Consider the following 81,315-nt stretch of genomic DNA (forward strand, 5'->3'; position numbering starts at 1 on the left):
ATCGGAGGGAAACCATGACCATTCTCGTCACCGGAGGAACCGGCTTGGTCGGTCCCCGTCTCCTCAAGAGAGTCACCGACGCGGGCATCGAATGCCGCGCCCTCGTCCGCCCCGGAAAAGAACTCCCGGATGGCGTGGAACGCGCAGAAGGTGACATCCTCAGCCCCGAGTCCCGGCCGGCAGCCGTGGAAGGCGTCACCGCGGTCATCCACCTTGCCGCAGTATTCCGCACCCGCGACGACCGCCAGACACCCACCCTTGGAAGGGACAAATGGATGTGAACCTCGCCCGCAGCCTCGGGTTCACGCCGACCATCAGCACCATCTACGAAGCCGTCCGCAAAGGCCTGCTCTGACCCGCACGCGGATCCATTACGAGGCGCGTTTCGGAACCGTCGTGAAGTGCTCGACGACGGGGAACGGGTCGTAGAAATGGTGCAGCAACCCCTTCCACCGCTCGTAGTCGGCGGACCCACGGAAGCCTTCCGTGTGGGCTTCTCAGACGACCGCTTCTTCCAACGCCTGGGGATCCGGCAAGCCTCTCAGCCATTCCCTGGCGTCCTCGACGGACGTGAAGTATCCGTGCGGGCACTCTTGCTCACGCAACAACGCGGCAGCCATCACCCGATCGACCACCGTAGCCCCGACCAGTGCAACAGCGGACACAAACCGGGTCCCCAACAGCGTCGCTCTGGCCTCGAGACCCAAACATACGTCCACGACCTCGACGAGCATCGGCTGTAGCCGACCTCCGGTCACACCCCGGACAGCAGCGACGACGGCGTCGGCATCGGCGCCCGACACCGACGAACCTGGCGCCCACCGCAAATGGAAGGTACCCCCTGCATCTACATTCAAGTTTGCGTTTGCGCAGGTCAACGCGATTTCCAACATAGGCCCCCTTAGTCCTCAGATGAGGCTAGTGGACCCCGCGGGGCAAAAGTGATTAATCGAACAATTTCGCCACCGTGGCCTTGAGTGACCCCTACTCTCACTGAGCGATATCAGGCCGTGTGCTCATCCATTCCGCACGAAGTGTTGAAAATACCTCTTTGTCGTATCGCTTTCCGTCGTAGACCCAGCTGCTGCGAAGGACTCCGTCCGAACGCATACCCAGTCGCTGCGCGACAGCCACACTGCGGTCGTTGTCGGTGCGGCACCGCCATTCGATGCGGGACATCCCACGCTCCACGAAAGCCCACTCCATGAGCAGCTGGACCGACCGGGTGATGAGACCTCCTCCGACAGCACCGGGTTCGAGCCAGCAGCCGATCTCGCAAATGCCCCAGACGGAGTCAAACGTCACAAACATCACGCCTCCGACGATCCTGCCTTCGTTCCAGAGTCCATAGATGCGCGCCCCGTCGTTCGCAGTGGCTGTAGCGTAACGCTGAAGCGTAGCGCGGGCACCCTCGACGGTGTCGGTGACAAAAGTCGGTCCGACCCACGGCCGGATATGGTCTCTCGCCCTGTTCATGTGCTCGGCAAACTCGCCGGCGTGCCATGGCTCAAGAGGCTTCAGGACGACCCCGTCCTGCACGACTTTTTCAAACATTGTTTTTTCCTGAGGGGTTATTCCAGAGTTTGGTTGCCACTGGGTGTAGGTGACTTTCCCGGACGTGTGCGGTGTACCGCTTCAGAACAACAAGACGAGCCCGACGCCGGCTGCCGCGGCCCCGACGCATGCCGCCATAGTGCCCACGCCGTTAAGGAAGGCAAGGCCGGTCCGGCCGCTCTGGACAAGCCGGACGGTCTCCAAGCTCGCCGTACTAAAGGTCGTGTATCCGCCGAGGAATCCAGTGCCGAGAATCAGCTGAAGGGATTCGGGAGCCTGATGCGCCATGACCAGTCCCGCCAGGATCCCCATGAGCAGCGACCCGGAGAGGTTGATGAAGATGGTGCCCAGCGGCAGCGCAGTCCGGGCCCAGGAACGGACCACTCCGTCCACCACGAAACGCGCAGCCGCCCCTGCACCCCCCGCGAGCGCGATCAGAAGGAGCGTCATGGCTGGACCTTCCCCCGTGGGGCGGATTTGTGCCGGAGCGTCCCAAGCCAGATACCAAGGGTTGTGGCCGCGACGCCGCCCAACAGGCTGGCAACCAAGTACCACATAGCGTCCACTCCGCGTCCTGCTCCGAAGAGATGCACCGAGTCCAGCGCCAGGGTGCTGTAGGTGGTGTAGGCCCCGAGGAAACCACTTCCAATGCCCAAGCGGGCAATCCGGCGGAGACCGGCGTCGGGCCCGCTCCGCGCGAGCGCCTCGAGTAGCCAGCCCAGCGCGAGCGCGCCGGACAGATTGATAAGAAGGGTGGGCAGCGGCCAGGAGTCCGGCGCGGGAAGCGCCATGCCAAACCCGTAGCGGCTCAAAGCCCCGAGGATTCCTCCGGCTCCGACGAGCAGAACGAACCGGCCGTGTAGATGGAGGGGTCGGTGCAGGGTCCGGTCCGATGGCGCCGTCCTTGCTTCGGCTCCGGGAGGGGCGGTGCTGCTTTCCTTCATTGATCCCTGCTTGGGTCGTGACGGCCCAAGGGAACCATGAGCACGGGGCAGTTTTGGCGATGTGCCAGATGCAAGGCTACCGATCCGGTGACCAGTCCTTCAAACTTCGGTCCGAGGCCGTGTTCCTTTGTTCCGACCACGATCATGGAAGCGTTGATGCTCGCCGCGTAACGGCCTAGTGACCGGGCAGGCTCGCCGGCAAGCATCACGAAGGTCCACTGCACGCCCGTTCCGTCGAGTTGATCCGCGATGCGGGAATGGAGCGACTCCGAGATGGCCGCGGCGTCGTCGTCGATTCCGTCGGGGTCAATCGCCTGAGCGGCCAAGTGCCCGTCCCGGTCCCCTGCCGCCGGGAAACTCGTGACGTCGGCGAAGGCAAGGACCAGCTCCAAACCGGCGCTGAGCGCTACTTCAGCGGCTTTCTCAACCACGGTGCGAGGCTGGTGCGGGAGAACCCCGGCCAAAACGGGTCCGGTCAAGCGGGCGGGGCTGCCCTTGGCCAGAGGCATGTCCTCGCCGCGCGGGTTGCTCATGGGTGCCCTCCAAATGTCCGGACTATCAGGATGCGGATTGGTCCATCTTGCTCCAGTATGGACTTCGACGGCTGGCGTTGTCCCAAGCGCTAAGCGAGAATGTCGATATGTGCGGTCGGTTCAGTGTCGGTTTCGAGGCAGACTATCTCTCGAGGAAGCTCGGTGCCGTGTTGCGCGGTGATACCGACTACCCCTCGCCAACGCTCCAGATCAACCCGACCGACCCCGTGGTCTTTCTGCGGGGACGGTCAGGAGACGGGTCAGTCGGTCGCGAGCTCGCGGCCGGGCGATGGGGCCTGGTTCCAACATTCTCCAAGTCGTTCGATTCAAAGGTGCCCACTTGGAACGCGCGATCGGAAACGGCTGGCGCAACACCGGCATTCAGGGCTTCCCTGCCCAAGTGGCGGGCGGTGGTTCCGGCCTCTGCCTACTATGAGTGGAAGAAATCGGGGCCCGGCCGAAAGGATCCCAAGCAGCGCTACATCGTCGAACCTCAAGATGAGCTGATTACCTTCGCCGGCTTGTTTGCGCCCTGGCGTGACGAGAGCATCGAGGACAAGTCGGCACCCGGCGCGTGGCGCTTGTCATGCTCGATCCTGACCATGGACTCACCTCCGGAAGGCGTCCATGAGCGGCTGCACAATCTGCATGACCGGATCCCGGTTCCGATCTCTCCGGACTTGATCGACGATTGGATCGACCCCAAGGAAACCAGGGGCCAGGCCTTGTTGGATGCCGTGCTGGGCGAGGCGTATGCCTTGTCGTCGCCGTGGACGATGAGGCCCGTGGAACTCGTCGAAGACAACACCAAGCTGGTGGACGTCGCGAACCCGGCCGCCTGACTCAACGCTCGTAGCGCAGCTCGGCCCTCACGTCCGTATCCTTCAGCCACGTCAATCTGGTGGCCGATCCGAAGGGATTCGGCCACCACTGGACCAGGACCTTGCCCTCCGACGTCCGGGTGACCATGGCCGGAACATATTGAAGGTACTTCGGCCAAACGAGCTTGGCGATCACGGGCACCCTGGAGACGGTTGAAAGGGGCTCCGTTTGGCGCGGAGGCGGGGCGCCGACTGAATTCAACGGCGCGGGGTATTCGGGCTGGTCAGGCATGCCCGAATACTACTGCGGGGCATCGACAATATGGAGGTCAGGAGATTCGAACTCCATAGCTCCAGGATGCCGACCCCCGGCGTGCGGCGGCCACTCCCCATGTCTCGGGGAAGTGGCCGCAACAGGGTGGAACCGGCCTATAACCGTGTGTCGAACGAATCGCAGAACACGTTCTCGTTGAACGTCCCCTGGAACTCGGACTTGCCCTGGATTTTCTGGATGGTAGCCCGGATGGCCTCGCGCGTCCCTGCATGGGCGTTGATGGCCGTCCTGACCATCGGCACGTCGATCAAGTGGTTCGGCTGGTTCAGCGAGACGAACACCGTGGGGACTTCCGTGACGTACCAAGGGATTTCCGCCGCCATGGGGCTGGACCATTTGATGCGGATCGCCGCCTCCTGGGCAAAGCCCTTGACATTGGCGAAGACGAATGCGGCATCATACTTGTCCGCATAATCGCCGGTGGCTTCGTCGGAGATGACGCTCATGAAGTTCACGCCCGACTCCCCCGCAGCCTCACGCTGTTCCGCCGTCTTGAAGAGGTGGACCTCGAACCCCGCGGCTTCAAGTTCCTCCTTGACCGTATCCAGGTAGGCCAGCGGGTCCGCCCGGGTGAAATCGGATCCGCCGGAGATGCCGTACAGGCGAATCCGCTTGTGGGTTTCCGGCGTGATGGGCAGGTTGCCGGCGGTGTCCTTGATCAGGGTGACGGTTTTGTCCGCGATTTCGGCGGCGACGGCTAGGTGGGCCTCGCTGCCGATCAGCCGCAGCGCCTCGGCCGACGGCGTCAATTCTTCCGGCAGCTTCCTGTGCAGCCCCAGGCTGGCCTTCAACCCCAGGATCCGGCGCAACGCATCATGCAGGCGCTGATCGGTGATCACGCCGGTCTTGTAACCGTCCATCATGTATTGGAAGTCCTCCGCCGGGTTGCGGAAGAACAGAAACATGTCGCAGCCCGCGGCGATGGTGGCTGGAACGAGGTCCTTGCGCTTCTTTGCCTGGGTGAGTCCGACCATTTGCGATGCGTCAGTGAGGATCAGTCCGTTGAAGCCGAGCTCGCCACGGAGCAGGTCCTGCAGAAGCTCCGGAGCAAGGGTGGCGGGCAGGATATCCCGGTCTTCAGTCCCCGGCCGGAAATGCCGCGTGAGCTCAGGAGCCCCGATGTGTCCAACCATGATGGATTGGACCCCGTGGCCGATCATCTCCCGGTACACGTGTCCGTAGCTGGAATTCCACTCCGCGTACCCGAGCGTGTTGTACGACGTGACCACGTGCTGGTCGCGTTCGTCCACGCCGTCGCCGGGGAAATGCTTGATGGCGCAGACAGTGGGAGATTCGCTGATGCCGTCGAAGTACTCCTTGGCGCGCTCCACCACGATTTCCGGTGTGTTGCCGAACGCCCGGGTGGAGATGACCGTGTTGCGCCAGTTGTAGTGGATGTCCACGATCGGCGCGAACGCCCAGTTGCAGCCCAAAGCCGCGGTTTCCACTCCGGCCACCTGGCCCATTTTCCTCGCAATGGACTTGTCCGGGTGGGAACCGGCCTGCAGGTGGGTCGACACGAAGGTTCCGTCGTCACAGCTTCCAGCTCCGCCCATTTCCGGGTTGGAGGCGACCAGGAGCGGGATGCGCGTCTTGGACTGGGCATAACGGATGTGTTGCTGGACAGCAGCAGATGGACCCGGCCGGTACCTCATCCCGCCGACGTGATAGTTCTCCAGCACGCCGTCGAGGTACTCCGGGGAGTAATCGTTGTTGTGGTTGATGAAGAGCTGCCCGATTTTTTCCTCGAGGCTCATGCCTCGGATGGTGGAGTCCACCCAGGCAACGGCGTCGTCGTCGAGGTTGAACGGCGCCGACTGGAGGTCGACGTCGAACTGCCGCACCTGGGTGCCCACGGCGCCGGCGCGGGTGTGCCCCGCCGGAGCTTCGGAGCCTGCGACGGCGGCAATCCCGGCGAGCGCTTCGGCGACCACCTCGTTGACCGGTACGGCGATGTCGACGACGAACCCGGCCTCGTCGGCGTCGAGCGGTTCCAGCGTGGCGAGCTGTGAGTCCAGCAGCGCGGGCGGCATGAAGTGGCCGGAACGGCCCTCTGTCCTTTCCCTCAGCACCTCTTTGCTGCCATGAAGGTGCAGGAAGACCGTGTCGGGTGCCTTCTCGCGGATGGCGTCCCGGTAGCTGCGCCGGAGGGCAGAGCACGCGAGAACCAGCCCGCCGTCGCCGGCGTTGGCGAGTTCGGTGCCCACGGTGGCGAGCCAGGGCCAGCGGTCTTCATCGGTCAGCGGGGTTCCGGCGGCCATTTTGGCAACGTTCTCCACTGGGTGGAGGGAATCGCCGTCGAGGAACGGAACGCCCAGCGCCCGGGCCACGAGGTCCCCGATGGTGGTCTTGCCGCAACCTGAGACGCCCATCACCACGATGCGCCGCGGCTTGTTCCCTCCAGCGATGGGGTCGCCGGCCGTGGCGACGTTCCTACCAGTCATGGACGGTGCCGTCCACGAGTCGGTTGTAGGGCAGGTAGGCCTGCTGGTACGGGAAGGAGTTGGCGGCTTCTTCGTTGAATTCGACGCCGAGGCCCGGCTTGTCGCCCGGGTGCAGATAGCCGTCGGTGAAGGTCATGGACTGCTCGAAGACCGTGTTGGTCTTGTCCGAATGCTGCATGTATTCCTGGATGCCGTAGTTGTGGATGGCCAGGCCCACGTGGAGCTGCGCGGCGAAACCGACGGGCGAAATGTCGGTGGGGCCGTGGAAACCGGACTTGATCTGGTACTGGGCGGCGAAGTCCATGACCTTCTTCAGCGGCGAAATGCCGCCGAAGTGCGTCGACGCGGCGCGGACGTAGTCGATGAGCTGTTCCTTGATGAGCGTCTGGAAGTCATAGACCGTGTTGAAGATTTCGCCGATGGCCAGCGGTGTTGTGGTGTGCTGGCGGACCAGGCGCAGCCCTTCCTGGTTTTCGGCCGGGGTGCAGTCTTCGAGCCAGAACAGGTCGTACGGTTCCAGGGCCTTGCCGAGCTTGGCAGCCTGGATGGGGGTCATGCGGTGGTGGCCATCGTGCAGCAGCGGGATTTCCGGGCCGAATTCATTCCGAACCGCTTCGAAGACGGTGGGCAGGTGGCGCAGGTAGGCGCGCGTGTCCCAGTCCTCTTCCTGTGGGAACGCACCGCGACCGGCTGGCTCGTAGTCGTAGCGCTCACCCGAGGCCTGCGCCTGTGCGGCCACCCCGTACACGGCTTTGATGCCCGGGATGGCGGTCTGGATGCGGATCGACTTGTAACCCAGCTCCAGGTGCTCCCGGACCGAGTCGAACAAGGAAGGGATGTCCGCGCCCGAGGCGTGGCCGTACGCGCGCAGCCCGTTACGGGAGGCACCGCCCAGGAGCTGGTAGACCGGCAGCCCGGCCACTTTGCCCTTGATGTCCCACAGGGCCATGTCGACGGCGGCGATCGCGGCCATGGTGACCGGACCACGGCGCCAGTACGAGGAGCGGTAGAGGAACTGCCAGGTGTCCTCGATCCGGTGCGGGTCCTTGCCGATCAGCAGCTGCGCAACGTGTTCCTTCAGGTACGCGGCCACGGCGAGTTCACGGCCGTTCAGGGTCGCGTCGCCGATGCCGGTCACGCCGTCCTCGGTGGTGATCCGCAAGGTCACGAAGTTCCGGGTGGGGCTGGTCACGAAGACTTCAGCGGCAATGATTTTCACAGCTGGTCCTTTCAGGGTTGCTGATCGAGGGCTGGCCTGGCCCGGATGCGACGTGCACCACAGGGCGGGTAAAGACGATCTTAGGATGGATGACAATTATTGGCAACCGGTTGCAGTATTATTTCGTCGAGATTTTTCCCGGTCCACCGGTCACCGGGGAGGTTTCCGCGACCGCTCGACCGGGAGGATTCCCGGCAGCGCATCCCCCGCCGATTGGCTCGGCGCCGGAACTTTCGAGGGAACGGCGGGCTTTGATTTCGCCCAAAATCTGCGCATGGAACGCGTCGCTCAGCTTGTATTTGGCCATGACGACGATCGCGAGGATGGTCATGACGGCCGGCAACGCACCTGCGGCAAATTGGATGGCCTGCAGGGATTCGGTGCTGTGCGCAGTGCCCGACTTATAGCCGCCCGCCGCGAGTGCGTATGCAGCAAGGGCTCCGCCGACGGCCTGGCCCGTCTTGCGGGTGAAGGAGAACAGCGCATAGGTGATGCCTTCAGTCCGGACACCGGTCTTCCATTCGCCGTATTCGACCGTGTCAGCCTCCAGGGCCCACACCACAATATTGACGGCCATGACGCCCAGCATGCTCAAGAGCAGACCGGAGAACCCGACCCAGACCATGGCGGCCGGAGCGAAGAAGACGATTGCGCCACCGATGATCGCGAGGACCCCGGCAGCCACGTAGATGGTCTTCTTGCCGAAGTTCCGGACCAGCCGTGGCATGAGCGGAGCCAGGGCAAATGTCACCACCAGCTGGACGATCGCGAGGGCGGCGTAGAGATCCAGCCGGCCGAGTACGTCACGCAAGTAGTACAGCTGCACCGAGGACAGCGCCATGTAGCCGGTCAGGAACAGGAAGGAACTCAGGCACAGCATGAGCAGCGGACGGTTGGTCTTGAGTGTCGCCATGCTTTGCTTGAAGGAAACCTTGGGGACCGCCCGGTGAACGCGCTCCTTGGCGGTGAGGAATGTAAAGAAGTACAGCGCTGCGCCGATCACGACGAAGACCAGGGTAATGATGGTAAACGTGGACTGCAGGTCGGCGCCGGGCCTGATCAGCGGTGCCACGAAGATACCCAGCGCGGAACTGACCATAAGGGCGCCGACCATGCGGGCCGAGCCCAGTTTTGCCCGCTCCCCCGGATCTTGCGTCATCGCGCCGGCCAGCGAACCGTAGGGGATGTTCACCAACGAGTAGGCCAGGCCGAGGGCGGCGTACGTCACGTAGGCGTAGAGCAACATCCCCGTTTCGCCAATCTGCGGAATGGAGAAGGCTGCGACACTCAGGAGCAGCAGCGGGATGGAGCCGAACATGATGAATGGGCGGAATTTTCCAAAGCGCTTGCTGTACGCACGGTCAACCAACCGTCCGGCAAAGACGTCAGCGAAAGCGTCGAAGATCCTGACGGTAAGCAACAGGGTCCCGGCGGCCGCCGCGGAAATGCCTGCGACGTCGGTGTAGTAGACGAGCAGGAACATGGTGGCAGTAGTGAAGGCAAGGTTGTTGGCGGCGTCGCCAGCCCCATAGCCTACGATGCTGAGTTTGCTGAGCTTGTTCATTGCGGGCTCCTTTACCCTTGCCGGTACCCCATGTTCCGGCTTGCGATGATGGAAAGGCTTCGGTCGAATCAGGCCTGAATTAGTTGAAGCTTGATGTAATTCTAGTCACCTCGGCAACTGTTGGGCAAGCGGTTGCCAAATGTTTCCATGAAACATTTCCGCGTCAATGGGAATCCAGCGTCCGTCCCACCCAACCCCCGCTCACGCAAGGTGAGCGGGCGTCGGGGGAAAAAGCCACATACGTGAGCGAGCGTCAGGGGAAAACCCCACATACGTGAGCGAGCATCGGTTGCGCCGAACGCTCGCTCACATATATCGAATATCCGGCGAACGCTCGCTCATGTATCGGGGCCTAAACGACGGCGCCCGCTGCCTTCACGGGGAAGGAAACGGGCGCCGTCGAGAGTGCCTGCGGACTACCTAAGGTTGCCAGCGGCCGCAAAGGACTCGGCCAAACGTTCAACGAGGTCCACGATCCCCGCGTCGGCAACCAAGTCGGGATCAACGAGGCCGAGCAGGGCCTCGAGCCGTGCACGGCCTGGCAGGAGGTTCGCGGCGGCAATGTCTGCCGCTTGCGGGTCCTGGAGCCCAGTTGCCGTGGCGGTGTAGGCAGTCCAGGCCGCGATCATCCGGGCAGCGGCCTGGCCGCTTCGGCCGGCGGCGCGCTCGGCCTGGAGCGCAGGCAGCGCCCGCATGCGCAGCTTGGCACTGCCATCCATGGCTATCTGTGCCAGATGGTGGGCGATCCGGGAATTGCCGAAGCGTTCCAGGAGGGCAGCCCTGTACTCGGGGATGCGCAAGTCCTCACCGGGCAGGTTGGAGGCGGCCTCGTCCCAGAAGTCCTCCACTGCCCGTCGGCAGAAATCGTCCGCGAGGGCTTCTGCCACGGTCTTGTGTCCGCGCAACTGGCCGGCATAAGCGAGGAGGGAGTGTGCGCCGTTGAGGAGCCACAGCTTGCGGTTCTCGTACGGCTCGATCTCGTCCACGAAAACGGCGCCTGCGTCCTCCCAGTGCGGTCGCCCCGCGGGGAAGTCCCCGCTGAGCACCCAGTTGACGAAAGGCTCGGCGACCACGGGCGATTCGTCGCGGTAGCCGCACGCGGCAGCGACGGCGTCGATGTCGGCGTCCGTCGTCCGCGGCGTGATGCGGTCAACAGAGGTACTGACAAAGCTGACGTTGGCGTCGATCCAGGCGGCTAGTCCGGCGTCGAACGCCTTGGCCATCCCCAGCACGGCGCTCCTGGCGACCGTCCCGTTGCTGGAGAGGTTGTCGCAGCACACCACGGCGAGGGGGCCGGCGTCGGCGTCGCGGCGCGCTGCGAGGCCCAGCACGAGCCTGCCCAGCGGCGTCGTCGGCTTGCCGGAAGCAGAACCGCCGGCGAGGACGGCGAGGTCCGCGACGACGTCGGGCGCTTGGTTGTCCAGCTTCCCGTCCGACCCGAGCCGGTAGGCGGCCTCGGTGATAGTGAGGGTGATGAGCGAAGTCAGGGGCGCGGCGACAAGATCGGCGAAACGCTCGACGTCGGCACCGTCGACGGCTTCGACGATGCTGCCGATGACTTCGAAGGAGTCCCCTGCGTCGGAGCGCTCCACGACGGTGTACAGGCCGTCCTGTGCAGCGAGGACCTCCGCTGCATCCGGGCGGCGGCCGGTGAAGGCTGCGATGCCCCACTCAGCCGCGTCGCCTGCATGCTGGGTGTACCAGGCCTGGTGGGAGCGGTGGAAGGCTCCCAGTCCCATGTGCACAATGCGCACCGGGGCTTTGCCGATTGGTTTGATGGCACGGCTCAAGCGGGGAAGATCCGCAGTTTGCCCGGGTTCGTTGCTCACAGCTTGAAGACCCTTCGGGGTGAGGAGTCGACGACGTCGACGATGATTTCATGGGCTCGGTCTTCGCTGACACGGTGCTCGGCCACGAGGCGGGCGAGGAAGGACGCTTCGATCCGGCGGGAGGCGTCGTGCCGCGCAGGGATGGAGCAGAATGCGCGGGTGTCGTCGATGAAGCCCGAAGACCGCGAAAAGCCGGTGGTTTCGGTGACGGCGGAGCGGAAGCGGAGCATGGCGTCCGGTGCGTCGAGGAACCACCACGGCGCGCCGAGGTACACCGAGGGGTAGAACCCGGCCAGCGGGGCCAGTTCGCGGGAGAACACCGTCTCGTCCAGGGTGAACAGCACCAGATGGAAGTCCTTGGCCGTGCCGAAGTCCTGGAGCAGGGGGCGGATGGCTTCGGTGTAGTTCGTGGCAAATGGGATGTCGTGTCCGGTGTCCGCGCCGTAGGCCTCGAAGGTGGGCTGGTGGTGGTTTCGGAATGAACCCGGGTGGATGGTCATGACCAGGCCGTCTTCGACCGACATCCGGGCCATCTGGTACATCATGTGGGCCTCGAAGGTGTTGCGGTCCTCGGCCGTGGCCTTGCCGGCGCGCGCCAGTTCGAAGATCCGCTCGGCGTCTGCCCGGTCCAGCTTGAGCGTTGCCGGGGTGAGGACGCCGTGGTCCGCGGAGACCGCGCCATGGTCCACGAAATAACGACGGCGGTTTTCCAGGGCCTTGATGTAGCCGGCGTAGCCGGCGGTCCCGTCGCCGGCGGAATCGACAAGCCTCTCCACGTTGGCACTCCACGCCGGGTGGGCGATGTTCAGGTAGGCATCCGGACGGAAGGTCGGAAGCACGCGGCCGTTGAACGAAGGATCCTCGGCGATCGCCTTGTGACTCGCCAGGCTGTCCAGCGGATCGTCCGTGGTGGCCAGGACCTCGATGTTGAAGTCCTTGAAGAGCTGGCGGGGACGGAAGTCGGGCTCGACGAGCTTGGCGGCAATGGCGTCGTAGCTGGCGTCGGCAGACATCTCGCCGAGATCCGCGCCCAGCTTGAACACGCTCTCGAACTGCGTGCGCAGCCAATATCCGGACGCCGTACCCTCGAAGAGGGGCCAGGCCTGGACGAAAGTCCGCCAGATCTCACGCGATTCGGACGGGTTGGCGCTTTCCGAGAGCAGTTTGTCCATGGGGACTCCGCTGGCGTGGATCAGCCGGGTGACGTAGTGGTCCGGGCTGACGAGGAGCGCGGCCGGATCAGGGAACGGGGTGTTGTGCTCGATGACGGCGGCGTCAACGTGGCCGTGCGGAGAGATGATGGGCAGGTCCTGGACGCGCTCCAGCAGGGAGTGCGCAATGCTGCGCGTCCCGGGATCCGCGGGCAGGAGCCGGTCAGGATTGGCTGCGATCGACTGTGACATAGGTCAATTTTCAGCCCGAAGAACCGATCTGTCAACCGGTTGCCAACTATTGCCATCCCGTTGCAACCCATCCGCCGGATCGCTTGAAGCTACGCGATCAACCGCCCACTTGAACCGCGCACCACGAGCTCCGTGTCCACCCGGACGGCTTCCGCGGGCCCATCCTGGCCCAGCAACATGTCCAGCAGGAGGGTGGCAGCAAGGGAACCGCACTCCCCCAACGGCGACCTGACAGTGGTGAGCGGCGGGGTCGTGAAGTCTGCCCCGAAGATGTCGTCGAAGCCCACAATGCTGATCTGGTCCGGCACGTGCATCCCGGCGGCCTGGAGCTCCTGCATGAGGCCGATGGCGAGGAGATCGTTGTAGGTGATGACCGCCGTCGCGCCGCTCGCCAGGACGTCGCGCGCTACTTGGCGGCCGCCGTCGACGGTTGGCTTGGACGATTCCAAGCGGACCGCCCCCAACTTGTACCAATCGCAGGCAGCCTGGACGCCTTCCCAGCGGCGGCTCGACATCCACGACTGCGGCGGCCCGGCAACATACGCGAGCTCCTGGTGGCCATTGGAGGCGAGGCTCCGCACGGCCTGGTTAATGCCTTTGTTGACGTCGGGGACCACGCACGGGACTCCCTCTATTTCGCGGTTGATCACGGCCACTGGCTTGTCCGCGGCCAAGGCCAGGATCTTTTCGTCGTCCATGCGCGGACTCGCCAAAATGAGGCCATCCACCGTGCTCAGCATCCTGCGGGCCGCAACGAGCTCGGTTTCAGGCGACTCTGCGGACTCGGCAAGCACCAGGGTGTAGTCCCGGGCAGACCCTGTGGTTTCCGCACCCCGGATGATATCGAAGAACGTCGGGTTGGTGATGTCCGCGACAATCAGTCCGATCGTCTGGGTGCGGCCCGTGGGAAGTGCCCTGGCGAAGGGGTTGACCCGGTAGTTCAGCTGTTCGGCGGCGTCCTCGATGATTTTCTGGGTCTTCGCACTGACCCTGCCCGGCTTGCTCAGCGCGCGCGAAACCGTGGACGGGTTGACTCCCGCGAGCCTCGCGATGTCGTAGATGGTGGGCGAGGATTTCTCCCCGCGTCCACGCTTGGCGGGGGAGGTTACTGCTCCGGAGTTCGTCGCTTCAGTCACGGCTCCATCGTAATCCGGCATGGCAACAAAAGCAGGACGGTTGCCAACCCTTCGGCCGGCAACCGTCCTGCTTGAATGTCCTGCTGACTAGGAACGTTCCGCGAACTTGCCTTCTTCGGCGATGCGCTTGTTGAGCTCGCGCATGTACTCGTCCTCGTCGAAGTCCAGGGGGACTTCCCTGCCGGTCCAACTCGACAGGTGGATGGCGTTGGCCAGGCGGACGCCCTTGATGCCGTCCGAGCCGGGTGCCAACAGCGGGGTGCCGTCCAGGATGTTGGCCGCGAAGTTCTCCAGGACGCCCGCGTGCTGTCCGCCCCAGGCCGACTCGAATTCGATGACCTCGGTGGTGTAGTAGTCCTCGGCCTTCAATTCGCCCATGAAGAGCTTGCGGACATCGTCCATGTCCATGCCGTCGCTGAGTTCGCGCTCGGGCTTGACCAGTCGGGTGACTGTGGCGGTCTTGCTGTTTTCCACCACGATCTTGCCCTGGTCGCCCAGGATCTCGAAGCGGTCCGTGCCCACGAGGTCGTGCGTGGCCGTGACGAAGACACCGGTGGCGCCGTTGCCGTAGTCCACGACGGCGGTGACCTCGTCTTCGACGGCGATGTCCCGGCGGAATCCGTACGCCACCTTGGAGTAGACGGACTTCGGAACGCCGCAGATCCACTGCCACAGGTCGAGCTGGTGTGGTGCCTGGTTGACCAGGACGCCCCCGCCTTCGCCGCCCCACGTGGCGCGCCATTCGCTGGAGTTGTAGTAGCCCTGCGGACGCCACCAGTTGGTGATGATCCAGTTGGTGCGGCGGATAGCCCCGATCTCGCCGTTGTCGACGATCTCCTTCAGCTTCTTGTAGAGCGGGTTGTTGCGCTGGTTGAACATGATCCCGAAGGAAAGCCCGGGTTTGGAGGCCGCGAACTCATTGAGCCGTTTGACCTGCTTGGTGTAGACGCCGGCGGGCTTCTCCACGAGGGCGTGGATATTGCGCTTGAGCGATTCGATGCCCATTTCCGGGTGCAGGTAATGCGGCACGCACGTGACGATCGCATCGACGTCGCCGCTTTCAAGCATGGCGATGTAGTCGTCGTAGAAAGGCGCATCGGGGTACCGGGAGGCTGCCAGTTCCTTCTTTCCGGGATCGGTGTCGCAGATAGCGCCGATCACCATGTTCGGGACCATTCCGTCAGTGATGAACTTGGCGTACGTGCCGCCCTGCTGGCCCAGGCCGATGATGCCTAGGCGTACTTTCTTGCTCATGAGTAGATCTCCGTTGTAGTGGGATTAGAAGAGGTCGGCGTGGCCCATGGCCACGAGGTTGTCGTAGGAAGTCTGCAGCGCTTCCCACACCGTGCGGCCGTAGAGCTCGTCCTGCTCCACGAGCAAGTACTCCGCGCCGGAGGCCTGGGCCGCGGGAATGATGGATGGGAAGTCAAGGTTGCCTTCGCCCACTTCGGCGAACTGGACCACGTTCTTGAACTCGGCCATGAAGCCTGCGATGTCCCCCGTTTCGAGGAGCCCGAAGGCCTGCTCAGGAAACCCGCCGATCCGGTAGTCCTTCAGGTGCACCATGGCAGTGCGTCCGGCGTATTTGGCCAGGGTCCGGACAGGGTCCAGTCCGCCGCGCTGCACCCAGTGCACGTCGATCTCCATGCCCATGGCCGGGGAGTTTTCGGCAATGATGTCCAGCATGTATTTGCCGTCGAACTTGGCGAACTCGATGTGGTGGTTGTGGTAGTAGAGGCCAATGCCGTGTTCCCGCAGGCGTTCAGCGTATTCGTTGGCTCGCTTCGCGAAGTCCACCGCGGCGTCGATCGACTTCATGGCCGGGAACGGCATCATGCCAATCCGCAGGAGGTGCGTGTCAAGTCGCTTTGCGTCGTCCACGATCTTGTCGAAATGGTCTTTGAGCGAATCGCCTGGCATGCCCTTGGGCGTTTCCATGGCAACCGAAAGCGCTGCGATGTCCATGCCCAGTTCGCCGCGGGAGCGGTCCAGATCGGCAACGTTTTCCGGTGTCATCGGGATCTGGGAGATCTCGACGGCGTTGTACCCGATCGCGCTGACCTTGCGGAGCGTTTCAAACGCTCCGTCTTCGGCAAAACTGCCCTTCAGCATCATTGCCTGCACGCCGATTTTGGCCACTTTGTCCTCCGTTAGTTCCGGGCCCTCATAGGCCGCGTGGTTAGCCCACGTACCCGGAGATTTCCGGGTAGCTCTGGGCATAGATGTCCTTGACGATCCTGAGTGACTTTTCGGCTTCGGCAGGACTGATCCAGAACGGAGCAGGGTCCCCGAGCTTGGCGTAGAAGTCCTTGATCAGGAGTTCGTGGGATACGCCCCAGTACGCACGCCCACCCGATTCCAAGGCACGTTCCGGGATGGTTTCCACGGTGCCGTCGGCGTAGCTGACAACGAGGTCGCCCCGGAGGCTGAGCGTGGCCTTTTCGGTCACGATGTCGAGCGTCACGGGTGCGTTGGTGGCGTTGGCCAGGGTGGCGTAAAAGACGCTGGTAGCACCGCTGGAGTGCCCGGCGATGAATTCCGCCGTGTCTTCCACCTCGATCACGCCGCCGAGCGAGCGCGTGGATGCGTGGCCTTCGACCTTGGTCACGTCGCCTACCAGCCACTGGAGCAGATCCACCGTGTGGATGGCCTGGTTCATCATGAGGCCGCCGCCCCCTCCAGCCCAGGTGCCGCGCCACGGCCTGTCCCGGTAGTACTCGGCTGTCCGGTGCCACATCACGGTTGCCGAGGCGCCCAGAACCTGGCCCAGCCCGCCGTCGTCGAGCAGTCTCCGCATGGCCTGCGACGTCGCGTTGTAGCGGTTCTGGAAACAGACGGCGATCTTCGCCGTGCTCCGTTCCGCCGCCTCGACCAGCCGGCGACCCTCTTCAAGGGTGTGGGCGAGCGGCTTCTCGACGATCACGCTGACGCCGCGCTCAAGGCAGTGCGCAGCCAGCGAGGCATGCAGGTGGTGCGGAGTGCAGATATGCACGACGTCGGGCCTCACCGCCTCGAGCATCTCCAGGTATTCCGCGTACCCGGCCACGCCGTGGGCGGCCGTTGCCGCCTCGAGGCGTCCGGCGTCGGTGTCGCAGACCGCCACGAGTTCAACATCGTCCATCTTGGCGATGGCTCCGAAGTGCACGCTCGATACATCGCCGCAACCGATGACTGCTGCTGTAGGCATTCTTCTCCCTCGAAAGTTCTTTCCTTTGAACCTACAGGCCCTCAGGCGAGGGCAACACCGTTCTTGGCAGCGAGTGCCGCGAAGGCGCGCGCGGCGGCGCCGAAGGCTACGGGTCCGGAGAATCCGCCCAGTTCGTGGGTGCTTGCCAGGTGAGGTTCGAGGGAAAAGAAGCCGGAAAAGCCATCGGCCTTGAGTGCGGCGATGGTGGCGTCCAGTTCGCCGTCGCCTTCGCCGGCGGGCACTACTTCACCGGTACCGGCCACCGCATCCTTGACCTGGAAGTACTCCAGATACGGGCGCAGCCGGGCGTAACCCTCGGTGTAGGGCTTGACGCCCACCTGGACAAAGTTGGCGCTGTCCCAGGCAACCCGCAATGAAGGGGAATCGACCGTCTCCATGAGGTCCAGGACTCGCTCGGGCGTATCGCCGTAGATGCCCTTTTCGTTTTCGTGCAGGAGCACGACGCCGGACGCGGCCGCTTCGTTCGTGAGTGCGGTCAGGCGCGCCATCACTGAGTCGCGGATGTCTTCCGGGCTCTGCCCTTCGGCGCGGTAGAAGGAGAAGATGCGGATGTATTTGGTATCGAGGCCCTTGGCCACCGAAATAATCTGGCGCAGCCGGGCGAGTTCATGTTCCACGGGAACACTGGCGTCGATCTTGCCGATGGGGCTCGCGACCGCGGAAACCTTCAGTCCCTTCCCGTCCAGGATGGCCTTGAGCCGCTCAACCTCTTCGGGTTCGAGCTCGGAGACATTGGTGCCCCACGCGCTGCGCACTTCGATGTGGCTGGCACCGAGAGCCTGCAGTACGGCAGCCTGGACCGCGGGATCGGGATCTACTTCGTCGCCGAAACCGGACAGGCTCCACACGGCATTGGTTTCAGTCACGGAAATCTCCTTCGGATCCCTTCGCCCGCACGGCGGCATATGGCGCCAAGTGGTCGTTCACGGGCATGCATTCGCCTCGAGTCTAGTCAGCTTGGTGTCGGATTGACAACCGATTGCCAAATATTGGCAACTTGCGAGTTCGATTGGCGAAGACCGGGCCGTTACCGGCATAGGAGTAGGTGGTGGCGCCGCCCGGCCGCGTGGAGCAGCTCCCGGCCCTGCAACCGACCCGGCAGAGTTCGCCGGCGGCGTTGTGCGCGTTGTAGACGGTGCCGGCTGCCGAGCAGGAGGCCACCGTGATTCCGAGGCGCCTTAGGAGAGCCCGGTAGTGACGGGCTGCGAATCATCTGCCTCCTCCGGATTGTGCATTCCGTGCAGGCCGGCCTGAGGGGTGATCTCGATCCGCTTCCGGTGACCGCGAAGGCGAAAGCGCTTGATGAAAGGGCTCGCGAGGCAAACGCCCAGGCCAAGGGGATAAAGGTCGATCAAGTCGTTCCTTACGGTTCAGTGAGCAGGTCCTGCGGCTCGTCGTTTGTCACGGCCGCCAAACTTTCCAATGACATTCTTGCCGTGAATACCGGCTATTCCGTCTATGTGGGAGTGTGGACGCGCAGCTGGTATGTCAACGCGGTCGGGCGGATTGACTCTGCAAGCTTTAACTTCAGCGGCGGTTCCACAGGCCCTTCATGGTCAGCTCAAGGCGCCCAAACAGCGGTCGGTCCGGGAGCCGCCGTCGTCCCCATCTCCTCATACGTCATTCTCAATGACGGTTCGGCCTGCTACTCCGGAGGGCCAACTGCCGCCTACGGATAACCAATAACGGCGAAAAGAATACAGGGAGGCGAAAGCTTCCCTGCATCCTTTTTTCTGGCGAATTTTTAGTTAGCGGAAAAATGATCCAAAGCGCTATCAAATAGCTCGGGCTCAGCGTACGTCGCGAAGTCCATTTCGATTGTGTGGGGGGAAAGCACTCGCAAAACAGGGCTCTCGTAAGGCAAGACGAGAATATTTGTCAGCCCCCTTTCCCAGGCACGTTTCAAGGCATCAAAGCTCTTCCGTTCGGGTTGTTCGTCGAGCGGGTCGCTATGGAAGCTTCGCAGCCCGGCACGCCAAATTTCAAAGTCTTCTTCCGGGAACAGGTCACCGTGGAGCGCATCGTACCAAATAGGCGGCGTAGCGATCTTTTCGGTGAACGTCTCAATCCCTTGGGTGCTCTTCAAATCTTCGAACTCAAAAAGCCAGGACCTCAGTTCAGACCAGTGTCCGCCCCAATCCTTTGCGAAGGCGGATCTCTGGGCGTCAGTGATCTGAACAGGAGCCGGAGATGGGCCAAGCCCGGGGAGATCCTCAGATGCATCGAGACGCCAAGAACCCCGTGCATACAAAAGCCTCAGCAGTTCCGGATTGTGCAGGTCCACTGCAATCCGCATTTCTGTCGGCCATGTACTGCCTTTGTCGGGCTCTGCCTTCCACATGCCAACACAGTAACCCCGATCACGATGTGCCACGCCACGGTTTTCGTTATTTTTGGGTGTAGTGGTTGCCATGCCGCCTAAAAGCCCATCGGCAAGACCCAGCAAGCACGGCTTCCACACCAACCGCTGACAAACGTAGATCCCGGCGCGCCCGGGTTCCGGTGGCCCGCCGCGTCTTTTCTGCGGACGGCCGGGCACCAGCGGAGGAGCCCGACCGGCTCGAAATCGGGTCGACTGGTTTGTTTCGCAAGAGCGGCGTCCGTGGTCCTCTTCATTTCGGATGCACTCACGTACTTGGTGTCAGCGCTGGCGGTTGGCCGGATCCGGGAAGAGCGGCAGGCGCCGCCGGAGACATTCACTTTCCGCGACTATTTCTTGTCGCTGGGTTCAGGATTCGCGATTCTCGTCCGGGATCGGGTGATGTGGCCTGTCACGTTGTCGATTGCCCATTTCAACCTATTCACCGCAAAACACTCACACAGCTTCTTATTCCCCTCGAAGCCCTCGGAAGATTCTCATCCGCCAGCAGGGTCCTCACGTGGGGTATCGACCCGATCGGCGCTGCTCTGGCCGGTGTTCTGGCCCTGTTCCTTCCGACCGGTGCCGTACTCGCCGCGGCGAGCTCCGGCGTCGTGATTTCAGCTTGCTGGATTGCCGCCTCCCGTGCCGTTCGAGAATTGCCGCTCCTGTCCGAGATCGGCAAGGGCTCGGACTGAGCCGTCGTCAGGCCGGTACTCCCTCCGACTGCGCAGTGATCGGGGCAGCTATGTCTTCCAGCGACCGTCTTGCGGCCTCAACTCCGAACACGATCTCGACGACGCCGGCGGCGACCATCAGCACGGCGCCGATGACATAACCGAAGGCCACGGACTGGATTCCCTCTCCCACGAACCTACCGAACAGGATGGGGCCGATGATGCCACCCAGTCCGGTGCCCACGGCGTAGAAAAACGCGATGGCCATGGCCCGAGTCTCCATGGGGAAGATTTCACTCACTGTCAGATACGCAGAGCTGGCGCCCGCTGAAGCGAAGAAGAAAATCACCATCCAGCAGGCGGTGAGCCAGAAAGCATCAAGCGCTCCGCTGGCGAAGACGAACGCCGTGATGGCAAGCAGGACACCTGACGCGATGTAGGTACCTGAAATCATCGTGCGGCGCCCGACGCTGTCGAAGAAGCGGCCCAAGACGAGCGGGCCAAGGAAGTTGCCGACGGCGATCGGGACCAGCGTCCATGGGGCAAGGTCGCTGGGGACGTTCAGCAATTTCGTCAGCACGAGCGCATAGGTGAAGAACACCGCGTTGTAGAGGAAGGCCTGGCCGATGAAGAGCGACAAGCCCAGGACGACCCTCTTCGGGTAGCGCTGGACAGCCGTCTTGATGATGACACCGAAGCCGATCGACTTGCGCTGGCGGACCTTGAGCGTCTCGTGGACTGCGGACAGCTTCTCCCCCGTGGCCTCCTCGACGTCGTTCTCGATCGTGCGCACGAGCTGATCCGCCTCTTTGTCCCGTCCGTGGATGAACATCCAACGGGGCGATTCAGGCACATTTCGCCGCACAAGCAGGATCAGCAGGCCGAGAAACGCTCCCAGGCCGAAGGCGAGACGCCAGCCAATGCCCGGCGCGAAGATGCTCGGGTTGAGCAGTAGCACGGAGAGCGAGGCGCCGAACGCCGTGCCGAGCCAGAAAGAGCCGTTGATGGCCAAATCCACGACGCCGCGACGTGCTGCCGGGATGAGCTCGTCTATCGCGGAATTGATCGCCGCATACTCTCCGCCAATGCCCGCACCGGTGAAGAAGCGGCAAATGAAGAACCACATCGGGTTGAGGGAAAACGCCGTGGCCACCGTGGCAAGCAGATACAGCCCGAGGGTAAGCAGGAAGAGCTTCTTCCGCCCGAACCTGTCCGTGAGATGCCCAAAAACGAGGGCCCCGACGCAGGCGCCCGCTACATAGACCGCGGCCGCGACGCCAATGTCCGCTGTGGACATGCCGAGGCCGCCATTCGGCTGCGTGAGGCTGTCCCCAATGGCGCCGACGATCGTGACCTCCAGTCCGTCCAGGATCCAGACGGTGCCGAGGCCGATGACGATCATCCAATGCCATCTGGACCACGGCAGCCGATCCATCCGGCCGGGGATGTCGGTTTCGATGATGTCGCTTGTTGCACCTTTCACTGCTGACATGACCCTCCTCATTGAGTAGATCATCAGTATGCTTCCTATATGCGCTTGATGGAAGCATTTCCGGCCTTGGCCGCCGGGAAATCAGCTGCGATCCGCTATGGCTCAGAGGCCAACGTGCTGCCAAGATGGGCTCCATGGACCCTCTGGACTTTGCGACGCGTGCTTTGGCCGAACCGGTTGTGCTGGTTTTGATGGGTGTTTCCGGCTCCGGCAAGTCCACGGTCGCCGCCCTCCTTGCGGGGCGGCTTGGCTGGGCCTTCGAAGAAGGCGATGCCTTGCATCCCCAAACAAACATCGACAAGATGGCAGCGGGACATCCGCTCACGGATGAGGACAGATATCCCTGGCTGGAGAAGGTTGCCGAGTGGGTCGACCGGAGGCTGGATCATGGGGAAAACGGCGTCATTACTTGTTCGGCGCTCAAGCGGTCTTATCGAAACATCATCAATCGCCGAGGTTCAGGTGTCGTCTTCGTTTTTCTGTCCGGGACGCCCGGGACCATCAGCGCACGGCTGGCCGAACGACACGGCCATTTCATGCCCGCCAGTATGTTGGGGAGTCAGTTCGCGGACCTTGAGGAATTGTCCCCGGATGAGCCAGGAATCCGGATCGACGTTGGTCCAGCTCCAGGAGTGATTGCCCAACAAATCATGGACAAGTTCGGCCTGCGGCCGAGCGGAACAGGACGAGAACCATGAACGGAATCTCCATCCTCAACAGACCCTTCGCCGGAGTCGCCACCGACGCGACGACGGACGCGATGCATCAACCGTGGACCGGCCATGACACCCAAGTACTTGTGGTGGCGGCCATCGGCATCGCGATAGTCGTCTTGCTGATCGTCTGGGTAAAGATGCACGCTTTCCTGGCACTCAGCATCGGCGCCCTCTTCGTGGGTATAGCCTCGGGTATCGCGTTGGACAAGGTGACCACGTCCTACGAAAACGGCGTTGGCGGGGTGCTGGGCTATGTCGGCGTGCTCATTGCATTGGGAGCCATGCTAGGAAAGCTCTTGGCCGATTCCGGCGGTGCGGACAAGATCGTGGACACGCTTCTTCATGGGCGGCCCGCAACGCTCCCGTGGAAGATGGCACTCATCGCAGGCATCATCGGCATCCCCATGTTTTTCGAGATCGGGCTCGTGCTGCTCATACCCGTCGTGATGCTGGCCGTGCACCGTTCCAAGGGCCCGGCGATGCGCCTTGGCATTCCGGCCTTGGCAGGCTTGTCCGTGCTCCACGGTTTCATCCCGCCGCACCCAGGCCCGTTGGCCGCGATCGGCATCCTGCACGCCAATGTTGGTGTGACTCTTGCCTTCGGCCTGCTCATAGCCATTCCCACCGTCATCATCGCAGGTCCCCTCTTTGGCCGTCTCGCCGCACGGATGGTGCCGATCGGAGCTGCGGGTGCCGGCTTGGCCGTCACCGTTGGGGCAGGCGCGAACGCCCGGCCGGACAGTTCCCAAGGCCCTGGTGCGAAAGCCGCCAGTTCGCGCGGCGACGCACCCGCAGGAAAAGCACAGGATCCGCAAGCAACGCGGAGCCCGTCCTTTGCCTGGACCCTGGTGACCCTACTGTCGCCGCTGGTGCTCATGCTGATCAAAGCCGGAGCAGACATTTGGATGGACAAGAACGCCGCCCTGCGGCCCTTGCTCGACTTCATCGGCGATCCGGTCTTTGCGCTGCTCGTGGCGGTCCTTCTGGCCATGGTGACTTTCGGTACCCGGGTGGGCTTCTCCGCCTCCACCCTGACCAAGAAAATCGGCGAGAGCCTGTTGCCGATTGTCGGAGTCATGCTCATCGTCGGCGCGGGCGGCGGTTTCAAGCAGGTGCTCGTCGACGGCGGCACCGGAACCGCGATCGCCAAGATCGCGGTAGCGGCCAGCCTGTCGGCCCTCGTGCTGGGATGGATCATCGCAGTGCTGATTCGCCTCGCCACCGGCTCAGCCACCGTTGCTACGGTGACGGCCGCCGGGATCATCGCACCCCTCGCGACCGGTCTGTCGCCTGCCCAGCTTGCGCTGGTTGTGCTCGCCATCGGTGCCGGATCGCTGTTCTTCTCCCACGTCAACGACGCCGGTTTCTGGCTGGTCAAGGAATACTTCGGGATGACAGTGGGGCAAACAATCAAGACCTGGTCGGTCATGGAAACCATCATTTCCGTCGTCGGATTCGCGTTCGTACTGCTGCTTTCCGTTTTCGTCTGACCCCTGGCTTGGCGAAGGCCCTCCGATCCTGCGTTTCCGCAGTTCGGAGGGCCTTCTCTGTGCAAGCTGCCGCGATCGACCGGCCTTAGAGGGCGGCGCGCGCCTCGTCAGCGTTCAAAAGCCGTCCACCAAGGCCGCCATTCTGGTGAAGATCGCCTCGCATCAGCTCCAATCTGCCGGCCGCATCGATTCCCCCGGCTTTGACCGGATCAAAGCCAGCAGCACTGATGAGCCGCTCCGCGGTTTCGGCCCCCGCGTCGTCGTCAGTGGCGTAGAACAGAACAGCCCGCTCGTCCGGCCTGTTGGCTGCCGACCCCAGCGCGTCAGCACCCAACGTACCGAAGGCCTTCACCAAGTGCGCACCGGCTGGAAGCAGGGCTGCCACGATCGAGGCCGCCGATTGGCCCTCCGGCAGCGTAGTGGTATAGCCGCCGTGGCCATCAGGCCCGATCGGGTTGGTGGGGTCGATCACGACTTTGCCGACCAGTGCCGCTGACAATTGGGAGACTAGTTCCTTCTCGGTGTCCAGCCACACGGCCATCACGACGGCGTCAGCCTGTGACACCGCATCGGCGACGCTCGCCGAACTCGCCAACGAACCCAGCTCAGCTGCCAACGCTTCAGCATGGGATTGATCTCGGGCTGCCAAAACAACTGGCTCGCCGCCTTGGACAAGGTTTCGGGCGACCCTGGACCCGATGTTTCCGGTTCCAATAATTGCAGTTGTCACGTCAACCTCCAGATGATGATGATGGAAGGGTTGAGCCAATGGTACGCGCGGCGCTAATTGCCAACTATAGGGGACCGGAGGCTGCGCCGGATGATGCCCAGCTGGTCTAGCTGGGCGGACATCCCTGCACCGTCCGGAGAGTAGATCCAGGGGACCCCCGGGGTGGGTTGCCCCCCGGACTTCGACCGTCCGCCCGCGAGCACCGCCTCACCGACCGATAGCTGGCGGATCGCGATGGCCCTGACGTTCTGCGGATGGCGTTGGGCGAACTCGGCGTAGATGGCCTCGTCGTGCTGTCCGTCGTCACCAACCAGCAGCCACTTGACACCGGGGAACTCCGCCGCGAGACGTTCCAGGGAGGTCCGTTTGTGCTCCTGGCCGCTGCGGAACCAGCGGTCCGGGGTGGGACCCCAGTCGGTGAGAAGCTTGGGGCCGGCGGGATACAGATTGCGGGACAGGAAGCGCGACAGCGTCGGTGCGACGTTCCAGGCTCCGGTCGACAGGTACACCACGGGTGCCGCGGGCACCGTCCTGACGATCCGTTCGTACAGCACAGCCATGCCCGGCGTCGGCGTCCTCGCGTGTTCGTCGAGTACGAAAGTGTTCCAAGCGGCCAGGAACGGGCGGGGAAGCGCCGTGACCATCACGGTGTCGTCGATGTCGGAGACGACGCCGAAGTCTGTGTCGTCAGCGACGATCTGCACTGGCGCCTCCACGATCCTGGATTCCCCGGATTGCAGCGTGATTGTGTGCCAACCGGCGTCGAGGGCTACCGGGATACGCGCGTCGACCACGCCTCCACGGTCCGCTTCGACGTCATGATCTGTGCCTGCGATGGTCACGCGCACGGCGGCGTGTGCCACGGGCGCACTCGTGAAATTGCGCCAGCCGCGCATTCCTTCCTGCAACGGGTTGAGCCCGTTTGCCTGAGCGCCGGACCCGGTGTCCCGCGCGTCACTGCGGACGACACGCGCCAATACCCGGACCCAGGAAGTGGTTCCGTAACCGGTGTAGGGGATGACGGTCTCCACCCGACCGCGCCGGATTGCGAGACGCGTTTGAAACTTGAGCCAGCCGTCGTCGAGTCTCAAGGCGAGGTGGCGGCGTACGCGGCTCGACGGCGTCGGGCTTGCACCGCTCGACGATTTCGGGTCGCCGCCGGCTACGCTTTCTGATTCTGCGCTCTCGGACTCTGCGCTGAGGGACAGAGTGGGCGGCTTCACGGAACGGGGACACATGGGTTCAGTCTGACATGGCACAAGATGTCCGGCGGCATCCGTTCTACAACCCCAGGATCGGATCCGTGAGCAGGCGAATCAGCGTGCTCCGCCCAAGTGCGCTCATTGTCGGATTCGATTCGGCATAGTACCAGACGAGCCCGATTGCCTGCTGGTAGGCCCAAGCGGCGCCCCGCCTCCACTCAAGGTCCCCGATCGCGAGGCTGGTTCGCAGGGTTTCCCGTCGTGAGAAGTCGAGCATGTGCCAGGCGGCAACGAGGTCGAGCGCCGGGTCAGCAGGGCCGAAGCCACCAGTGTCCAGGATCCCCGCGAGGCGACCGTCCCTAAGGACCACATTTCCGGGAATGAGATCCTTATGGCACATCACATCGTCACCTAGACGAGGCAGTGATCTGAACGATCCCCAGGCCCGGCGGAGCCGATCCACCGGCAAGAGTCCTTCGCTTCGTTGCAGGCAATGCGCGATCCACCCGTCGTGCGCTGTCAGTTCCCCACCGCGGCCCTCGCCGGAAAATGAGCGACCCTTAGTATCCGCCTGCCGAAGGCTCCCGATGAGCGCTGCGACGTCCAACGCGAACGATGTGGATGACGCGACCGAGCCTGGGGTCGCAATCTCGCCCTCGATCCACGTTTGGACAGACCACGGCAATGGATAATCCCTGCCGGGGTCACCAATCGCAACTGGCAACGGAGACGGCACCATGCTCGCTGCGGCGAACTCGAGCATTGCGGCGTGTTCCGCTAGGAGGACTGCACGGACTTCGCGAGCGTCGCCGCCTTGCATCGGGAACCTGACGGCGGTGCGGGTTCCCACCCGATACAGGTAGTTGACCGTCCCGGTACTCTCGACCGCTGTGACCTCCGATTCGGTGAACGAAGGAAAAAGCCCTCGCACCAACCGCACTGCTTCAGACCGGTCCAGACTGAGCTGACTCTTATGCATGGCCACTCCCCCAGCCTACGCACGGGGCGCCCACTCACCGGTGAGCGTGCCGAAACTCCTCCCGCAGTCGGGCGGAACAGTATCCCCACCCTGAACAGAGTTCTTTCTCTCCACGTGAATCCGCCGTAGAGTCCGCTGTGGGCTCCTCCGGGGCCGCGCAAACGAAGATCTGGAGGCTTTTCCCATGTCGCGCATCATGCGGTTCGACCATGTCGGTGTCACGGTTCGGGACCTCAATAAGGTGACGGCGTTCTTCGTCGGACTCGGGCTCGAAGTCGAAGGCCGGACGTTCGTGGAGGGCGATTTCATTGACACGGTCACAGCGATCCCGGATTCCCGTACGGAGATCGTCATGTTGAGAACATCTGACGGAGGAACCGGCGTGGAGCTTTCCAGCTTCGTCAGGCCGGACCCCCAGCCGGGATCGCCTGCCGCCATGGCCAACGAACTCGGACTGCGCAGCTTGTCCTTCGAAGTCGACGATCTTCAGGCGCGGGTCGATCGGCTGGCTGCGGAGGGGTATGGGCTGGTCGGTGGCATCGGCCAGTACGAGGGTGCCTGGCGAATGGCCTACGTGCGCGGTCCGGAGGGAATCATCGTGTCCCTGGCGGAGCGGCTGAGCTGAAGGAGGTGGGCCTGAGGAGGAACCGTGTCACGCCGAGCAGGTTTTTGACGCTCCCGAGAGACATCAAGCCCGGGATTCCGGGGTTTCGGAAGAGCCCGGGGCCCAAAAAATTGCGTAGCGTGACGCGATGCCGACGTAGCGGCCAGACGTACTGCCCACCCAGGGACATTGGTTGAAGTCGTGTGAGAACACGGCATAGATTTCCGCCATGACGAAGGCCTCCCGGGGTGGAGTGGAGCTGTCTAAGAACCGCTGCTCACCCAGGAGGCCTTCGTGTCCCACCCTAACGCAACACCGACCCCTCTACTCCCGATAGTGGGCGTTTACGCGGCGGACCTTCAGGGGCGGCCAATTAACTTACAAGGGCGCGGGTGTGGTCGTTGAGGAATATGCCGCGCGGATCGAACTCGCGACGTATCTGGATGAAGGTGTCCAGCTCCGGGTAGAGGCGTTCCAAGCGGCTCCTGGTCATAAAGTGGATCTTTCCCCAGTGCGCTCGTGGCTCGAATTCCTGCAGCACCGTATCGGCATCGCGGAAGAACTGCCAGTAGTCGGTCCCGGGTTCGGTGGTCAGGGTGATGACGGTGGTGTCACGTCCCTGGAACTGGGACATGTAGCCTTCATCGGCCTTCACCCAGCGAACCTCCACGGGGTATTTTTGGTCAGGGTGTTTGGTTCGGATCAGGTCCTGGACGGCCTCGACGGCGGCCAGTCCGACTTCGCTCGGCACAAAGTACTCGAGTTCATGGAACGGCGTGGTGAATCCGCCCGGGTAAATCCGGTACGAACGGTCGAGCCGGGCACCTTCCGTACCCGAAATTTCGCCCTCGTCCTGGATCTGCGCGATATTGTACCGTTTGGTGTAGCTGCGGTTTGCCATGCTAAGGCCCGGCGCGCCCGGGAGGTCCAAGAGCTCGCACGAACCTTCTTCCGGGCACCAGAGGAACGAGTAATGGCGGTTCTCGTCGATGTCGGACTGCCACGTTGCCTTGGTCTCCGCCCACGTGGGATAGGTGATTTGTTCTTGCAGGTAGTAGCGCTCCTCAACCGCCAACTCCACCTCAAGGAAGATCCCCAGGGTACCCAAAGCCACCTGGGCTGCCCTGAGTTCGCGGAGCTGCCCCTCGCCGATTTCGACGATCTCGCCGTAACCATTGATCAGCTTCACCCAACGAAGGCTTGAGGAGAAGCTACCCAGGTCCTTCCCGGAACCGTGGGTGCTGGTTGAAAGCGCCCCAGCAATCTGCTGTTTGTCGATGTCTCCCTGGTTGCTCAGCGCGAGGCCTTGCTCCCACAATGGATCGCCGAAGGCATTGATCGTGGTGCCTGCAAGGGCCCTGGCGCGACGCCGGACAGGGTCGGTTCCGGTGATGCCCGACAGTGCGGACATGTCCATCAGGACGCCCCCCGTCTGGACCAGCGGTGAGGACGAATGCCCTGAGCCGACCGCCCGCACGGGCAAGCCTTCGCGGATCGCGAAACGAACGGCGTCGAGCGCTTCTTGTTCAGTCCGCGGCCGGACGGTGAAGGCCGGCGTGGCGCTTTGGTTCCCGCCCCAATTGGTCCAGGTGACGTCTGTTCCGAAAGGGGCCGGCGGGGTGGCCGCGCGCGACGAGACTGATGTGCCGGGAAGGTTCGCGGTGGTCATTGCTAAGCTCCGTTGCTTGTCTGAACGCTCATGCGCCGTGGTTGATCATAAGGTGCTTGGTGCGGGAGTAATCGTCCAGGGCGTAAAGCGAGAGGTCCCGGCCGTAGCCGGATCCCTTGAATCCGCCCCACGGTACCTCGCAAGCCAACACCAAGTGTGAATTTACCCAGACCGTACCGAAGTCGAGTTGCTTTGGAACGCTCAAGGAGAGGCTTGAATCCCGGGTCCATACCGAGGCAGACAGTCCGTAGGGACTCTCGTTTGCCCGTGCAATGGCTTCATCGGTGGAAGTGAAAGTCTCGACCGTGACCACGGGACCAAAGATCTCGTGGGTGGCGATAGGCGCCCCGGCCGGCACGTTGCTGATGACCGTGGGTTCGATGAAGTAGCCGGGTCCTTCGAGGGCAGAACCTCCGATGGCTATGTGCAGGCCGGCGGCTTTAGCCTCGGCCAGCGATTCCTTGACTCGTTCGAAGTGCGGGTGGGAAATCATGGGACCGATTTCCACGTCGTCCCCTGCCCCCGGAGCGCCGACCACCAGGGTGCTGACTTCACGCACCAAATGTTCCGTGAACTCGGCAGCCACCGACTCGTGCACAAGTACGCGGCACGCAGCGCCACAGTCCTGCCCGGCATTCCAGTACCCGGCGTTTCGCACGCCGGCGGCGGCAGCACGGAGGTCCGCGTCTGCAAACACAACAACCGGAGCCTTGCCGCCGAGTTCCAGATGAACACGCTTGACCGATTTGGCCGCGGTCTCCGCGACGGCCTGCCCGCTGACAACGCTCCCCGTCAAGGCGACGAGGGCAACGTCAGGGTGTTCGGAAATCCGCTGTCCGACGGTCCGGCCCTGTCCCGTCACAACATTGAGGATTCCGTCCGGAATACGTCCGGCCAGGAGTTCCGCGAGCTTTAGCGTCGAGAGCGGTGTCTGCTCCGACGGCTTGAGGACGATGCTGTTTCCGGCGGCCAGGATGGGCGCGATCTTCCAGGCAGCCATCAGCAACGGGTAGTTCCACGGGGTGATGACGCCAACCACGCCCACGGGCTCCCTGAGGATCACCGAGGTGTGCCCGGTCGCATAGTCCCCGCCAGCCATGGACGTCAGCGTGCGGGATGCTCCGGCCATGAAACGGAAAGTATCAATAGTGCTGGAGACATCGTCCTCAGCAACGGTTCGCGGCTTGCCGGTGTTGGCGGACTCGATGATTTCGAAGACTTCACGGTTGGCTTCAATGATGTTGGCGATCATGTTCAAGACCTCGGACCGCTCCTTCGGCGTGGTGGCGCCCCAGGATTTCTGGGCAGCCACGGCGGCTTCAACAGCAACGTCAACGTCCGCGGCTGTGCCGGCCTGCACGGAGGCGATGACCAGTCCAGTGGCGGGATCTACGACGTCGATGAGGTGGGTAGAGGTGCCCGGAACAAACGATCCTCCAATGAAGTGCCCGCCGGGCGGCAGAGGCAATGGCACGATGCCCGAGGCGTGGTGGGCTGCAGGGGAGCTGCTGTCTTCGCTCACGCGGCGGACGATGAACTGTTCGGTGTTGATGAGTGTCATGATTTTGCCCTTGTTTTCTAGCGCCGGTCGTGGCGTCGGGAGTTTATGGGAAGTACAGGCGGATGGTCTGCGGTGCGTCAGACCAAGTCGCTTGCGAGTACGGGGGCCTGGAACGTTGTGGCCTCGGCCTTCTTCCGGAACACGCGTGCCGCGACGTAGTAGAGCGGGGCAACCACAACGAGGCCAACGATCCATGAGAGGTCCACGCCACCCATTGCCGCTGCGACGGGCCCGGTGTAGATCGCTGTTGCCGAGAAAGGAAGCTGGACCAGGGCGCCTGCCACGTAGGCTCCGATGGCCACCCAGTTGAAGCGCCCGTACACTCCGCCGTCGCGCTTGAAGAAGTCTTCAACCCTGTAGTCGCCGTGCCGGAGAAGGTAGTAGTCGACCAGGTTGATGGCCGTCCAGGGAACCAGCACGTACATCAGGAAGGAAAGGAAGTTGGTGTAAAACAGGATGAAATTGTCGCGTGCGAACAGCGAGATCAGGAGTGCGAAGGTAAAGAGGATGATTGCCGCAACGCTTCGGGTCTTGGCGCGGGGCAGCCAGTTCGGCTTGAACGTCTGGCCAATAGTGAGGCTGCACAGCACGCCGCAGTAGAGATTCATGGCGTTCGAGGCTGCAACGCCGAGGCAGAAGATTCCCACGACTGCCAGGGTCCATGGCTGGAGCAACGCTCCCATGCTGCCGACGATTTCGACGTTGCCGGCGTCTGCGCCCATCGTGACCGCCAAGGTTCCCACCAGGGCGCCCAGGATCATCGGGAAGAGCGTGCCCAGGACGCAGCCTGAGTAGGAGGCCCAGAACGCCGGACCCGAGCCGGTGCCTTGCGGCATGTAGCGGGAGTAGTCCGAGACGTACGGAGCGTAGGCGAGCTGCCACAAGGCGGATACGGAGACGGTGGCCATGAAGCCGACCCAGTTGAAGTTTCCCTGGTAGAGGAAAGTGGCAGGCAGCCCGTGGACGAACATGATCCAGACGAAGGCCAGAAGCAACGCCAAACCAGCCACGATGCTGAGGAACCGAGCGTAGGCGTGAATGAGCCGGTAGCCGAAAATCGTGGCAACAACGCTCACGACGCCGATGATGATGATGCCCGCGTCAACACTGATGTCCGGGCTGACTGCGGCCATTGCCTCGCCGCCAAAGACCAGGTTCGCGGCGAAGAATCCGACGTACATGATCACCACGATGACAACGATCAGTAGTGCTCCGAAGGAGCCGAATTGGCCGCGGGTCTGGATCATCTGTGCCACGCCCAATTGCGGTCCTTGGGCGGAGTGCAGCGCCATGAAGATGCCACCGATGACGTTTCCGAGGATGATTCCCACGATGGCAGGCACAAAGCTTAGCCCGAACACCGTCGTGGCGAGTCCGCCGGTAACGATGGTCATGATCATGATGTTGGACCCGAACCAGATGGTGAAGAGGTCCCGCGCTTTTCCGTGGCGTTCGTTCAACGGGATGGGCTGAATGGTTTTGTCTTCGAGTCTGGGCACTTCGGTGACAGCGGCGGGATTGCTTCGGGTGCTCATGATGCGGTCCAGGATGCTGCTTGCAATTGACGGACAGCGGACGTTTCGGCCTTGCCGCGATTCACCATCAGCGCGAGGAGGTCGAAGACAAGGGTGGCCGCGGCCACCGAGGTGATGTCTGCATGGTCGTAGGCCGGCGCGACCTCGACGACGTCGGCACCGACGATGTTAATGCCATCCAGTCCGCGGAGCAGGGCCAGCAGCTCCCGGGAGTGGAGTCCGCCCATCTCAGGGGTGCCGGTGCCCGGCGCATAGGAGGGGTCCAGGACGTCGATGTCGATGGAGACGTAGACCGGGGTGTCGCCGAGCCGCTCCTTGACCCGAGCAATGGCGGCGGGAACGCCTATGACGTCCAGGTCCGAGCAGCGGATGATCTGGAATCCGAATTCATGGTCGCGGAGGAAATCGTTGCGGTCATAGACCGGCCCGCGGATTCCGACGTGCATGGACCTATCTTCCACGAGGAGGCCTTCCTCGAACGCCCGCCGGAAGATGGTTCCGTGTGTGACCGGCTGGTCGAAGTAGGTGTCCCATGTATCCAGGTGGGCATCGAAGTGCAGCAACGCGACCGGTCCGTGGACTTTGTTCAGGGCCCTGAGCATCGGGAGGGCGATGGTGTGGTCGCCACCGATCGAGATGAGCTTCTTGTCCTCACTAATCAGGGGCAGTGCCTGCTCTTCGATTTCACGGACGGCCCGTGCGATGTCGTAGGGGGTGCAGGCGATGTCGCCGGCGTCCACAACCTGGACTTCGTTGACGGGCTCAACGTCCAATTCCGGATGGTACCCGGGACGCAGAAGCCGGGAGGCTTCGCGGACCGCGGCAGGACCGAAACGGGCGCCGGGCCGGAAGGACGTTCCGCCGTCGAACGGTACGCCGACGATCGCAATGTCGTAGTCCGGGACGCGGTCGATTTGGGGAAGCCTGGCGAAAGTGCCGAGGCCCGCATACCGGGGAACTTTTGTTGCGTCGACGGGGCCGATGGGCTGATGCGTTGTCATGCCAGGATCCTTCGGTAGCTTGCTGCCGGGCGGCGACGCTGGCAGCGATGTTGGGAGGTGGGGGTGCTCGCCTTTGAGCGGGAAGTAGGTAATCCAATTCTTAGTGACGTGCATCACGACGTATAGCGGTAGATTGACTACAAATGGCCGAGGCTCTTATACAAATGTCTAAGCACTCTGAAATCGGCCGGAAACCAACGATTTGGGAGCGCATTTTCATGGCGATTACTGTGGCTGAGCTCGTGGCGGAACCTCAGCTTGGACTCACGTTTTTGGCCGGGTCGGCGGGTAGGGACAACCGGATCACTTGGGCACACACCTCCGACCTGCCGAGGCTGTGGGAATGGGTCACCGGCGGCGAACTGATGATGACCAATGGCCTGTCCATCCCCGCCGACCCCCAAGGCCAAGTTGCGCTCGCCGAGGCGCTCGTCGATGCAGGTGCCAGTGCCCTTGCCATCGGGGAAAAGATGCATGCTCCGGAGCTGCTGCCGGAGTTCCTGGCGGCCTGCGAGCAGTTGCCGCTGCCGCTGATTAGCATTCCGTATCCATTGCCCTTCATCGCTATCGCGCGAACCGTGGCTGAAGCTTCCCTTTTGGAGGAATCGCGACGCCTGCGTCAGACCGCACGGGTGTATGACTTGCTTCGTACGGCGGGAACAATTGAGGACCACTGGCAAGGCCTTCTCCAAGGACTCGCGGCTGAGCTCAATGCGGAGCTTTTCGTCGTGGACCGGCGATGCCTCCATCCCTGGCACCCGGATGGTGAGCCGTTGCCGGACTTCCTGCAAGCGGAATTGGCCCCCCTGACGGGACATATACCCATGACCGGAAGGAAGTTCCAATGGCATCGGCTTCGGGACCGACACGTGTTGATGATGGACATCCCCACCCACGCCAATGCGGTCCTGGTGGTGCTGCCGAAAAGCGATCCGCACCCTGACGCCGTCGTGCTTCTGCATGCGGCGACGGTGCTGGGACTGGAACTCTCGCGAACGGCCCTGTCCCTGGAAGGGCGGCACCACCTAGCAGGCGAATTCCTCCTGCAGGCGTTCGATGGGCGCCTCGGGATCGCGGAACTGGAGATCAGGCTCGGCCATTTTGAGATTTCCGCGCAGAATTTCGTGGTGGTTTCGATAGGGGCCGACGACGGCGAGCGGCTGGCGAACATTCACGTGGAACTGTGGCGCCACGGACTTCAGGTCGCTTGCCTGCGGCGTCTCAACACCCTTCATGTGGCAGTAACCGCGGGGGTGACGGATGACGTTTTGATCCACTGCGCGGGGCCCGGGGTCCGGATTGGCATCAGCTCGCCTACGTCTGCCGGGGGCGTCCAACGCGCACTCCAGGAATCGCTGTGGGCGCTCGGTTCAGCGAAAGGCAATGCCGTAAGCCTGACCCGTTACGCCGAGGGGCCCTCCTGGCTGGGGCTCACGAGTTTCGAGGAGGGCACGGCGTTGGTACAGCGGCTGCTCGGCCCGATCTTCACGTATGAACAGAGCCAGGAAGGCGATCTCATCGTGACTTTGAAGACCTACTTGGACACTCAGAGGTCGTGGCAAAAGACTGCCGCGGCGCTCTTCGCCCATCGCCAAACCATCATCTACCGCATCCGGAAAATCAGCGAATTGACGGGGCTCGACATGACCGAAACCTCCACGTTGGCCCAGCTTTGGTTTGCGCTCCAGATCCATGAGGCCATGCACAAGTAAACCCGCTGCCGATAGCAATGTCCGCAAGCAGATGTTGCCCCGGCACTGACGTTGTGTGTATGGTGTGAGCCAAATCACCCCAAATCTGAATATGCCTTTCGAACCGTGGCGGGAGAGTCCTCCCAGCCATCAACCGGGCAGGCGCCGTAGGAGCAAATCCTCCCCAGGAATCTCTCAGGCCCCCGTACCGCCGCGGCGAGGCGACTCTGGAAAGCAGCCAGGCTTCGGTCCGGCTCACCGACGGTGCAAGCCGAACACAACGCGACAATGCGTTCTGCGGAATCTCTCAGGTCCGATACAGAGCGGGGAGGAACCCAATTAGCCGAGGACCGCCTCGCCGCGATCGACATCACCGTCAACCGCAACGCGGTTCCGTTCGACCCGCGTCCGCCGATGGTGACCTCCGGCCTGCGGATCGGCACCCCGGCACTGGCAACCCGCGGCTTCGGTGAAGCGGCGTTCCGCGAAGTTGCGGACATCATCGCCGAAGCACTGATCGCCGACGCCGACCTCTCCGGCCTGCGTCACCGCGTGGAGGCACTCGCCGCCGCGCACCCGCTCTACCCCGGCGTCGCGAACCTAGCGTAGTCCGGGATCGGCTCGGTACGCCCGTCGGGTCCGAAGGGGCCTGCTGGTCACCTCAACATTAAATCCCTGAAGTTCCTGCTTGCCGCGGGCGCCGTCGGAGTGCTCTACAAGGAGCAGGCCTCGATCTCCGGCGCCGAAGTGGGCTGCCAGGGCGAGGCCGGCTCCGCTTCCTCAATGGCCGCCGCCGGCTTGGCCGAAGTCATGGGCGGCTCGCCGGGACAGGTGAAGAACGTTGCCGAGATCGCAATGGAACACAACCGGGCCTCACCCAACGCGCTGCGCTTCCTCACACCCGAACAGGGGGAAGGGCTCGACGGGCCGAAAGGGGCAGAACCACCGGAGCCCGTCTCAATCCGGGACCCATGTCAGTGCCAGGTTAGTGATTTCGCAACCCCAGCAACAACGAAGACCCTCCTGCCCAACGTTTCCGCAGGTGGGAGGGCCTTCACTGTGGAGCTAAGGAGATTCGAACTCCTGACCTCTTCGATGCGAACGAAGCGCTCTACCAACTGAGCTATAGCCCCTGGTCAACTGTGCATTGCCAGTGTCCCTAGGCTACAAACTATCTTCGCGCTTTGCCAACCACGACTCGAACGTGTCTGTCCCGGTCCGCTGGCTTGGGACCAGATTCAGCCCCTTCCGAAGATATCTGCCCATCTCCCCCGGCAACGGCACCTCCACGAGAAGCCCGGCACGGCCCGACGCCTTGCGCCAGATCTCAGCAAGTTCGCGCATGGACCGGATGTCCGGTCCGCCGATGGTTCGCCTCCGGTGCCGCTCTTCTGAAGGCTCCCGCAACGCCTCGGCAAGCAACTCGGACGCCACATTCGCCGGCGAAATCGTTTGAAAGCGCGCACCCTTGAAGACCGGGATGAGGCGGACTTTCGAGCCCGCCTGGAAAACCGCCGTCACGAGGCTGTGGAATTGGGTGGCCCGCACAACAACCGTCTCCAGCGACGAGAGTGCGTAGACCCGCTCCTTGTCTGCTTTGGAGACATAAAACGCCGCGCTGCTCTGGTCGCAATTGATGATCGAGAGGAGAACGGCCTTACGGACTCCGGCAACGGTGGCTGCGGCGAGCAGGCGCGCGCCGCCGTCGGCGAATTTCCTCCGCGCTTTTCCGAATTGCCCTTCCAAGCAATCGATCACCACATCGGCCCCCTGCAGGGCTTCGGCCAGCCCGGCACTGGTGGTGACGTCAGCCTGAAAGTAGCGCGCGCCGTCGCGATGGACTGGTGACGCGCCCGACGGCGGGCGGCGGCTCAGCACCGTCACGTCGAGCCCGGCGTCGAGCGCCAAACGGACGACTTCACGGCCCACTTGTCCCGTGCCACCTGCCACGCAGACGGTAGTCACTGGAGGTTATGCCCGGCGGCGCTGCAAGACGTCGTCGAGGTTGCTGAGGCCGCTCTGGGGCTTGCCGTGCTGCGCCTGGACCGACGCGCCCACGGACGGTGCGCTGGCTGGCTTCAACGTCGGCTTGCCGAGGGGCTTGGGAGCCTCAGGCAGGTCGAGGGGCTCGGGGGCGGGCCGCGGCGCCTTGGCGGCATCGACGTATGTTGGTTTGGGGACGTCCACGGGCTGCCATTCAGCTTCCTTGGATTCCGCTGTAAACCGGACTGTGTTGTCGCCGGCGGCGACAGCAACATTGAGGGCGGCTTGACGAAGTTCGACGGCGGTCAGTCGCGTCGCTTCACGGGCGTGGGCTTCGGCGTCGAAAATCTTGGTCGCCGGACGGTCCGTTGCAGGAGCGCTTGCGCGGGGACTCTCGGCTGGAGGGGCCATCGCGTTCCGGAAGGCCTTGTTCATCTTCGCCCTGCGGTCCCGGATGGCCAGTCGGCGAAGCAGGAAGACGGTCGCGACCACGCCCACTATGCATCCCAGCGGCAGCCACGCGGAAACGAGGCCAAGAATGCGGAGGACGCCGGAAACGGCAGCCGCGAGCAGGAGGAGAACGGCGGCAAGGGCAAGGGCACAGCGCCCGTATCTGACTTTGAAGACCGCTGTTTCCGATGCAGCATCACGCCGTTCGCCGGCGCCGGCCGATACCTCGGGCAATGCGGTTGCGGTGCTCTGCATGGTTTCCATTGCTTTCTCCTGCCGAGGGGTGATTGACAGAACCACCCCGGCTTGCAGTTCATGAGCGTCTTCGTCAATAACATCTGTTGGGAAGTCACCGGCCATCTGGATGTGCTGGCGACGATTCCGGAGTATGTATGGCGCAACCCAAACGATCCACAGCGCGACAGCAATGACCAATATCACCGAGCTGCTGAGAGGGAAGTCCACAATCAAAACCGTAGAAGCAAATAGCCGGAGGCCACCGCATTGCCAACGGTGTGTCGTCGGAGAGTCGGCAAATCAATGGACTTATGACCCTTATTCGCCGAAAGCGGCTAGTTGGCTCCGTGCCGAAGCCAAGCGGCCAGCAAGCCTCCGGGGACCTCTTCCGAGGTCAACGCAAAGCTTCGATGGTCAGCCCATTCTCCGTTGATGTGAAGGAAACGCTCGCGGCGCCCTTCGTCGCGGAATCCCAACTTCTCGACAACTCGCAGGCTCGGCCCGTTCTCCGGCCTGATGTTGATCTCCATCCGGTGCAAGCCAAGGGCTTTGAAGCAATGGTCGGTGGCCATGGCAACCGCAGTGGGAGCTATTCCGCGGCCGGCCCGGGCCTGGTCCACCCAGTAGCCAAGCGTGGCCGTCATCGCCGATCCCCACATGATCGAAGAGACCGTCAACTGCCCTACGATCCTAGGCTCCTGGAATCCAGGAATACGCTCCGTGATCACAAAGGGGAGCGCACTCGCTTGCCGGGCCTGGGCGTTGAGGGAAGCCACCATCTGCCGGTAGTTGGGAAGGCGACCACCCGGGGCCGGGTTGGAGGCTTCCCAAGGCGCCAGCCAATCACTGTTGCGTGAGCGGACCTCGGTCCATTCCTTCTTGTCCCGGTAGTGAATGGGACGCAACATGAGGTCGCCGCATTCGAGCGTCACCGGCCATATGGCCGACCCCCACACAAGGACCTACTTGCTGAGGCCGGCGGCAAAGCCCGGCAGCCACTCCCGCAGTCCAGGCCCGAGGTCTTCGCTGTCGCATGCGAGCTGGACGCAGGCTTTGAGGTAGCTGAGCTTGTCTCCGGTGTCGTAGCGACGGCCACGGAAGACGACTCCGTAGACGCCGCTGCCCTCACCCTCGCCGGCAGCCAGGACCTGAAGGGCGTCCGTCAGTTGGATCTCTCCCCCACGGCCCGGTTCGGTCTTCTCGAGAACGTCGAACACCGAGGGGTGGAGTACGTACCGGCCGATCACGGCCAGGTTGGACGGAGCTTCGTCGGCAGCAGGCTTTTCGACAAGTTGTTTGATGCGGACGTAGCCGTCTTCACCGATGTCCTCGATGTCCGCGCAGCCGTAGGCGCTGATCTGGGAGGGCTCGACTTCGATGAGGGCCACAACGGATCCACCGGTTTTGTGCTGGACCTCGATCATGTCGCTGAGGAGCGTGTCCCGGGCGTCGATGAGGTCGTCGCCGAGAAGAACCGCGAAAGGTTCGTACCCGACGTGCTGCTTTGCACGCAACACTGCGTGTCCCAGCCCCTTGGGGTCGCCCTGGCGGACGTAGTGAATATCGCCGAGGTTGCTCGTGGCCTGCACCGAGTCCAGCTTGGTGATGTCTCCCTTGGCCTCCAGCGTCGCTTCCAAAGCCGGTACCCGGTCGAAGTGGTCTTCCAATGCACGCTTGTTGCGGCCTGTGATCATGAGGACGTCATTGAGTCCCACGCTCACAGCTTCTTCGACAACATATTGGATGGCCGGTTTGTCGACTACCGGGAGCATCTCTTTGGGCATGGCTTTAGTGGCAGGCAGAAACCTGGTGCCGAGTCCGGCTACAGGGATAACGGCCTTGCGGACGGCGCAGTTATTGGAAGTCACCGGACTAATCTAACGGAAGTAACTGGACAATGGGCAAAAAGGAACGTGCCGGCCAAAAGGAGCACACCGTTCCTTTCCCCATCCCTGAGCCGCACAGCAGCGGGAAATGGAGCAAAAGTGACTTTGAAAGACGACATCCGCCGGGATCACCGCAAGCGCCGGCTCTCCTTGACCGGGCAACAGCGCGCAGAGGCTGGAGCGGGGATTGCCCGCCGGGGCGTTTCATGGGCGGCTGATGTTGCCCATGGGAGACCCGCGACTTTCGCGGCCTATCTCGGAGTGGCCGCCGAACCGCCCACAATGCCTTTGCTCGCTGCGCTCCACGCGGCCGGGCACAGGATCCTCCTTCCCGTCTGCGAACCGGAACGGCGTCTGAGCTGGGTCTATTGGACACCGGAGACCGCTTTTGTCCGCTCAAAGTATGCCCCGATCGACGAGCCGGTGGGCGAACGTTTCGACAGTGACGTCATCAAGGATGCGACCGGAATCTTCCTGCCGGCCACCGCCGTCGACGAGGGTGGAAACCGCATCGGCCAAGGGGGCGGTTACTACGACCGGCTCCTCGACAAGCTCGACGCCGACGGGAACCGTCCGCCGACTGTGGCCGTCGTCTACGACCATGAAGTACTGCCTGCGGGGACGATCCCGGCCGAACCGTTCGACAAGCCGGTGGCGGAGGCACTCACCCCACATCGGATCGTCCAGCTTGTTCGGCCCGCATGATGAGGCTTTACCGGCCTGTCTGCTTCGCCACATTCCCCTGTCTGCTTCGCCATATTCCGTAGTACCGGTCCCGACGCCGGATGATAGAATTGGCACTCAGGCCCTGGGACTGCTAATGGACGGAACAATCCGCCTCGGCAGCACAGGACCTGCAGTTCGTCCCGGAGGAGGATCACCAGTGCCCACTTACGCCTATGCCTGCAAAGACTGCGGACATGCCTTTGACATCGTTCAGGCTTTCACGGACAGCTCCCTGTCCGACTGTCCTGAGTGCCAAGGATCGTTGCGCAAGAAGTTCAACAGCGTGGGCGTTGTCTTCAAGGGATCGGGCTTCTACCGCACCGACTCCCGGGACTCCAAGGGAAGTACTGTTTCGGCCGCTCCCGCGGCACCTGCCGCATCTCCGGCTCCGGCGTCCGTTCCTGCGGCTGCCGCGAGCTGATTCCTGGGTACCAGTTGCCCCCGGTTTTCCACATAGCTCAACGTTTCCACATAGCTCACTAAGGCCCTGCCATGCGCCTTAGTGCCCGGTTAGCGTGGCAGCATGCCCGCAACCCCGAACGCTTCCCAAGGCCCCGGTTCAGCATCGCCTGGCTTCGGTCCAACCAGGCCTTCATCGATTCCACGCAATAGCCTGCCGGGGCCGATTGCCGCGTCCCACACCCGCCGTCTTCGGGGTTTCCCCTCCAAAGCCGGAGGCCGCTTGGGTCCTCCCAAGAGACAGTACAAGCACCGCACCTTCGCTAGCTGGCTGAACCGCAACCGTCGCCTCGTGGTGGCACTCCTGCTATGCGTGGCGGTCGGGGTCGCAGTCCATCAATTGACTCCTGCTTCGGAGCAGCGAGCCATCGTCCTGGCCGCCGCGCGGGATCTTCCTGCGGGGTCCAGCTTGACGGATTCCGACCTCAAACCACTCGAAGTCCTTCCTGACGGAATCCCAGCCGGGGCGCTCACGCCCGGCACTGCCTATAGGGGAAAGCAGCTCGCCTCGCCCCTGCAGAAGGGGCAGATCCCCACAGACGCGCAGATCCTGGGACCCGGCCTGCTGACCGGCACCGCACCCGCGACGGCGGCCGTTCCGCTGCGCATGGCCGATCCCGCTTCTATTCAACTCATCTCGCCGGGCCAATTGGTCAACGTTGTGCTCACTGCGGCCGACGGGTTCGAAGGGCCCGGCAGGAAATCAGAACTCCTGGCGGCTGCGGTCCCGGTTTTGTGGACGTCCGCGCAAGGAGGCAAGGCCGGCCAATGGTTGGGCACGAACGAGGCGGACGGCCTTGTGGTTGTCGCTGCCAATCCGCAACAGGCCGAAATCCTGGCCGGGGCTTCCACACGCGGGAAACTGTTCTTTGTCCTCGTCAGTCCCCCAGGTAACCGGTAATGCGAAACCCCGCCGGAGAGTCACCACCATGATGGTCCATTCAGCCCCAGTGCGGGGGCCTTTGTTCCTTCAGCCAAGCGTCATGGTCGTAGCTGGATTCATCGCCCCAACGGCGCGGATCGTCCTCGGAAGCTTTCTTGGGCAGAATACCTTCTCCTGCCGGCTTCCGTTCCGGTGCGGGCTTCACTTCTGCCTTCTCCTGCGTGGCCAACCCGGTATCAGCGTCTGCCGCTCCGGCGCTGGTGTCCGCGGGCGGCCTGGAATGAGTGCTTTTGCTTTCCGCCATTGCGTTTCCTTAGGGGATAGCCGGACCCGAGCCAGCGCCTTGCGCGCCGCTGGACCTGGCCGCGGAGGGTTCCGCCTGGCTATTCAGTTCCAATTGTTCAACATCGATGTCCAGGAATCCATCCTGGACATCACCATACGATGGCGCCACAGGCTTCTCGAGTCCCAGATAGGATCCAATGCGATCCGCGCAGGACGAGGGATCCGTGAATACTTCGATGGTCCACAGCGACATGTAGCGCCAGCCAAGGCGTTCCAGGAGCTGTGGCCGGAGCCTGCTGCGCTCCCTCACGCTCATGCGGCGGTATCGTTCCGTGCCATCCGATTCAATGGCCACCGGCGTAGGCATTTCGCTGTCATCCCGGCCGATCGTGTGCACGGGATCGGCCGCCGCGGCGATGTCCAGGACTCCGTCATAGTGGTGCCACACGCGCGCTCCCCGGGCTCGGAGCCGCTCGCCCAGATCCGCCACCAACGGATCCTCGCCGAGCGCTTGCTCGCTGGCGGCTGCCCTGGTGGCCGGTGTCCCCAGATCGGAGTTCCCCGACAGTTCACGGTCAAGGAGTTCATGGAAGTCGACGGCGCCGTGGGCCAGCCGGTCAAGATCGAGGTCTTCCGGACGGAAGCAGCTCAGGACGTGCATGGACCTTCGGGAGCGGGTCATAGCCAGGGCAAATTTGTTTCGCCCGCCTTCGACGGACAGAGGGCCGAAACTGTGCAGCGCCCGGCCATGCGGGGTGCGCCCGAAGCCCAGCGAGAAAATGATGTGGTCGCGGACCAGTCCCTGCGCGCGCTCCAGATCCACCACGCGGAAGGACTCCGCGCCGGCGTTGAAGAAACCCGAGAGCAGCGGATAGTTGGGAAGTTGGAGCCGGATGGCTTCACCGATCCTTGCGGCATGGCGCAGGCTTGCGGTGACGACGGCGAGCGAGGTCCGCGGCCGGAGGCTGGCGTGTTGAAACACCAGGTCAACTACGCGGTTCACTTCGGCGGCGACAGATTCGACACCTTCGTGGTCGGCACCAGGCAGGCCGGTGCCGTCCGGGATGTATTCAACCACTACCGAGCGGTCCAGCCCCGTGACGGACTGGCCGTCCGGCAATCGACGCAGGCCGCCGTCGTAGTAGTTCTTGCTCAACTGCAGCAGGAGGTCTTCGTCAACCGCCCGGTACACCCAGTTCAACTGCCACGTGGGCAGGACCCGGGCCAAGGCACTGAACGCACTGTCCACGGTGTCCTGGCTCGCGGCACCGGCCATGGGCGGCTCCACCGCAACGCTGAACGTGCGGGCGTTGCCGATCTTCGCGTCGCCGAAGGCAATCACTTGGTGGGCTCGCGCGATGGCAGGCAGCACAGCCTGCAAGGACGTGCTCTCGGCATCGAGAATCACCACCGCATCGAACTTCTGTTCGGCAGGCAGGAGGCTCGTCAGCAAGTACGGACTGATGGACCACACGGGAACGAGCCGGGCTACGAGGGCAGGTGCCTGGGCGCTCAGCGCCGAGAGGGTAACGCGGCCATCTTTGATCAGGTTCCGCAGGAGTTCCGATTGGCGGGGATGTTCAGCGATTCCGGCCCGCCACATTTCGGCGAGCCTCCACCGCAGCCGGGCAGCTCCACTGGCGATGTGCGCGTGGTCCGCCAGACGGTACTCGGCTTCAAGCCGGCGCAGGGAATCGCCGTCGGACATGGCGAGGTAGTCGTCGCCGCTGATCATTGCTTCGAGGGCGGACTGCCACCAGGCAAGGTCCAGTTCCGCGGCAACGGATTCGGCAGGCACTTCCCGTTCGGCCAAGTCCGCAAGAAGCTCGGCGAGCCCATGCTCGCGCATGTTCTCGACCAGAAGCGTGCGCTCTGGAAGCGTTTCCAGGGTGCCCGTGTCGGCAACAAGGCGCTCAAGTCGCTCCACGAGCTCTTCGTAACGGCTCGCGTGCAGATCACCGCCGGCAGCCGTATGTTTGAGGCAATCGCCCAGACGGCGGAGGTCCCTGTCCAGTTCGCGGTAGCTGGCGCCCAAATCCGCGAGGCCGGATGGCACTGCCGGATGGCGCTGGGTGGTGGCGTACTGGGACCAGAGGGCCCGTTGTTCCTGAACGAGGGCCAAGGAGCTGTGCAAATCCGCAATGTGGACACCCGGGCGCACATATTCCTTTGCCACGCGGCGCAAGCGGGAGCGCTGCATCGAGGGCATCTCAAGGCCCCGCTCACGGCGCCAGGCGGAGGTAGCCGTAGCCGAGATGAGATCGTGGACCGGCCGGTCAAAAATGTCCGGGGTGAATTTGTCCAGGCTTTCCCGTACCGCCATCAGGAGCTCAAGCTGAGCGCCCCATTCGGCGAAGTTCGCCCCAAGCCGGATTTCGGAGTGCTCCGCGAGCTGGTTCATCCGATCCCGCAATTGGGGAAGTTGTTCCGCGGCGCTGCTGGCCAGTTGCTGCGCTTCCTCGGTCTCCTTGCGGGTGACCAGGCGCGCCCCGTACCAGGGGCTCGACGTCGATGCCCGGCTGAAGCTGCCAAGCTCGGCGGCGCGTCGCAATCTTTCAGCCAACTCAGCGCGGTCCTTGATGTTGTCCAAGACACTGCGCTTCAAGCGCACGGTCGTGGCGGGAGCGGGTTGGATGGCGGTCAGTTCCGCGAGCGATTGCATGGCCTGGTAGGGCGAACATCCCCAGCGCTGGCGCACGTTGTGCAAAGACGCGACATGGTCCATGAGGGCATGCCGGTGCTCGGTCAAGGTCTTGTGCAGGTTGGCAAGCTGGGGTTCCAGCGACTTTTCGTTGCGGATGATGGCGCTGACGAGCTGGCCCTTGAGCTGCTGCGGAGTGGCACCGTTGCCCGGCCTGAAGACCATCGATTCGAGGCCCAGGGCTTCAAAATGGCCCGCCAGACCGTTGAGGCTCGCTCGCCGGTCGCCCACGACGAGCACCGATTTGCCCTCGTTGACGAGGGCGCCGATGGCATTGATGGCCGTTTGCGTCTGGCCGCTGCCTGGCGGGGTGCTGACCACCAGCGAATCGCCTGCCCGCACGGCATCCACGACGTACTGCTGGTCCGAGTCCGCATCCAGGAGGAGCGACTCTTCAGAAGGGTCCCGCTCGTCGAGGTTCGGGAACCTTCCGGACTTGATGGGCTCAGGTTCCACGCCCCCGCCGTTGGCGGCTTCGAACAGCGATGCAACGATGCTGCTGTTCTCGTTGATCCAGGGGTCTTCCAAATTCCCGGACAGATCTGCCAGCGTCGTGATGAGGAGATTCGGGGTGACCTCGGCACCGTGGATCGGCTGCACCAGCGTGGCAAGACGGTCAAGGACCGGCAGGGGGTCAAGTCGTGCGGTGTTGTATGCCATACGGCTCACGGCATTGACGTCAAAGACGATGCCATGGACGGTCTTCAAATGCCGGACCAAAGCGGGGTTGATGCCCGCTTGCTCGGTGAGTTGCAGCTCGTAGTCGTCTTCGCCCGGCCGTGCCGTGAGTGAGATGGCGGCCAACATGACGGGGGCGGAGACGCGTTGGGGCTTTCCGCCCACGGCCGACGTCCAGACGACCGTGCCGCAGGACAGGTAACCGGCGTCGATCCCCCGGTCGTTTCCCAGTTCGAAAATCTTTGAGCGAAGGTTCCTGGCAGCCCGCGCGGCAACAAGATACTGCTGGCGGTCCCGGATCAAGGTGGAAAGCCGGGTTCGGCGCCCGGCGAGGAGCTGCGCCAGGCCTGATGGGTGGCCGTTGCTAAGGTCTATCGACCCTTCCGGCGTCTTGACGAAGCGCAGCATGGTGTCCGCGCCAGTCACGGGTTTGAGGCCGGACAGCCATTTCCGAAGCTCTACGGAGCCCTCTTCGTGGCTTTGACCTACTGACACCGCTGCCTTCTTTTCTGTTCTAGCTCGAGACGACTTGGACCAAATCGGCATACTTTCGAGGGTAGCGGGAATCCACCGGCAGTCCGCACCGCAACACTGTTGGAAAGGCAAATTACCCCTGATTTCAGGGGAAAAACAAAGTGACCGGTCCCTCAAACAGGGACCGGTCACTCAGGATGCTATTCCCACTCGATGGTTCCCGGCGGCTTGCTGGTGACGTCCAGTACCACGCGGTTGACCCCGTCAACCTCGTTGGTGATCCTGTTGGAGATCCTGGCGAGGAGGTCGTACGGCAGCCTCGACCAGTCGGCAGTCATGGCGTCCTCGGAGGAAACCGGGCGCAGTACGATCGGGTGTCCGTAGGTGCGGCCGTCGCCCTGCACGCCAACGCTGCGGACGTCGGCGAGGAGTACGACAGGCATCTGCCAGACGTCGTTATCGAGTCCGGCCGCGGTGAGTTCGGCCCGCGCGATGGCGTCCGCCTTGCGAAGCAGCTCGAGCCGTTCCTTGTTCACTTCGCCGACAATGCGGATACCCAGGCCGGGTCCGGGGAACGGCTGGCGTCCGACGATTTCCTGGGGCAAGCCGAGCTGTGCGCCCACTGCGCGAACCTCGTCCTTGAACAGGGCGCGGAGCGGTTCAACAAGTTCGAACTGCAGGTCCTCGGGAAGACCGCCCACGTTGTGGTGGCTCTTGATGTTCGCGGCACCTTCGCCGCCGCCGGATTCGACGACGTCCGGGTACAGGGTGCCCTGGACGAGGAACTTGATGCTCTCGCCTTCGGATGCGGCCTCGGCGATGATGGCCCGCTCGGCCTCCTCAAACGCGCGGATGAACTCGCGGCCGATGATCTTTCGCTTGGTCTCGGGGTCGCTGACCCCGGCCAGCGCCGAAAGGAATCGCTCCTGCTCGTTGGCGACATAGAGATTGACGCCGGTTGCGGCAACGAAGTCACGTTCGACCTGTTCGGCTTCACCTTCGCGCAGCAGCCCGTGGTCCACGAAAACGCAGGTCAGCTGATCGCCCACGGCGCGCTGCACGAGGGCTGCGGCTACGGCCGAGTCGACGCCACCGGAGAGGCCGCAGATGACTTTGGAATCGCCGACCTGCCGGCGGATCCGGTCCACTTGCTCTTCGAGGATGTTGCCCGTGGTCCAGTTGGGCTTCAGGCCGGCACCGTTGAACAGGAAGTTCTCCAGAACCTGCTGGCCGTGCGCCGAGTGCTTTACTTCCGGGTGCCATTGCACGCCGTAGAGATGCTTCTCTTCGTTCGCGAAAGCTGCCACAGGTGCGCCTGCAGTTGTAGCCAGGACTTCGAAGCCCTCAGGAGCTTCGTGAACCGAGTCTCCGTGGCTCATCCAGGTGTTCTGGGAGTCCGGAACGCCGGCAAGGATCGAACGGGCTTCGCCGACAGTGGTGGCCTCGGTGGCGCCGTACTCGCGCAAACCGGTTTGCGCGACTTTGCCGCCGAGCGCGTTGGCCATGGCCTGGAAGCCGTAGCAAATGCCGAAGACCGGCACGCCGGCCTCGAAAAGGTCCGCGCCGACCCTCGGGGCACCCTCGGCATAAACGCTGGAAGGTCCGCCGGAGAGGATGATCGCTGCCGGGTTCTTGGCCAGAAGCTGCTCGGTGGTGAACGTGTGCGGAACAATTTCCGAGTACACATTCGCTTCACGGACGCGGCGGGCAATCAGCTGCGCGTACTGGGCACCGTAGTCAACAACCAGCACCGGCTTCTGGGAAGTCTGAGCTTCAGAACTGAAGGGTGCGGTGGGAGTAGTCACCGTAACAGCCTACTTTGCCGGGATGCCCCGGTGCACCTTGAAGCCGGTCGTGAAGCCGGGAAACCAGCCCGACGTTAGCGATCTCACAATGCCCGCCGTGGCGGGCCCGTCAGTAGCGCTTGGACGCCCGCGGATTCGCGGCGAGTTCCATCTCTACCTCCGAGTGGAACTTCTTCTCCACAATGAAGGACATGAGAGGGACAACGCCGCCCAAGGCGAGCAGGATGAGCTTCATGAACGGCCAGCGCATGAGCGACCACAAGCGGAAGTCCGAGATGAGGTACAGCACGTACATCCAGCCGTGGACGATCAGGACTCCGACGGAAACGTTGACGCCACCCAGGACCGCCTTCGACTCAGCATCCGCGAATCCAAAACCGAAGGGCTGACCGGTGATTGCGTTGGTTCCGCCGGCAAAGAGATACACGCCGAACACATAGCGCGCAACGAGCTCGGCGCACAGGAGCAGCAGCATGGTACCGGTGAGGTAGGCCATGACTTTGTAGAATTTCAAGGCCGAGCGGATCTGGGCAGTCGTTCCGCCGAAGCGGCGCTTCTTGGCCGCGGTTGGCTTGGCGGCAGATTCTCCGGACTGTTCGGGCTGGATGGCCGGTTTGGGCTCAATCATGGCTTTACCTGTTCTGGCTTGGTACTTGCTGGCAAATCGTCTGACGGGAATTCGTCGTCGGGCTCGTCCTCGTCGTCTTCGAGGGTGCGCCGGTAGTCATCGGCCACCATGCGCCACCAGACGTAGAGGGCGAATCCTGCAAAGACCACCCATTCCACGGAGTAGAAGAGGTTGAGCCAGTTGATTTGTTGGTTGGGGGGTTGGGCCGGGATGTTCAATGGCTTCAGCTGCGTCGGAAGGGCGAGGGTCTTGCCAGCCGATACTTCCGAGGTCGCGGCGACGAAGCCGGGATAGCTTGAGACTTGCCACGTGTTGATGAGTTCCGCGACCGACACCGCAGACGCGCGGCCCGCTCCGGCGTCGACGTTTGGCACCGGCGCCTCGGACGGCAGGAGCCTCCCGGTCAGTTCGATAGTGCCCGACGGCGGAGGCCCGGCTTGGGCGGGATCGGCCACCCAGCCGCGGGCCACGGGGATCCAGGTCTTCGCGGAGGCGGCGACACCGTGCAGGACGGGGGCGCCGTCGACAGCGAACGCGTTCACTACCCAGTACCCTTTTTGCCCTGCCAGAAGCCGGCCCTCCACAAGGACCTGCTTGGCGGGGTCGTAACTGCCCTTGGCGCTGACCATTTGGTCCGATGCGGTGCCCGGGAAGAACGTTCCAGGCTGCAATACCCCGGTAAGCGGCTTGACTTGCTCCACCGCGGGGTTGTCAACCGGGGCGTCGCTCTGGGTGGATCTGCCGAACTGCCACTGGCTGAGCAGCACAAACACCCCGGAGAGCAGGAGCGCGAAGACAAGTCCTGCGATCCAGCGGGGCTTCAGAGCGGTTTTCAACACCCCTTAACCGTACTTCGTCAAGCTGTAGAACAGCTAAACGAACCGGCCTCCCCCAAGGGGGGGAGGACGTCAGTGGTCGAAGAACACCAGGCTGGAGTTGATCAGTTCGGCGATGACTTCGGGATCGTGGGCGCGCCGGAGGGATTCCCGGAACGATTCCTTGGACAGCGAGCGGGCCAAGGTCGCGAGGACTTCCAGGTGGTCCGAGAACGAACTGGCCGGCGTAGCGATGAGCAGGACCAACGTGGCCGGTCCGTCGCTGGCGCCGAAGTCCAGCGAATGACCGAACTTCGTGACACCAACAGCGATGGAGACCCGGGAAACATACTCGCTGCGCGCGTGCGGAAGGCCAATGCCGCCCGGCAGTCCGGTGGCAAGCTGATGCTCGCGCGAATTGACGACTTCGAGGAAGCCCTCGAGGTCCGTGATGCGCCCGGCCGCGTACAGCCGTTCCGCGAGCTGGCCCGCAGCATCTGTCTTGTCGACCGCTTCCATTTCAAGGATGACGGTCTCCGGCGTTGTCAGTTCGGCATCATACGGGTCCAGTGGTTCCGCCAAGTCGTTTTCCCTCCAGTGTGCCCAGCCGACCCAGGCCGCTCAGCGGAGGGGAACGATGTCATCGACCCCCATGCGCGCAGCATCGGCCGATTCGTCGTCGGGCTGCTGTTGGCTGAGCCGTTCAGCTTCCACCCGGGCCAGGTAGTGCTTGATTTCGCTTTCCCGCTGCGTGTCGCTCCAGCCAAGAATCTCTCCCATCAGCTTAGCGACAACAGGGACCGCGGAAACACCTCTGTCCCACGACTCGATCGAGATGCGGGTACGTCGTGTCAGGACATCATGGACATGCCGGGCACCCTCATGGGTCGCGGCATAGACGACCTCCGCCGCCAAATAGTCGTCGGCTCCAGGCAGCGGCTCGGCCATGGCGGGGTTGTCCTTGATGATGGCCAGGACGTCCGGGGTCATGGATCCGTAGCGGTTCAGGAGATGCTCCACCCTGGCGACATGCACTCCGGCTTCATCCGCGGTTCTTGCGCGCCGGTTCCATGCAGCCTTGAATCCCTCGGCTCCCAGGAGCGGAATGGTATCGGTGCAGCTCGCCGGTACGCGCTCGTCCATGGCCCGGGTCGCTTCGTCCACAGCGTCCTTCGCCATGACCCGGTACGTGGTGAACTTTCCACCTGCAACCACCACCAAGCCTGGAACGGGGTGCGCCACGACGTGTTCGCGTGAAAGTTTCGCCGTTGAGTCGCTCTCCCCCGCCAGCAGCGGGCGGAGGCCCGCGTAGACTCCCTCGACATCCTCACGGGTCAGGGGCCGCTTCAAGACACGGTTGACGTGTTCAAGGACATAGTCGATGTCCTTTGTGGACGCGGCGGGGTGCGCCTTGTCGAGCTTCCAGTCGGTGTCCGTTGTGCCGATGATCCAGTGCCGGCCCCACGGGATGACGAACAGCACGGATTTTTCGGTCCTCAGTATCAATCCCACTGTGGATTGGAAGCGGTCGCGCGGGACCACAAGGTGGATGCCTTTGGAGGCGCGGACCTTGAGTTGGCCGCGGTCCGTCACCATGGCCTGGGTCTCGTCCGTCCAGACTCCGGTGGCGTTGACCACTTGCTTGGCGCGGACTTCGATGATGCTGCCGTCCTCCTGGTTTTCCACCTTCGCACCGACCACACGTTCGCCCTCGCGCACGAACGACACCACGCGCATCCTGTTCACGGCATGCGCTCCGTAATGTGCCGCGGTGCGGACGACATTCACCACCAGCCTGGCGTCGTCGACCTGCGCATCGTAATAGCGGATGGAACCGACGAAGGCATCGTTCTTGAGGCTGGGGGCTGCCCTCAGTGTTCCGCGCCGGAAGAGGTGCTTGTGCATGGGCACACCGCGGCTGTGTCCGGAGGTGAGGCCGAGCGTGTCGTAGAGGAAGATCCCGGCACCAACGTACGGGCGTTCCCAAAACCGCCGGGTCAGCGGGTAGAGGAACGGGACCGGCCGGACGAGGTGCGGTGCGATCTGTTGGATCAGCAGTCCGCGCTCCTGGAGGGCCTCCTGGACCAGCGCGAAGTCCAGCATTTCCAGGTAGCGCAGGCCACCGTGAATCAGTTTCGAGGACCTCGACGACGTGCCGGAAGCCCAGTCCCTGGCCTCGACAATGCCAACGGACAAGCCGCGGGTCACGGCGTCCAACGCCGCCCCGGCCCCGACCACGCCTCCCCCGACGATCAGGATGTCGAGTTCCTTGCCAGGCTCGGTGGTGCCCTTGAGAACGTCGATGGATCTGGCCCGCGCGTCTGGACTCAATGCACCGCTGGATGCATCATCCCTTTGCGAACCATCTGCAACACTGCTCATTGGACGCCTCCCATCGCACAAAGCCCGTAGTTCCCCACACTACTTCTTGTCCGCGGGCTTGGGCAGGGTTTTCGCGCGACTGCTCAAGCGGCCGAATGGGCGCTACCGCCCGGAGTAAGGCGAGACGACGACGTCGACGCGCTGGAACTCCTTCAGGTCCGAATAGCCGGTGGTGGCCATGGAACGGCGAAGCGCTCCGATCAGGTTGGACGTTCCGTTGGTGTGGTGGCCCGGTCCGAAGAGTACTTCTTCGAGGGGCCCGACAGTGCCGACGTTGACCCTGTCGCCGCGGGGCAGCTCAAGGTGGTGGGCTTCCTGGCCCCAGTGCCAGCCCTTGCCCGGGGCTTCTTCGGCACGTGCCAGGGCGCTGCCGAGCATGACGGCGTCGGCGCCCATGGCGATGGCTTTGACGATGTCACCCGAACTGCCCATGCCGCCGTCGGCGATCACGTGCACGTATCGTCCGCCGGATTCATCCATGTAGTCGCGGCGGGCTGCGGCGACGTCGGAAATGGCGGATGCCATGGGCGAATGGATGCCGAGCGCACGGCGCGTTGTGGTCGTCGCGCCGCCGCCAAAGCCCACCAGGACGCCGGCCGCACCAGTACGCATGAGGTGCAGTGCCGGGGTGTACCCGGCGGCTCCGCCGACGATCACCGGCACGTCGAGTTCGTAGATGAACTGCTTGAGGTTCAGTGGCTCGTGGTTCTTGGAGACGTGTTCGGCCGAGACGGTGGTGCCCCGGATGACAAAAATGTCGACGCCGGCGGCAACCACGGTTTTATAGTGCTCCTGGGTGCGCTGCGGCGTCAGCGATCCGGCCACGGTCACGCCCGAAGCCCGGATTTCCGCGAGCCTGGTGGTGATCAGTTCGGGCTGGATGGGAGCCTTGTAGAGCTCCTGCATGCGCCGAGTGACCGCCGGGCTGGCCGTTTCATCCTCAAGGGCGGAGATCTCGTCCAGCACGGATTGGGGGTCCTCGTAGCGCGTCCACAAACCCTCGAGGTCCAGCACGCCCAGGCCGCCCAGCCGGCCAAGTGCGATGGCCGTTTCAGGAGACATCGCAGAGTCCATGGGTGCGGCGATCACTGGCATCTCGAACTTGTAGGCATCAATCTGCCATGAGACGGAGACGTCCTTGGGGTCGCGCGTCCGGCGGTTGGGGACGATCGCGATGTCATCCAGGGAGTAGGCACGACGCCCACGCTTGCCACGGCCAATCTCAATCTCATAAGTCACTGCTCTAGGTTATCCCAGTGCACCGCGATCTTCCGGCAGGGTGACGTACAGCATGACGGCGGGGGCTGCCGCGAAAACAGCCGAGCCCGCCACCTTCCTGGAGGGAGGTGGCGGGCTCACTTGAACTGCCTATGGGAAGAATGGCGCCTAGCGTGAACCGTAGTTCGGGGCCTCGACGGTCATCTGGATGTCGTGCGGGTGGGACTCCTTCAGCCCGGCCGCAGTGATGCGCACAAACTTGCCGCGTGCTTTGAGCTCTGCGATGGTCGGAGCACCCGTGTAGAACATGGTCTGGCGCAGGCCGCCCACCAACTGGTACGCCACCGAGGAGAGCGGGCCGCGATATGCGACGCGGCCTTCGATGCCTTCCGGAATGAGCTTGTCATCGCCGGAAACGTCAGCCTGGAAATAACGGTCCTTCGAATAGGACGTGTTCTTGCCGCGGGACTGCATGGCCCCCAGGGACCCCATGCCCCGGTAGCTCTTGAACTGCTTGCCGTTCACGAAGATCAGCTCACCCGGCGACTCGTCGCAGCCGGCCAGCAGGGAGCCCAGCATGACGGTGTCGGCACCGGCCACGAGGGCCTTGCCGATGTCGCCCGAGTACTGCAGGCCGCCGTCGGCGATCAGCGGGACTCCGGCGGGGATGGCCGCCTTCGAGGACTCATAGATGGCCGTGATCTGGGGGACGCCCACACCGGCAACCACGCGCGTGGTGCAGATGGAGCCCGGGCCCACGCCCACTTTGATGCCGTCGGCGCCGGCGTCGATCAGTGCCTGGGCACCTTCACGGGTGGCTGCCTGGCCACCGATGATGTCAACGTGCGCGGCCACGGGGTCGGACTTCAGCCGGGTGATCAAGTCCAGGACACCCTGCGAGTGGCCGTTGGCGGTGTCCACGAACAATGCGTCGACGCCGGCGTCGATCAGCGTCATGGCGCGTTCCCAGCCGTCGCCGAAGAAGCCGATGGCGGCGCCGACCCGGAGGCGGCCTTCCTCGTCCTTCGTCGCGAGCGGGTACTGCTCGGCCTTGGTGAAGTCCTTCGTCGTGATGAGCCCCTTGAGGCGTCCCTGCTCGTCAACGAGGGGCAGCTTCTCGATCTTGTTGGTGGCCAGCTTGTGCGAGGCCTCTTCGCGGCTGATGCCGACGTGCCCGGTGATGAGCGGCATCTTGGTCATGACGTCGCTGACCAGCCGCAGCGGGAAGTCGGATTCCGGGACGAAGCGGGTGTCTCGATTGGTGACGATGCCCAGCAGCCGGCCATCGGGGTCGATAACGGGGAGGCCGGAAACCCGGTACCGCGAACACAGTTCGTCCAGTTCCTGGAGGGTTGCTTCCGGGTGGATGGTCAGGGGGTTGGTGATCATCCCGGACTCGGAGCGCTTGACGCGGTCGACATGGTCGGCCTGGTCTTCGATGGACAGGTTGCGGTGGATCACGCCGAGTCCGCCCTGGCGGGCCATGGCGATGGCCATGCGGGACTCGGTGACGGTGTCCATGGCGGCGGACAGCAGCGGCGTCTGGACGGAAATCCGCTTGGAGATCCGGGAGGAAGTATCAGCTTCCGAGGGAATGACGTTGGTGTGGCCCGGCAGCAGCAGGACGTCGTCGTAAGTCAGGCCGACAAAGCCAAAGGGATCGTGTTGGGGCTGGGTCATGAGTGCGCCTCTTACCTTGGTTCTGGGGGGTTGCTCTGGTAGGGGTTGCAGCTGATGACCAGCCCGTCATTACGGGACTGGCCTGTGCAGAAAGGTTCTGAATAAATAGTAGAACCTCGCCGCCGATCCCCATATTCCGCGAGGGCAATGTGAGCAACGGCACCCGGGGGGCTCCCGTTGTCGGGCCCGGCTGGGCGTCGGGGTCCCTGACTCCGGGCGCCTAGCTCCAGCCGGTGGCGGCCAGCCACCTTTCCTTGAGCATGGGCGCCATGCTCGCAACATAGGTCTTGGAGAGGTGGTTGTTGTCCAAGTAGACAAACGTGTTGCCCACAACCCCGGGACATTCCGTGCCGTTGCAAATCAGATCGGTCATATCCAGGATGGACAAGCCCGGGTACTTCCCCTGAAGGGACGCGAGCGGGTTCTGGGCCGCCAGCAATTGCTCCTGGCTTGGATTGCAGTCGGGGCTGTGTTGACCTTTGACCGCGACGCAATCGGCCATGTTGAAATCGAACCTCGGGTTGTCCCGTACGGCGATGACGTTGATGCCCTTACCCGTGAGCATCTTCACTGTGTCTTCAAGGCCCACTGTCAGCTTTTCATCGGGTGATGAGGGCGATGCCGCCGTCCCCACCAGGAATACGGCACTCGGTGGATGCTGGTCGATCTGCTGGACGACGGCGTCGTTGAAGGCCTTGCACGGTGCGTCCAATCCGGAGGTATCCACGGTGAACGGACATGCGCCGAGCAGCAGCTGGTAGGTGCGCCATTGCTCCTGTTCGGCCACCGGAGCCACCGCGGCCAGCCATTGCTCCGCGTGGGAGTCGCCGAGCACCAGAATGGTCCGGCTGGATTCGGCCGGCTGATTGTTTTGAAGGCAAACCCCTTGGAGGAGTTTGGACGAAGGCACCAGATCTCCCGAGCATTTGCTGGGTAGATTTGCCCAGTCCTGGGCCAGCTTTTCAGCGGTGGGAAGCAGGACAGCGCTGGGACTCACTTCGTTGACGTAGCCGGGCACCAAGGCAGCGGCTCCAGGGTTGTCCTTTTGGGCTTGGTCCATGGCGATTTTGGCGGTCACGTTCTGCTGCACCGTGAAACCGATCAACGGCACTATCGCGATAGTGAGGCAGGCGACGATCGCGACGGCGGCACGTCGCCGGTTCACTTCGGGCCACTTCCATTCCCTGAACGGCTTCTCGACGAACTTGGTCGTCAGGAAGGCCAGAACCAACGCGGTGGCAATGATGACGGTCCCGGAGAGCCAGCCGGCGTGGTCCTTCCCTGTCCAGATGAGGGAGATGACCAGCAACGGCCAATGCCACAAGTACAGTGCATAGGAGTTGTCGCCCAGGCGAACGAGGGGCCGGGAGCTGAGGATCCGGTCCACTCCGAATCGGCTGCCGGTCTGGCCCGCGGCAATGATGCAGGCGGCCGCCAGGGTCGGCCAGAGCGCCACGAAGCCAGGGAACGCCGTCTGGACCTGGAGCACGATCCCGCAGCTCAGCATGGCGATAACGCCGACCCACCCCATCACCACGCGGACGTTCTTCGAGATCTTCACCATCGGCAGGACCAGGGCAGCCAGTGTTCCGAGGGCGAACTCCCACAGCCTGGCGAAAGTATCAAAGTAGGCGGTGGTCTGGTTCGACGCCGTGGCAATGATCGAGTAGGTGAGCGACACCAGGAAGATCAGCCCGAACACATACGTCAGGGCGACCCTGTAGCGGAGGGCGTACTTTCTGCAGACCAATGCGGCGATCGCGAAAATGACCGGCCAAAGGATGAAGACCTGGCCCTGGATCGAAAGGGACCAGAAATGCTGGAGGGGACTCGCTTGGCTGCGGTCGGCAGCATAGTAGTTGACCGCTTCCCGCTGGAGGAGCCAGTTCTGGACGTAGAAAAGGGAGGCCCAGACCTGGTCGACCAAGGCTGCCCACCGGGTTTTGGGGAGGACCACGAAGATGGCGGCCAAAGTACCCAGGAGAACCACGACGGTTGCCGGAAGCAGCCGCCGGAACAAGTGAAGCCAATGCCTCAGCAGGTCCATGGGCCGGTGCTGCGCATAGCGGTTTGTGAACTGCAATGTCATCAAGAAGGCGGACACCAGAAGGAAGACGTCTACGCCACCGGAAACCCTGCCGAACCACACGTGGTACGTAACCACCATGAGCACCGCGAGGGAGCGCAGGCCTTGAATTTCAGGGCGAAAGTTCGGCTTTCTTCCGGTGCCACTGGAACGACGTTGCTCCTTGGTAGTAGCCGTCGTTTGCGCAGTTGACACAACAATGCCCCTCAATGACCTAGATCGAACCATAAATCTTACTGATTCGTAATAACAAGTGCCAATCGAAAATCCATTCGAGAAGCATCCATCACTCAATTAGGTCATGCTTGGCTGGACGTTGACATGGCGAATACCGAGTGCCAACTGTGGGCTCGTCCATGCCGCGACGAAGGTAGCCGGGAGCCAAACGCAGGAGGCCCGGCCCCCAACGGGACCGGGCCTCCTGCGTCGGACAACCAGGATTAGTGGCTGTGGCCTGCGTGCTCGTCTTCTTCGGCCGGCTTCTCGACAACCAGGGTCTCGGTGGTGAGAACCAGGGCTGCGATGGACGCGGCGTTCTGAAGCGCGGAGCGGGTGACCTTGACGGGGTCGATCACGCCGGCGGCGATCAGGTCCTCGTACACGGCGGTCTTCGCGTTGAAGCCATGGTTGTCTTCCAGCTCGGCAACCTTGGCGACGACGACGTACCCGTCGAAGCCAGCGTTCTGGGCGATCCAGCGAAGGGGCTGGGTCAGGGCTCGGCGGACGATCCCAACGGCGGCAGCCGCGTCGCCTTCCAGTGCCTTGACGGCAGGGTCCTCGTCCAGTGCCTTGAGGGCGTGGATGAGGGCTGAACCGCCGCCGGAGACGATGCCTTCTTCAAGGGCAGCACGCGTGGAGGACACTGCGTCCTCGATACGGTGCTTCTTTTCCTTGAGTTCGACCTCGGTGGCTGCGCCGACCTTGATGACGCCGATGCCGCCGGCAAGCTTTGCAAGCCTTTCCTGCAGCTTTTCCCGGTCCCAGTCGGAGTCGGTGCGGGTCAGCTCGGCACGGATCTGGGCGACGCGTGCTGCGACGTCCTCGGGTGTGCCGGCGCCGTCAACAATCGTGGTGTTGTCCTTGGTGACGGTGATGCGGCGGGCACTGCCGAGCACCTCGAGGCCAACCTGGTCCAGGGACAGGCCGAGCTCCGGGGAGACTACCTGTGCGCCGGTCAGTGTGGCGATGTCCTGCAGCATGGCCTTGCGGCGGTCGCCGAAGCCCGGTGCCTTGACGGCGACGACGTTCAGGGTGCCGCGGATACGGTTCACGATCAGCGTGGACAGCGCTTCGCCGTCGATGTCCTCAGCAATGATGAAGAGCGGCTTGGCGGCCTGCAGGGCCTTCTCGAGGAGCGGCAGGAATTCCTGCAGCGAGGAGATCTTGCCCTGGTTGATCAAGATGAGCGCGTCCTCCAGAACAGCTTCCTGACGTTCCGCGTCAGTGACGAAGTACGGGGACAGGTAGCCCTTGTCGAACTGCATGCCCTCGGTGAGGACCAGTTCGGTCTGCGTGGTGGAGGACTCTTCGATGGTGATGACACCATCCTTGCCGACCTTGCCGAAAGCCTCGGCGAGGAGCTCGCCAACCTCATCGCTCTGGGCGGAGATCGCGGCGACGCTGGCAACCTGCGTGCCTTCTACTTCGCGGGCGTTCTCCAGGAGGCGGGCAGCCACGGCCTGGACGGAAACCTCGATGCCACGCTTGATTTCGCCCGGGGCGGCTCCAGCGGCAACGTTGCGCAGGCCTTCCTTGACGAGGGCCTGCGCAAGCACGGTGGCCGTGGTGGTGCCGTCGCCTGCGACGTCATTGGTCTTCGTTGCGACTTCCTTGGCCAGCTGCGCGCCAAGGTTCTCATACGGGTCGTCGAGTTCGACTTCGCGGGCGATCGTCACGCCGTCGTTGGTGATGGTGGGAGCTCCCCACTTCTTGTCCAGAACGACGTTGCGGCCACGCGGGCCAAGGGTGACCTTGACGGTGTTGGCGAGCTTGTCAATGCCTGCTTCGAGCGAGCGACGGGCAGCGTCGTTAAACGCAAGCTGCTTTGCCATGGTTGTGTCCTTTCAAGACGGAAAACCCGCACCGCTGATTCGACCGGAAAAGTCCGACGTGATCTGCGATGCGGGATCCAGGGAATTACTTAACGACGATCGCCAGAACGTCGCGGGCGGACAGAACGAGGTATTCGTTGCCGCCGGTCTTGACTTCAGTTCCGCCGTACTTGGAGTAGATGACGACGTCGCCAACGGTTACGTCGACCGGAACCCGGTTGCCGTTGTCATCGAAGCGGCCGGGGCCAACTGCAACAACTTCGCCTTCCTGCGGCTTTTCCTGTGCAGTGTCCGGGATGACCAGGCCGGAAGCCGTGGTCTGCTCTGCTTCGAGCGGGCGGACAACAATGCGATCCTCGAGAGGCTTAATGGAGACCGACACTCGGATCTCTCCTTTACGTGAGGTAGTACATGGACTATCAAACCAGGGGTGCCGTGGCGGGCTTACCGTCGTCGCGGTGCCGGTAAGTGCCTGGCGGCATTAGCACCCGCCTAGGGAGAGTGCTAATCAAGACTCTATGTAAGCATTAGCACTCGGTCAAGGCGAGTGCCAGAATTCCGTCACGGGTGAACACCCGGAGCGCCGCTTCCGGTCGGAAGCTCATTGCCCGGCGAGGTCGTCGAAGTCGACATCCTCGCCGTCGTCGTACTCTTCCGCCGGCGCGGTTCCGCGGTTCAGGTACAGCACCACGCCGCTCGCGAGCGCGACGACGCCGAACACCACCAGCCCGACGATCGCACCGATGCGCGCACCGGAATAGGTGTCCCGGATCTCCCGGGCCTCGTCAGTGGCGTCCTGGACGCTCTTTCCGGTCATGGAGTAGGTAGCTGCATTGAAGGAATCGAGGAAGAAAATAATGATCAAGAGAGCGATGCAGACAACGGCAATCAAAGCACCGACGATAAGCGCCGGGCGGGCATACTTGGAAAGATTTCCGGCGAAGGGACGTCTATCGGGGACAGAGGGAGAACCATTGGCGTCGTCAGGCTGGCGTACTGGGTTGTCTTCCATGGCATCAACCCTATCCGCCCGAGTGCTCCCGGATCCCCCTCCACCCCGTATGACAGGCGAGCACTAGGCTAGTTCCCATGGCTGACACACCCCAGGACCACATTGCCCCCTTGCTGACAACCGAGGGTTGGGAACTCCTGGCATCCTTGGGACCGTACCGCGACGGCGAAGCGTTGGCCCTCAATGCCCGCCTGCGCAAGGACGGCCACTCCCCCGGGCTGGTGGCCGCCGTCCTCACCCAATCCAGGCTCCGCACCCGGGCCGAGGCCAAGTTCGGCGAATTCGCCCGGCAGATGCTCTTCACCCAAGCCGGCCTGGAGCAGGCCACCCGGCTCAGTGTGGCAGCCAGGCACGCCGAGCGTTTCGCCAAGGCGGGCACGCAGCACGTCGCGGACTTGGGCTGCGGGCTCGGAGCCGACTCCATGGCCATGGCCTCGATGGACATCAAGGTCACCGCCGTGGAACTGGATGAGACCACCGCGGCGTGCGCCACCATCAACCTCATGCCCTTCCCGCATGCGTCAGTGGTGCACACTGACGCTACGTCCGTGCCCCTCGACGGGGTCGACGGCGTGTGGCTCGATCCGGCGCGCCGCACGACGTCGTCGTCGGGGACGAAGCGTATCTGGGATCCGGAGGCGTTCTCGCCGCCGTTGTCCTTCGTTGAATCGCTGGCCGCTACCGGAAAGTCGGTCGGCGTCAAGATGGGTCCGGGGATGCCGCACGAATCGGTTCCGGGCGGCTGTGAGGCGCAGTGGGTCTCGGTGGGAGGGGACGTCACCGAAGTAACGCTGTGGTTCAACGACGTCGCCCGTCCCGGCATCCGTCGTGCGGCACTGGTGCTCGGGCCGCAAGGCGCAGCCGAGATCACCAGCGGCGAAGATTTCGACGGCGGCCCGGTGCCCGACGTCGGACCGGTGGAGGGGTACCTCTATGAACCGGACGGCGCGGTGATCCGCGCCGGACTGGTGGCCGACGTCGCACTCCGGCTGGGCGGGCACCTGGTGGACCGGCACATCGCCTACATTTGCGCTCCGGAGCTGGTGGAGACCCCATTCGCGCGCGCCTACAAAGTCCTGGAGGTCATGCCGTTGAACGTCAAGGCCCTCAAGGCCTGGGTGAAGGCCAACGGCATCGGTGTACTGGACATCAAGAAGCGCGGCACATCCGTCACCCCCGAGGAACTGCGGAAACAATTGCTGCCGGCCGGAAAGGGCTCGGCGAAAGGCCGCGGCAACAAGACAGCCACTCTGGTCCTCACGAGGATCGGCGAGGAAAAGGTGGCTGTTGTGGTGGAGCCGGCAGCGGCCGACTAGGTTACGCCAGGCCGGCCCCGCGGCGCCCTACTGGGCCCGCGTGAACTCTTCGGCAGCGGCCACTTGCTCCGGAGTTGGCGTGATGCCGGTGTAGAGCACGAACTGTTCGAGCGCCTGGATCGTGGCCACCTCGGCACCGCTGATGACGGTCTTTCCTGCCGCACGGCCAGCCTTGATGAGCGGCGTCTCTGCAGGGAGGGCGACGACGTCGAACACCACCTGCGCGGCCGCGACCGCCGCTTCGGGGAAGGACAGCGAGCCGGACTCGGGTCCGTCGGCCATGCCGACCGGCGTGACGTTGACGATCACGTCCGCGGTCGACTCTCCAACTTCGGCCTGCCAGTCGAAGCCGTAGAGCGCCGCGAGGGATTGTCCGGACTTCTCGTTCCGCGCAACCACCGTGACGCGAGAGAATCCGGCGTCGCGGAAGGCTGCCGCGGTGGCCTTGGCCATGCCGCCGGAACCGCGGAGCAGCACAGACGACGCCGGGTCGATCGCGTTGCGCTCGATCAGCTGGGCGATCGCGGTGTAGTCGGTGTTGTAGGCCGTGAGTACCCCGTCGTCGTTCACGATCGTGTTGACCGAGTCGATAGCGGCGGCCGATGCGTCCATGCGGTCGACGAGGGCGATGACGTCCTCCTTGTACGGCATTGAGACGGCGCAGCCGCGGATGCCCAGGCCGCGCACGCCGGCGATCGCGTTCGGGAGGTCAGCGGGAGCGAAGGCTTTGTAGATCCAGTTCAGGCCGAGCGCCTCGTAGAGGAAGTTGTGGAAACGCGTTCCGTTGTTGCTCGGCCGGGCAGAGAGTGAAATGCAAAGCGTCATGTCTTTGTTGAGGATCGGCATAACGGGGCTTCCTTCGCGTAGCGGGTTCTCTGCCCAGCCTAGACGGGGAGCTAGCCTTGGCGCGCCTTGAAGCGCGGGTTCAGCTTGTTGATGACAAAGGTGCGGCCTCGCCGACGCACCACTTGCGCGCCGGGAACCTTCTTGAGGGCACGCAGCGAATTCCTGACTTTCATGGGGTTCTCCTTCTCGGGTTGTGACTTGGTTGATGGCGGCTTTGTTCCGCCGCGGCTGCAGCCCGGCTACCCTATGGTCCGGCTACAGGGTGGATTCGAGTTCGAAAGGGTCCTCGAGTCCGGCGAAGCCGAGCCGCATCTCCGCTTCGCTCAGCGCACATCCGTCCAGAAGTGCGCGGATTTCGGCTGCGTCGAGGTCTTCCTCCCGTCCGGTCACGGCGAGCACCGTGCCCCGGTCGCCGAAGCGGGGATGCCAGTCGAGGACAGCGTCGACGTCGGGGTGCGCCTTTCCGTGCTGCGGGCCTTCGCCGCCGGGGACGGGCCCGGCACCAGCGTCCGCGAGCCACTCGCCTGTGCTCTCGAGCCAAACGCGCGGCCCGATTCCCTGCACCGCGATCCGGACTCTGGCAGCCGAGGCAATCCACAAGCGGCCCCTCATCCAGTGGGATCCCTCGGCCAACCTGGGCAGCGCCTGCTGGAATCGAGCCGGATGAAGGGGGCGTTCCACTTTGTGGAGCACGGTCCGGAAACGCCCCGACCCTTGCTCGAGCGGAACCCGCACGGAACCGCGACGCACCCTTGCGAGGGCCTCGGCGCCGTCGTAGCAGCCGGGCCGGAAGTCGTCGTCGCTGGCGGAAACGGCGGCGTGCGGCGCAAGCTGCCCAAGGAGTTCCAGCCCTTGTGCCCAGGCCTCGCTGGAGTCCGGGCGCAAGCCGGTGAGCTCTGCCTCAAGGCCGGCGTGCACCATGACGGTGTCCGCATGGCCCAGTTCCCCGATGAGGAATTCGCCGCTGGTGCGGTCGTCCTCGGGCATGGCCGTGAAGCCGGATTCGTACAGCGTGTGCTTGTCCCAGATGTGGTCTTCCAGCCCCGAGGGATCGATCGCCAACACGGCGTTGTCAATGACGGCGGCCCGTCTCAGGCCTCGCTTGAGTTCCGCCACCGCCATCTCCACGGAGACACCTGGCGGCAAGCCGAGGACGACGTGGTCATGACCGGAAGACTCGAGACGTTCCGCCGTCGGGACAACATCGAGACGGACCGTGCAGCTAAGGCAACCATGTTCCAAGGCGGTTTGGGCTTGCTCCACCAGTTGGCCGTCGCGGAAGATCCTTCGCAAGACAATGGAGCCGTCCAGGAGATCGTGCAGGACTACCACCGAATCTCGATGGGTCCGTCCAAGCCTGGCGACGGCTGCTTCGCGGCATTGGCTGTCCAGGGAACTGACAACAGAAAGATGCATGTTCACTAGCTTATATGCAAATCATTCTCATTAGCAAAAAATGCTTTACCTTCCATGAAATCCGTCCATGCGGTACCGTACCGCCCCTGCATTAGACTTGAGCCAACCGCTGACGGCCCCACGGCGGGCATTGCTCAGGGCGTTTTGGCAAATACCGAGGGGACCCACGTGCAGATTGATTTCGCTTCATCCAGGCAGTCGACCCTGGGGGTGGAATGGGAGCTCGCGCTCGTCAACGCACGCACCGGCGAACTGGTCTCTGTCGCAAACGAGGTGTTGCGTGGCGTGGCGTCGCGTCACCCGGACCTCAACGAAGACGACGAGCATCCGCACATCAAACGTGAGCTGCTCCTGAACACCGTGGAACTAGTCACGGGCGTGTGCAACACCGTCAAGGAAGCCAAGGAAGACTTGGCCCGCTCGCTGCAGGCTGTCAGGGAAGTCACCGACCCCATGGGCGTGGAACTTTTCTGCGCTGGCAGCCACCCCTTCAGCCCGCCGCAGCTTCAGCCCGTCTCGGACAAAGAGCGCTATGCCAAGCTGATTGACCGGACCCAATGGTGGGGACGGCAAATGGTCATCTACGGAGTCCACGTCCATGTCGGCCTCGACCGGAGGGACAAGGCGCTCCCCATCCTCGACGGGTTGGTCAACTACTTCCCCCATTTCCAGGCATTGTCCGCTTCAAGCCCGTTCTGGGGTGGCGAAGACACCGGCTATGCGTCACAGCGCGCCCTGATGTTCCAGCAACTGCCCACGGCCGGATTGCCATTCCAGTTCCCCAGTTGGGCCGAATACGAGTCCTATGTCCAGGACATGTTCACTACCGGAGTGATCGACACCCTGTCTGAAATCCGCTGGGACATCCGGCCAGTGCCGAACCTGGGCACTATCGAGATGCGCATTTGCGATGGCCTCGCCACGCTCGAGGAAGTCGGCGCCGTTGCGGCCCTGACCCAATGCCTGGTGGACGAGTTCTCCACGATCCTGGACAACGGCGGCAGCATTCCGACCATGCCGCCGTGGCATATCCAGGAAAACAAGTGGCGTGCGGCCCGTTACGGCATGGAGGCGATCATCATCCTCGACGCCGAAGGCAACGAGCAGCTCGTCACTGATCACCTGAAGGAAACGCTGCTGCGCCTGGCGCCCATCGCCGAGAAGCTGGGTTGCTCGGCCGAGCTGGCCGACGTCGAGAAGATCATCGCCCGCGGAGCCGGCTACCAGCGCCAGCGCCGGGTCGCTGCCCAGCATGACGGCGATCTTCACGCGGTTGTCCAGGATCTCGTGGAGCAAATGCGGTCCGTTCTGACCGCCTAGCGCTGCTGTCCGGCCACCGGCAGGGTCCCGCGCCTACACCGAAACCGTGGTCACCGGCAGGGAGGAATCCGGAGCGAAGGCAACGCCGCTGGGACCGATTCCGGCCATGATGAGCTGCGAGCCCAGTGCAGCGACCATGGCTCCGTTGTCGGTACACAGTGACAGCGGCGGCACATGCAGGGTGATCCCCGCCGCGCCGCAGCGTTGCCCTGTCAGTTCACGGAGCCGGGAGTTGGCAGCGACGCCACCACCCAGCAGGAGATCCGTGATGCGGTTCTCCTTGCAGGCCAGCACAGCCTTGGACGTGATGACGTCCACCACCGCCTCCTGGAACGCGGCGGCGATATCGGCAACGGGAACGTCCTCGCCCCGGGCTTCGAATTGTTCGACACAGCGCGCGACGGCGGTCTTGAGCCCGCTGAAGGACCAATCGTAGCGGTGGGGTCCCGGTTCCTCCGCGGTCCCCATGTACTTCGGTTGCGTCAGGCCGCGCGGGAAACGGATGGCCTTGGCGTTGCCGTGCTTGGCGACTTTGTCGATGGCCGGTCCGCCCGGGTAGCCAAGGCCCAGGAGCCTGGCGACTTTGTCGTACGCCTCGCCTGCGGCGTCGTCGATGGTGGAGCCAAGCATCTCGACGTCGTCGGTGATGCTGCGGATGCGCAGGATTTCGGTGTGTCCGCCCGAAACGAGCAGCGCTCCGAGATTTTCCGGCAGCCGAGCGCCTGAACCGAGTCCCCCCGTGCCGCCACCGGCACCGTCAAGGAGCCCGACGCCGACGTGCGCCACCAAGTGGTTGATCGCGTAGAGCGGCTTGCCCGTGGCAACAGAGAGCGCCTTGGCCGCGCAGACGCCCACCATGAGCGCGCCCGCCAAGCCGGGTCCGGAGGTCACGGCGATGGCGTCGATATCGTCCAGCGCCACCCCCGCTTCGTGCAAGGCCTCCTGCAGCGTGGGAACAAAAGCGTCCAGGTGCGCGCGCGAAGCGATCTCCGGAATGACGCCGCCGAAACGGACGTGCTCATCCATCGAGGAAGACACCGTGTTGGTCAGTAGCGTGGTTCCGCGGACGATCCCGACGCCGGTTTCGTCGCAGGAGGATTCGATCCCCAGCACGAGCGGCTGGACGGTGCCGGGCTGGTTCACGTGGCCGGGGTGGTTCATGCCGGTATTCCTTCAGTCAATGTCAACCTCATGATGAGGGCGTCCGTGCCGTCGCGGTAGTACCGCCTGCGCACGTGGATCTGCTCGAAGCCGAACCGCACGTACAGTGCCTGCGCTCGTGGATTGTCCGCGCGGACCTCCAGGAGCACTTCCACCGCGCCCCGCCGTCGGGCCTCTTCGATCAGTTCCGTGAGGATGGCGGAGCCAATTCCCCTGCCTTCGAATTCGGGCACGACGGCGATTGTCTGGACGTCCGCGATCGGCTCGATGCACATGAGCCCGGCGTAGGCCACGATCTTTCCGTCGGCTTCGGCCACGACGTAACGGCGGGTATCTATCTGGGCAAGTTCGTCGAAGAACATCTGCATCGGCCACGCGTCCACCGGGAAGAGCCGGCGCTCGAGGACCTCGACCGCGGTGACGTCGTCAGGGGTCATGTTACGCAAGGTCACGCCGTCGAGCTTGAATTGGTATGTGGGGTTCACAAGGCACGCTTCCTGGGGCCGGGCACTTGCGCGTCGGATTCCCGCAAATACAAGGGTGTGGAGTCCGGCAGCTTTTCGCCCGCTGTGAGCAAGGCCATGGCGAACTGGCCCAACGAGGCTGCGTCGGGCTGGGTGGTGCTGAATTCCCCGTTCGCGTTGACGACATCCGCGTAGATGCCGCCGCCGGCGCCGAAGACCGGTAGATCGGGCAACTCCGAGGCGAACCCGACGTGCGGACCGTCCACGAGTTGCGGAAGTTGGCCTTCCGTGAGCGTGTAGCGCGCCCAGTAGACCTCCTTGCGACGGGCGTCCGTGGCCACCAGGAACTCTGCCTGCGCCTCTGTTGACTCTGCCACTTCCAAAGCGATCGCATCCAGGCTCATGAGCCCGAAAAGAGGCTTGTTCCACGCAAACGCCAAAGTGCGGGCGGTCGCAATCCCCGAGCGAAGCCCCGTGAACGGCCCGGGGCCGACGCCGGTGACGATGAGGTCGAGGTCTGCACCGCTTACGCCTGCGTCGCCCAGGAGTTTCTCGATGCCTGGCGCCAGGACTTCAGCGTGGCTGCGGGTGTCCTCCGTGGCGAAGGATTCCACCACGCCCTCCATGGCATCGTCCGAGATGAGTGCCGCACTCGCCACGGCCGACGTATCAATGGCCAAGATCAGCATCAGGCGTTCTCCTCCAGTATTTCGGGCACGGCGCTCCAACGAGGGCCAAAGCCGCGGAAAACGATGGTGCGGGGTTCGTCGTCGTCTTCGGGGTCGAAGTCCAGTACGGCGTCGTGGCCCGCCTCCGGGCGGGTTACCGCCGCCTCCGCTCCCCCCACCGTCCGGTGCATCTCGATGTCCAGGCGGCTATCCGAAAGGTGTTCCACGCGCTCCCGCCCCCATTCGACAACCGTCACGGAGCTGTCCATGGTGTTTTCGAGGTCGATGTCGTCGATTTCCGCGGCGGACCCCAGCCGGTAGGCATCGACGTGGACCAGGTCGGGACCGCCGGGGCGCGGCCCGTCCGGCAGGTTCGGGTGGATGCGCACCAGGACGAACGTAGGTGAAATGATGCCTGCCCGGACACCCAGTCCTTCGCCGAGTCCCTGCGTGAAAGTGGTCTTGCCGGCACCGAGTTCGCCTGTCAGGACGAGCAGGTCACCGGGCTCAAGGACCCCGGCGAGCGCCGAACCCAAAGCATGCGTCTGCTCCGCCGTCGCGACCTTGACCGTCCGTTCCCACAAGGCCTCAGTCAACGGGGCCTTACTAATCGACGGCCCGCTCACCGGGCATCCGTCCCCGGGATCTCATTGATGTAGATGCGAGGCACGCGCGGGCTGATGCGCGTGACAATCTCATAGTTATTGGTTCCCGCCGCGGCGGCCCAGTCGTCCGCCGTCGGGCCGTCGCCGGCGCCGTCACCGAACATGACGGCTTCGGCACCCAGCCAGCCGGCTTCGTCTGTTACCGGCTTCCCCAGGTCGATGACCATCTGGTCCATCGCGATGCGGCCGACCACGGGGTAGTTGACTCCGTTGACCCGCACCGGTCCGCCGGTGGCGATGCGCGGCACGCCGTCCGCGTAGCCGAGGGGGATCAGGCCCAAGGAACTCTCGCTGGACGTCCGGTAGTTGAGGCCATAGGACACCCCCTGGCCTTCGGGCACCCGCTTGCAGTTGGAAACGAGGGTGCGCACCGTCATGGCGGGGCGCAGGCCGAGTTCCGCCGAGCTTTGTCCTTCGAAAGGTGACAGCCCGTAGAGCCCGAGCCCGACGCGGACGAGGTCGAAGTGGGCATCCGGGCGCGACAGCGTACCGGGCGTGTTGGCCAGGTGCCGGACTTCGGTGTCCACTCCGGCGTCCTCCGCCACGGCAATCGCTTCCCGGAAGGCTGCCAACTGTTCATCGGTCTCGGGACGGTGGGGCTCATCGGCCACAGCCAAGTGCGAGAAGATGCCCACCACGCGCAGCAGGCCCTCGTCCTGGTACTCCATGGCCTGGCCCACCACACGGTCCCACTGGGCGATCGTGGAGCCGTTGCGCCCCAGGCCGGTGTCAACCTTGAGGTGGATGCGGGCCGGGCGTTCCTGCTCGCGTGCCGCGGCGACCACCGCGTCCAGCTCCCAGCCGGAAATCCCGACGTCGACGCCGGCGGCAACCGCCGCTTGGAAGTTGCTTTGGCTGGTGTGCAGCCAGGCCAGCATGGGGGCGTCTATTCCAGCAGCACGCAGCGCCAAAGCCTCCGAAATGTGGGCAACACCGAGCCAGCGGGCGCCGGCTTCGAGGGCTGCCCGCGCCACCTGCACCGCGCCGTGGCCGTAGGCGTCGGCCTTGACCACGGCCATGACGCTTGCGGGCGAGGCAATGGCCACGAACTGGCGTACGTTGTGCCGGATGGCGTCCAGGTCAATGACGGCTGATCGTTCGAGGACCGTTGCCGAACCCGATCTTTTCAAGGGCTCGAAACTGGCAGCTGCTTCGTAAGTCACCCTCACGATTCTAGTGCCGCGACGACATGCGGGTTGACTGGAGCGGGCGGGTTGACTGGGGTGGGCGCCGCTCAAGCATCCGAGTTGTGGGCGATCGTGGCCGTCGCACGACGTTGGGCCCCGGGCGGGACATCCCCCACAATGTCCTCGAGGAAGGCGAACCGTTTGAGCCACTGGCTGGACTGCCGCTCCCGCCGGGCGTTGGCGCGCTGCCACCAATCGGCGATGTCTCCCCAACCAGGTGCAGCCAGCGAGCCGCCCACTTCCTGTACCGCCAGCGAGGCACATAGATTGGCAAAACGGAGCCGGTCCCCCAAAGGCCATCCGGCGAGGCAGCCCACAACAAACGCCGCACCGAAGCAGTCGCCCGCACCGGTGGGGTCGTACGCCGTCACAGGAAGGGACGGCACCCACTCCTCCTCACCGGTTTCGGAATCCACGGCCATGGCTCCCTGTGCTCCCAGCGTCACTACAGCCACCGGAACCCGGTCGGCGAGGGTGTAGAGGGCAGACCAGGGGTTGTCCTTGCCGGTGAAGGCCATCGCTTCCCGTTGGTTCGGCATGAAGGCGTGGAAATTGCCGAGCTGGTCGAGCCGCCTGGAAGACCATTCTCCCGTCGGATCCCATCCGGCGTCGCCGAAGAGTTTGACGCCAGCTCTCCTTGCCGCCAGCATCCAGGGCTCTGGCTCCTCGCCGAGGTCCGCGACGGCGGCGAGCGCCTTGGGCGGCTCGCCAATCAGTTCCGAAGCGCTCATGGGCGAGGGATGTCCGTGGGTGACCATGGAACGATCCTGATCGACGCACAAGGAGACAGTGACCGGGGAATGCCAGCCTTCGAACCGCCTGGACAGGGAGAGGTCCACGTGCTCCTGGCTTTCCAGGATCCGCCAGTTGAAGTCCCCGTATCCGTCATCCCCGAAGGCCGCAGCGAGGCTGGTCCGCAGTCCAAGCCGCGCAGCCGCGATCGCTTGGTTGGCCACGCCACCAGGGCAGGTCCCCATACCTTGGCTCCACACTTCGGTCCCCGGTTCAGGGCTGCGGTCCAGTCCGGTAAAGATAATGTCCTGGAACACGGTGCCAGTCAGCAGGAGGTCGCAACCTGGGTTGGCCCCCTCCCCCGGCGCATCGTCACGGATCGCGGCGAGGGGATCGAATCGGGCCCTGGGCGTTGCGTCCATGCACGGCAGACTACGCCGCGGCCACGATTGTGCATAGCTTTAGCCCGGCGCGGACCGGACGAATCGCGGACCGGGCTAAAGCTCCTGGTACATGACGTGCAGCCCAACGTAGCCAAGGGTTGGATGCTGGAAGGCCCCGGGGATCGTCGCCAGGATACGGAAGCCCATGGACTGCCACAGGCCCACAGCACGGACGTTGCTCTCGACGACGGCGTTGAACTGCATGGCCTTGAACCCGGCATCCCGGGCGGCAACCAAGGAATAGGCACACAGTGCTCGAGCGATTCCCTGCCCGCCCTGGTCGGCACGGACCATGTAGCCGGCGTTGGCCACGTGGCTTCCGCCTCCGCCCTGGTTGGCGTGCAGTTCACCGGTACCCAGCACGTCGCCGTCGCGCACTGCCACAAAGGTCAGGCCGGGCGCTTCCTTCAACCATTTGCTCCTTGCAGCTTCTTCGCTAGTGTCGCGGTCCCAGGTGAAGGTCTCCCCCGCCCGGATCACGGGTTCCAGGACGGCCCAGATCCCGGGCCAGTCGCTTGCCTCGGCGGGCCGGATCTCGTAGCTAACGGCCGCCGGCGTTCCTGCTTCGCTGTTTGAGTGGCTCACGTTCGTTACGGTATCAGCCCGCCATCCACGGCCGGCCCTGCAGGCTGGCTGCAATGCCGTGGAGGTCAGGAGTAGTGTTTTCGCTGGGACGCAGAGGATCTATCACTTTGCGGAACTTGTTGAATTGCGTTCGATACAGGAGGTAGCGGTGTCGTTGATCCGTCGCGTGGCCTTCCTGTCACTCCACACTTCTCCTATGGAGCAGCCGGGTTCGGGCGATGCGGGCGGCATGAATGTGTACGTCCGGGCGTTGGCCATGGCTTTGGCGGATGTTGGCGTTGAGGTGGAGATCTTCACGCGTTCGACGTCCGCCGGGCAGCCCGCCGTCGAACACCCCGGTCCCGGCGTCTGCGTCCACAACGTGCTGGCAGGCCCGCCCCGGAAGCTGCCCAAGGAGGAACTTCCCGATCTCCTCCACACGATGGTTGCCGAGATCGAGAGGATCCGGCAGCGGCAACCGCACGGACGTTACGACGCGATCCATTCGCACTACTGGGTATCCGGCGTGGCCGGCCTTGAGCTGTCCGCATTGTGGAACGTGCCGCTGATCCACACGATGCACACGATGGCGAAGGTCAAGAACCTGGTGCTCGAATCCGGCGAGCGGCCTGAACCGCGCCTGCGTGAAGACGGCGAACAGAGGATCGTGGATGGAGCCACCCGGCTCGTGGCCAACACTCCCGCGGAAGCCCAGGAACTCGTCTCGCACTACAACGCCGACTTCGACCACATCGACATCGCTCCCCCCGGCGTCGACCTCACGGTGTTCACGCCCGCATTCCGGGCCCGTTCCCGCGCCGAGCTTGGCGTGCGGCCCGGCAGTTTCCACCTGCTCTTCGCCGGACGCATCCAGCGGCTCAAGGGACCGCAGGTCTTCGTCGAGGCTGCGGGAATCCTCCGCAAGAGGCGGCCCGACATCGACCTCGAACTGACCATCCTCGGTGCCTTGAGCGGCGCCAAGGACTTCAATCTGCAGTCCTTCATCACTGCCGCGGGGCTGGACGACGTCGTCACCCACCGCGCGCCGGTCAAGGCGCCGAAGCTGGCGGGCTGGTTTCGTTCAGCCGACGTCGTGGTGATGCCATCCTTCAGCGAATCGTTCGGGCTTGTTGCCCTCGAGGCGCAGGCCTGCGGCACCCCGGTGGTGGCCACCAACGTGGGCGGCCTGTCCCGCGCCGTTGCCGGCGGTCGCACGGGCATTTTGGTTGACGGCCACGATCCCTCGCGCTGGGCCGACGTCATCGAAGCCTTGTACGACGATCCCCGTACCCGCGAAGACATGGGCCGCGCCGCTGCCGTCCATGCGGAGGCCTTCGGCTGGCAAAGGACGGCAGCCATCACGCTTGAGAGCTACCACTCCGCCATCGGCGCCGTCCTTGTCCGCCCAAGCTAAACGCCTGCTCACCTATCGCCGCAATCCCCCAAACCCTCGCTCACCTATCGCCGCAATCCCCCAAACCCTCGCTCACCTATCGCCGCAATCCCCCAAACCCTCGCTCACCTATCGCCGCAATCCCCCAAACCCTCGCTCACCTATCGGGGCACGACTGATAGATTGTCGCGGACAGTGTTCCCGAGGAGTTGAGGACAAGGATGTCTGAAAACAAGATCTTGAGCGACCTCGACATTGCCCGGAGTGCGGCGATACGTCCCATCGTGGAAATCGCAGAGCGTGCCGGGATCAACGTCGATGCCCTGGAACTGTACGGCCGGTTCAAGGCGAAGATCGATCCTGCCAAACTGCGTCTCCCGGCGGCCAAACGCGCCGGCAAGATCGTCCTCGTCTCGGCCATGTCCCCGACGCCGGCGGGCGAGGGAAAGTCCACAACCACGGTGGGCCTTGCCGATTCCTTGGCACGGGCTGGCCACCGCGTGATGATCGCGCTGCGCGAACCCTCCCTTGGGCCGATCCTGGGCATGAAGGGAGGAGCGACCGGTGGCGGCTACTCCCAGGTTCTTCCCATGGACGAGATCAACCTGCATTTCACCGGCGACTTCCACGCAATCACGTCCGCCAATAACGCCCTCATGGCCCTCGTGGACAACCACATCTTCCAAGGCAACGAGCTCAACATCGACCCCCGCCGCATGACGTTCAAACGGGTCCTCGATATGAACGACCGCTCGCTGCGCGAAGTCATCATCGGCCTGGGCGGGCCCGCTCAAGGAGTCCCGCGGCAGGACGGCTTCGACATCACCGTGGCGTCCGAAATCATGGCCGTCTTCTGCCTCGCGACGGACTTGGATGATCTCCGCGAGCGCCTCGGCCGCATCACCTTCGGATACAGCTATGACCGGCGGCCGGTCACCGTGGCTGATCTCGGTGTCCAGGGCGCACTGACCATGCTGCTGAAGGACGCTATCAAACCGAACCTCGTTCAAACCATCGCCGGGACGCCGGCCCTGGTGCATGGCGGGCCGTTCGCCAACATCGCACACGGCTGCAACTCTCTCATCGCCACACAAACGGCCCAGGAGCTCGCCGATATCGTGGTCACGGAAGCGGGATTCGGCGCCGACCTTGGGGCCGAAAAGTACATGGACATCAAGTCGCGCATCGCGGACGTGGCGCCGTCCGCCGTCGTCGTGGTCGCAACTATCCGGGCGTTGAAGATGCAGGGGGGCATCCCGAAGGAGCTTCTCAAGGAGCCGAACGTGGAGGCGCTCGCTGCCGGCGTCGAAAACTTGAAACGGCATGTGCACAATATCGAGAAGTTTGGCGTCACCCCGGTCGTTGCCATCAACAAGTTCGCGACGGACACAACAGAAGAGCTCGACTGGCTGCTGGCCTGGTGCGCCCGGGAGGGAGTGCAGGCAGCGGTGGCGGATGTCTGGGGCAGAGGTGGAGGCGGCGACGGCGGCGACGAGCTTGCGGCGAAGGTCGCCGCAGTGCTGGCGGCAGCAACGCCGTCGGACTTCCGTCATTTGTATCCCCTGAGCCTGTCAGTGGAGGACAAGATCCGCACGATAGTCCAGGAAATCTACGGCGCCGACGGTGTGGAGTTCTCAGTCCCCGCGCTCAGGCGCCTCGCGGACATCCGGAAAAATGGCTGGAGCGGGATGCCCGTCTGCATGGCAAAGACCCAATATTCATTCACCGACGACGCCTCCCAGTTGGGTGCCCCCAAGGGATTTACGGTGCATGTCCGCGAGCTGATTCCCAAGACCGGGGCGGGCTTCATCGTCGCACTGACCGGCGCGGTCATGACCATGCCCGGCTTGCCCAAGGAGCCCGCCGCGATGCGAATGGACGTCGATGAGCACGGCAACCCGGTGGGCCTCTTCTGACCCTCGCTCACCTATATGCCCTTTCACGGGACGCTCGCTCACATATATGGCCCTTTCGCGGGACGCTCGCTCACCTGTGGCACCTGAAGGCGGCCGGACCCTCGGCCGAATCCCGGGCCTGTGGATAACTTCTGCGAGCACCCGCCCCTTTGAGCAACAATGCGGGTATGCGAAACGAGTTTGCCCTTCCCACTGAACTGCTTTCAGGTCCGTTCACGCTCGCCGAGGCCCAAGCCCGGGGCGTCCCGCGCGGCCGCCTGCTTCGCGCCGACGTCGAGCGCGTCAGCCGTAACCTCTACCGTCCGAGCGGCTGGGACTTCGATCTGGAGGCAGCCGCCCGTGCGCTGTCGGCCGCCACCCCCGGTGCCTGGATCTCGCACGTGACGGCGGCGCGCCTTCGCTGCTCCAGCCTTCCGCCCTGGCTTGCCGATTCGACGGAGCTGCACCTCAGCAAACCGCGATCGTTGCCCGGAGCCCGCCGCATGGGCGTGATCGGGCACAGAGTGATCGCGGCCGAGGACGAGGTCGAATCCGTTGACGGAATATGGATCAGCACCCGGCCCCGCACTTGGCTGGACATGGCCCGGCTGCTGCCTTTGGACTACCTCGTCTGTATGGGCGACGAGCTGATTCGCGTACCCCGCCAGGCGCTGGAAGGGAGGGACACACCCTTCGCCACCCTCGAAGGACTGCGCGCCTTGGTCGAACGGCATCCAAATTTACAGGGCGTCGTGCGTGCCCGGCAGGCGCTCGAACTGATGCGCGTGGGCGCGGACTCTCCCCCGGAGTCCCTGCTTCGCTTGGCCATGCTCGACGCGGGAATCCCCGAACCCGAACTCCAGCTCGGCTTGCGAAGTGACGATCCGTTCTCGCCGTCGGCGGATTTGGGGTTCCGCCACAGGCGGGTCGCCATTCAGTACGACGGCGGCCATCACCTCGCGGAGGCCCAGACACTTAGTGATCGACGCCGGAACAAAGCCTTCGAAGCTGCCGGGTGGACCGTCCTCGTGTTCCGCAAGGACGATCTGGCAGATGGATTCGAGCTGGCCACCAAGAAGATCAAGAAGGCGCTGCGATCAGCGTGGGTCGATCCTGCCGTCGCATCCGGGTTTGCAAGTGCCGTGTAGTGAGCTTAAACGGCGGACGCCCGCTCACCTGAAGGTGAGCGGGCGTCCGGCCAAAACCCCACATAGGTGAGCGGGCGTCCGGCCAAAACCCCACATAGGTGAGCGGGCGTTTAGCGCTCCACGTCGCCGCGGATGAAGGCCTCGACCTTTTCGCGGGCGAGGTCGTCGTTGAACTGCTCCGGCGGGGACTTCATGAAGTAGCTCGAAGCCGAGAGCAGCGGGCCGCCGATACCGCGGTCCAGGCCGATCTTGGCGGCGCGGATGGCGTCGATGATCACGCCGGCAGAGTTCGGGGAGTCCCAGACCTCGAGCTTGTATTCCAGGGACACCGGGGCATCGCCGAAGTTGCGGCCTTCGAGGCGGACGAACGCCCATTTGCGGTCATCGAGCCAGGCGACGTAGTCGGACGGCCCGATGTGGACGTCGTCGGCGTGCAGGACGGCCTCGACGTTGGAGGTCACAGCCTGGGTCTTGGAGATCTTCTTGGATTCCAGGCGGTCGCGCTCCAGCATGTTCTTGAAGTCCATGTTGCCGCCGACGTTCAGCTGGTACGTGCGGTCCAGCGTGACGCCGCGGTCTTCGAAGAGCTTGGCCATGACGCGGTGCGTGATGGTGGCGCCGATCTGGCTCTTGATGTCATCGCCGACGATCGGCACACCGGCGGCGGTGAACTTGTCGGCCCATTCCTTGGTGCCCGCGATGAAGACCGGCAGGGCGTTGACGAAGGCAACACCGGCGTCGATGGCGCACTGCGCATAGAAGTGTGCAGCGTCCTCGGAACCGACGGGCAGGTAGCAGACCATGACGTCGGCCTTGGCTTCGCGCAGTGCGGCGACGATGTCCACTGCTTCTTCCGGAGCCTCCACGATGGTCTCGCGGTAGTACTTGCCCAAGCCGTCCAGGGTGTGGCCGCGCTGCACGGTCACGCCCGTCGAGGGGACGTCGGCAATCTTGATGGTGTTGTTTTCGCTGGCGCCGATGGCGTCAGCGAGGTCGAGGCCGACCTTCTTGCTGTCGACGTCGAAGGCAGCGACGAACTGGACGTCGTTGACGTGGTACTTGCCGAACTCTACATGCATCAGACCCGGAATCGTGGCCTGGGGGTCGGCATCGCGATAGTAGTGGACACCTTGGACCAGCGAAGCGGCGCAGTTACCTACGCCGACAATGGCGACACGAATCGGATGTGAAGACACGGAACTCCTTTGAGAACTAACCTCAGGTGCCTTGCGCGTCCGTACCTGAGTGCAGGACGGCGTCTTAAAGGCACAGCGCCATTCGACGCTCTTTGCATTGTAACCAACCCGAACGGGGCCGGCTTTGTTCCCGGCCGGCCCCGCTCGTGAATTAAGTTTGCGAATCTACTTCTGCGCCCACAGATTGATGTCGGATTCGACGGCGAACTCGTCAATTGCTGTCAGTTCCTCCGACGTGAAGCCGAGGTTGTTGATCGCGGACACAGTGTCCTCCAGCTGGGCGACGCTTGACGCGCCCACCAATGCCGATGTCACAGGCGAACCCTTGGGCTGCTCGCGCAGGATCCAGGCGATAGCCATCTGGGCGAGGGTCTGGCCGCGCCCTTCGGCGATGGCATTCAAGCCACGCACCCGGCTCAGCTTTTCCTCGGTCAGCGCTGATTCGGACAAGAACCGTTCCTTGGCGGCACGCGAGTCGGCCGGGATGCCGTTCAGGTAGCGGTTGGTGAGCATTCCCTGAGCCAGCGGGGAGAAGGCGATGGATCCCGCGCCAACCTGGTCAAGCGTTTCGTAGAGGTTGGGCGTACCGTTCTCGGTCCAGCGGTTGAGCATGGAATAGCTGGGCTGGTGGATAAGCAACGGCGTGCCCATCTCCTTGAGGATGCGGGCCGCCTCAAGGGTCTGGTCCGGGGTGTACGAAGAGATCCCGGCATAGAGCGCTTTGCCCGAACGGACGGCGTGGTCCAGGGCGCCCATGGTTTCTTCCAGCGGGGTTTCGGGATCGGGACGGTGGCTGTAGAAGATGTCCACGTAGTCCAGTCCCATGCGCTGGAGCGACTGGTCCAGGCTGGAGAGAAGGTACTTGCGGGAGCCCCATTCTCCGTAGGGGCCCGGCCACATGTAGTAGCCGGCCTTGGTGGAAATGACGAGTTCGTCGCGGTACGGCTTGAAGTCGTCCTTCAGGTGGCGGCCGAAGTTCGTTTCAGCCGAACCGTCCGGCGGACCGTAGTTGTTGGCGAGGTCGAAGTGGTTGATCCCCAGGTCGAAGGCCCTGCGGAGGATGGCGCGCTGCTCTTCGAAACGCTTGTCGTCGCCGAAGTTATGCCATAGTCCCAGCGAGATCGCGGGAAGTTTGAGGCCGCTGCGTCCGACGCGGCGGTAGGGCATGGTTTCATAGCGGTTTTCCGCAGCCGAATAAGTCATACGTACCATCCTGCCACCGCCTTCGAGGCTCGAAGCGCAATGTCCGCCATGTGGGCGCGGTCACCTTCCGGCTCGCTGTCAGCTAAGGCGCACGACGGCGGCGCTCTCCCCCGGGAGCGTCAGCTTTCCGTTCCCGACGGCGGCCGAAGACTCCGTGGCAAGCAAGACTTCGCCGTCCATAGCCTTCGTCAGGGTCTGGTCCCCGAAGTTGCAGGCTACCCGCACGGCGCCCCGGCTGAGAACCAGCCATTTGTCCTCTTCGCTGAAGTCGACGTGGGTGTCGGCGAACCCGCCCCCGGCGAGCTCCGGCGTCGAGCGCCTGAGCTTCGCCAACGCCCGGTAAAGGTCCAGCAATCGGGCGTGATCGCCGTCGTGGGCTTCCTCCCACTTGAGCTTGGAGCGTTCAAACGTCTCCGGATCCTGGGGGTTGGGCACCAACGCAGGGTCCCAGCCCATCCGTTCGAATTCCTTGAGCCGGCCCGTCGCTGTGGCCTCCGCCAGCCATTCCTCGGGATGCGAGGTGAAGAACTGCCACGGCGTGGACGCGCCGAATTCTTCGCCCATGAAGAGCATCGGGGTGAACGGCGACGTCATAGTCAGCACGGCGGCGAGCGCCAGCCTGCCGTAGGACAGGCTCGAACTCAGGCGGTCACCGGCGGCGCGGTTTCCGATTTGATCGTGGTTTTGGTTGCAGACCACCAGCGCGGCAGGATGAACCAGCCCCGGCCGGATGGGCCGGCCATGATGCCTGCCGCGAAAGCTAGAGTAGCTCCCGTCATGGAAGAAACCGTGTTCAAGCACCTTCGCCAGTGCGCCCAAGGAATCGAAATCCGCGTAGTAGCCAGCCGTCTCCCCGGTGAGGTTCACGTGCACGGCGTGGTGGAAATCGTCGCTCCACTGTCCGTCCAGTCCGTAGCCGTTGGTATCCCGGCGGTAAATGAGGCGCGGATTGTTCAGGTCCGATTCCGCGATCAGGGTCTTGGGGACGCCGGTTTCGGCTTCGATGCCATCCGCGAGGCTGGCGAGGTCCTCCAGGATATGGACGGCCCGCTCATCGCGGAGGGCATGGACGGCGTCGAGGCGCAGCCCGTCAACGTGGAAGTCATCCAACCACATGGCGGCGTTGTCCAGGATGTATTGCCGGACTTCGTCGGAGCCGGAGCCGTCCAGGTTCACCGAGTCGCCCCACGTGTTGCCTTCGCCGGACTTCAGGTAGGGGCCGAATTTCGGTAGGTAGTTCCCGCTGGGGCCCAGATGGTTGTAGACCACATCCTGGATCACGCCGAGTCCGACGGCATGCGCCGCATCCACGAATCGCTGATAGGCCTCCGGCCCCCCGTAGCCCTCGTGGACGGCGAACCACAGCACGCCGTCGTACCCCCAGTTGTGGGGGCCGTTGAAGGCATTGACCGGCAGGAGCTCCACGAAGTCGATTCCCAGGTCAACGAGGTAGTCCAGCTTTTCGGCGGCTGAGTCGAGGGTGCCTTCCGGAGTGAAGGTCCCGAGGTGGAGCTCATAGATGACCGCGCCGCCGAGCCCGCGTCCTGCCCAATCCGAATCTTTCCAGGCATAAGACGAGGAGTCGAAGGTGCGGGAAAGATCATGGACTCCGTCCGGCTGGCGCTGCGACCTGGGATCGGGAAACGGTCCCTCCCCGTTCACCAGATAGCCGTAATCAGTCCCGGCCAACCGGGGTACGTCCGCCACCCACCAGCCCGCGCCGCCGCCGTCGTCGTGCGATCGCATTTCGTGGTGCTGACCGTCCGCCAGCAGAGTCACTGACTCTGCGAACGGGGCCCATACATCGAACCGTTTTCCCACGTTGGTCTTCTCGGCCATCGCTCCCCCTCAATCGTCTCGTCCGGGCTTCGTTGGCCCGCATTTGTCGGTGCTTTGGCTAGCCAATGGGTACGAGCAAAGCCACCGGGTACCTCTGCAGCAGCCTTGCGACGGGCACCTCGCCCGGGGCGTAACTGTTGCCTGTGAGCTCATCCCGGACCGCGCTCCCGAGCCGAATGAAAGTTTCCTCCCACCCCCCGTTTCGCTCAAGTTTCCGCGGCAGCCTGGTAGCCAAAGTGATGGCACCGCCACCGTCGGAAGCGGTGCCGCGGTCGAAGGCGACCAAGTGTTCGGCTGCGGGCCCCTCTGCCATGACGGGACTGTAACCACCGAAAAGCTCCGGCCGGTCGCGTCGTAGGCGCAGTGCCCGGGACGTCAGCAGAAGCTTGGCCAACTCGTCCCGCGCTTCAGTCTGGACACCGGCGTCGAGGGCGGCGAGTGCTGCCCTCCGCCGTTCGAAGTCGACCGCGCGCCGGTTGTCGGGGTCGGTGAGTGATCGATCCCAAAACTCAGTGCCTTGGTAGACATCGGGTACACCCGGCATGGTCAGCTGGACAATCTTCGCCGACAGTGAGTTGGACGTCCCATACGGGTCCAGAAGTGCAACGAACGCTTCGAGGGCGGCCGTCACCTCCGGCACGTCGAAGACGGCGTCGACGGCGGAGGCCAGCTTCGCTTCGAAACCTTCGTCCGGCTCCGTCCAGTTGGTGGAGTTGCCGGCTTCGCGTGCTGCTTTGGCGACGTAACCCTGGAGGCGTTCGCGGCTGGCCGGCCACGCACCCGCGATGGCTTGCCATACGAGCGCCGCAAGTGGCCCGTCGGGGATCGGCGCCAGTTCCTGCATGCGGTCCACGAAGGCTTCCCAGTCCGGGACTGCCTCGGAGATGGCGGAGATCCTGGCGCGGGTGTCTTCACTGCGCTTGGTGTCGTGCGTGGTCAGGGTGGTCATGGACAGCGGGAGCAGCGCCTGGCGGCGGGCCATGCGTTCGTGGAATCCAGCCGTGGACAACGCGAACTCCGTGGGGTCCGCTCCCACTTCTGTCAGCGTTCCAAGGCGCGTGTAACGGAAGAACGCAGTGTCTTCCACGCCCTTGGCCATGACCATCCCGGACGTCTGCTGGAACCGCCGGCCCAGTTCACGGCCGGCGTCGAGCAGGAGGGGGAGCAACGCTTTGAGGATCTGGTCCAGCTCAGGCCTGGTCCGTGCAGCCCGCTCGACGGCCTCCACCAGGGTGTCTTTGCGGTCGGGAAGGTAGCTCCGGTAGACGTGGAACGAGGCGATGATCTCGGCCAGGGCGTCAGCCACCTCCAGGCGGGGCAGCTCCGGCGATTCCGGGACGAGCCTCGCGAGCCGCAGGATTTCCGAATGCAGGATGCCGTCCGTGATACGGCGCTTGGTGCCGTGGATCATGGCCTCGTAATCGGCGGGCGAACCGGTGCCCCGGAGCCTGCCGTCCAAGGCGTCAAGCTGCACTTCGGCGTCGGGATCCACGAAAAGGCGATCGACGTCGGCGAGGGCGTCGTAACCTGTGGTTCCCTCGCAGTCGAAGTTCTCCGGAAGGCTTTCCCCGGGCTCCAGGATCTTCTCGACGAGCAGATAGGAGCCAGCCGTGGTTTCCTTCAGGCGCTCCAGGTACCCGGCGGGGTCCGCGAGCCCGTCCGGATGGTCGATCCTCAGCCCGTCCACAAGCCCGTCACGGAACCATCGGGCGATCTCCGAGTGGGCTTCCTCGAAGACCCAGGGTATTTCGACGCGTATCCCGGCCAGCGTGTTGACCGCGAAGAACCGGCGGTAATTCAGTTCGTCGTCGGCCCGGCGCCAGCCGACCAGCTCGTAGTGCTGCCGCGCATGGACGTCCGTGGCGTCATCACCCTCGGCGTAGCTGCCTTCTGCCAACGGGAAGCGGTGGTCGAAGTAACGCAATTCGCCGTCGACCACTTCGAGCTTGTCGAGGTCGTCATCGCTGCCAAGGACCGGCAGCCGGAGCTTTCCGCCACCGAAGTCCCAGTCGACGTCGAACGCTTCCGCGTAGCGGGAGGCCTTGCCCTCCTTGAGGAGGGACCACCACCAGGCATTTTGTGGGGGCGAGGCAACTCCCATGTGATTCGGGACGATATCGACGAGGACTCCGAGGCCGGCTTCCCGTGCCGCTTTGGAGAGCGCCGCGAGCCCTTCGGCGCCGCCGCGCGAAGCATCAATCGTGGAGGGGTCCGTGACGTCGTAACCGTGGTCCGAGCCTTCCTCGGCCGTCAGGATAGGCGACAAGTATACCCAATCCACCCCCAGCTCGCGCAGATATCCGGTGAGGGCCGCCGCGTCCTGGAGCGTGAACGAGGACCTGATCTGGAGCCTGTACGTGGAGACGGGAGTCCTCATGATCCCCCGTTCTTGTGGGCGCGTGGCTTTCTGGGCTTTTTCGGCGCAGCGGCTGGCTTGGTTTCGGGGTCAGCCTTTGGCTCCGATGCATGGTGCTTCTTCGGTCCGGGTGCCTCTTCCGGTACGGCCTGGAGAGGATTGGTGGACGGTGCCGGTGTGGCCGGCGCAGTCAAGGAGGCCGTTTCGGTGGTGGCAGTCTGCGACAACGCGGCAAGGGACGCGGCTACGGAATGGTCGGGGTCCGTGTCCGGAACGCTGTGTGCCCTCAACACCACGAGTGATTTGGCTCCGACGCCCAGGACTGCTTCCGCCTTCACGGGCTCGGTGTCCGCTCCGCCGCCGGCCGTG

Annotated in this window: 71 protein-coding genes, 1 tRNA gene, 3 pseudogenes and 1 riboswitch; of the genes and pseudogenes, 17 read left to right on the top strand and 58 right to left on the bottom strand. The window is 63.7% G+C overall.

The window, feature by feature from the left end:
- Positions 1-281: NAD-dependent epimerase/dehydratase family protein (locus tag KNN17_RS14775; RefSeq protein WP_241709782.1), on the top strand; the 281-nt coding region annotated here is incomplete at its 5' end.
- A 216-nt stretch (positions 282-497) separates the two neighbouring features.
- Here the strand turns inward: KNN17_RS14775 and KNN17_RS14785 are convergent.
- The 5 genes from KNN17_RS14785 to KNN17_RS14805 form a co-directional block, all read right to left on the bottom strand.
- Positions 498-893 (bottom strand): DUF7793 family protein, encoded by a 396-nt coding sequence (locus tag KNN17_RS14785; protein ID WP_216353840.1) that lies wholly within the window; start codon positions 891-893, stop codon positions 498-500.
- A 97-nt stretch (positions 894-990) separates the two neighbouring features.
- Complete coding sequence (locus KNN17_RS14790; protein WP_241709784.1) at positions 991-1,554, bottom strand: GNAT family N-acetyltransferase; 564 nt, start codon at positions 1,552-1,554, stop codon at positions 991-993.
- Positions 1,555-1,635: 81 nt separating this feature from the next.
- Positions 1,636-2,004, bottom strand: coding sequence for a fluoride efflux transporter CrcB (gene crcB / locus KNN17_RS14795; protein WP_078108229.1), 369 nt, complete (start codon positions 2,002-2,004; stop codon positions 1,636-1,638).
- Positions 2,001-2,498: a fluoride efflux transporter FluC gene (locus KNN17_RS14800; protein ID WP_241709785.1), complete on the bottom strand. Its 498-nt coding sequence runs from the start codon at positions 2,496-2,498 to the stop codon at positions 2,001-2,003. Before KNN17_RS14800 ends, crcB begins: the two co-directional genes overlap by 4 nt.
- On the bottom strand, positions 2,495-3,031 hold the full coding sequence (locus KNN17_RS14805) for a universal stress protein (RefSeq protein ID WP_241709786.1): 537 nt from the start codon (positions 3,029-3,031) through the stop codon (positions 2,495-2,497). Before KNN17_RS14805 ends, KNN17_RS14800 begins: the two co-directional genes overlap by 4 nt.
- A gap of 107 nt (positions 3,032-3,138) precedes the next feature.
- On the opposite strand from KNN17_RS14805, the gene KNN17_RS14810 reads away from it, so the two are divergent.
- Positions 3,139-3,873 (top strand): SOS response-associated peptidase, encoded by a 735-nt coding sequence (locus KNN17_RS14810; protein ID WP_241709787.1) that lies wholly within the window; start codon positions 3,139-3,141, stop codon positions 3,871-3,873.
- A 1-nt stretch (position 3,874) separates the two neighbouring features.
- Here the strand turns inward: KNN17_RS14810 and KNN17_RS14815 are convergent, their stop codons facing one another.
- The 11 genes from KNN17_RS14815 to KNN17_RS14865 all read right to left on the bottom strand — a co-directional run bounded on the left by KNN17_RS14815 (position 3,875) and on the right by KNN17_RS14865 (position 17,894).
- On the bottom strand, positions 3,875-4,144 hold the full coding sequence (locus KNN17_RS14815; RefSeq protein ID WP_139359719.1) for a hypothetical protein: 270 nt from the start codon (positions 4,142-4,144) through the stop codon (positions 3,875-3,877).
- Positions 4,145-4,281: 137 nt separating this feature from the next.
- Entirely contained in the window at positions 4,282-6,630 is a 2,349-nt protein-coding gene (locus KNN17_RS14820) for a gluconokinase, GntK/IdnK-type (RefSeq protein ID WP_241709788.1), read from the bottom strand.
- Positions 6,620-7,849 (bottom strand): D-mannonate dehydratase ManD, encoded by a 1,230-nt coding sequence (manD, locus tag KNN17_RS14825; protein ID WP_059387443.1) that lies wholly within the window; start codon positions 7,847-7,849, stop codon positions 6,620-6,622. The genes KNN17_RS14820 and manD overlap by 11 nt, the downstream gene beginning before the upstream one ends.
- Before the next feature lie 118 nt (positions 7,850-7,967).
- A complete protein-coding gene (gene uidB, locus KNN17_RS14830) occupies positions 7,968-9,413 on the bottom strand; it encodes a glucuronide transporter (RefSeq protein ID WP_241709789.1) in 1,446 nt (481 codons plus the stop codon).
- Between the two features lie 416 nt (positions 9,414-9,829).
- Positions 9,830-11,152, bottom strand: a complete 1,323-nt coding sequence (locus KNN17_RS14835; protein WP_241709828.1) for a mannitol dehydrogenase family protein — start codon at positions 11,150-11,152, stop codon at positions 9,830-9,832.
- Between the two features lie 86 nt (positions 11,153-11,238).
- Complete coding sequence (uxaC, locus tag KNN17_RS14840) at positions 11,239-12,645, bottom strand: glucuronate isomerase (protein WP_241709790.1); 1,407 nt, start codon at positions 12,643-12,645, stop codon at positions 11,239-11,241.
- 89 nt (positions 12,646-12,734) lie between these two features.
- Entirely contained in the window at positions 12,735-13,781 is a 1,047-nt protein-coding gene (locus KNN17_RS14845; RefSeq protein ID WP_241709791.1) for a LacI family DNA-binding transcriptional regulator, read from the bottom strand.
- An 87-nt stretch (positions 13,782-13,868) separates the two neighbouring features.
- Entirely contained in the window at positions 13,869-15,035 is a 1,167-nt protein-coding gene (locus KNN17_RS14850) for a Gfo/Idh/MocA family protein (RefSeq protein WP_241709792.1), read from the bottom strand.
- 24 nt (positions 15,036-15,059) lie between these two features.
- Positions 15,060-15,920, bottom strand: coding sequence for a sugar phosphate isomerase/epimerase family protein (locus tag KNN17_RS14855; RefSeq protein WP_241709793.1), 861 nt, complete (start codon positions 15,918-15,920; stop codon positions 15,060-15,062).
- A gap of 40 nt (positions 15,921-15,960) precedes the next feature.
- Entirely contained in the window at positions 15,961-16,968 is a 1,008-nt protein-coding gene (locus KNN17_RS14860) for a Gfo/Idh/MocA family protein (RefSeq protein ID WP_241709794.1), read from the bottom strand.
- 41 nt (positions 16,969-17,009) lie between these two features.
- Positions 17,010-17,894 (bottom strand): sugar phosphate isomerase/epimerase family protein, encoded by an 885-nt coding sequence (locus KNN17_RS14865; RefSeq protein WP_078108221.1) that lies wholly within the window; start codon positions 17,892-17,894, stop codon positions 17,010-17,012.
- A gap of 333 nt (positions 17,895-18,227) precedes the next feature.
- Between KNN17_RS14865 and KNN17_RS14870 the strand changes: the two genes are divergently transcribed.
- The gene (locus tag KNN17_RS14870; protein ID WP_241709795.1) at positions 18,228-18,668 is read left to right on the top strand and encodes a hypothetical protein; all 441 of its coding nucleotides are present in this window, start codon (positions 18,228-18,230) and stop codon (positions 18,666-18,668) included.
- Positions 18,669-18,733: 65 nt separating this feature from the next.
- Here the strand turns inward: KNN17_RS14870 and KNN17_RS14875 are convergent, their stop codons facing one another.
- Both KNN17_RS14875 and KNN17_RS14880 read right to left on the bottom strand, forming a co-directional pair.
- Positions 18,734-19,402 carry a hypothetical protein gene (locus KNN17_RS14875; RefSeq protein WP_241709796.1) on the bottom strand — a complete coding sequence of 223 codons (669 nt, stop codon included), beginning with the start codon at positions 19,400-19,402 and terminating at the stop codon, positions 18,734-18,736.
- A 651-nt stretch (positions 19,403-20,053) separates the two neighbouring features.
- On the bottom strand, positions 20,054-21,517 hold the full coding sequence (locus KNN17_RS14880) for an MFS transporter (RefSeq protein WP_308196816.1): 1,464 nt from the start codon (positions 21,515-21,517) through the stop codon (positions 20,054-20,056).
- Between the two features lie 134 nt (positions 21,518-21,651).
- Here KNN17_RS14880 and KNN17_RS14885 point away from each other — a divergent pair, with 134 nt between their 5' ends.
- Positions 21,652-22,215 carry a gluconokinase gene (locus KNN17_RS14885; protein ID WP_241709797.1) on the top strand — a complete coding sequence of 188 codons (564 nt, stop codon included), beginning with the start codon at positions 21,652-21,654 and terminating at the stop codon, positions 22,213-22,215.
- Complete coding sequence (locus tag KNN17_RS14890) at positions 22,212-23,723, top strand: GntT/GntP/DsdX family permease (RefSeq protein ID WP_443627691.1); 1,512 nt, start codon at positions 22,212-22,214, stop codon at positions 23,721-23,723. Before KNN17_RS14885 ends, KNN17_RS14890 begins: the two co-directional genes overlap by 4 nt.
- An 85-nt stretch (positions 23,724-23,808) precedes the next feature.
- On the opposite strand, the gene KNN17_RS14895 is transcribed toward KNN17_RS14890, so the two are convergent.
- The 3 genes from KNN17_RS14895 to KNN17_RS14905 are packed head-to-tail and all read right to left on the bottom strand — an operon-like array spanning position 23,809 to position 26,634.
- Positions 23,809-24,453, bottom strand: coding sequence for an NADPH-dependent F420 reductase (locus tag KNN17_RS14895; protein WP_241709798.1), 645 nt, complete (start codon positions 24,451-24,453; stop codon positions 23,809-23,811).
- Between the two features lie 53 nt (positions 24,454-24,506).
- Positions 24,507-25,691, bottom strand: coding sequence for an App1 family protein (locus KNN17_RS14900; RefSeq protein WP_241709799.1), 1,185 nt, complete (start codon positions 25,689-25,691; stop codon positions 24,507-24,509).
- Positions 25,692-25,734: 43 nt separating this feature from the next.
- The gene (locus tag KNN17_RS14905; protein ID WP_274619731.1) at positions 25,735-26,634 is read right to left on the bottom strand and encodes a phosphotransferase; all 900 of its coding nucleotides are present in this window, start codon (positions 26,632-26,634) and stop codon (positions 25,735-25,737) included.
- Between the two features lie 184 nt (positions 26,635-26,818).
- Between KNN17_RS14905 and KNN17_RS14910 the strand changes: the two genes are divergently transcribed.
- The gene (locus KNN17_RS14910; protein ID WP_241709800.1) at positions 26,819-27,259 is read left to right on the top strand and encodes a VOC family protein; all 441 of its coding nucleotides are present in this window, start codon (positions 26,819-26,821) and stop codon (positions 27,257-27,259) included.
- 352 nt (positions 27,260-27,611) lie between these two features.
- Here the strand turns inward: KNN17_RS14910 and KNN17_RS14915 are convergent, their stop codons facing one another.
- The 4 genes from KNN17_RS14915 to speB all read right to left on the bottom strand — a co-directional run bounded on the left by KNN17_RS14915 (position 27,612) and on the right by speB (position 33,004).
- Positions 27,612-28,907 (bottom strand): D-arabinono-1,4-lactone oxidase, encoded by a 1,296-nt coding sequence (locus KNN17_RS14915; protein ID WP_241709801.1) that lies wholly within the window; start codon positions 28,905-28,907, stop codon positions 27,612-27,614.
- Positions 28,908-28,935: 28 nt separating this feature from the next.
- Positions 28,936-30,468, bottom strand: coding sequence for an aldehyde dehydrogenase family protein (locus tag KNN17_RS14920; protein ID WP_241709802.1), 1,533 nt, complete (start codon positions 30,466-30,468; stop codon positions 28,936-28,938).
- Positions 30,469-30,545: 77 nt separating this feature from the next.
- The gene (locus KNN17_RS14925; RefSeq protein ID WP_078108214.1) at positions 30,546-32,003 is read right to left on the bottom strand and encodes a purine-cytosine permease family protein; all 1,458 of its coding nucleotides are present in this window, start codon (positions 32,001-32,003) and stop codon (positions 30,546-30,548) included.
- The gene (gene speB / locus KNN17_RS14930; RefSeq protein ID WP_078108213.1) at positions 32,000-33,004 is read right to left on the bottom strand and encodes an agmatinase; all 1,005 of its coding nucleotides are present in this window, start codon (positions 33,002-33,004) and stop codon (positions 32,000-32,002) included. The genes KNN17_RS14925 and speB overlap by 4 nt, the downstream gene beginning before the upstream one ends.
- 218 nt (positions 33,005-33,222) lie before the next feature.
- On the opposite strand from speB, the gene KNN17_RS14935 reads away from it, so the two are divergent.
- From KNN17_RS14935 to KNN17_RS14945, 3 genes and pseudogenes are all read left to right on the top strand, one after another.
- The gene (locus KNN17_RS14935) at positions 33,223-34,716 is read left to right on the top strand and encodes a PucR family transcriptional regulator (RefSeq protein ID WP_241709831.1); all 1,494 of its coding nucleotides are present in this window, start codon (positions 33,223-33,225) and stop codon (positions 34,714-34,716) included.
- A gap of 99 nt (positions 34,717-34,815) precedes the next feature.
- Positions 34,816-34,916, top strand: a riboswitch (glycine riboswitch).
- A gap of 115 nt (positions 34,917-35,031) precedes the next feature.
- A pseudogene (locus tag KNN17_RS14940) lies at positions 35,032-35,304 on the top strand (serine hydroxymethyltransferase); the annotation flags it as partial.
- 66 nt (positions 35,305-35,370) lie between these two features.
- Positions 35,371-35,562, top strand: a pseudogene (locus tag KNN17_RS14945) (L-serine ammonia-lyase, iron-sulfur-dependent, subunit alpha); the annotation flags it as partial.
- A 193-nt stretch (positions 35,563-35,755) separates the two neighbouring features.
- Here the strand turns inward: KNN17_RS14945 and KNN17_RS14950 are convergent.
- From KNN17_RS14950 to galU, 5 genes are all read right to left on the bottom strand, one after another.
- Positions 35,756-35,828 (bottom strand) — tRNA-Ala (locus tag KNN17_RS14950).
- A gap of 31 nt (positions 35,829-35,859) precedes the next feature.
- Positions 35,860-36,660, bottom strand: a complete 801-nt coding sequence (locus KNN17_RS14955; protein WP_308196818.1) for an SDR family oxidoreductase — start codon at positions 36,658-36,660, stop codon at positions 35,860-35,862.
- Positions 36,661-36,666: 6 nt separating this feature from the next.
- Positions 36,667-37,392, bottom strand: a complete 726-nt coding sequence (locus tag KNN17_RS14960; protein WP_308196819.1) for a hypothetical protein — start codon at positions 37,390-37,392, stop codon at positions 36,667-36,669.
- 308 nt (positions 37,393-37,700) lie between these two features.
- Positions 37,701-38,273, bottom strand: coding sequence for a GNAT family N-acetyltransferase (locus KNN17_RS14965; RefSeq protein WP_171983522.1), 573 nt, complete (start codon positions 38,271-38,273; stop codon positions 37,701-37,703).
- A 54-nt stretch (positions 38,274-38,327) separates the two neighbouring features.
- Positions 38,328-39,233, bottom strand: a complete 906-nt coding sequence (gene galU, locus KNN17_RS14970) for a UTP--glucose-1-phosphate uridylyltransferase GalU (RefSeq protein ID WP_078108149.1) — start codon at positions 39,231-39,233, stop codon at positions 38,328-38,330.
- A 117-nt stretch (positions 39,234-39,350) separates the two neighbouring features.
- On the opposite strand from galU, the gene KNN17_RS14975 reads away from it, so the two are divergent.
- The 3 genes from KNN17_RS14975 (at position 39,351) to cpaB (ending at position 41,337) form a co-directional block, all read left to right on the top strand.
- Positions 39,351-39,956: a 5-formyltetrahydrofolate cyclo-ligase gene (locus tag KNN17_RS14975; RefSeq protein WP_241709804.1), complete on the top strand. Its 606-nt coding sequence runs from the start codon at positions 39,351-39,353 to the stop codon at positions 39,954-39,956.
- Positions 39,957-40,134: 178 nt separating this feature from the next.
- The gene (locus tag KNN17_RS14980; RefSeq protein ID WP_059387425.1) at positions 40,135-40,398 is read left to right on the top strand and encodes an FmdB family zinc ribbon protein; all 264 of its coding nucleotides are present in this window, start codon (positions 40,135-40,137) and stop codon (positions 40,396-40,398) included.
- 261 nt (positions 40,399-40,659) lie between these two features.
- Complete coding sequence (gene cpaB, locus KNN17_RS14985; protein WP_241709805.1) at positions 40,660-41,337, top strand: Flp pilus assembly protein CpaB; 678 nt, start codon at positions 40,660-40,662, stop codon at positions 41,335-41,337.
- 40 nt (positions 41,338-41,377) lie between these two features.
- Here the strand turns inward: cpaB and KNN17_RS22700 are convergent, their stop codons facing one another.
- The 13 genes from KNN17_RS22700 to KNN17_RS15045 all read right to left on the bottom strand — a co-directional run bounded on the left by KNN17_RS22700 (position 41,378) and on the right by KNN17_RS15045 (position 59,134).
- Positions 41,378-41,623: a hypothetical protein gene (locus KNN17_RS22700; protein ID WP_372489686.1), complete on the bottom strand. Its 246-nt coding sequence runs from the start codon at positions 41,621-41,623 to the stop codon at positions 41,378-41,380.
- Between the two features lie 9 nt (positions 41,624-41,632).
- Entirely contained in the window at positions 41,633-45,529 is a 3,897-nt protein-coding gene (locus tag KNN17_RS14990; protein ID WP_372489687.1) for an AAA family ATPase, read from the bottom strand.
- Between the two features lie 128 nt (positions 45,530-45,657).
- Positions 45,658-47,262: a glutamine-hydrolyzing GMP synthase gene (gene guaA / locus KNN17_RS14995; protein ID WP_241709806.1), complete on the bottom strand. Its 1,605-nt coding sequence runs from the start codon at positions 47,260-47,262 to the stop codon at positions 45,658-45,660.
- A gap of 109 nt (positions 47,263-47,371) precedes the next feature.
- On the bottom strand, positions 47,372-47,890 hold the full coding sequence (locus tag KNN17_RS15000) for a DUF3817 domain-containing protein (protein ID WP_241709807.1): 519 nt from the start codon (positions 47,888-47,890) through the stop codon (positions 47,372-47,374).
- Positions 47,887-48,729 carry an SURF1 family protein gene (locus tag KNN17_RS15005; protein WP_241709808.1) on the bottom strand — a complete coding sequence of 281 codons (843 nt, stop codon included), beginning with the start codon at positions 48,727-48,729 and terminating at the stop codon, positions 47,887-47,889. Before KNN17_RS15005 ends, KNN17_RS15000 begins: the two co-directional genes overlap by 4 nt.
- Positions 48,730-48,798: 69 nt before the next feature.
- Positions 48,799-49,287, bottom strand: a complete 489-nt coding sequence (locus tag KNN17_RS15010) for a PTS sugar transporter subunit IIA (protein WP_059387422.1) — start codon at positions 49,285-49,287, stop codon at positions 48,799-48,801.
- A 39-nt stretch (positions 49,288-49,326) separates the two neighbouring features.
- Entirely contained in the window at positions 49,327-51,087 is a 1,761-nt protein-coding gene (locus KNN17_RS15015; RefSeq protein ID WP_241709809.1) for a glycerol-3-phosphate dehydrogenase/oxidase, read from the bottom strand.
- Between the two features lie 102 nt (positions 51,088-51,189).
- Positions 51,190-52,326 carry a GuaB3 family IMP dehydrogenase-related protein gene (locus tag KNN17_RS15020; protein WP_241709810.1) on the bottom strand — a complete coding sequence of 379 codons (1,137 nt, stop codon included), beginning with the start codon at positions 52,324-52,326 and terminating at the stop codon, positions 51,190-51,192.
- 147 nt (positions 52,327-52,473) lie between these two features.
- Positions 52,474-53,985 (bottom strand): IMP dehydrogenase, encoded by a 1,512-nt coding sequence (gene guaB, locus KNN17_RS15025; RefSeq protein ID WP_078108142.1) that lies wholly within the window; start codon positions 53,983-53,985, stop codon positions 52,474-52,476.
- A 220-nt stretch (positions 53,986-54,205) separates the two neighbouring features.
- Positions 54,206-56,266, bottom strand: coding sequence for an acyltransferase family protein (locus tag KNN17_RS15030; RefSeq protein WP_241709811.1), 2,061 nt, complete (start codon positions 56,264-56,266; stop codon positions 54,206-54,208).
- Positions 56,267-56,511: 245 nt separating this feature from the next.
- Positions 56,512-58,122, bottom strand: a complete 1,611-nt coding sequence (groL, locus tag KNN17_RS15035; RefSeq protein WP_241709812.1) for a chaperonin GroEL — start codon at positions 58,120-58,122, stop codon at positions 56,512-56,514.
- 85 nt (positions 58,123-58,207) lie between these two features.
- Positions 58,208-58,504: a co-chaperone GroES gene (gene groES / locus KNN17_RS15040; RefSeq protein ID WP_028265041.1), complete on the bottom strand. Its 297-nt coding sequence runs from the start codon at positions 58,502-58,504 to the stop codon at positions 58,208-58,210.
- Positions 58,505-58,723: 219 nt separating this feature from the next.
- Complete coding sequence (locus tag KNN17_RS15045) at positions 58,724-59,134, bottom strand: hypothetical protein (protein ID WP_241709813.1); 411 nt, start codon at positions 59,132-59,134, stop codon at positions 58,724-58,726.
- Positions 59,135-59,211: 77 nt separating this feature from the next.
- Between KNN17_RS15045 and KNN17_RS15050 the strand changes: the two genes are divergently transcribed.
- Positions 59,212-60,450: a class I SAM-dependent methyltransferase gene (locus KNN17_RS15050; RefSeq protein ID WP_241709814.1), complete on the top strand. Its 1,239-nt coding sequence runs from the start codon at positions 59,212-59,214 to the stop codon at positions 60,448-60,450.
- A 27-nt stretch (positions 60,451-60,477) separates the two neighbouring features.
- Here KNN17_RS15050 and KNN17_RS15055 read toward each other — a convergent pair whose 3' ends face one another.
- The 3 genes from KNN17_RS15055 to KNN17_RS15065 all read right to left on the bottom strand — a co-directional run bounded on the left by KNN17_RS15055 (position 60,478) and on the right by KNN17_RS15065 (position 62,712).
- Complete coding sequence (locus KNN17_RS15055) at positions 60,478-61,296, bottom strand: shikimate 5-dehydrogenase (RefSeq protein ID WP_241709815.1); 819 nt, start codon at positions 61,294-61,296, stop codon at positions 60,478-60,480.
- A gap of 50 nt (positions 61,297-61,346) precedes the next feature.
- Complete coding sequence (gene ykgO, locus KNN17_RS15060; RefSeq protein WP_059387417.1) at positions 61,347-61,469, bottom strand: type B 50S ribosomal protein L36; 123 nt, start codon at positions 61,467-61,469, stop codon at positions 61,347-61,349.
- Between the two features lie 82 nt (positions 61,470-61,551).
- Complete coding sequence (locus KNN17_RS15065; protein ID WP_241709816.1) at positions 61,552-62,712, bottom strand: GTP-binding protein; 1,161 nt, start codon at positions 62,710-62,712, stop codon at positions 61,552-61,554.
- Between the two features lie 168 nt (positions 62,713-62,880).
- Between KNN17_RS15065 and KNN17_RS15070 the strand changes: the two genes are divergently transcribed.
- Entirely contained in the window at positions 62,881-64,032 is a 1,152-nt protein-coding gene (locus tag KNN17_RS15070) for a glutamate--cysteine ligase (RefSeq protein WP_241709817.1), read from the top strand.
- A 33-nt stretch (positions 64,033-64,065) separates the two neighbouring features.
- On the opposite strand, the gene tsaD is transcribed toward KNN17_RS15070, so the two are convergent.
- The 7 genes from tsaD to KNN17_RS15105 form a co-directional block, all read right to left on the bottom strand.
- Positions 64,066-65,193, bottom strand: a complete 1,128-nt coding sequence (gene tsaD / locus KNN17_RS15075; RefSeq protein WP_241709818.1) for a tRNA (adenosine(37)-N6)-threonylcarbamoyltransferase complex transferase subunit TsaD — start codon at positions 65,191-65,193, stop codon at positions 64,066-64,068.
- Positions 65,190-65,630 (bottom strand): ribosomal protein S18-alanine N-acetyltransferase, encoded by a 441-nt coding sequence (gene rimI / locus KNN17_RS15080; protein WP_078108190.1) that lies wholly within the window; start codon positions 65,628-65,630, stop codon positions 65,190-65,192. Before rimI ends, tsaD begins: the two co-directional genes overlap by 4 nt.
- A gap of 44 nt (positions 65,631-65,674) precedes the next feature.
- On the bottom strand, positions 65,675-66,346 hold the full coding sequence (gene tsaB, locus KNN17_RS15085) for a tRNA (adenosine(37)-N6)-threonylcarbamoyltransferase complex dimerization subunit type 1 TsaB (protein WP_241709820.1): 672 nt from the start codon (positions 66,344-66,346) through the stop codon (positions 65,675-65,677).
- Positions 66,346-66,921 carry a tRNA (adenosine(37)-N6)-threonylcarbamoyltransferase complex ATPase subunit type 1 TsaE gene (gene tsaE / locus KNN17_RS15090; protein ID WP_241709821.1) on the bottom strand — a complete coding sequence of 192 codons (576 nt, stop codon included), beginning with the start codon at positions 66,919-66,921 and terminating at the stop codon, positions 66,346-66,348. Before tsaE ends, tsaB begins: the two co-directional genes overlap by 1 nt.
- A gap of 26 nt (positions 66,922-66,947) precedes the next feature.
- A complete protein-coding gene (gene alr / locus KNN17_RS15095; protein ID WP_372489688.1) occupies positions 66,948-68,153 on the bottom strand; it encodes an alanine racemase in 1,206 nt (401 codons plus the stop codon).
- Between the two features lie 71 nt (positions 68,154-68,224).
- Entirely contained in the window at positions 68,225-69,331 is a 1,107-nt protein-coding gene (locus KNN17_RS15100; protein ID WP_078108133.1) for a carbohydrate kinase family protein, read from the bottom strand.
- A gap of 75 nt (positions 69,332-69,406) precedes the next feature.
- Positions 69,407-69,937, bottom strand: coding sequence for a GNAT family N-acetyltransferase (locus KNN17_RS15105; RefSeq protein ID WP_372489689.1), 531 nt, complete (start codon positions 69,935-69,937; stop codon positions 69,407-69,409).
- A 148-nt stretch (positions 69,938-70,085) separates the two neighbouring features.
- Between KNN17_RS15105 and mshA the strand changes: the two genes are divergently transcribed.
- From mshA to KNN17_RS15120, 3 genes are all read left to right on the top strand, one after another.
- Positions 70,086-71,330 carry a D-inositol-3-phosphate glycosyltransferase gene (gene mshA / locus KNN17_RS15110; RefSeq protein ID WP_241709822.1) on the top strand — a complete coding sequence of 415 codons (1,245 nt, stop codon included), beginning with the start codon at positions 70,086-70,088 and terminating at the stop codon, positions 71,328-71,330.
- A gap of 200 nt (positions 71,331-71,530) precedes the next feature.
- Entirely contained in the window at positions 71,531-73,225 is a 1,695-nt protein-coding gene (locus tag KNN17_RS15115) for a formate--tetrahydrofolate ligase (protein ID WP_241709823.1), read from the top strand.
- A 167-nt stretch (positions 73,226-73,392) separates the two neighbouring features.
- Positions 73,393-74,352 (top strand): DUF559 domain-containing protein, encoded by a 960-nt coding sequence (locus tag KNN17_RS15120; RefSeq protein ID WP_241709824.1) that lies wholly within the window; start codon positions 73,393-73,395, stop codon positions 74,350-74,352.
- 110 nt (positions 74,353-74,462) lie between these two features.
- Here KNN17_RS15120 and KNN17_RS15125 read toward each other — a convergent pair whose 3' ends face one another.
- The 5 genes and pseudogenes from KNN17_RS15125 to KNN17_RS15145 form a co-directional block, all read right to left on the bottom strand.
- Positions 74,463-75,548 (bottom strand): inositol-3-phosphate synthase, encoded by a 1,086-nt coding sequence (locus tag KNN17_RS15125; protein ID WP_078108128.1) that lies wholly within the window; start codon positions 75,546-75,548, stop codon positions 74,463-74,465.
- A 165-nt stretch (positions 75,549-75,713) separates the two neighbouring features.
- Complete coding sequence (gene mgrA / locus KNN17_RS15130; protein WP_241709825.1) at positions 75,714-76,751, bottom strand: L-glyceraldehyde 3-phosphate reductase; 1,038 nt, start codon at positions 76,749-76,751, stop codon at positions 75,714-75,716.
- A 78-nt stretch (positions 76,752-76,829) separates the two neighbouring features.
- Positions 76,830-78,590 (bottom strand): malto-oligosyltrehalose trehalohydrolase, encoded by a 1,761-nt coding sequence (gene treZ / locus KNN17_RS15135; protein ID WP_241709826.1) that lies wholly within the window; start codon positions 78,588-78,590, stop codon positions 76,830-76,832.
- A 58-nt stretch (positions 78,591-78,648) separates the two neighbouring features.
- Positions 78,649-80,967: a malto-oligosyltrehalose synthase gene (treY, locus tag KNN17_RS15140; protein WP_241709827.1), complete on the bottom strand. Its 2,319-nt coding sequence runs from the start codon at positions 80,965-80,967 to the stop codon at positions 78,649-78,651.
- Positions 80,964-81,315: pseudogene (locus KNN17_RS15145) on the bottom strand (glycogen debranching enzyme); the annotation flags it as partial. The pseudogene KNN17_RS15145 and the gene treY, both read right to left, overlap by 4 nt.

Source organism: Arthrobacter bambusae, assembly GCF_022606295.1.
Lineage (GTDB): Bacteria > Actinomycetota > Actinomycetes > Actinomycetales > Micrococcaceae > Arthrobacter > Arthrobacter bambusae_A.

What these genes read in the sequence shown, in the direction of transcription:
- KNN17_RS14785 (WP_216353840.1), bottom strand. Translation starts at nt 893, where the DNA reads ATGTTGGAAATCGCGTTGACCTGCGCAAACGCAAACTTGAATGTAGAT.
- KNN17_RS14790 (WP_241709784.1), bottom strand. Translation starts at nt 1,554, where the DNA reads ATGTTTGAAAAAGTCGTGCAGGACGGGGTCGTCCTGAAGCCTCTTGAG.
- crcB (WP_078108229.1), bottom strand. Translation starts at nt 2,004, where the DNA reads ATGACGCTCCTTCTGATCGCGCTCGCGGGGGGTGCAGGGGCGGCTGCG.
- KNN17_RS14800 (WP_241709785.1), bottom strand. Translation starts at nt 2,498, where the DNA reads ATGAAGGAAAGCAGCACCGCCCCTCCCGGAGCCGAAGCAAGGACGGCG.
- KNN17_RS14805 (WP_241709786.1), bottom strand. Translation starts at nt 3,031, where the DNA reads ATGAGCAACCCGCGCGGCGAGGACATGCCTCTGGCCAAGGGCAGCCCC.
- KNN17_RS14810 (WP_241709787.1), top strand. Translation starts at nt 3,139, where the DNA reads ATGTGCGGTCGGTTCAGTGTCGGTTTCGAGGCAGACTATCTCTCGAGG.
- KNN17_RS14815 (WP_139359719.1), bottom strand. Translation starts at nt 4,144, where the DNA reads ATGCCTGACCAGCCCGAATACCCCGCGCCGTTGAATTCAGTCGGCGCC.
- KNN17_RS14820 (WP_241709788.1), bottom strand. Translation starts at nt 6,630, where the DNA reads ATGACTGGTAGGAACGTCGCCACGGCCGGCGACCCCATCGCTGGAGGG.
- uidB (WP_241709789.1), bottom strand. Translation starts at nt 9,413, where the DNA reads ATGAACAAGCTCAGCAAACTCAGCATCGTAGGCTATGGGGCTGGCGAC.
- KNN17_RS14835 (WP_241709828.1), bottom strand. Translation starts at nt 11,152, where the DNA reads ATGGGACTGGGAGCCTTCCACCGCTCCCACCAGGCCTGGTACACCCAG.
- uxaC (WP_241709790.1), bottom strand. Translation starts at nt 12,645, where the DNA reads ATGTCACAGTCGATCGCAGCCAATCCTGACCGGCTCCTGCCCGCGGAT.
- KNN17_RS14850 (WP_241709792.1), bottom strand. Translation starts at nt 15,035, where the DNA reads ATGAGCAAGAAAGTACGCCTAGGCATCATCGGCCTGGGCCAGCAGGGC.
- KNN17_RS14860 (WP_241709794.1), bottom strand. Translation starts at nt 16,968, where the DNA reads ATGCCTACAGCAGCAGTCATCGGTTGCGGCGATGTATCGAGCGTGCAC.
- KNN17_RS14865 (WP_078108221.1), bottom strand. Translation starts at nt 17,894, where the DNA reads ATGCCGCCGTGCGGGCGAAGGGATCCGAAGGAGATTTCCGTGACTGAA.
- KNN17_RS14875 (WP_241709796.1), bottom strand. Translation starts at nt 19,402, where the DNA reads ATGGCAACCACTACACCCAAAAATAACGAAAACCGTGGCGTGGCACAT.
- KNN17_RS14880 (WP_308196816.1), bottom strand. Translation starts at nt 21,517, where the DNA reads ATGTCAGCAGTGAAAGGTGCAACAAGCGACATCATCGAAACCGACATC.
- KNN17_RS14885 (WP_241709797.1), top strand. Translation starts at nt 21,652, where the DNA reads ATGGACCCTCTGGACTTTGCGACGCGTGCTTTGGCCGAACCGGTTGTG.
- KNN17_RS14890 (WP_443627691.1), top strand. Translation starts at nt 22,212, where the DNA reads ATGAACGGAATCTCCATCCTCAACAGACCCTTCGCCGGAGTCGCCACC.
- KNN17_RS14900 (WP_241709799.1), bottom strand. Translation starts at nt 25,691, where the DNA reads ATGTGTCCCCGTTCCGTGAAGCCGCCCACTCTGTCCCTCAGCGCAGAG.
- KNN17_RS14905 (WP_274619731.1), bottom strand. Translation starts at nt 26,634, where the DNA reads ATGCATAAGAGTCAGCTCAGTCTGGACCGGTCTGAAGCAGTGCGGTTG.
- KNN17_RS14910 (WP_241709800.1), top strand. Translation starts at nt 26,819, where the DNA reads ATGTCGCGCATCATGCGGTTCGACCATGTCGGTGTCACGGTTCGGGAC.
- KNN17_RS14915 (WP_241709801.1), bottom strand. Translation starts at nt 28,907, where the DNA reads ATGACCACCGCGAACCTTCCCGGCACATCAGTCTCGTCGCGCGCGGCC.
- KNN17_RS14920 (WP_241709802.1), bottom strand. Translation starts at nt 30,468, where the DNA reads ATGACACTCATCAACACCGAACAGTTCATCGTCCGCCGCGTGAGCGAA.
- KNN17_RS14925 (WP_078108214.1), bottom strand. Translation starts at nt 32,003, where the DNA reads ATGAGCACCCGAAGCAATCCCGCCGCTGTCACCGAAGTGCCCAGACTC.
- speB (WP_078108213.1), bottom strand. Translation starts at nt 33,004, where the DNA reads ATGACAACGCATCAGCCCATCGGCCCCGTCGACGCAACAAAAGTTCCC.
- KNN17_RS14935 (WP_241709831.1), top strand. Translation starts at nt 33,223, where the DNA reads ATGGCGATTACTGTGGCTGAGCTCGTGGCGGAACCTCAGCTTGGACTC.
- KNN17_RS14960 (WP_308196819.1), bottom strand. Translation starts at nt 37,392, where the DNA reads ATGGAAACCATGCAGAGCACCGCAACCGCATTGCCCGAGGTATCGGCC.
- KNN17_RS14965 (WP_171983522.1), bottom strand. Translation starts at nt 38,273, where the DNA reads ATGTTGCGTCCCATTCACTACCGGGACAAGAAGGAATGGACCGAGGTC.
- KNN17_RS22700 (WP_372489686.1), bottom strand. Translation starts at nt 41,623, where the DNA reads ATGGCGGAAAGCAAAAGCACTCATTCCAGGCCGCCCGCGGACACCAGC.
- KNN17_RS14990 (WP_372489687.1), bottom strand. Translation starts at nt 45,529, where the DNA reads ATGCCGATTTGGTCCAAGTCGTCTCGAGCTAGAACAGAAAAGAAGGCA.
- KNN17_RS15000 (WP_241709807.1), bottom strand. Translation starts at nt 47,890, where the DNA reads ATGATTGAGCCCAAACCGGCCATCCAGCCCGAACAGTCCGGAGAATCT.
- KNN17_RS15015 (WP_241709809.1), bottom strand. Translation starts at nt 51,087, where the DNA reads ATGAGCAGTGTTGCAGATGGTTCGCAAAGGGATGATGCATCCAGCGGT.
- guaB (WP_078108142.1), bottom strand. Translation starts at nt 53,985, where the DNA reads ATGACCCAGCCCCAACACGATCCCTTTGGCTTTGTCGGCCTGACTTAC.
- groL (WP_241709812.1), bottom strand. Translation starts at nt 58,122, where the DNA reads ATGGCAAAGCAGCTTGCGTTTAACGACGCTGCCCGTCGCTCGCTCGAA.
- KNN17_RS15045 (WP_241709813.1), bottom strand. Translation starts at nt 59,134, where the DNA reads ATGGAAGACAACCCAGTACGCCAGCCTGACGACGCCAATGGTTCTCCC.
- KNN17_RS15050 (WP_241709814.1), top strand. Translation starts at nt 59,212, where the DNA reads ATGGCTGACACACCCCAGGACCACATTGCCCCCTTGCTGACAACCGAG.
- KNN17_RS15055 (WP_241709815.1), bottom strand. Translation starts at nt 61,296, where the DNA reads ATGCCGATCCTCAACAAAGACATGACGCTTTGCATTTCACTCTCTGCC.
- ykgO (WP_059387417.1), bottom strand. Translation starts at nt 61,469, where the DNA reads ATGAAAGTCAGGAATTCGCTGCGTGCCCTCAAGAAGGTTCCCGGCGCG.
- KNN17_RS15065 (WP_241709816.1), bottom strand. Translation starts at nt 62,712, where the DNA reads ATGCATCTTTCTGTTGTCAGTTCCCTGGACAGCCAATGCCGCGAAGCA.
- tsaD (WP_241709818.1), bottom strand. Translation starts at nt 65,193, where the DNA reads ATGAACCACCCCGGCCACGTGAACCAGCCCGGCACCGTCCAGCCGCTC.
- rimI (WP_078108190.1), bottom strand. Translation starts at nt 65,630, where the DNA reads ATGACCCCTGACGACGTCACCGCGGTCGAGGTCCTCGAGCGCCGGCTC.
- tsaB (WP_241709820.1), bottom strand. Translation starts at nt 66,346, where the DNA reads ATGCTGATCTTGGCCATTGATACGTCGGCCGTGGCGAGTGCGGCACTC.
- KNN17_RS15100 (WP_078108133.1), bottom strand. Translation starts at nt 69,331, where the DNA reads ATGGACGCAACGCCCAGGGCCCGATTCGATCCCCTCGCCGCGATCCGT.
- KNN17_RS15115 (WP_241709823.1), top strand. Translation starts at nt 71,531, where the DNA reads ATGTCTGAAAACAAGATCTTGAGCGACCTCGACATTGCCCGGAGTGCG.
- KNN17_RS15120 (WP_241709824.1), top strand. Translation starts at nt 73,393, where the DNA reads ATGCGAAACGAGTTTGCCCTTCCCACTGAACTGCTTTCAGGTCCGTTC.
- mgrA (WP_241709825.1), bottom strand. Translation starts at nt 76,751, where the DNA reads ATGACTTATTCGGCTGCGGAAAACCGCTATGAAACCATGCCCTACCGC.
- treZ (WP_241709826.1), bottom strand. Translation starts at nt 78,590, where the DNA reads ATGGCCGAGAAGACCAACGTGGGAAAACGGTTCGATGTATGGGCCCCG.
- treY (WP_241709827.1), bottom strand. Translation starts at nt 80,967, where the DNA reads ATGAGGACTCCCGTCTCCACGTACAGGCTCCAGATCAGGTCCTCGTTC.